This is a genomic window from Burkholderia sp. BCC1640 (assembly GCF_902833125.1).
Classification (GTDB): domain Bacteria; phylum Pseudomonadota; class Gammaproteobacteria; order Burkholderiales; family Burkholderiaceae; genus Burkholderia; species Burkholderia diffusa.
Genome location: NZ_CADFEF010000004.1, coordinates 56,634 through 171,976 on the forward strand (window position 1 = coordinate 56,634; position 115,343 = coordinate 171,976).

The 115,343-nt window shown below is 67.2% G+C and carries 93 protein-coding genes, 2 tRNA genes, 1 pseudogene and 3 riboswitches (2 of these 99 cut by a window edge); of the genes and pseudogenes, 30 read left to right on the forward strand and 66 right to left on the reverse strand.

Annotated features, from left to right (window positions below):
- From metF to flhD, 25 genes are all read right to left on the reverse strand, one after another.
- On the reverse strand, nt 1–273 hold the beginning of the coding sequence (gene metF / locus HWX25_RS06245) for a methylenetetrahydrofolate reductase [NAD(P)H] (protein WP_059699664.1). The gene continues 558 nt to the left of window position 1, outside the view; the window shows 273 of its 831 coding nt (coding positions 1–273); the start codon lies at nt 271–273; its stop codon lies off the left edge, out of view.
- A gap of 24 nt (nt 274–297) precedes the next feature.
- Entirely contained in the window at nt 298–651 is a 354-nt protein-coding gene (locus tag HWX25_RS06250; RefSeq protein ID WP_006477367.1) for a phage holin family protein, read from the reverse strand.
- Nucleotides 652–802: 151 nt separating this feature from the next.
- Complete coding sequence (ahcY, locus tag HWX25_RS06255; RefSeq protein WP_059533465.1) at nt 803–2,221, reverse strand: adenosylhomocysteinase; 1,419 nt, start codon at nt 2,219–2,221, stop codon at nt 803–805.
- Nucleotides 2,222–2,255: 34 nt separating this feature from the next.
- Nucleotides 2,256–2,372, reverse strand: a riboswitch (S-adenosyl-L-homocysteine riboswitch).
- Nucleotides 2,373–2,463: 91 nt separating this feature from the next.
- The gene (locus HWX25_RS06260) at nt 2,464–3,198 is read right to left on the reverse strand and encodes an RNA polymerase sigma factor FliA (RefSeq protein ID WP_059816559.1); all 735 of its coding nucleotides are present in this window, start codon (nt 3,196–3,198) and stop codon (nt 2,464–2,466) included.
- A 22-nt stretch (nt 3,199–3,220) separates the two neighbouring features.
- Nucleotides 3,221–4,030, reverse strand: coding sequence for a flagellar biosynthesis protein FlhG (locus HWX25_RS06265; RefSeq protein ID WP_059816556.1), 810 nt, complete (start codon nt 4,028–4,030; stop codon nt 3,221–3,223).
- Entirely contained in the window at nt 4,023–5,774 is a 1,752-nt protein-coding gene (gene flhF, locus HWX25_RS06270) for a flagellar biosynthesis protein FlhF (protein WP_175907733.1), read from the reverse strand. Before flhF ends, HWX25_RS06265 begins: the two co-directional genes overlap by 8 nt.
- A complete protein-coding gene (flhA, locus tag HWX25_RS06275; protein ID WP_059816548.1) occupies nt 5,771–7,873 on the reverse strand; it encodes a flagellar biosynthesis protein FlhA in 2,103 nt (700 codons plus the stop codon). The genes flhF and flhA overlap by 4 nt, the downstream gene beginning before the upstream one ends.
- A complete protein-coding gene (flhB, locus tag HWX25_RS06280; protein ID WP_059816543.1) occupies nt 7,870–9,069 on the reverse strand; it encodes a flagellar biosynthesis protein FlhB in 1,200 nt (399 codons plus the stop codon). The genes flhA and flhB overlap by 4 nt, the downstream gene beginning before the upstream one ends.
- Before the next feature lie 305 nt (nt 9,070–9,374).
- Nucleotides 9,375–10,076 carry a DUF805 domain-containing protein gene (locus tag HWX25_RS33375; RefSeq protein ID WP_244135234.1) on the reverse strand — a complete coding sequence of 234 codons (702 nt, stop codon included), beginning with the start codon at nt 10,074–10,076 and terminating at the stop codon, nt 9,375–9,377.
- A gap of 41 nt (nt 10,077–10,117) precedes the next feature.
- Entirely contained in the window at nt 10,118–10,615 is a 498-nt protein-coding gene (locus HWX25_RS06290) for a VOC family protein (RefSeq protein WP_059816536.1), read from the reverse strand.
- A 165-nt stretch (nt 10,616–10,780) separates the two neighbouring features.
- Nucleotides 10,781–12,031 carry a DUF3443 domain-containing protein gene (locus tag HWX25_RS06295; protein WP_175907734.1) on the reverse strand — a complete coding sequence of 417 codons (1,251 nt, stop codon included), beginning with the start codon at nt 12,029–12,031 and terminating at the stop codon, nt 10,781–10,783.
- A gap of 16 nt (nt 12,032–12,047) precedes the next feature.
- Nucleotides 12,048–12,551: a DUF2844 domain-containing protein gene (locus tag HWX25_RS06300; RefSeq protein WP_059816527.1), complete on the reverse strand. Its 504-nt coding sequence runs from the start codon at nt 12,549–12,551 to the stop codon at nt 12,048–12,050.
- Nucleotides 12,552–12,830: 279 nt separating this feature from the next.
- Nucleotides 12,831–13,562, reverse strand: coding sequence for a protein phosphatase CheZ (cheZ, locus tag HWX25_RS06305; protein WP_059533481.1), 732 nt, complete (start codon nt 13,560–13,562; stop codon nt 12,831–12,833).
- 1 nt (nt 13,563) lies between these two features.
- Nucleotides 13,564–13,959 (reverse strand): chemotaxis response regulator CheY, encoded by a 396-nt coding sequence (gene cheY / locus HWX25_RS06310; protein ID WP_006754880.1) that lies wholly within the window; start codon nt 13,957–13,959, stop codon nt 13,564–13,566.
- Between the two features lie 67 nt (nt 13,960–14,026).
- A complete protein-coding gene (locus HWX25_RS06315; RefSeq protein WP_059682805.1) occupies nt 14,027–15,118 on the reverse strand; it encodes a chemotaxis response regulator protein-glutamate methylesterase in 1,092 nt (363 codons plus the stop codon).
- Entirely contained in the window at nt 15,115–15,861 is a 747-nt protein-coding gene (cheD, locus tag HWX25_RS06320; RefSeq protein ID WP_059816523.1) for a chemoreceptor glutamine deamidase CheD, read from the reverse strand. The genes HWX25_RS06315 and cheD overlap by 4 nt, the downstream gene beginning before the upstream one ends.
- Nucleotides 15,858–16,844, reverse strand: coding sequence for a CheR family methyltransferase (locus HWX25_RS06325; protein ID WP_059691533.1), 987 nt, complete (start codon nt 16,842–16,844; stop codon nt 15,858–15,860). Before HWX25_RS06325 ends, cheD begins: the two co-directional genes overlap by 4 nt.
- A 3-nt stretch (nt 16,845–16,847) precedes the next feature.
- Nucleotides 16,848–18,758, reverse strand: a complete 1,911-nt coding sequence (locus HWX25_RS06330) for a methyl-accepting chemotaxis protein (RefSeq protein ID WP_175907736.1) — start codon at nt 18,756–18,758, stop codon at nt 16,848–16,850.
- A gap of 37 nt (nt 18,759–18,795) precedes the next feature.
- Nucleotides 18,796–19,311, reverse strand: a complete 516-nt coding sequence (cheW, locus tag HWX25_RS06335) for a chemotaxis protein CheW (protein WP_031397017.1) — start codon at nt 19,309–19,311, stop codon at nt 18,796–18,798.
- A gap of 51 nt (nt 19,312–19,362) precedes the next feature.
- Nucleotides 19,363–21,594: a chemotaxis protein CheA gene (cheA, locus tag HWX25_RS06340; protein WP_175907738.1), complete on the reverse strand. Its 2,232-nt coding sequence runs from the start codon at nt 21,592–21,594 to the stop codon at nt 19,363–19,365.
- Between the two features lie 33 nt (nt 21,595–21,627).
- A complete protein-coding gene (locus HWX25_RS06345; protein ID WP_059533493.1) occupies nt 21,628–22,005 on the reverse strand; it encodes a response regulator in 378 nt (125 codons plus the stop codon).
- Nucleotides 22,006–22,029: 24 nt separating this feature from the next.
- On the reverse strand, nt 22,030–23,049 hold the full coding sequence (motB, locus tag HWX25_RS06350) for a flagellar motor protein MotB (protein ID WP_059816508.1): 1,020 nt from the start codon (nt 23,047–23,049) through the stop codon (nt 22,030–22,032).
- Nucleotides 23,050–23,062: 13 nt separating this feature from the next.
- On the reverse strand, nt 23,063–23,923 hold the full coding sequence (gene motA / locus HWX25_RS06355; protein ID WP_059452624.1) for a flagellar motor stator protein MotA: 861 nt from the start codon (nt 23,921–23,923) through the stop codon (nt 23,063–23,065).
- Nucleotides 23,924–24,102: 179 nt separating this feature from the next.
- Complete coding sequence (gene flhC / locus HWX25_RS06360; protein WP_059452623.1) at nt 24,103–24,657, reverse strand: flagellar transcriptional regulator FlhC; 555 nt, start codon at nt 24,655–24,657, stop codon at nt 24,103–24,105.
- 93 nt (nt 24,658–24,750) lie between these two features.
- Nucleotides 24,751–25,071 carry a flagellar transcriptional regulator FlhD gene (gene flhD, locus HWX25_RS06365; RefSeq protein ID WP_014895554.1) on the reverse strand — a complete coding sequence of 107 codons (321 nt, stop codon included), beginning with the start codon at nt 25,069–25,071 and terminating at the stop codon, nt 24,751–24,753.
- Between the two features lie 39 nt (nt 25,072–25,110).
- Here flhD and HWX25_RS06370 point away from each other — a divergent pair, with 39 nt between their 5' ends.
- Complete coding sequence (locus HWX25_RS06370) at nt 25,111–25,506, forward strand: hypothetical protein (RefSeq protein WP_175907740.1); 396 nt, start codon at nt 25,111–25,113, stop codon at nt 25,504–25,506.
- A gap of 231 nt (nt 25,507–25,737) precedes the next feature.
- The gene (locus tag HWX25_RS06375) at nt 25,738–26,802 is read left to right on the forward strand and encodes a glycosyltransferase family 4 protein (protein ID WP_175907742.1); all 1,065 of its coding nucleotides are present in this window, start codon (nt 25,738–25,740) and stop codon (nt 26,800–26,802) included.
- A gap of 110 nt (nt 26,803–26,912) precedes the next feature.
- On the opposite strand, the gene HWX25_RS06380 is transcribed toward HWX25_RS06375, so the two are convergent.
- Nucleotides 26,913–27,209: an H-NS histone family protein gene (locus HWX25_RS06380; protein ID WP_059533499.1), complete on the reverse strand. Its 297-nt coding sequence runs from the start codon at nt 27,207–27,209 to the stop codon at nt 26,913–26,915.
- A 297-nt stretch (nt 27,210–27,506) separates the two neighbouring features.
- On the opposite strand from HWX25_RS06380, the gene aqpZ reads away from it, so the two are divergent.
- The gene (gene aqpZ, locus HWX25_RS06385) at nt 27,507–28,247 is read left to right on the forward strand and encodes an aquaporin Z (protein WP_059533501.1); all 741 of its coding nucleotides are present in this window, start codon (nt 27,507–27,509) and stop codon (nt 28,245–28,247) included.
- Nucleotides 28,248–28,352: 105 nt separating this feature from the next.
- Here the strand turns inward: aqpZ and HWX25_RS06390 are convergent, their stop codons facing one another.
- Complete coding sequence (locus HWX25_RS06390; RefSeq protein ID WP_175907744.1) at nt 28,353–29,186, reverse strand: Cof-type HAD-IIB family hydrolase; 834 nt, start codon at nt 29,184–29,186, stop codon at nt 28,353–28,355.
- A gap of 153 nt (nt 29,187–29,339) precedes the next feature.
- The gene (locus HWX25_RS06395; protein ID WP_175907746.1) at nt 29,340–30,221 is read right to left on the reverse strand and encodes a BadF/BadG/BcrA/BcrD ATPase family protein; all 882 of its coding nucleotides are present in this window, start codon (nt 30,219–30,221) and stop codon (nt 29,340–29,342) included.
- A gap of 141 nt (nt 30,222–30,362) precedes the next feature.
- On the opposite strand from HWX25_RS06395, the gene HWX25_RS06400 reads away from it, so the two are divergent.
- Nucleotides 30,363–30,968 carry a DNA-3-methyladenine glycosylase I gene (locus tag HWX25_RS06400; protein ID WP_059816493.1) on the forward strand — a complete coding sequence of 202 codons (606 nt, stop codon included), beginning with the start codon at nt 30,363–30,365 and terminating at the stop codon, nt 30,966–30,968.
- Between the two features lie 332 nt (nt 30,969–31,300).
- On the opposite strand, the gene rpsU is transcribed toward HWX25_RS06400, so the two are convergent.
- A complete protein-coding gene (rpsU, locus tag HWX25_RS06405) occupies nt 31,301–31,513 on the reverse strand; it encodes a 30S ribosomal protein S21 (RefSeq protein WP_006401410.1) in 213 nt (70 codons plus the stop codon).
- Nucleotides 31,514–32,060: 547 nt separating this feature from the next.
- On the opposite strand from rpsU, the gene HWX25_RS06410 reads away from it, so the two are divergent.
- The 3 genes from HWX25_RS06410 (at nt 32,061) to HWX25_RS06420 (ending at nt 34,837) form a co-directional block, all read left to right on the forward strand.
- Nucleotides 32,061–32,879 (forward strand): flagellin domain-containing protein, encoded by an 819-nt coding sequence (locus HWX25_RS06410; RefSeq protein WP_175907747.1) that lies wholly within the window; start codon nt 32,061–32,063, stop codon nt 32,877–32,879.
- Between the two features lie 184 nt (nt 32,880–33,063).
- On the forward strand, nt 33,064–34,497 hold the full coding sequence (gene fliD, locus HWX25_RS06415; RefSeq protein ID WP_059691527.1) for a flagellar filament capping protein FliD: 1,434 nt from the start codon (nt 33,064–33,066) through the stop codon (nt 34,495–34,497).
- A 40-nt stretch (nt 34,498–34,537) separates the two neighbouring features.
- Complete coding sequence (locus HWX25_RS06420) at nt 34,538–34,837, forward strand: flagellar protein FliT (protein WP_059533511.1); 300 nt, start codon at nt 34,538–34,540, stop codon at nt 34,835–34,837.
- A 167-nt stretch (nt 34,838–35,004) separates the two neighbouring features.
- On the opposite strand, the gene HWX25_RS06425 is transcribed toward HWX25_RS06420, so the two are convergent.
- From HWX25_RS06425 to HWX25_RS06435, 3 genes are read right to left on the reverse strand one after another with little or no spacing between them, the layout of a single operon-like run.
- Entirely contained in the window at nt 35,005–37,494 is a 2,490-nt protein-coding gene (locus HWX25_RS06425) for a tetratricopeptide repeat protein (RefSeq protein WP_175907748.1), read from the reverse strand.
- A gap of 40 nt (nt 37,495–37,534) precedes the next feature.
- Nucleotides 37,535–40,045, reverse strand: coding sequence for a glycosyltransferase family 41 protein (locus tag HWX25_RS06430; protein ID WP_175907749.1), 2,511 nt, complete (start codon nt 40,043–40,045; stop codon nt 37,535–37,537).
- A 48-nt stretch (nt 40,046–40,093) separates the two neighbouring features.
- The gene (locus HWX25_RS06435; RefSeq protein ID WP_175907750.1) at nt 40,094–41,914 is read right to left on the reverse strand and encodes a glycosyltransferase family 41 protein; all 1,821 of its coding nucleotides are present in this window, start codon (nt 41,912–41,914) and stop codon (nt 40,094–40,096) included.
- 1,105 nt (nt 41,915–43,019) lie between these two features.
- On the opposite strand from HWX25_RS06435, the gene HWX25_RS06440 reads away from it, so the two are divergent.
- Entirely contained in the window at nt 43,020–43,445 is a 426-nt protein-coding gene (locus HWX25_RS06440; RefSeq protein ID WP_175907751.1) for an RICIN domain-containing protein, read from the forward strand.
- Between the two features lie 562 nt (nt 43,446–44,007).
- A tRNA-Met gene (locus HWX25_RS06445) sits at nt 44,008–44,084 on the forward strand.
- A gap of 523 nt (nt 44,085–44,607) precedes the next feature.
- On the opposite strand, the gene HWX25_RS06450 is transcribed toward HWX25_RS06445, so the two are convergent.
- Together HWX25_RS06450 and HWX25_RS06455 are read right to left on the reverse strand one after the other, a co-directional pair.
- Nucleotides 44,608–45,252, reverse strand: coding sequence for a hypothetical protein (locus HWX25_RS06450; RefSeq protein WP_175907753.1), 645 nt, complete (start codon nt 45,250–45,252; stop codon nt 44,608–44,610).
- Between the two features lie 295 nt (nt 45,253–45,547).
- Nucleotides 45,548–46,639 carry an acyltransferase gene (locus HWX25_RS06455; protein WP_244138739.1) on the reverse strand — a complete coding sequence of 364 codons (1,092 nt, stop codon included), beginning with the start codon at nt 46,637–46,639 and terminating at the stop codon, nt 45,548–45,550.
- A 1,614-nt stretch (nt 46,640–48,253) separates the two neighbouring features.
- On the opposite strand from HWX25_RS06455, the gene HWX25_RS06460 reads away from it, so the two are divergent.
- The gene (locus tag HWX25_RS06460) at nt 48,254–48,796 is read left to right on the forward strand and encodes a hypothetical protein (RefSeq protein ID WP_175907755.1); all 543 of its coding nucleotides are present in this window, start codon (nt 48,254–48,256) and stop codon (nt 48,794–48,796) included.
- A gap of 381 nt (nt 48,797–49,177) precedes the next feature.
- A pseudogene (locus HWX25_RS06465) lies at nt 49,178–49,689 on the forward strand (site-specific integrase); the annotation flags it as partial.
- 68 nt (nt 49,690–49,757) lie between these two features.
- On the opposite strand, the gene HWX25_RS06470 reads toward HWX25_RS06465, so the two are convergent.
- Nucleotides 49,758–49,833: transfer RNA gene (locus tag HWX25_RS06470), tRNA-Arg, on the reverse strand.
- Between the two features lie 252 nt (nt 49,834–50,085).
- Here HWX25_RS06470 and HWX25_RS06475 point away from each other — a divergent pair.
- Nucleotides 50,086–50,985 carry a c-type cytochrome gene (locus HWX25_RS06475; protein WP_175907757.1) on the forward strand — a complete coding sequence of 300 codons (900 nt, stop codon included), beginning with the start codon at nt 50,086–50,088 and terminating at the stop codon, nt 50,983–50,985.
- 90 nt (nt 50,986–51,075) lie between these two features.
- Here the strand turns inward: HWX25_RS06475 and HWX25_RS06480 are convergent, their stop codons facing one another.
- Nucleotides 51,076–53,163: a UvrD-helicase domain-containing protein gene (locus HWX25_RS06480; RefSeq protein WP_059531101.1), complete on the reverse strand. Its 2,088-nt coding sequence runs from the start codon at nt 53,161–53,163 to the stop codon at nt 51,076–51,078.
- 380 nt (nt 53,164–53,543) lie between these two features.
- On the opposite strand from HWX25_RS06480, the gene HWX25_RS06485 reads away from it, so the two are divergent.
- Both HWX25_RS06485 and HWX25_RS06490 read left to right on the forward strand, forming a co-directional pair.
- Nucleotides 53,544–54,983 carry a tetratricopeptide repeat protein gene (locus tag HWX25_RS06485; protein ID WP_175907759.1) on the forward strand — a complete coding sequence of 480 codons (1,440 nt, stop codon included), beginning with the start codon at nt 53,544–53,546 and terminating at the stop codon, nt 54,981–54,983.
- A gap of 84 nt (nt 54,984–55,067) precedes the next feature.
- On the forward strand, nt 55,068–55,862 hold the full coding sequence (locus tag HWX25_RS06490) for an FkbM family methyltransferase (RefSeq protein ID WP_175907762.1): 795 nt from the start codon (nt 55,068–55,070) through the stop codon (nt 55,860–55,862).
- 21 nt (nt 55,863–55,883) lie between these two features.
- On the opposite strand, the gene HWX25_RS06495 is transcribed toward HWX25_RS06490, so the two are convergent.
- A complete protein-coding gene (locus HWX25_RS06495; protein WP_175907764.1) occupies nt 55,884–56,591 on the reverse strand; it encodes an SGNH/GDSL hydrolase family protein in 708 nt (235 codons plus the stop codon).
- 245 nt (nt 56,592–56,836) lie between these two features.
- On the opposite strand from HWX25_RS06495, the gene HWX25_RS06500 reads away from it, so the two are divergent.
- From HWX25_RS06500 to HWX25_RS06540, 9 genes are all read left to right on the forward strand, one after another.
- Nucleotides 56,837–57,889, forward strand: a complete 1,053-nt coding sequence (locus HWX25_RS06500; RefSeq protein ID WP_175907765.1) for an oxidoreductase — start codon at nt 56,837–56,839, stop codon at nt 57,887–57,889.
- Between the two features lie 199 nt (nt 57,890–58,088).
- Entirely contained in the window at nt 58,089–58,457 is a 369-nt protein-coding gene (locus HWX25_RS06505; RefSeq protein WP_059531112.1) for a hypothetical protein, read from the forward strand.
- A gap of 123 nt (nt 58,458–58,580) precedes the next feature.
- A riboswitch (glycine riboswitch) is annotated at nt 58,581–58,686 on the forward strand.
- 31 nt (nt 58,687–58,717) lie between these two features.
- A riboswitch (glycine riboswitch) is annotated at nt 58,718–58,851 on the forward strand.
- An 84-nt stretch (nt 58,852–58,935) separates the two neighbouring features.
- The gene (gcvT, locus tag HWX25_RS06510; RefSeq protein WP_175907767.1) at nt 58,936–60,054 is read left to right on the forward strand and encodes a glycine cleavage system aminomethyltransferase GcvT; all 1,119 of its coding nucleotides are present in this window, start codon (nt 58,936–58,938) and stop codon (nt 60,052–60,054) included.
- Nucleotides 60,055–60,181: 127 nt separating this feature from the next.
- Entirely contained in the window at nt 60,182–60,562 is a 381-nt protein-coding gene (gcvH, locus tag HWX25_RS06515; RefSeq protein WP_057926424.1) for a glycine cleavage system protein GcvH, read from the forward strand.
- A gap of 61 nt (nt 60,563–60,623) precedes the next feature.
- Nucleotides 60,624–63,551 carry an aminomethyl-transferring glycine dehydrogenase gene (gcvP, locus tag HWX25_RS06520; protein WP_059531117.1) on the forward strand — a complete coding sequence of 976 codons (2,928 nt, stop codon included), beginning with the start codon at nt 60,624–60,626 and terminating at the stop codon, nt 63,549–63,551.
- Between the two features lie 151 nt (nt 63,552–63,702).
- Nucleotides 63,703–64,839, forward strand: a complete 1,137-nt coding sequence (locus HWX25_RS06525; RefSeq protein WP_175907769.1) for an alginate lyase family protein — start codon at nt 63,703–63,705, stop codon at nt 64,837–64,839.
- 30 nt (nt 64,840–64,869) lie between these two features.
- Nucleotides 64,870–66,258: an L-serine ammonia-lyase gene (locus HWX25_RS06530; RefSeq protein ID WP_175907771.1), complete on the forward strand. Its 1,389-nt coding sequence runs from the start codon at nt 64,870–64,872 to the stop codon at nt 66,256–66,258.
- A 138-nt stretch (nt 66,259–66,396) separates the two neighbouring features.
- Nucleotides 66,397–68,100, forward strand: coding sequence for a thiamine pyrophosphate-binding protein (locus HWX25_RS06535; protein ID WP_175907773.1), 1,704 nt, complete (start codon nt 66,397–66,399; stop codon nt 68,098–68,100).
- Nucleotides 68,097–69,191 carry an ADP-heptose--LPS heptosyltransferase gene (locus HWX25_RS06540; protein ID WP_175907775.1) on the forward strand — a complete coding sequence of 365 codons (1,095 nt, stop codon included), beginning with the start codon at nt 68,097–68,099 and terminating at the stop codon, nt 69,189–69,191. The genes HWX25_RS06535 and HWX25_RS06540 overlap by 4 nt, the downstream gene beginning before the upstream one ends.
- A 60-nt stretch (nt 69,192–69,251) precedes the next feature.
- Here the strand turns inward: HWX25_RS06540 and HWX25_RS06545 are convergent, their stop codons facing one another.
- From HWX25_RS06545 to HWX25_RS06555, 3 genes are all read right to left on the reverse strand, one after another.
- Nucleotides 69,252–70,286 (reverse strand): helix-turn-helix domain-containing protein, encoded by a 1,035-nt coding sequence (locus HWX25_RS06545; protein ID WP_059531131.1) that lies wholly within the window; start codon nt 70,284–70,286, stop codon nt 69,252–69,254.
- Between the two features lie 185 nt (nt 70,287–70,471).
- Nucleotides 70,472–71,014: a hypothetical protein gene (locus HWX25_RS06550; protein ID WP_175907777.1), complete on the reverse strand. Its 543-nt coding sequence runs from the start codon at nt 71,012–71,014 to the stop codon at nt 70,472–70,474.
- A gap of 222 nt (nt 71,015–71,236) precedes the next feature.
- Nucleotides 71,237–72,763, reverse strand: a complete 1,527-nt coding sequence (locus HWX25_RS06555) for an aldehyde dehydrogenase family protein (RefSeq protein WP_059531136.1) — start codon at nt 72,761–72,763, stop codon at nt 71,237–71,239.
- A 317-nt stretch (nt 72,764–73,080) separates the two neighbouring features.
- Here HWX25_RS06555 and HWX25_RS06560 point away from each other — a divergent pair, with 317 nt between their 5' ends.
- Nucleotides 73,081–73,509 carry a pyridoxamine 5'-phosphate oxidase family protein gene (locus tag HWX25_RS06560; protein ID WP_175907779.1) on the forward strand — a complete coding sequence of 143 codons (429 nt, stop codon included), beginning with the start codon at nt 73,081–73,083 and terminating at the stop codon, nt 73,507–73,509.
- A gap of 262 nt (nt 73,510–73,771) precedes the next feature.
- Here the strand turns inward: HWX25_RS06560 and HWX25_RS06565 are convergent, their stop codons facing one another.
- Nucleotides 73,772–75,376, reverse strand: a complete 1,605-nt coding sequence (locus HWX25_RS06565; protein WP_175907781.1) for an MFS transporter — start codon at nt 75,374–75,376, stop codon at nt 73,772–73,774.
- Nucleotides 75,377–75,518: 142 nt separating this feature from the next.
- Between HWX25_RS06565 and HWX25_RS06570 the strand changes: the two genes are divergently transcribed.
- Nucleotides 75,519–76,403, forward strand: a complete 885-nt coding sequence (locus tag HWX25_RS06570) for a LysR family transcriptional regulator (protein WP_175907783.1) — start codon at nt 75,519–75,521, stop codon at nt 76,401–76,403.
- Between the two features lie 13 nt (nt 76,404–76,416).
- Here HWX25_RS06570 and eutC read toward each other — a convergent pair whose 3' ends face one another.
- The 4 genes from eutC to HWX25_RS06590 all read right to left on the reverse strand — a co-directional run bounded on the left by eutC (nt 76,417) and on the right by HWX25_RS06590 (nt 81,788).
- On the reverse strand, nt 76,417–77,208 hold the full coding sequence (gene eutC / locus HWX25_RS06575; protein ID WP_059531149.1) for an ethanolamine ammonia-lyase subunit EutC: 792 nt from the start codon (nt 77,206–77,208) through the stop codon (nt 76,417–76,419).
- A complete protein-coding gene (locus tag HWX25_RS06580) occupies nt 77,205–78,602 on the reverse strand; it encodes an ethanolamine ammonia-lyase subunit EutB (RefSeq protein WP_059816435.1) in 1,398 nt (465 codons plus the stop codon). Before HWX25_RS06580 ends, eutC begins: the two co-directional genes overlap by 4 nt.
- Before the next feature lie 106 nt (nt 78,603–78,708).
- Entirely contained in the window at nt 78,709–80,121 is a 1,413-nt protein-coding gene (eat, locus tag HWX25_RS06585; protein WP_059816432.1) for an ethanolamine permease, read from the reverse strand.
- 194 nt (nt 80,122–80,315) lie between these two features.
- Entirely contained in the window at nt 80,316–81,788 is a 1,473-nt protein-coding gene (locus HWX25_RS06590; RefSeq protein ID WP_059531158.1) for a mechanosensitive ion channel, read from the reverse strand.
- A 276-nt stretch (nt 81,789–82,064) separates the two neighbouring features.
- On the opposite strand from HWX25_RS06590, the gene HWX25_RS06595 reads away from it, so the two are divergent.
- Complete coding sequence (locus HWX25_RS06595) at nt 82,065–82,943, forward strand: AraC family transcriptional regulator (protein ID WP_175907785.1); 879 nt, start codon at nt 82,065–82,067, stop codon at nt 82,941–82,943.
- 90 nt (nt 82,944–83,033) lie between these two features.
- Here HWX25_RS06595 and HWX25_RS06600 read toward each other — a convergent pair whose 3' ends face one another.
- On the reverse strand, nt 83,034–83,414 hold the full coding sequence (locus tag HWX25_RS06600; RefSeq protein ID WP_175907786.1) for a zinc ribbon domain-containing protein: 381 nt from the start codon (nt 83,412–83,414) through the stop codon (nt 83,034–83,036).
- Nucleotides 83,415–83,424: 10 nt separating this feature from the next.
- On the reverse strand, nt 83,425–85,977 hold the full coding sequence (locus tag HWX25_RS06605) for a heavy metal translocating P-type ATPase (protein ID WP_175907788.1): 2,553 nt from the start codon (nt 85,975–85,977) through the stop codon (nt 83,425–83,427).
- A gap of 81 nt (nt 85,978–86,058) precedes the next feature.
- On the opposite strand from HWX25_RS06605, the gene cadR reads away from it, so the two are divergent.
- Both cadR and HWX25_RS06615 read left to right on the forward strand, forming a co-directional pair.
- Entirely contained in the window at nt 86,059–86,490 is a 432-nt protein-coding gene (cadR, locus tag HWX25_RS06610) for a Cd(II)/Pb(II)-responsive transcriptional regulator (RefSeq protein ID WP_175907790.1), read from the forward strand.
- A 68-nt stretch (nt 86,491–86,558) separates the two neighbouring features.
- Nucleotides 86,559–87,131, forward strand: a complete 573-nt coding sequence (locus HWX25_RS06615; RefSeq protein ID WP_059531176.1) for a PadR family transcriptional regulator — start codon at nt 86,559–86,561, stop codon at nt 87,129–87,131.
- Nucleotides 87,132–87,155: 24 nt separating this feature from the next.
- Here the strand turns inward: HWX25_RS06615 and HWX25_RS06620 are convergent, their stop codons facing one another.
- The 4 genes from HWX25_RS06620 to HWX25_RS06635 form a co-directional block, all read right to left on the reverse strand.
- Entirely contained in the window at nt 87,156–88,586 is a 1,431-nt protein-coding gene (locus HWX25_RS06620; RefSeq protein WP_175907792.1) for an FAD-binding oxidoreductase, read from the reverse strand.
- 13 nt (nt 88,587–88,599) lie between these two features.
- Nucleotides 88,600–89,388 carry an ABC transporter substrate-binding protein gene (locus tag HWX25_RS06625; protein WP_059531182.1) on the reverse strand — a complete coding sequence of 263 codons (789 nt, stop codon included), beginning with the start codon at nt 89,386–89,388 and terminating at the stop codon, nt 88,600–88,602.
- A gap of 114 nt (nt 89,389–89,502) precedes the next feature.
- Nucleotides 89,503–90,657, reverse strand: coding sequence for a pyridoxal phosphate-dependent aminotransferase (locus HWX25_RS06630; protein WP_175907793.1), 1,155 nt, complete (start codon nt 90,655–90,657; stop codon nt 89,503–89,505).
- Between the two features lie 277 nt (nt 90,658–90,934).
- The gene (locus tag HWX25_RS06635) at nt 90,935–91,603 is read right to left on the reverse strand and encodes a TetR/AcrR family transcriptional regulator (RefSeq protein WP_175907794.1); all 669 of its coding nucleotides are present in this window, start codon (nt 91,601–91,603) and stop codon (nt 90,935–90,937) included.
- A gap of 73 nt (nt 91,604–91,676) precedes the next feature.
- On the opposite strand from HWX25_RS06635, the gene HWX25_RS06640 reads away from it, so the two are divergent.
- The gene (locus tag HWX25_RS06640) at nt 91,677–93,329 is read left to right on the forward strand and encodes an acyl-CoA dehydrogenase family protein (protein WP_175907795.1); all 1,653 of its coding nucleotides are present in this window, start codon (nt 91,677–91,679) and stop codon (nt 93,327–93,329) included.
- Between the two features lie 119 nt (nt 93,330–93,448).
- On the opposite strand, the gene HWX25_RS06645 is transcribed toward HWX25_RS06640, so the two are convergent.
- From HWX25_RS06645 to hemE, 4 genes are all read right to left on the reverse strand, one after another.
- The gene (locus HWX25_RS06645; RefSeq protein WP_059465030.1) at nt 93,449–94,588 is read right to left on the reverse strand and encodes a branched-chain amino acid ABC transporter substrate-binding protein; all 1,140 of its coding nucleotides are present in this window, start codon (nt 94,586–94,588) and stop codon (nt 93,449–93,451) included.
- 84 nt (nt 94,589–94,672) lie between these two features.
- Complete coding sequence (putA, locus tag HWX25_RS06650) at nt 94,673–98,605, reverse strand: trifunctional transcriptional regulator/proline dehydrogenase/L-glutamate gamma-semialdehyde dehydrogenase (RefSeq protein WP_175907796.1); 3,933 nt, start codon at nt 98,603–98,605, stop codon at nt 94,673–94,675.
- A 383-nt stretch (nt 98,606–98,988) separates the two neighbouring features.
- Nucleotides 98,989–101,250 carry a primosomal protein N' gene (locus HWX25_RS06655; protein ID WP_175907797.1) on the reverse strand — a complete coding sequence of 754 codons (2,262 nt, stop codon included), beginning with the start codon at nt 101,248–101,250 and terminating at the stop codon, nt 98,989–98,991.
- Nucleotides 101,251–101,698: 448 nt separating this feature from the next.
- Nucleotides 101,699–102,793 (reverse strand): uroporphyrinogen decarboxylase, encoded by a 1,095-nt coding sequence (hemE, locus tag HWX25_RS06660; RefSeq protein WP_279610106.1) that lies wholly within the window; start codon nt 102,791–102,793, stop codon nt 101,699–101,701.
- A 149-nt stretch (nt 102,794–102,942) separates the two neighbouring features.
- Between hemE and HWX25_RS06665 the strand changes: the two genes are divergently transcribed.
- Nucleotides 102,943–103,752, forward strand: coding sequence for a transporter substrate-binding domain-containing protein (locus HWX25_RS06665; RefSeq protein ID WP_175907798.1), 810 nt, complete (start codon nt 102,943–102,945; stop codon nt 103,750–103,752).
- A 691-nt stretch (nt 103,753–104,443) separates the two neighbouring features.
- Here the strand turns inward: HWX25_RS06665 and HWX25_RS06670 are convergent.
- The 11 genes from HWX25_RS06670 to HWX25_RS06720 form a co-directional block, all read right to left on the reverse strand.
- On the reverse strand, nt 104,444–106,171 hold the full coding sequence (locus HWX25_RS06670; RefSeq protein ID WP_175907800.1) for an AMP-binding protein: 1,728 nt from the start codon (nt 106,169–106,171) through the stop codon (nt 104,444–104,446).
- Nucleotides 106,172–106,430: 259 nt separating this feature from the next.
- On the reverse strand, nt 106,431–106,856 hold the full coding sequence (locus HWX25_RS06675; RefSeq protein WP_006477288.1) for a F0F1 ATP synthase subunit epsilon: 426 nt from the start codon (nt 106,854–106,856) through the stop codon (nt 106,431–106,433).
- A gap of 104 nt (nt 106,857–106,960) precedes the next feature.
- Nucleotides 106,961–108,355, reverse strand: coding sequence for a F0F1 ATP synthase subunit beta (gene atpD / locus HWX25_RS06680; protein WP_044845237.1), 1,395 nt, complete (start codon nt 108,353–108,355; stop codon nt 106,961–106,963).
- Nucleotides 108,356–108,421: 66 nt separating this feature from the next.
- A complete protein-coding gene (gene atpG, locus HWX25_RS06685) occupies nt 108,422–109,297 on the reverse strand; it encodes a F0F1 ATP synthase subunit gamma (protein ID WP_034188170.1) in 876 nt (291 codons plus the stop codon).
- Between the two features lie 69 nt (nt 109,298–109,366).
- Nucleotides 109,367–110,908, reverse strand: coding sequence for a F0F1 ATP synthase subunit alpha (atpA, locus tag HWX25_RS06690; RefSeq protein ID WP_014895499.1), 1,542 nt, complete (start codon nt 110,906–110,908; stop codon nt 109,367–109,369).
- Between the two features lie 44 nt (nt 110,909–110,952).
- Nucleotides 110,953–111,492: a F0F1 ATP synthase subunit delta gene (locus HWX25_RS06695; protein ID WP_014895498.1), complete on the reverse strand. Its 540-nt coding sequence runs from the start codon at nt 111,490–111,492 to the stop codon at nt 110,953–110,955.
- Nucleotides 111,493–111,494: 2 nt separating this feature from the next.
- Nucleotides 111,495–111,965, reverse strand: a complete 471-nt coding sequence (locus HWX25_RS06700) for a F0F1 ATP synthase subunit B (protein WP_006477283.1) — start codon at nt 111,963–111,965, stop codon at nt 111,495–111,497.
- Between the two features lie 129 nt (nt 111,966–112,094).
- Nucleotides 112,095–112,364 (reverse strand): F0F1 ATP synthase subunit C, encoded by a 270-nt coding sequence (gene atpE / locus HWX25_RS06705; RefSeq protein ID WP_006482730.1) that lies wholly within the window; start codon nt 112,362–112,364, stop codon nt 112,095–112,097.
- A gap of 75 nt (nt 112,365–112,439) precedes the next feature.
- On the reverse strand, nt 112,440–113,291 hold the full coding sequence (gene atpB, locus HWX25_RS06710) for a F0F1 ATP synthase subunit A (protein WP_059531209.1): 852 nt from the start codon (nt 113,289–113,291) through the stop codon (nt 112,440–112,442).
- A 110-nt stretch (nt 113,292–113,401) separates the two neighbouring features.
- Nucleotides 113,402–113,929 (reverse strand): ATP synthase subunit I, encoded by a 528-nt coding sequence (locus tag HWX25_RS06715; RefSeq protein WP_175907802.1) that lies wholly within the window; start codon nt 113,927–113,929, stop codon nt 113,402–113,404.
- Between the two features lie 573 nt (nt 113,930–114,502).
- A protein-coding gene (locus HWX25_RS06720) for an SLC13 family permease (protein WP_175907804.1) crosses the window boundary here: on the reverse strand, nt 114,503–115,343 show its 3' portion. It continues 290 nt past the right edge of the window; the window shows 841 of its 1,131 coding nt (coding positions 291–1,131); the start codon falls outside the window, past its right edge — the gene reads right to left on this strand; it ends in the stop codon at nt 114,503–114,505.

Here is a 115,343-nt window from a genome sequence, read left to right on the forward strand (position 1 = left end):
GATGCCGTGCGAGCGGTACTGGTCGAGGATCGCGCGCAGGTTGTCGCGCGACGAGCCGATGCACGACAGGTGCGGCGCGGCCTCGAGGCCGTCCTTCTGCATGTCGAGCACGGTATCGAGCGTGCCCTGCTGCGTCGAGCCGCCGGCGCCGAACGTCACGGAGACGAATTTCGGCTTCAGCGGCAGCAGCTGCGCACGCGTCGCGCGCAGCTTTTCGACGCCGTCCGCCGTCTTCGGCGGGAAGAATTCAAACGAGAGTTCGATCGATTTCATGATTCGCAAGAATGGGCGCGGCCGTCAGCCGATGTCGCGCTGCCCGAAGATCAGCGCGGACAGCAGCCACGACACGATGCTGTACAGGATCGAACCGAAGAACGCCGACCAGAAACCCGACACCTCGAAACCCTTCAGCAGCGACGACGCGAACCAGAAGCACAGCGCGTTCACGACGAGGATGAACACCCCGAGCGTGACGATCGTGACCGGCAGCGTCAGCAGGATCAGCACCGGCCTGATCACCGTGTTGATCAGGCCGAGCACGACCGCGATGATCAGCGCGGTGCCGAAGCTCTTGATGTGGATCGACGGCACGAGGTACGTGATGATCAGCAGCGCGAGGGCGTTGATGACCCAGGTGAGGATGACGCTCATGGAGGGCTCCGGTTCGGTTGTCGATCTGGTCGGTCAGTGGCCGCCGCCGGCCGCCGCACGTGCCCGCGCGGCGGCGGACACGGCGCGGCGGCCGGCGGTCCGGCACCGTGCCGCGCGCCGCGCATGAACGCGGCGCGGCGGCGGCGGTGCATCAGTAGCGGTAGTGGTTCGGCTTGAACGGGCCGTCCTTCTGCACGCCGATGTACGAAGCCTGCTCGTCCGACAGCACGGACAGGTTCGCGCCGATGCGCGCGAGGTGCAGGCGCGCGACCTTTTCATCGAGATGCTTCGGCAGCACGTACACCTTGTTCTCGTACTGTTCGCCGCGCGTGAAGAGTTCGATCTGCGCGAGCGTCTGGTTCGCGAACGAGTTCGACATCACGAACGACGGGTGGCCGGTCGCGCAGCCGAGGTTCACGAGGCGGCCTTCGGCCAGCAGGATCACCCGCTTGCCGTCCGGGAAGATGATGTGGTCGACCTGCGGCTTGATGTTTTCCCACTGATACTGGCGGGTCGACGCGACGTCGATTTCCGAGTCGAAGTGGCCGATGTTGCAGACGATCGCGTTGTGGCGCATCGCCTTCATGTGATCGTGGTTGATCACGTGGTAGTTGCCGGTCGCCGTCACGAAGATGTCGGCCTTGTCGGCCGCGTATTCCATCGTCACGACGCGGTAGCCTTCCATCGCCGCCTGCAGCGCGCAGATCGGATCGATTTCGGTGACCCACACGGTCGCGCCCAGGCCGCGCAGCGATTGCGCGCAGCCCTTGCCCACGTCGCCGTAGCCCGCGACGACCGCGACCTTGCCCGCGATCATCACGTCGGTCGCGCGCTTGATGCCGTCGACGAGCGACTCGCGGCAGCCGTACAGGTTGTCGAACTTCGACTTCGTGACCGAATCGTTCACGTTGAACGCCGGGAACGGCAGGCGGCCGTCCTTTTCCATCTGGTACAGGCGATGCACGCCGGTCGTGGTTTCTTCGGTCACGCCCTTGATGTGTGCGAGGCGCGTCGAGTACCAGGTCGGATCGGCGTCGAGGTGCTTCGCGATCGACTTGAAGAGCGCGACTTCTTCCTCGTTGGTCGGCTTCGCGATCACCGAACGGTCCTTCTCGGCCTTCGAGCCGAGGATCAGCAGCAGCGTTGCGTCGCCGCCGTCGTCCAGGATCATGTTCGCGAATTCGCCGTTCGGCCATTCGAAGATGCGGTGCGAGAATTCCCAGTATTCGTCGAGCGACTCGCCCTTGAACGCGAACACCGGCGTGCCGGCTTCGACGATCGCGGCAGCGGCGTGGTCCTGCGTCGAGAAGATGTTGCACGACGCCCAGCGGACATCGGCGCCGAGCGCCTTCAGCGTCTCGATCAGCACGCCGGTCTGGATCGTCATGTGCAGCGAACCTGCGATGCGCGCGCCCTTCAGCGGCTGCTGCGCCTTGTATTCGTCGCGGATCTGCACGAGGCCCGGCATTTCGGTCTCGGCGATGTTCAGCTCCTTGCGGCCCCAGCCGGCAAGCGCCATGTCGGCGACGATGTAATCCTTGGAAGCTTGCGAATCGATAATGGCGTTCATCACGCCCTCCTTTCTAAAAAAGTTCTAGAAATTGGTGACGTGAGCGCCGTTCAGGAAGCGGGGCCGGCGCGAATGTTGCCGCACGGCTGCTTGGTGAAGCTTTCCGAGCCTGGCGGACGCAGGATGGTCCGTCGCAACGCTCCTCGGGAAGCGGGAGGGATTGTAGCAAATCGGCGCGGGAAATGCGCGTCGCGCGCCACGCACCGCGCGCGGCGTCGGCGCGCGCGGGCGCTATGAAAGGGTCAGTTCTCGGCGCCGACCCATGCCTGTTCGCGCAACCGCGCGCGCAGCCGCGCGACGGCCTGGCTGTGCAGCTGGCACACGCGCGACTCGCTGACCTCGAGCACCGCGCCGATCTCGCGCAGGTTCAGCCCGCGCTCGTAGTACAGCGACATCAGCAGTTTCTCGCGCTCGGGCAGCCGCTCGATCGCTTCGACGAGCGCCTCGCGCAGGTGTTCGTCGAGCAGCGACGACAACGGATCGGCATGATCGACGCGATAGCGGTCGAGGAACGGCTCGTCGTCGGCCGCGCGATCGAAATCCTCGTAGTAGATGAGCTGGCTGCCGTGCAGGTCCTGCAGCATCCCCTGGTATTCGTCGAGCGGCATCTTCAGGTGCTGTGCGATCTCGGTCTCGCTCGCCGAGCGGCCGAGATGCTGCTCGACCTGGTGCACCGCGTGCTCGACCTCGCGCGACGTCTTGCGCAGGCTGCGCGGCAGCCAGTCGTTGCTGCGCAGTTCGTCGAGCATCGCGCCACGGATGCGCTGGGTCGCGTAGGTCTCGAACTGCGCGCCCTGGTCTTCCTTGTAGCGGCCGGCCGCGTCCATCAGGCCGATCATGCCGGCCTGGATCAGGTCGTCGAGATCGACGCTCGCCGGCATCTTCGCGACGAGCTGCAGCCCCAGGCGCCGCACGAGCGGCGCGTATTGCGCGAGCACGTCGGCCTGGGTCATCTTTCCTTGAGCGTTGTACATCATGGCTCTCTCCTTCCGGTGGCGCTCACGCGGCGTGTGCCGCACCCGCCTCGTACGACGGCTTGCCGCCCGCATGCACGGCGCGGCCGGCGCCCGATCGCGGGCGCATCGGCCAGTACAGCAGGTCGGCGGCGATCTGCCGGTAATCGCGCGCGGCAACCGACGACGGGAACGCGTCGACCGCGGTATGCATCAGGTCGCGCGCATGCTCGACGAGCGGATCGGCGCTCACGCAGCCGGCGTCGGCGATCGACACCGTCAGGTAGCGGCTCGCGACGCCCGCGAGGTTGTCGAATGCGGTCCTGGCGTCGGCATGGCTGCCGACGTGATTGGTCAGCACGCGGAACTGCGCGACCGCGTGCGCGAAATGCAGGCGCTTCATGCACGCATACGCCTCGGTGATCGCCTGCGCGGCGACCCGCGTGACGATCAGCACGTCGTGCGCCTCGCGCGCGAGCGGGGAGAACGTGCCGTCCGCACCGAGTTGCGCGTCGACCAGCACGATGTCGGCCTGGCCGTCGACGAAGTCGCTCAGTTGCGAATCGCTGTAGCCGTCCCGCGCGGCAGCGCACAGGCCGAACCCGGCGGCGACGCGCGTGCGTTCGCCGTCGCGCAGCCACGCGCCCGCGAGCGTCGCCGTGGCCGAATGCACGTCGGCGCGCTCGTCGACGACGAGCACGTCCTTGCCGAGCGCGGTCAGCGCGGCCGCGACGTTCACGACGGTCGTCGTGCAGCCGACGCCCGCCGGCCCGCCCGTCACCGCGACGATGCGCGACGCGCGCCCGGCCAGCAGGCGCCGCAGCCCTTCGGCCTGATCGATGATCCGTTTATCCAAATCGCACCTCGTGCAGCTCGGCGGTGGAACGTGCGGTCAGTGCGGAAAGCAGCGTCGGCATGTCCTCGTCTTGCGGCACGAAGGGCGAGCCGTCGCGCGGCACACAGAACGCGCTCTTCAGCAGGAACCGGGTCGATGCGACGTACAGGTTTTCCGGCACTTTCTGGCCGGTCGACACGTAATGGACCGGCAGCTTGTAGCGGATCACCGTGTCGAGCACGCCGCCGAGGTGGGTCGCCTCGTCGAGCTTGGTCAGGATGCAGCCGGCGAGATCGGGATACTCGGCCGCGCTGCGGTAGGCCTGGACGACCTCGTTGAGCGTGTCGCCGTGGCTCGTCGCGTTGAGCAGCAGCAGGCGCTGCACCGGCGCGTTCGCGCCGTGCAGCATCGCGATCTGGTCGGACAGCGCGCGGTCGCGCTGGCTCATGCCGATCGTGTCGATCAGCACGATGTGCTTGTTGCGCAGCTCGGACAGCGCGAGCTCGAGATCGCCCGCATCCTTCACCGCGTGCACGGGCACGCCGAGGATCTTGCCGAAGATGCGCAGCTGCTCGTGGCCGCCGATCCGGTAGCTGTCGGTGGTCAGGAGCGCGACCTTGCTCGCGCCGAAGCGCATCACGCAGCGCGCGGCGAGCTTCGCCGTGGTGGTCGTCTTGCCGACGCCGGTCGGCCCCATCAGCGCGAACACGCCGCCGCGCTCCATCAGCGCGTCTTCGTTCTCGAGCACCGGCAGGTTCGCCGCGAGCACCGACTGCGCCCATTCGGCGGCCTGCTCGAAGGTTTGCGCGTCATCGCCGGACGGCAGGTTGTCGACCAGCATGCGCACCAGTTGCGCGGAGAAGCCGGCCGAGAACAGGTGCCTGGTCAGCGCGCCGTGCACCGGGCTGCGGCGCTGGCGGTCGTGCCACATCAGGCTGTCGAACTGTTCTTCCATCATCCCGCGCATCGCGCCGAGCTCGTGCATCACCGTGTCGTTGACGATGCTCTCGATGCGCGTCTTCACCGCGTCAGCCACCGCGGCCGCCGCTTCCGCGGACAGGCGCGTGCGTTCGGCCGGCTTCGCGGCGCTCGCTTCGCTCTGGCGGGTCATCGGCGCGGCGGCCGACGGCATCCGGCGTTCGGCGTCGCGCACGATGTCGCGCGCCCAGCCGGCCGGCGTCGCAGACGCGGCGTCCTGCTGCGCGCGCGCCGGTGCCTGCGGCGCGGCCGGTGCGGCCTGTGCGCGGGCGATCAGCGCTTCGCGCTGCTGGGTCAGACGCTTCGCGTGCTCGACGAGCCACGGCGCGGGTTCGGACGCTGCCGCCGGCGTGCCGGCAGCGGGCGCAGGCGCGACCGGCGCGTTCGATGCCGCGTCCATGCCGGCGTCGAAGGCGGCCGCTTCGGCTGCCGGCTTCGTCGCTTCGGCGCTTGCGCCGAACACCGACGAGAACACGTCCGGCAGGCCGCCTTCGCCCGCCGCATACGGATTGACGGCCGGGCGCGCGAGCGCGGCACCCGGGCGCGACACGATGCCCGGGACGGCCGCGGCCGGCACGGATTCCGGCGCGCGCGGCGCGACGGTGCGTGCCCGGACGGCAGCCGGCGGCGTGACCGCGGCGAGATCCGAATCGGCGAGTGCGACGATTTCGACGCTGCCGTCATCGAGCGTGCGGTTCGACAGCACGACGGCGTCGGCGCCGAGTGCCTCGCGCACGAGGCGAAGCGCGTCGCGGCTGGTCGCGCCGGTGAATTTGCGAATGTTCAAGCGGAACCCCCGATGACGTTAACGACTTTGATCGTGCGCGTGTCCGGCACTTCGGCATACGACAGCACTTTCAGTTGCGGCAGGCTGCGGCGCAGGAAACGCGCGAGCATCGCGCGCAGCGCGTGCTGCACCAGCAGCACCGGCGGCAGCCCGAGATTCTGTTGACGCAGCATCGCCTGTTGCGTGCCGGTCAGAAGGTTGTGCGCGAGGCCGGGCTCGAGGCCCGGGTTCGCGCCGGTGGCGAGCGCCTGCGACAGCACGCGCTCGAGATTCGAATCGAGGCCCATCACCTGCATCTCGCCCGAGCCCGGATACCACTGCTGCGTGATCGCACGGCCGAGCGACAGCCGCACCGCGGCGGTGATCTCGTACGCGTCGCCGCGGCCCGCGTGTTCGGACACGGCCTCGAGGATCGTGCGCATGTCGCGGATCGGCACGCCTTCCTCGAGCAGGTTCTGCAGCACTTTCTGCAGCGTCGTCAGCGAGATCGTCTTCGGCACGAGATCCTCGACGAGCGACGGCGCATCCTTGCCGGTGCGCTCGACCAGCGCCTGCACTTCCTGGCGGCCGAGCAGTTCGGCCGCGTGCTGGACGACCAGGTGGTTCAGGTGCGTCGCGACGACCGTGCTCGCATCGACGACCGTGTAGCCGTACACCTGCGCCTGCTCGCGCATCGCGACATCGATCCACACTGCGGGCAGCCCGAATGCCGGATCCTGCGTCACTGCACCCGGCAGCGCGGCCGTCACCTGGCCCGGGTTGATCGCGAGCCACTGGCCCGGGAACACTTCGCCCGCGCCGATCTCGACGCCCTTCAGCGCGATCCGGTATGCGTTCGGCCGCAGTTCGAGGTTGTCGCGGATGTGGATCACCGGCGGCAGGAAACCGATCTCCTGCGCGAATTTCTTGCGGATGCTCTTGATGCGCTTGAGCAGTTCGCCATCGCTGTTCTTGTCGACGAGCGGAATCAGCCGGTAGCCGACTTCGAGGCCGAGCGGATCGATCAGCTGCACGTCGTCCCAGGTCGCCTCGTGGCTGTCGCCCGGCAGCGCGGCGGGCGGTGCGATCTCGGTCACGTCGCCGGCCGCCACGCGGGCCGCCGCGCGGCGGACTTGCGTGCGGGCCAGCCAGATCGCGCCGCCGCCGAGCGCGAGGAACGCGAAGTGCGGCATGCCCGGGATCAGCCCCATCAGCACGATGATCGCGCCGGTGATGGTCAGCACGCGCGGGTTGGTGAACAGCTGGCCGGTGATCTGCGTGCCGATGTCCTCGTCGGTCGCGACCCGCGACACGATCACGCCGGCCGCCGTCGAGATCACGAGCGACGGGATCTGCGCGACGAGGCCGTCGCCGATCGTCAGCAGCGTGTAGTTGGTGCCGGCCGCCGCGAACGACATGTCGTGCTGCACCATCCCGACGATCAGCCCGCCGATCACGTTGATCGCCATGATGATCAGGCCCGCGATCGCGTCGCCGCGCACGAACTTCGACGCGCCGTCCATCGAGCCGTAGAACTCGGCTTCCTGCGACACGGCGAGGCGCCGCTTGCGTGCCTGCTCTTCGTTGATGAGGCCCGCGTTCAGGTCGGCGTCGATCGCCATCTGCTTGCCCGGCATCGCGTCGAGCGTGAAGCGCGCGGACACTTCGGCGATCCGCCCCGCGCCCTTCGTGATCACCATGAAGTTGATGATCATCAGGATCACGAAGACAACGATGCCGACCGCGAAGTTGCCGCCGACGAGGAAGTGGCCGAACGCCTCGATCACCTGGCCGGCCGCGTCGGGGCCGGTGTGGCCCTCGAGCAGCACGACGCGCGTCGACGCGACGTTCAGCGACAGACGCAACAGCGTCGAGAACAGCAGCACGCTCGGGAACGCCGCGAAGTCGAGCGGCTTCATCGTGTACATGCTGACGAGCAGCACCATCACCGACAACGCGATGTTGAACGTGAACAGCAGATCCAGCAGCATCGGCGGCAGCGGCAGGATCATCATCCCCAGGATCATGCAGATGAGGATCGGGCCCGCGAGTGCGCGCAGGTTGGTGCCGGCGAACGGATTCTGGCGTTTGGCGAACAGGCCGGTGGTCGGGGTGCTCATGCTGCGTTTCCTTGCTTGCCGAGCGTGTCTTCGGCTTCTTCACGCTCGTCGTCGGCCGATACCGACGACCCCTTGTCGAGTTCCGCCGGCACGTCGAGATCGACCGGCGCGGCCGGGAAGTCGCCGCCTTCCGAGCGGAAGCGCTTCAACTGGTAGACCCACGCGAGCACTTCGGCGACGGCCGAGTACAGCGAGCCGGGAATCTCGCGTTCGAGTTCGACGTTGTGATACAGCGCACGCGCGAGCGGCGGCGCTTCGAGCAGCGGCACGTTGTGCTCGGCCGCGAGCTCGCGGATGCGCGCGGCGACGAGGTTCACGCCCTTCGCGACGACCTTCGGCGCGCGCATCTCGCCGTCCGTGTACTGCAGCGCGACGGCGAAGTGCGTCGGGTTCGTGACGACCACGTCGGCCTTCGGCACGGCGGCCATCATCCGGCGCCGCGCGATCGCGCGCTGCTGCTGGCGGATGCGGCCCTTCACGTGCGGATCGCCTTCGTTCTCGCGATGCTCGCGCTTCACTTCTTCCTTCGTCATGCGCAACTTCTTGTTGTACTGCCAGATTTGGTAAGGCACATCGAGCGCGGCGACCACCAGCATCCCGGCGACCGTCGTGCCGCAGCACACGGCGACCAGGTGCATCGCATCGGCGAGCGCCGAGCCGAGCGGCTGGGTCGCGAGGCCGAGCAGCTCGTCCTTGCTGCGCCAGATCGCGATCCCGCCGATCCCGCCCACGACGAGCGTCTTCGCGAGCGACATCCCGAGCTGGATCGGCCCCTGGATCGAGAACATCCGGCCGAGGCCGGAGATCGGGTTCAGGCGGTCGAACTTGAGTTCGAAGGTCTTCTGCGAGATCAGCCAGCCGCCGAGCGCCATCGGCGCGAGCAGCGCGGCGAGGCCGGTGAGCGCGAGGATCGGCAGCAGCGCGGCGAGACCTTCGACGCTCGCGCTGCCGGCCGCCGACAGCATCCGGTGCGTGTCGAACGCGGTCGCGCGATCGAACGCGAACGCGCCGCGCAGCATCGTCTGGAGATGGGCGCCCGACGGACCCGCGAGCAGCCACGCACCGTAGAACCCGGCCGCGAGCAGCGCGAACGAAGCCAGTTCGCGCGAACGCGCGACCTGCCCCTCCTCGCGCGCCTTCTCGCGGCGTCTCGGAGTGGCGGCTTCGGTTCTGTCGAGATCGCTCTCGTCTGCCACGGTGCCTCCAGTCGGGTACGGCGAAATGCCGCTTTCCAGTGACACCGATTATTCATGCGCACGTCAAACGCCGATCGGTCGAGCAAAGCCGGGAAAGGGGGGTATTTCGGGGAATCGGGCGAGCCGGTGCGGCGGGACGTCGCGGGCAGGCGCGGCGCGCCGGGAGGCGGTGGAAACCGCGATCGCGGGCGGGCGCGGTGAGGCGTGTGAGGGGATGAAGCGGGGAAGCGGGAGATCGAGGCGGCCGCGGAACGATCGTCGGCCCGCCCCGACGCGACGGTGTCGCGCGTCGAGGCGGGCGGCGCTCAGATCACCGGGATCGGATCCGAGCCGAAACGGTTCGGGCCGTTGGTGCCGCGCGAGCACATCCACACGAGCAGCAGGATCCCGCCGACGATCGGAATGAACGCGATCAGCAGGAACCAGCCGGAGCGGCCCGTATCGTGCAGGCGACGGACGGTGACCGCGAGGCTCGGCAGCACCAGCGCGAGCGACACGACGGCCGCGACGATCATCAGCAGCAGCGAAAGTGCGCTCGCGTCGCGCCCCGCCATGGTGATCACCTGGCAGACGATCGACACGACGCTGGTCAGCAACGCGAAATACCAGTATTCGGCACGGCGCGCGCGGCCCTCGAATTTCGCATATTGATTGAGTGCGGAACGAACGGCTTCGGTGAAATTCATTTTATTGCCCTCATGTTTTATATCGGCGACCCCGGAAACAACGCGGGCATTATAAGTTTGAATTTCCGGGCATTGCATCTCTTTTCGCGTGCCGACCGGCTCGCACGCGGGCTCCGGCATAACAGGAGCGGCTTCAGCGGCGGAACGCTGCATCGCCTGCGGGCATGTCACGTCATTTTTATAATCGCGACGTCCCGACATAAACGACGGCCATATAATCCATGACTTGATTACACCAGCATGAAACGCGCCGCGATCGATAATCGAATCGATCGTTCGGCGCGCATTTACCGGCCGACCGGGAATATTGCCGGGCGTCACGCACGCACGTCGGGAACGGCGCGTCCCGGCCGGCGTTCGCGCTAGCCCGCCGCCGCCTGCTCCAGCACATGGAGATCGAGTTTCTTCATCTTCATCACCTGCGCCATCACACGCTCGGCGCGTGCCGGATCGCCCGCCATCAGTTCGGCCATCTGCACGGGCACCACTTGCCACGACACGCCGAAGCGGTCGCGCAGCCAGCCGCACTGCTGCGCGCGCTCGTCGCCGCCGTCGGACAGGGCCGTCCAGTAGCGGTCGATCTCCTGCTGGTCGCGGCAGTTGACGACGAACGACACGGCCGGCGTGAGCGGAAACGCCGGGCCGCCGTTCAGCGCGAGAAACGCCTGCCCGTCCAGTTCGAACGACACCGTCATCACCGCGCCCTCGGCCTGCCCGGACGCCTGCGCACCGGACTTGCCGTAGCGGGCGACGTTCAGGATGCGCGCGTCGTCGAACACCGACACGTAGAAGCGGGCGGCCGCCTCGGCGTCGCGGTCGAACCACAGAAACGGCGTGATGCGTTGAATACGCTGGCTCATGGCGTTGTCTCCTCGATGTCGTGCCGGCACCGGTGCCGGCCTTATATCGTAGGCGCTGTGCCGGCACGGCGCGGCCGCCCGATGCGTAGTGCGTCACCGCCGGCGAAGGCGAAAAAAAGGGGGCGATCGCTCGCCCCCTTTCCTGCCGCCGCCGTGCGTGCGCGATCAGAACGCGACGTAAGGCTGCGCGCCGCCGCTGCCGGTCCGGTCCATCCCGAAGTAGATCGTCTTGCCGTAGAAGTGCGGCATGCCGAGATCGAGCCAGCCAGCCGGACCGAACGGGCCGGCGATGTCGTTGAACGCGAACGTCGACGAATTCGCGAACAGCACATCGGCGTTCGCGACGGGCATCGACACGCCGCCCGACACACCGTTCTTGCCGGTCAGCGTCGCCGTATAGGTGGTCGTCGACGACGGGCAGTAGAACTGCGTGTTGGTCGAGCACCTCGTCTGCGACGAATCGTTGAAGAAGTACGCGTTCGAGCCCGTATCGAAGAACGCGGTCACGTTTCCGCCAAGGAAGGTCGCATCGACGTCGCCCGTCGTCGTCGACGTCAGCACCGTCGACGCCCCGAGCGCGTTGTTGCTCTGCGTATTGATCCCGAACGTCAGCAGGCCCGTCGCGCTGCCCTGCCCGCTGCTCGAGATGTTCGGCATCTGCACGATCACGCCGTTGTTGTCGGTCGCGAAGCGATGGACCGGGTTGGCGACCTGCTGCGCAACCGGCACCAGCGCCACCGCGCAGCTCGAATTGCCGTTCGGGCATGCGTAGTAGTTGTTGGACGTCGCCGACGTCGACGTCGCGCAGCTCGTGCCGCAATCGACCGGTGCCGGACCGATGCCGAGGATGCCGTTCGCGCCGAGGTCGCCGGCGGTGTTGGCCGACGTTCGGGCGCCGTTGTTCGAGCATGAACCCGGCACGTTGCTGGTGCCGAGATCGCCGATGATCTGCACCGGTAGCGAGCCCGCCTGCTCGGTGCCGATCGACAGGTCGACGGTGCGCACCGAGCCCCACGTGAAGCTCGACACGAACTTGCCGCACTCGGCCACGGGCGCGCCGCCGCTCGTCGTCTGCGGCAGGTTGTTCAACACGCCCGACGACAGCGCGCTGCTGACCAGCCGCAGCCCGTACGACGCCGTATCGACGAGGACGTTGTTGACCACCTGGCAGTTCGTCGTGCCCGGCACGCAGATCTTCACGTTGACGGTCGGGATGTTGATCACGTGCGCGACACCGGTGCCGACCGTGATCACCGCCGTGTTCGCGGTATTGCCGTCCGATACGTTGGAGCCGCCGTTGTTGCCGCTGCTCCCGCCGTTGTCATCGCCGCCGCCGCAGGCGGTCACGAGCATGGCCGTCGCGGCCGCGACGCTCAGCAGGCCGAGCCAGCGCTTGAAGGTACGAGGAATTCGCAAGATCGCTCTCCCGCTGTCACTGGATGTCGTTGCCGGTCAGCCCGGCAGGCAGCGCCGTCGGCAGCCATGCCTGGCCCGCGAAGGCGCCCATGTGGCCGCCGGTGCGGATCACGAGGCCGCTCGTATCGACGGACACGGGCGCGCGCCAGCCGCGCGCCGCATGCGCGACCTGGACGCCGGCGGTGTACTGCGGGAAATAGCTGCCGAGCAGCGACTCGAGGTCCGGCATGCTCGGCCCGCGCCAGGCGAGGCCGAACACGGTGCCGGCCGTGCTCGTGTATTCGTGGATGACGGTGCCCGATCCGAGCGTGATCTCGCGGACGGTGTAGGCGGCCGCGTTCGCCTGCGCGCCGTCGGCGGAGCGCATCGCGCGCTGCAGCGCGCGCACCGTGGCGGCGCGATCGTCCGCCGGCGGCGACATCGGCGCGCCGCCCAGTTCGGCCTGTGCGTGGACGGCCCACAGCACACCCATTGCGGCCGTCGCATGCGCGGCGGCCCAGCCCAAGCGTTTCAGCTTCACGTTCCCCCCCAAGGGACTGGCTTCGTTGCCGGCGGCGCCATCGTCAGGCGCGGCGCTGCGGGCCAACAAATGAAAGTCTTAAGAATGACGCTTCGTTGCTGCTGACGCGTAGTATGCCTGCGGAGTGTGTCGGAGTGTCAAATCAACGTTGCATGACGCAACGCAACATGACGTGCGGCACGACCCGCGCGCGGGGGCGCGTCGTGACGAGCATGGGGGAAAGCCACGCGCACCGGGCCGCGCCACGATCGGGCGCGGCGCCGATGCGATGAGACAGCATCAGAAGCCGAGACTCGCGAGCAGGTCGTCGACCTGCGCCTGGTCCTGCACGACGTCGGATTTGCCTTCCGGCGCGATCTGCGGCCCGTTCAGCAGCGACTCGGGGCTGCCGGTCGCGCTGATCTGCTCGGCCGCGAGCGCGGCTGCGGTCGCCGCGAACTGCTCGCGCCGCTCGGGCGCGATGTTCTCGACGAGCACCGTGAGCAGCTGCTGCTCGATCAGGTAGACCATGTCCATGATCTTCTTGATCACCTGCCCGGTCAGATCCTGGAAATCCTGCGCGAGCATGATCTCGAGCAGCTGCGCGCTGGTCGCCGACGCCGCCTCCGGCAGCGCGCGCAGGAACGTGCGCGTGTCGTCCATCAGCTCGCGCACTTCCGCGTGCTCGATCGGCGCCGCATACCACTGCGCCCAGCGCGCATCGAGCGCCTCGGCCTCGTTCTGGATGCGCTCCTGCATCGGCTTCGCGACCTCGATCGCGTTCAGCACGCGCTCGGCCGCCTGCTCGGTCATCGTCGCGACGTAGCGCAGCCGGTCGCGGGCATCGGGCACGGCTTCCGCCGCGCGCTCGACATGCTTGTCGAGCCCGAGCTCGCGCATCGAATCGCGCAGCGTGCGCGTGACGTGGCCGATGCGCGCGAGGATCCGGTCGCTCGCGTAATCGGCGCCTTCGGCGTGGCCGTCGGCGTTGACTGCCGCGCCGGCAAGCGCCGCATGGATCGGCTCGTTCACGTCAGCTCCCGGCCTTGGCCATCTTGTCGATGATCTTGTTCAGCTTCTCGTCGAGCGTCGCGGCCGTGAACGGCTTCACGACGTAGCCGCTCGCGCCCGCCTGCGCGGCCGCGATGATGTTCTCCTTCTTCGACTCGGCCGTGACCATCAGCACCGGCAGGTGCGTGAGCGTCGCGTCCGCGCGGATTTCCTTCAGCATCGCGAGGCCGTCGAGGTTCGGCATGTTCCAGTCGGAGATCACGAAGTCGAAGCCGCCGCCGCGCAGCCGCGCGAGGCCGGCCGCGCCGTCCTCGGCTTCGTCGACGTTCGTGTAGCCCAGTTCCTTGAGCAGGTTTCGGACGATCCTGCGCATCGTCGGGAAATCGTCCACCACCAGGATTTTCATGCTCTTGTCCATCGTCGTTCCTTTGCAGATTCGTTACCGTCGGGGCCCGCAGCATCGCACGTGCCCCGTGACATTTCATTCAGACGCGCTGCACGCGGTCGCCCATCGTCGCCAGTCGCGCCATCACGCGCCGGCTCATCTCCGAAAGCGGCGCGACCTCGTCCGCGCCGCCGAGCGCGATCGCCTCGCGCGGCATCCCGAACACGATGCAGCTCGCCTCGTCCTGCGCGAACGTGTGGGCGCCCGCGCGCTTCATGTCCAGCAGGCCGGCCGCGCCGTCGCGGCCCATCCCCGTAAGGATCACGCCGATCGCGTTCTTGCCCGCATGCTGCGCCGCCGAGCGGAACAGCACGTCGACCGACGGCCGGTGCCGGTTCACCGGCGGCTCGTCGGACAGCTGCGCGATGTAGTTCGCGCCGCTGCGCGCGAGCAGCAAGTGCGCATGGCCCGGCGCGATGTACGCATGGCCCGGCAGCACGCGCTCGCCGTGCTCGGCTTCCTTCACCGCGATCCGGCACAGGCCGTTCAGCCGCTGCGCGAAGGACTTCGTGAAGCCGGGCGGCATGTGCTGCGCGATCAGCACCGCCGGCGCGTCCGGCGGCAGCGGCGTCAGCACCTCGCGGATCGCCTCGGTGCCGCCCGTCGACGCGCCGATGATGATCAGCTTCTCGGTACTGACGAGCGGGTTGTTGACCATCGGCGCGGCCGGCTGGCCGCTCGCCGTGCGCGCGGCGGCCTGCGGCTGCGGCGCCTGGCGCACGCGCGCGCGCGATGCCGCACGGATCTTGTCCGCGAGCTTTTCCGCGTAGTCGAGCATGCCGTCGCGAATCCCGACGCGCGGCTTCGTGACGAAATCCACCGCGCCGAGTTCGAGCGCGCGCAGCGTGATTTCGGAGCCGCGCTCGGTCAGCGACGACACCATCACGACCGGCATCGGCCGCAGGCGCATCAGCTTCTCGAGGAAGTCGAGCCCGTCCATGCGCGGCATTTCGACGTCCAGCGTCAGGACGTCCGGGTTGTGCTGCTTGATGAGCTCGCGCGCGACGAGCGGATCGGGCGCGGTCGCGCACACTTCCATGTCGGGCTGGCTGTTGATGATCTCCGTCATCAGGCTGCGGATCAGCGCCGAGTCGTCGACGCACAACACTTTGATCTTCTGCACTGCGGTCATGCCTCCTGCTTTCTCGAAAGGTTGGCCGCAAACGGGCTGCCGGCCTTCGTGTTCGTCGTCTGCGCGCCCGCGCCGCCGCGTGCGCCGAACAGCTCGATGCGCGGGCGTGCCGGCGGCGGCGCGGCCGGCCGCTTCGCCGCGAACAGCTCGACGTGCGCGCGCGGCCGCTCGGCGCGCACGCGGTCGGCCTCGCGCGCCAGCGCGGCTTCGCGCTCGGTCACGCCCGGCACCTGCAGCCGCAGCTTCTTCACCATCGCGCGGCCGGTGCGCGGCATGAACGCGACCTTGCGCGGGTGCACGCCCTGCAAGTCCTCCGCGGTGATGCGGATGCGTTCGAGCGCGAGATAGCGGCGCACGAAATCCGCGTTGCGGTCGCCGATGTTGATGGTCGTCATCCCGGCCAGCACGGCCGCGCCGCCGAACACCTTCGCCTCGAAGCGCTCGCGGCGGCCGCCGGCCTTGATCAGTTCGTTGATCAGCACTTCCATCGCGTACGCGCCGTAGCGCATCGACTCCGACGCGGCCGCGCCGGCATCGGCGCCGTCGTCGGGCAGCATGAAGTGATTCATCCCGCCGATGCCCGCCAACGGGTCGTGCAGGCACGCGGCGACGCACGAGCCGAGCACGGTCATCAGCACCATGTCCTCGGACGTCGTGTAGAACTCGTTCGGCAGCAGCTTCACGCCGGGGCGTTCGAAGTGGTTGTCGAAGTAGCGATTGGTCGCGATCGGCAGGGCGCTCATCCGCGTTCTCCGTAAGCGGGCACGGCACCCGCGGCACGCGCATGGGCGCGCGGCGGCGCCGCCGCGGCCGGTGCGGCGCCGTGCGGGCGCAGGCCCGGCGCGGCATCGCGCGTCAGTTCGTACACCGTCTGCCCGCGCAGCCGGAACGCCTGCGAGACGTACGTGAAATTCTCCGAATGCCCGGCGAACAGCAGGCCGCCCGGCTTCACGAGCGGCTCGAAGCGCGACAGCACCTGCCCCTGCGTCGGCTTGTCGAAATAGATCATCACGTTGCGGCAGAAGATCGCGTCGAACGGCTTCGCGATCCCGTAGTCGGCATCGGTCAGGTTCAGCTGCTCGAAGCGGATCATCGCGCGCAGTTCCGGGCGCACCTTCACGCGGCCGGCCTGCGCGCCCGTGCCTTTCAGGAAGAAGCGCTTGAGCCGCTCCGGGCTCAGGTGCTTGACCTGGTCGTACGTGTAGATGCCGGCCTCGGCCTTCGCGAGCACCTGCGTGTCGAGATCGGTCGCGAGAATCGATGCGCCGCGCGCGGCCGATTCGCCGAGCGCCTCGATCAGCGTGATCGCGATCGAGTAAGGCTCCTCGCCGGTCGACGCCGCCGAGCACCACACCGACACGGGCGCCGCGCGACGCTTCACGAAGTCGGCGAGGATCGGGAAATGGTGCGACTCGCGGAAGAACGCGGTCAGGTTCGTCGTCAGCGCGTTGGTGAACGCTTCCCACTCGAGCGGATCGTCCTCCTGCTCGAGCAGGTCGAGGTAGTCGCGGAACGTGTCGAGGCCGCGGGCGCGCAGCCGACGTGCGAGCCGGCTGTACGCCATGTCGCGCTTGTGCTCGGACAGCGAAATGCCCGCGCGTTGATGGATCAGCGCGCGGATGCGTGCGAAATCCGCGCCGGTAAACGCGAAGTCGCGCCCCGGCTCGCCCGCGCGGGGCGAGGCATCCGGTGCATCGGGTCGAAACGGTGCGCGCGCGGACGGCATGGCTTAGAAAGTCTCCCAGTCGTCGTCGGACGTGCCGGCCGCCGCCATCGCCGGCTTCTCGCCGTTCAGCGCGGGGCGAACCAGTGCGGGCTTCTCGGCAGACTTCGGCGCCGGTGCGGCGGCCGCCTTCGCGAGACGCGGGCCGTAGCCGCCCGCGGCCGGCGCTTCCTTCGATGCGCGTGCGGCGGCGGCGTCCGGCGCGCGCCGGGTTTCGTGGCTCGCGGCCGGTGCCGCGGCATGCGGCGCCGGTGCGGCGCGACGGGCCGGCTGCGCGGCAGGCTGCGGTGCCGGCAATGCGGCCGGCGACGCTTCGTGCGCGGCCGGGCGTGCAGCGTTGCGCGCCGGCGCGAGCGCGATGCCGCCCGCGACGCGCCACTCCGACACGACCGCCTTCATCTGGCGCGTCTGCTCCTCGAGCGATGCGGCCGCCGCCGCGGCCTGCTCGACGAGCGCCGCGTTCTGCTGCGTGACCGAATCCATCTGGCCGACCGCGCGATTGACCTGCTCGATGCCGGTCGACTGCTCGTCCGACGCGGCGCTGATCTCGCCCATGATGTCGGTCACGCGGCGCACGGCCTGCACGATCTCGTCCATCGTCGAGCCGGCGCGCGCGACGAGTGCCGACCCGCTTTCGACCTTCTCGGCCGAATCGCCGATCAGCTGCTTGATTTCCTTCGCGGCGCTCGCGCTGCGTTGCGCCAGCGAGCGCACTTCGCCCGCGACCACGGCGAAGCCGCGGCCCTGCTCGCCCGCACGCGCGGCTTCGACCGCCGCGTTCAGCGCGAGGATGTTGGTCTGGAACGCGATGCCTTCGATCGTGCCGATGATGTCGACGACCTTGCCCGAGCTCGCCGCGATGTCCTGCATCGTCGACACGACCTGGCCGACGACGTCGCCGCCCTGCGTCGCGATGTCGGACGCGTTCACCGCGAGCTGGCTCGCCTGCCGCGCGTTCTCCGCGTTCTGCCGCACGGTGCCGGTCAGCTGCTCCATGCTCGATGCGGTTTCCTGCAGCGACGCGGCCTGCTCCTCGGTGCGCTGCGACAGGTCGGTGTTGCCGGTCGAGATCTCGCGCGCGCCGACGTCGATCGACTCGGTGCCGCGATGCACGGCCTGCACCATCGTCGTCACGGCGTCCTGCATCCGCTTGATGCCGCCGAACAGGCGGCCGATCTCGTTGGTGCTGGACACGTTCACCGGCTGCGTGAGGTCGCCGCCGGCGATGCGCTCGAAGTGCGCGATCGCGTCCTCGAGCGGCTTCACGATCAGCCCGCGCATGGCGAAGCGGATCGCGATCACGACGACGAACGCGATCGCGATGCCGGCCGCGATCAGCACGACCATCAGCGAGATCTGCGACTGCGTCGCGGCCTGGCGTTCTTCCGCGCGCTTCTGCAGCGATGCGACCACGGCCGCCGCCGTCTGGTCGAACGCGACGAACATCGGGCTGATCTTCGCGTCGGCAATCGCGTGGTACGCCGCCATGTCGCCCGCGCGCGCCGCGGCAAATTCGGGCTCGACGCCTTCCTTCACGATCGTCGTGTAGCGGGCGGTGAGCTCGTCGACGAGCGCCTGCTCGACGCCGAGCTTCGGCGTCGACTGGAACGCCTGCCAGTTCTGGTTCGACTTCGTAAACAGCTCCTGCGCACGGTCGAGCACCTTCGACGCCTCGGCCGCATTGCCGGCTTCGGTCAGCGTACGAAAGCGATCGAGCGCTATGCGCGAGCGCAGCAGGTGCGCGGCCGTGTCGTCCAGCGTGTGAATCGCCGGCAGGTCGACGTGCGCGATCTCGTCGAGCGAACGGCTCGCGTGATTGAGCGCGTAGAGGCCGAGCCCGCCGACCGCGGCGGCCAGGCACACGAGGATGAGTCCGACCGCCGTGAGCGTCGTGCGGATCGACCAGTTATGCAACATTGCAGATTCTCCCGAAATTCCTGCGCGCGCGGCGCGCTTACCCGCCGAGTGTTTCGATCAGCGCCATTTCACGGCTCGACATCAACTTTTCGATGTCCATCAGGATCAGCATCCGGCCATCGACGGTGCCGAGGCCCGTCAGGTACTCGGTCGTCAGCGTCGCGCCGAACTCCGGCGCCGGCATGATCTGGTCGGTCTGCAGCGTCAGCACGTCCGACACGCCGTCGACCACCATCCCGACCACGCGGTTCGACACGTTCAGGATGATCACGACGGTCTGGTGGTCGTACTCGACGCGGCCGAGATGGAACTTGATCCGCATGTCGACGATCGGCACGATGATGCCGCGCAGGTTGATCACGCCCTTGATGAAGTCCGGCGCGTTCGCGATGCGCGTGACGCTGTCGTAGCCGCGGATTTCCTGCACCTTCAGGATGTCGATCCCGTATTCCTCGTCGCCGAGCGTGAACACCAGGAATTCCTGGCCGGTCGCGTCGCCTTGTTCCGCGTCGCGGCGGCTCGTTGCCGCGTTCGCCGCGGCCGGATTGATCATTTGGACTTCAGCAGACACGTTTGCCCCCAATCGGTTGAATGGCGAGAGACATCAGATCATCGCGAGCTCGGCGCCGGTACGGGCGCCGTGCATCGCACGGGTTTCGCGGTTCAGCGCCGCGACGTCGACGATCAGTGCGACGCTGCCGTCGCCGAGGATGGTCGCCGCCGAGATGCCGTGCACCTTGCGGTAATTCGTTTCGAGGTTCTTCACCACCACCTGCTGCTGGCCGACCAGCTCGTCGATGAGCATCGCGAAGCGGCGCCCCTCGGTTTCCATGATCGTGACGATCCCCTGGGTCGGATCGGTGCGCGCGTCCTCGACCGAGAACACCTCGTGCAGCGCGACGAGCGGCAGGTATTCGCCGCGCACGCGCACCACGCGCTCGCCGTTGCCGACCGTGTAGATGTCGTCGTTCGACGGCTGCAGCGACTCCATCACGAAGTTCAGCGGCAGGATGAAGATCTCCGTGCCGACCTTCACCGACATCCCGTCGAGAATCGCGAGCGTGAGCGGCAGCACGATCCGCGTGGTCGTGCCGCGGCTGGCCTGCGAGCTGATCTCGACGTGGCCGCCCATCGACTGGATGTTGCGCTTCACGACGTCCATCCCGACGCCGCGGCCCGATACGTCGGTCACCGTCTCGGCGGTCGAGAAGCCCGGCGCGAAGATCAGTTGCCAGACTTCGTCGTCGCTGATGGTGTCGGGAATCTGCATGCCCTGCTTCGCGGCCTTCGCGAGAATCCGCTCGCGGTTCAGGCCGCCGCCGTCGTCGCTGACCTCGATCACGATGTTGCCGCCGTGATGCGCGGCCGACAGCACGAGCTGGCCGACCGAGTCCTTGCCGGCGGCGACGCGTTTGTCGACGGTCTCGATCCCGTGGTCGAGGCTGTTGCGCACGAGGTGGGTGAGCGGGTCGATGATCCGCTCGATCAGGCTCTTGTCGAGCTCGGTCGCCTGGCCGAACGTGACGAGTTCGACCTGCTTGCCGAGCTTGCCGGCCAGGTCGCGCACGAGGCGCGGGAAGCGGCTGAACACGTAGTCCATCGGCATCATGCGGATCGACATCACCGCTTCCTGCAGGTCGCGCGCGTTGCGTTCCAGTTGCGCCATCCCGTTGAAGAGGCGGTCGTGCAGCGCCGGATCGAACGCGCTCGCCGTTTCCGCGAGCATCGCCTGCGTGATCACGAGTTCGCCGACCAGGTTGATCAGCTGGTCGACCTTCTCGACGCCGACGCGGATCGAGCTGCCTTCGGCGCCCGATGCCGCGGCGGCCGGGCGCGGACGCTTGTCGTCGTGGTGGGCGGCGGCGTGGGCAGCCGGCGCGGCGGCTTCGGCGTGCGGCTGCGGGGCCGCTTGCGGCGCCGGTTGCGCGGCCGCGCCCGGCTGCGCCGGCGCTTGCGATGCGGCGGCGGCCGGCGCGGCACCGGCGGCTTGCGCGAATACCTCGACGCGTGCGGCCGGCTCCGGCGCGGCGGCCGGTTCGAGCGCGGCCGGCGCGGCGGCAGGCGCCGCCGGTGCGGCCGGCGCGGTGCCGCGCGCGATGCGGATCTGGCTGTCGTCGATCACGAAGCAGCACACGGCGACGATGTCGTCGGACGGCACGTCCGATTCGAGCCACAGCGTCAGGTCCGCGCCCGCTTCCTCGCGGCCGACGATCCGGCCGAGATTGCCGAGTTCCTCGGTGAGCAGCGCCTGGTCCTTCGCGTCGACCCCGACGAGCGTGATCTTCAGGTGCGGGCCGCCCGCGCCGGCGTCGTCCGCCGGATGCGCGGCCGCGACGGCCTGTTCGACCACGTGATCGGGCGCGCGGTCGTCGGCGACGGCCACCGGCGCCGGTGCGGCGGCCTCGGCCGGCACCGCTGGCGCGACGTCCGCGGGCGCACCCGCGCCGCTCTCGGCCTTCAGGCGTTCGAGCTTCGCGCAGATCGTCGCGGCAGCCGCCGCGTCCGGTTCCGCGCTGGCGCGATAGTCGACCAGCTGGTCGGACAGCACGTCCTTGGTCTCGAGGAACGCGTCGACCATTTCCTTGGTCAGCGTCAGCTCATGGTTGCGCGCGCGGTCGAGCAGCGACTCGAGGATGTGGGTCGTCTCGGTCAGCGCGGAAAAGCCGAAGGTCGCCGCGCCGCCCTTGATCGAATGCGCGGCGCGGAAGATCGCGGCCAGGTCCTCGGGGTCGGGCGAGCCGACGTCGAGGTTCAGCAGCAGCTGCTCCATCTGCGCGAGCAACTCGTCCGCTTCGTCGAAAAAGGTCTGGTAGAACTGCGTGATGTCGAGAGTCATGCCCGGTCACCGGTTGAATTCTTCGCGTACATGTCAGGAGGCGGTCTGCTCGGACAGCGTCGCGACCAGGTCGATCAGCACGGCCGGGTCGATCGGCTTTTCGATCCAGCCGGTCGCGCCCGCGTCGCGCGCGGCGTCCTTGAAGGCATCGCTGCCTTCGGTGGTCAGCACGAGGATCGGCGTGTCCGCGTATGCCGTCAGCTTGCGCAGCGAGGCGATCACCTCGAGCCCGTTCTTGCGCGGCATGTTCTGGTCGGTCAGCACCAGGTCGTACGGCACGGTGGCCGCCATGTCGAAGCCGGCTTCGCCGTCCGGCGCCACCGTCACGTCGTAGCCGGCCTGCGCCAGCGTCGCCTGCAGCAGCGCGCGCATGGTCGCCGAGTCGTCGATGGCGAGAATGGTTCGGATCATGTCTGTCTCGAAATCTGGGAAACGTCAGGGTTTCGGCGCCACGGCGACGGCGCTCGCGAGCATCGGTCGCGCGGCCGGCGCCGGGCCGCCGAGCTGCTGGGCCAGCAGCTTCGAGCCCGCCGCGTCGGCCGACAGCGTCGTGGTCGTCGCGTCGTCGCGCATCAGCGCGTCTTCGGATTTGCGATTCAGCACGATCACGCTGATCCGGCGGTTTTCCGGATCGAGCGGATCGGCCTTGTTCAGGTTCTGCGTCGACGCGAGGCCGAGCACGCGCAGCACCTTCGCCTCGTCCATGCCGCCCGCGATCAGCTCGCGGCGCGACGCGTTCGCGCGGTCGGCCGACAGCTCCCAATTGCTGTAGCCGCCCTCGCCGCCCGCGTACGGCACCGCGTCGGTGTGGCCCTGGACGATGATCCGGTTCGGCACGTCGTTCAGCGTCTTGCCGATCTCGCGCAGGATGTCGCGCATATACGGCTCGACGTGGTCGCTCGACATCGCGAACATCGGCCGCTTCTGCGTATCGACGATCTCGATGCGCAGTCCCATCAGCGTCGAATCGATGCGGATCTGCTGCTTGAACTGGCGCAGCGTCGGGTTCGCCTCGATCGCCGCCATCAGCTTGATCTGCAGGTCGTGCAGGCGCGTCTGCTCGAGCCGGTCCTGCGCGCCCTGCGCCTGCGAGCGCGTCTTGTCGTCGCCGGCCTTCGCGACGCGGTCGGCGAGCGACGTCGTGCCGTCGGTGCGGCGCAGCGTGCCGGCGTCGAGGCTCGACAGGTCGCGGCCGCCGCCGTTGATGATGCTCGAGTCCTGCGAGCTGCGATCGCCGCTGCCGAACAGCGCGGCCTTCAGCGGCGTGTTGAAGTACTCGGCGATCCCCTTCAGCTGCACCGGCGTGACCGAGCTCAGCAGCCACATCAGCAGGAAGAACGCCATCATCGCGGTCATGAAGTCCGCGTAGGCGAGCTTCCATGCGCCGCCGTGGTGGCCCTTCTTCTGCGGGGCCACCCGTTTCACGACGATCGCGCGATCCTTGTTCTTGCTCATCGAACGCTCCGCGTCACTTCGCCTTCACGCGGCGCACGTGCTCTTCGAGCTCGGTAAACGACGGCCGCTCGGTCGAGAACAGCACCTTGCGGCCGAACTCGACCGCGATCGCCGGCGCATAGCCGTTCAGGCTCGCGAGGATCGTCACCTTGATGCACTGGAACATCTTGGTCGACTCGGCCACGCGCTGCTCCGCGAGGCTCGCGAGCGGCCCGATCAGCCCGTACGACAGCAGGATCCCGAGGAACGTGCCGACCAGCGCCTGCGCGATCATCGCGCCGAGCACCGCGGGCGGCTTGTCGGCGGATGCCATCGTGTGGACGACGCCCATCACGGCCGCGACGATCCCGAACGCCGGCATCGCGTCGCCGACGCGCATCAGCGCGTGCGCCGGGCCCTCGCCTTCGGCGTGGTGCGTCTCGATCTCCTCGTCCATCAGGCTCTCGATCTCGAACGCGTTCATGTTGCCGCCCACCATCAGGCGCAGGTAATCGGTCAGGAATTCGACGATGTGGCGATCGGCGAGGATCTTCGGGTATTGCGTGAAGATCGGGCTCTTGTCCGGATCGTCGATGTCGGCCTCGAGCGTCAGCGTGCCTTCCTTGCGCGCCTTGGCGAGCAGCACGTACAGGAGCGCCATCAGCTCCATATAGACGTCCTTGGTGTACTTCGAGCCCTTGAAGAGCGTCGGCAGCACACGCAGCGTCCCCTTGATGGTCTTCATGCCGTTGCCGAGGATGAACGCGCCGACGCCCGCGCCCGCGATCATCAGGATCTCGACCGGCTGGATCAATGCGCCCAGATGCCCGCCTGCCAGCGCGTAACCGCCGAAGACGGACAACAGCGTCACGAGTGTTCCCACGATAATCAGCACTGCCTGTCCCTCACGAATGACCGGCGGGGAGACCGCCGTTAATCAGGTTTACGGCAGTCGGCAGGAAAACTTTCGCGGTCGCGCCGAGGCGGCGCGGCGGTGTTTACCAGCAAGCCTCGGCCGGTTCGCGCGGCGCGCGGCGGCCATCCGGCGTCCGCTCGCGCCCCGCCCGAAGGCGCTCAGGCCGCGGCGGCGGACAGCTCGGCGCGCGCGGCGGCGGCCTTGCGGGTCTTGCCCGCGCGCGACGGCGGCTGGCAGAGGCCGCACACGAAACCTTGATGCGGATCATGCGCGTGCGCGACGAAGTGGCCGCCGCAACGCGTGCACGGGGTCATCTGCAGCATCCCCGAGTCGAAGAAGCGCACCAGCGTCCACGCGCGCGTGAGGCTCAGCGCGGCCTCGTCGCCGGACAGGTTCACGTGCTCCAGATAGAGCCGGTACGCCTTCACGATCGACTGGATCGGCTCGCAGCGGCCGTGATCCTGCATGAACCGGTAGATGTTGTAGAACAGCGACGAGTGGATGTTCGGCTGCCACGTCATGAACCAGTCGGTCGAGAACGGCAGCATCCCCTTCGGCGGCGACGCGCCCTTCAGCTCCTTGTACAGCTTGATCAGGCGATCGCGCGACAGGCTCGTTTCCGCCTCCAGCAGCTGCAGCCGGGCGCCCAGTTCGATCAGTTCGATGGCGAGGGTGATTTCCTTCACCTCGATCACGACGCTTTTGCTTGCCATGGTGAATAACCGTCCGCTTGACGTTGTTCGGATGAGTGGCCAAAGCGCCGCCTGCCGGCGCGGCGCGCCGGGACGAACGCAAGGCGGGAAGGATCAGCGGACGCTTTCGACCGGCTGGCCGGCCATCAGGATGGCCGAATGCGCGTGCGTGACGACGTCGCTGCGCCCCTTGTCGGCGAGCGACGACAGCAACGCGTGATCGTCGAAGCGGAAGCGGCACAACATCTGGTTCGATGCCGCGAGCTTCACGGTCTGGGCGAGCGTGAGGTTCGCGAGCACGTCGGCCAGTTCCTGGGATACGCCCATGCGGAACATGCCCATCGCTTTGTCTTCCCGCAGCAGGCGCTGCGCGAGGAGGAGGTACGACAGGTTGACCTCTTTGATCTCACTGAGCATTTCGCTGGTGGCGCTCATGATTCCCCCGTTAAGAGCTTTGCTTTGGCCTTTCGTGTTATGAAAACGTTTGCTCGATCAGGCCGCGCTGGGCGCACCGTCGGCACGTTTATAGTCTTACAGGGCGAATTTTGGCCAAACGGGATTTATGTCGGTATCAGCGAAGTGGCGTATGCCGCGCAGGATTTGTCTGTAAACCGTGTAGGAATTTTTCCGACAAAGCGAATTGAAAGGGAACAAACGGCGGGGCGAGTGACGCGCGAATTCGTCGACGATGCGGTACCGCATGGGACAAATCCGGCTGGAGGCCTTCTGACAAGGCTGCCGGAAAGTGAATCGGTAAAAATTATAGTGGTTTTTCACGATAGCGCAACAATTCTCGTTGCCATATCGCTTTATGTTTCCGCACCCTTTTTATCGGGGTTTTCGCGTATTTCATGGTGTAACAAGCCTTAAGTGTTTGAAAAAACACTCGAACCCCTGAAGGCGATATCGATAATGGACTCCAATGGGCGGCGGCGGGAGCCGTGCCGGCCCGCCCCGCAGCTTGCCGCCCGGCCTCCCGCGCACCGCGCCCCGGACCGGGCCACGTACCGCAAAGCGCGTGCGTCGGCGAGTTCCGCAACCCTGCATCGGACCAGCATGCGCACTCGAGCGCCCCGCGCTGGTCGACACCGGAGAACGCCCATGCGTATTGCCCAGATCGCGCCGCTTTACGAAGCTGTCCCGCCGAAACTCTATGGCGGCACCGAGCGTGTCGTGTCCTATCTCACCGAGGCGCTCGTCGAGCTTGGCCACGACGTGACGCTGTTCGCGAGCGGCGACTCCGTCACGTCCGCCCGTCTCGAGGCGGCATGGCCGCGCGCACTGCGGCTCGACCCGTCGATACGCGACTCGATGGCGCCCCATATGCGCCTGATCGAACAGGTCGCCCGTGTCGCGCACGAATTCGACGTGCTGCACTTCCACCTCGACTACATGCCGTTCTCGCTGATGTCGCGCCTCGATACGCCTTACGTGACGACGCTGCACGGCCGCCTCGACCTGCCGGAGCTGCAGCCGGTGTTCGACGCCTTCCCGGACGCGCCGGTCGTATCGATCTCGAACAACCAGCGCAAGCCGCTGCCGCAGGCCGCATGGGCCGGCACCGTGTATCACGGGCTGCCCGACACGCTGCTCACGCCGCAACCGGACGTGAAACCCGAATACCTTGCCTTCCTCGGCCGGATCTGCCCCGAAAAGCGGGTCGACACCGCGATCCGGATCGCCGCGCAAAGCGGGCTGCCGCTGAAGATCGCCGCGAAGGTCGACAAGGCCGACGCCGATTACTTCAAGGAAGTGATCGAGCCGCTGCTCGGCGAGGCGCACGTCGAATTCATCGGCGAGATCAACGAGGCGCAGAAGCCGGCGTTCCTGTCCGGCGCGAAGGCGCTGCTGTTCCCGATCGACTGGCCGGAGCCGTTCGGCCTGGTGATGATCGAGGCGATGGCCTGCGGCACGCCGGTCGTCGCGTTCAACCGCGGCTCGGTGCCGGAAGTGATCGAGGACGGCGTGACCGGCTTCATCGTCGAGGACGTGCAGGGCGCTGTCGGTGCGCTGCACCGGATCGACAGCCTGTCGCGCGACGCGATCCGCGCACGTTTCGATACGCGCTTCAGCTCGAAAGCGATGGCGCGGCGTTATGTCGAAACTTACGAATCACTTTGCACGGCGGCAAAACGGCCGGTCTTGCGTCAGGTCGCGGGCGCCTGACGCCGAAATTCGTCAGGAAATATCCGGTGAAATTCGCGCCGAAATCGGCGCGAAAATCCCGAAGACGCCAAAGAGCCGCATCGACGATGCGGCTCTTTCTTTTTGCGCGGTCATTCGATCAGGAAACGATCGCGGTTTTTCCCGACGATCCAATTCGGCGGCTTGCCGCGCCCGCTCCAGGTTGCGCCCGACTTCGGGTCGCGGTATTTCGGGGGCAGCGGCGCCTTTTTCGGCGGACGGCCGCGCCGCGCTCGCTCCGCGAAGCCCAGGTCCTCGGCCGTCAGGCCATATTCGGCAATCATTCGCTGGACGTCGGCGATCACCGTCGCCACTTCCTGGCGACGCACGTCGTCCGCCTGGGCCTGCAACTCGGCGATCTGCGCCTTGAGTTTCGCGTATTGAGACATTTTTCGACTCCCCTTTTCCATGATGCGGCTCCAGCGAGTTCGGCCGGAACGCCAACATCCGTTACGTCATCGTACTGCCGCCCTGCTCTTCGAATTTAATGCTGTCATCTTTAACCGATTCGTCGATATCGAGAATGCGGACTTATTCTAATAAAAGCCATTCTCCGGCCATTCAAATTTAACAATCGTTGACCCTCTCGAAGCCGATTCATTTCCTATAATCCAGACCAATTCCGGCGTCGGAATAAATCATCCGGTCGCCCGTTTGTCTTCAACCCACTTGAACGAGGTCCTTACATGAATCTTTCTCAGCGTCTGGCTGCAGAGGTATTCGGCACGTTCTGGCTGGTGCTCGGCGGGTGCGGAAGCGCCGTGCTGGCCGCCGCCTTTCCGGGCCTCGGCATCGGCTTTGCCGGCGTCGCACTCGCCTTCGGCCTGACCGTGCTGACGATGGCGTTCGCGATCGGCCATATTTCGGGCTGCCACCTGAATCCGGCGGTGAGCGTCGGCCTGACGGTCGCCGGCCGCTTCCCGGCGCGCGATCTCGCGCCGTACATCGTCGCGCAGGTGGTCGGCGCCACGCTGGGAGCGTTCGTGCTGTACCTGATCGCGACCGGCAAGCCGGGCTTCGACGTCGTCGGCAGCGGCTTTGCGACGAACGGCTTCGGCGAGCGCTCGCCCGGCCATTACTCGCTCGGCGCGGCGTTCATCTGCGAAGTCGTGATGACGGCCTTCTTCCTGTTCGTGATTCTCGGCGCCACCGACAAGCGCGCGCCTGCCGGCTTCGCGCCGATCGCGATCGGCCTGTGCTTGACGTTGATTCACCTGATCTCCATCCCGGTCACCAACACGTCGGTGAACCCGGCCCGCTCGACCGGCCCGGCGCTGTTCGTGGGCGGCGAGGCGATCGGCCAGCTGTGGCTGTTCTGGGTCGCGCCGATCATCGGTGCGGCAATCGCGGGGATCGTCTATCCGCTCATCGCCGGGCGCGACGATGCCGTCGGCCTGCTGCCCGCATCCGCTCGCACCAACGAATAAAACGCTACGGGGTCACGCGAGCAGAGCAGCGAGCCTCACGCTGTCGAACAACATAGAGGCAGGTAATTTGGACGGGCGCCGCTGGCGCCCGTTTTTCATGGCCGCTCAGGAAGCGGCGACGCCGTCGAGGGTGTCCTCGAGCGCGAACAGCGTGCGCAGGTGGCGGGCGACGCCCGCGTCGAAGTTGTTGCCGATCCGCGGGATGTACGGCAGGTGCGCGATCAGGTCGGGGTTCGCGTTGTTCATCATGAACGCGTGACCGGCCGTTTCGAGCAGGTCGATGTCGTTCATGTTGTCGCCGAACGCGATGCAGTGGCCGGCGTCGACGCCGAGCCGCGCGAGCACCGCACGCAGCGCGCGGCCCTTCGACACGTTGGCGGTCATCACTTCGAGACAGTCGGGCAGTGAATACGTGACGTACAGCGCATCGCCGAACCGCACGCGCATCTGCTCGGCGACCACCGCCAGATCGGCCGGCTCGCCGATATACAGCACCTTTGCGATATCGGCGCCGTCGTGCGCGGACATGTCGATCACGTCGTACCGGAATCCCGAATCCTGGTGGAATTCGAGCAGGTGCGGCGCGTCGCGGTCGATCAGCCAGCCGCGGTCGGTGAACAAGTTGACGATCACGCGCCCGTGCGCGCCGGTCACGCCCGGCTGCACGAGGCCGCGGACGATCGCGGGATCGATGTCCTGCGCGTGGATCGCCGTGTCGTCCGGCGCATGCACGCGCGCGCCGTTCGACGTGATCAGGTACGGCCGGATGCCCAGCACGTCGCGGATGCCGGCGACGTCCGCATAGTGGCGCCCCGTCGCGATCACGAATTGCAGGCCGTCGCGGTCGAGCCGGCGGACGGTCTCGATCGTGTACGGATCGAGCTGGTGGTCGCTGTTCAGCAGGGTGCCGTCGAGATCGGTGGCGATGACTTTGTACATGGGGACGGGTGAATGGCGCGCAGGACGCTGCGGAACCGCCATTTTAACGTCGTGCCCGGGGGGCCGCCGGGCGGTTGGGGAACGGGCCGGTTTCGGGCCGTTCGGCCTGCCCGGCCGGCTCACCACTCACCGCACGCCGCCCATTTGAACCGCTCACCCCGCTTCGGCTGCCCTCAATGCCTGCAACGCAAGCCGCAACGCGCCGTGCGCGGAATCGTCGAGCGGCGCGCGCAGCCGGGCCGCGTGGCGCGCCGGCACGGCCGGCGCCAGCGCGTCGGCCAGCCCGCCGCACAGCGCGACCGGCAGCGCCTGCCGCGGATCGAGCGCGTCGATCATCTTGCCGATCTCTTCGCCGGCCTGCGCGATCAGCGCCGCCGCACAAGGATGGTCGCGGTGCGCGAACACGATCGGCGCGAGGCGCGCGTAGATCGTCTGGTTCGCATCGCACGACCACTGGACGAGTGCGTCTCGATCGTGCACGCCCGTTTCCGCGAGCAGCGCGCCGGCGAACGCGTCGCGCGGCACGCGGCCGTCGAGCGCCTGCTGCGCGTATGCAAGCGCGCGCATGCCGAGCCACGCACCGCTCGCCTCGTCGCCGGACGGAAAACCGAAGCCGCCCGCGATGCGGCAGTCGCCCGCCGCGTCGAGCGCCGCCGCGATGCTACCGGTGCCGAGTGCGACGATGAGCCCCGGCGCGCCGCCGTGCGCGCCGACGACGGTCGTATACGCGTCGCTCTCGATCGCGAGCGCGTCGAGCGGCGCCTGCGCACGGAACGCGGCGAGCCACGCGGCGTTGTTGACGCCCGCGAGCCCGCAACCGAGCGCGCATTGCGACCAGTCGAACGCGAGGCCGGCCAGCGTGAAGGCGTCGGCGCAGGCCGCGCCGATCGATGCCCACGCGCGCTCGATGCCGAGCCCGAGCCCAGACGGGCCGCCGCGCCCCTGTGCGAGCTCGCGCCCGTGCCGATCGGCCAGTACCGCACGGGTGCCGGTGCCGCCGCCGTCGATGCCGATCGCAAAAAGTAGTGCCGTCATGCGTTGATCCTGCTGATTCGAACAGGCGCCAAGCTTAACCGGATCAGCGCCGCGCGCCCATCTGTCGTTCGGCCAGCTATGCCGTGAATGGGCCTTCCGCTATGCTGGCACGATCGAATCGACTCTGGAACGAGGCTGACGATGTCGCAGCGGTGCAACTGGGTAAGGACGGAAGCGGATGCTCACTATCACGATACCGAGTGGGGCGTGCCGTCGCATGACGATCGCCATCTGTTCGAAATGTTGATTCTCGAAGGCGCGCAGGCGGGGCTGTCGTGGTCGACGATCCTGAACAAGCGTGCCGGCTATCGCGAGGCGTTCGCCGAGTTCGATGTCGACGCGGTCGCGCGCTTCACGCCGAAGCACATCGAGAAGCTGCTCGAAAATCCGGGCATCGTGCGCAATCGCGCGAAGGTGGAGTCCGCGGTGACCAATGCCCGGGCCGTGCAGCGCATTCGCGACGACCACGGGTCGCTCGCGCAATTCCTGTGGTCGTTCGTCGACCATACGCCGGTGCAGAACGCGTGGCAGTCGTATCGCGACGCGCCCGCATCGACCGCCGAGTCCGATGCGCTCAGCAAGGCGCTGAAGGAATACGGCTGCAAGTTCGTCGGCTCGACGATCTGCTACGCGCTGATGCAGGCAACCGGGATGGTCAACGACCACGAGACCGGCTGCCCGTGTCACGCCAAATGCGCCGCGCTCGGCGGCAAGCAGCAGCCGGCACGGCGCCGCAAGGCAGGCTGACGGCGACGCAGCCCCGCCCGGCGGGCCGGGTTGGTGCATCGATACGTCATCGCGTCGTGCGTGGCCCGCACGCACGCGCTGCGCTTCTTCAAGCAGATGCCGATCCCGTCACGCCGACGCTGAGCGCCGCGATGAACGACTTCGGAACGAACCCCGCGGCGGCCCGAAACCGCCCGGCAATCCGTCGAACCCGCCGCGTCGCCGCCAGGCGGCCACCCCGCCAAGGCTTGATTCCCGAGATCGAAGCCGTTTTTTCCGGCCCGAAAAGCAAAACGGCGGAGCGGCTTCTTTCGAAGCACGCTCCGCCGTTTCGCGGCGAACCGTAGATGCTCTTAGTGGAGCTTCTTCGGCAGCATCTGGCTGCGCAGGCGCTTGTGCAGGCGCTTGACGGCTGCTGCCTTCTTGCGCTTGCGGACTGCGGTCGGCTTTTCGTAGGACTGGCGTTCGCGCAGTTCAGCGATCAGGCCATTTTTTTCGATAGCACGGCGAAAGCGGCGAATCGCCACTTCGAACGGCTCGTTTTCTTTCAGAAGAATCGTCGTCATGTCGTTCCTAAATTGCTTAAACGGTCAAAAACGTAGCGGCCAAGCGCCACGCACCGGCCATCCGGGCGTCCCCACAACAGGCGAAACGAGCGGAAATACGGCCTCGGAGGCCGGAAAAGAGAGGCACAAAGCACCGCGAGTACGCTTCACAAGCCGCGTGCAGCGCCGCGTTTGACTGCCAGCAAGAGTGCCGAGACGGCACAGGCTTGACAGAAAATCTCAATTCAGCCCGCCATCATATCAGGAAATCACAGACAAAACTATCCTTTTGTCGATCCCGCTTCGCCGCCCCGCGCGGCGCGGCCGCATACACCGTCCAACGAGACCGTCGCGCAACCCCGCCAAAATCGCTGCCAGCCATACCAGGCGTGGACTTCACGGCAGCGGCATGCTTCCGTCCCGATTTTCCTCACACATCCCTCTAAAGTTTTCGCCGGGTGCCGCCGTCAACCAGGAAAGGCGGGCAGCGCCACTCGCGATAAAGCGCAACGCCGAAAACGAACCTGATCCTGTCTGTACTCAGGCATTTTCCAAAACGAGGAAGCAAATGCTGAACATCAACACCAACATCCTTTCGCTGTCGACGCAGACGAATCTGTCGGGCTCGCAAAACGCGCTGTCGCAAGCGATCAACCGCCTGTCGTCGGGCAAGCGCGTGAACAGCGCGGCAGACGACGCAGCGGGCCTCGCAATCGCGACGACCCAGACGGCCGCGATCAACGCGCTGAACCAAGGCGTGTCGAACGCGAACAACGGCATCTCGATGGTCCAGACGACGGCCGGCGCGCTCCAGTCGATCGTCGACAACCTGCAACGTATCCGCCAGCTGGCAGTTGAAGCAGGCGACGGCTCGCTCGACTCCAACGCACGTGCAAACCTGCAGTCGGAAGTCTCGACCCGTCTGACGGAAATCTCGCGCGTCGCAACGCAAACGACGTTCAACGGTCAATCCGTCCTGCAAGGCCTGGGCACGGTCAGCTTCCAGATCGGCGCAATCAACGGCCAGACGATCGCAGCGAACTTCGGCGCGCAGAGCTGGGACTCGGCAAACCTCGGCCTCTCCGCGCTGACGGTTTCGAGCGTCACGGATTCGCAAGCCGCGATGGGCTCGATCGACGCAGTGCTGACGAAGGTCAACACGTTCCAGGCAACGCTCGGCGCAACGCAGAACACGTTCCAGTCGGCCATCACGAACACGCAGACGCAATCGACCAACATGTCGGCAGCCCGTTCGCAGATCACCGACGCGGACTTCGCGACGGAAACGGCGAACCTGAGCAAGGCGCAAGTGCTGCAGCAAGCAGGTATCTCGGTGCTGGCACAAGCGAACTCGCTGCCGCAGCAAGTCCTGAAGCTCCTGGGTTAATACCCCACGACCGGCGGCGCGCGTCTCGCGACGCGCCGTCCGCCGGCACGGGCGCCGCGACCTGGGTCCGGCGCCCGCGCCTTTTCATCGCGCACCCGGGAGGCTCACCTCCCGTTGCGCGCTTGTTCGACACCGACGCGCGATTCGCCCGAACCTGTCCGGCGATGCGGACCGGAGCACCCGAATGACCTCGACGACCACCACCACCACGTCCTCCAGCGACCTGAACACCGCGCTCCAGCAGGCTGCGCAGTCCCTCATCAGCGGCTCGACGAAGTCGTCGCTCGACGTCAATTCGCTCGTCTCCGCGCTCGTCACCGCGAAGACCGCCGCGCAAACGACCGCACTCGCGAACAAGCAAACGTCCGACAACACCGAACTGTCCGCGATCGGGCAGATCAAGTCGCAGCTCGCGGCGCTGCAAACGGCGCTGAAGGGCCTCACCGACGGCACGGCGCTGTCGGCACTGACCGCGACGGCCAGCGGCTCCGGCCTCACCGCCACCACCGCGAGCGGCGCGGCGGCCGGCACGTACGCGGTGAAAGTCAACGCGGTCGCGACCGCCAACTCGATTTCTTCGCCGGCGCTCACGTCGTCCGACACGATCGGCAGCGGCACGCTGACCGTCGGCGTCGGCACCGGCTCGATGCAGCTGTCGGTCTCGTCGACCGATACGCTCGCGACGATCGCCGCGAACATCAACAAGGCCTCGAACAACCCGGGCGTGACGGCCACCGTGATCAACGCGTCCGACGGCCAGCATCTGGTGCTCTCGTCGAACAACACCGGGGCGGCTAACACGGTGTCGATCACCGCGGGCGCCGGCCTGAACAGCAAGCTGGACTCGACGCAGTCGACCTACAACACGGTGACGCCCGCCGCGGACGCCAACATCACGATCGCCGGCAGCACCGTGACGAGCGCGACGAACCAGATCTCCAACGCGCTGACCGGCGTCACGCTGAACCTGACGGCCGCCGCGGTCAACACGACACAGACGCTTACGATCGCGCAGGACACGACCGGCATCACGACGGCGATCAACAATTTCGCGAAGGCGTACTCGACCTTCGTCACGACGGCATCGAGCCTGTCGTCGTACACGACCACGTCGTCGGGCTCGACGGCCGGCCCGCTGCTCGGCGACGCGATGCTGAACTCGATCACGAACGGCCTCGCGACCGCGCTCAGCGGCGGCGTCACGTCGGGCGGCAAGACCTACAGCCTGTCGTCGATCGGCATCAACCTGAACACCGACGGCACGCTCACGGTCGACAGCACGAAGCTGCAGACCGCACTCACGACCAACGGCTCGGCCGTCTCGGCGATCTTCAACTCGACGAACGGCGTCGGGGTCGCGCTGAACAACTTCGCGAATTCGTACTCGCAGACGGGCGGCCTGATCGACCAGCGCACGGCCTCGCTGAACAAGGACCTGTCGAATCTGCAGGACCAGGCGACGCAGCTGAAGAACTACCAGGACTCGCTCACGGCCCAGTACAACGCGCAGTTCACCGCGCTCAACACGCTGATGACGAAGATGCAGAACAACCAGCAGTACCTGACGCAGCTGTTCGGCGGTGCGAGCAGCGCCGGCACGCTCGCCACCAACAAGTGACGGACCGGCACCCGGCCGCCGCTCACGAGGACTACTCGCCATGGAACACACTTCGCTGACACGCGCGCTGGCGCTCACGCACGCGCTCGCGGACGCCGTCTCGCACGACGCATGGGAGCGCGCCGCCGCGCTCGTGGACGAACGCGCCACGCTGCTGATGTCGCTCGACGCGGATCAGACGCCGGATGCGCTCGCGATCGTCCGCGAGATCCAGCGGCTCGACGCGATCATCACCGAACAGGCGAAGGCCGGCCGCGAGCGGCTGATGACGAATCATCGGCTGGCGCTGCAGCGCATCGACGCGGCATCGCGTTATCAGTCGACCGGGATGCTCGGCTGAACCGCACCGACGCGTAACGAACGAGAACAACAACGACGCCCGCGAGGGCGCTCTCCTCGAAGAGCCGCAGCGATGCGGCTTCTTTTTTTGGGAATGTCCGCATGCGGCGCACCTCGCCGAAGCGCGCCGCGAAGCCCGGCGGCGCGGCGCCGGGCCGGCCGCGGCCGTTACGGCGCCGGCTCGCCGTCCGGGGCGCCGGCGAGCCACGCGTCCCACATGCCGTGGAACGCGTCCTCGAGGTGGCGGGCGAACCGCTTCGCGTCGCCGAGCGGCGAACGCTGCATCTGCTGACGCAACCCGGCACGCATCGCCGCGAGCTCGCCGCGATCGCGGGAGAACGCGACGGCCTTCGCGATGTAGTCCGCTTCGTCGCTCGCGATCCAGTCGCCGAGACCGGCCGCATGCAGCAGGCTCTCGCAGATGTGCGTGACGAACCGCTCTCCCTTCATCCCGAGCACCGGCACGCCCATCCACAGCGACTCGGCCGTGGTCGTGCCGCCCGGGTACGGGAACGGGCTCAGCATCACGTCCGCGCGGTTGTACGCAGCGAAGTACGCGTCGCGCGACGAGCCCTGCTCGAGGATCAGGCGATCGGCGTCGATGCCGTGCGCCGCGAAGCGCACGCGCGTCGCATCGCAGATGTCCTCGACCGCGAGTTCATACGCCTTGAGCAGCAGCTTCGCGCCCGGCACGGTGTGCAGCAGGCGCGACCAGACGCGCACCACGTCGTCGGTCACTTTCACGAGCTTGCCGAAGCAACCGAACGTGATGTGCCCGTTGCGCAGCATCGGCAGCGGGCCGACCTGCACGTCGTACGGCGGCGGCGTGAAGCACAGGTAGCTGTCCGGCAGCCGCCACGGCCGCTCGACGAAGTGCGCTTCCTCGGCGGCCGGCAGCACGTGCGCATCGCCGAGGAAATAGTCCATCTCCGCGATGCCGGTCGACGCGAAAAAGCCGAGCCAGCTCACCTGGATCGGCGCCGGCTTCCATGCAAAGGCAGGCAGCCGGTTGTGCGCCGTATGCCCGGCCAGATCGACAAGCACGTCGATCCGCTCGTCATAGATGCGTCGGGCCGTCTGCTCCGTCCCGAGATCCGTGATGCGATGCCAGCCGTCGAAATGCGGCTTTAGCCGCGCGGTGTAGTCGTCCTCGGTGTCGAACGTCGTGAACGCGACCAGTTCGAGCCGCGACCGATCGAGATGCGCGACCACGCTTTCGAGAAAGATGCCGACCGGGTGCCGCCGGAAATCGCCCGACACGAAGCCGACACGCAACCTGCGCCCGTTCAGCGGCGCCGGCCGGTGCCTCCACGGCTGCGCGTGCATCGACATGCGCGCGCCGAACACGCGCGCATCCGCCAGGTACGCATCCGGGTCGAAGCTGGTCTGGCCCGCGAGGCAGAACAGCAGCGACGTGTAGGTGCCCGGATTGTCGGGATCGCACTCCAGCGCGCGGCGATAGCACCGGATCGCCGCGTCGACGTCGCCGGTCTTGCGCAGCACGTCCGCGAGATGCGCATGCCGGCGCGCGGTGCCGGGTTCGAGTGCGACGGCGGCCTGCGCGCTTTCCAGCGCTTCATGGACGCGCCGCGCCTGGCACAGCGCGATCGACAGGTTCTGGTGAATGTCCGCCGAATCCGGATCGAATTCGAGCGCATGCCGGTACTGCACGATCGCGTCGTCGACGCGGTCCAGCCAGTAATACGCGTGGGCCAGGTTCACATAGCCTTCCGCGCGGCGCGGATCCAGCTCGATGGCCCGCTTGCCGGCCTCGACGGACTCCTCGATCCGGTTCTGGCTCTTCAGCGCCCGGCTCAGGTTGAGGTGTGCGTCGACGTCGCCGCCGGACAGCTCGACAACCCGTTCGAAATGCTCGATCGCTTCGTCGTTCCGGCCCGCTTCACGCAGCGCACTGCCGAGACAGTTGTGGACCTGCGGATCCAGCGGATCGAGTTCGACCGCCCGGCGCAGCGTCGCGATGGATTCGTCGAGGTCGCCGCGTGCGAGCAGCGCGGTGCCGAGATTGCCGTGCACGATCGCCCGGCCCGGGTTCAGCGCGACGGCCGCGCGGTAGCTGTCCACCGCCGCGTCGAATTTGCGCTGCGTCGTCAGCACGTTGCCGAGATTGTTGTACGCATCGGCGTAGCGCGGATCGTGTTCGATCGCCTTGCCGTATGCGAGCACCGCCGCATCCGCTTGCCCCATATCCTTCAGCGCGTTGCCCAGGTTGTTGTACGCCTGCGCATAGTCCGGCCGCAGCGCGATCGCCTGCGCGCAGTGCTGCATCGACGCATCCGGCTGCCGCGCCTCGCGCAGCGCATCGCCCAGGTTGTTGTGCGCTTCCGCGTAGTCCGGCTGTCGCTGCACCGCTTCGCGGTACTGAGCGATCGCATCGTCGAGCCGGCCTCGCTCGCGCAGCGCGTTGCCCAGATTGTTGTGATAGATCGCGCTCGGATACGCGTCGATCGAGCGGCGCATCAGCGCGATCCCCTCTTCCGGCTGCCCTGCCTGACAGGTCAGCAGCCCGAGAAAATGCAGCGCGTCCGGATGCGCGGGCTCGTGCGCAAGCAGCTGCTCGTAGCCCGCCTTCGCGTCGCCCAGCCGGCCCGCCTGGTGATGCGCCAGTGCGGCGCCGAGAATGTCCGTGGTCTGTTGCATGTCGTCGTTTCGTCGTTCGCGCGCCGCCCTGCCGGGCGGCTCAATTCCGTTCGTCGCCCGCTGCGGCCCGCTCGTCGGCGCCCGCGTTCGTCCTGTCCATCCACATCCCGTGAAACGCCTCCTCGAGATGTTTCGCGAAGCGCGGCGCGTCGCACAGCGGCGACGCGAGCAGCCGCGCGCGCAATGCCTGCCGCAGCACACCGAGCCGCTGCGGATCGGCCGCGGCGGCCACGGCCTTCGCGACGTAGTCGTCTTCGTCCTGTGCGATCCAGTCACCGAGGCCGACCGTCTGCAGCACGCTCTCGCAGATGTGCGTGACGAACCGCCCTCCCTTCATCCCGAGCACCGGCACGCCCATCCACAGCGACTCGGCCGTGGTCGTGCCGCCCGGGTACGGAAACGGGCTCAGCATCATGTCGACGCGGTGATAGGCCGTCAGGTAATCGGCGCGCGGCGAGCGGCCTTCCATCACCAGCCGGCTCGCGTCGATCCCGTGGCGGGCGAACCGCTCGACCGTCCGGCGCACCGCATGCGCGCCGTCGAGCTCGCCCGCCTTCAGGAACAGCCGCGCGCCCGGCACCGCGGCAAGCACGCGCGACCACACGCGCACGACCGCATCGTTCATCTTCCCGAGCTTGCCGAAATAGCCGAACGTCGTCACCCCGTTCTCGCGTTGCGGCAACGGACCGACGTCGACCGCAGGATGCGGCGGCGTGAAGCACAGATAGCTGTCGGGCAGCCGCCACGGCCGCTCGACGAAATGCGCTTCCTCGTCGGCCGGCAGCACGTGCCGGTCGCCCAGCACGTAGTCGATCGCGCGCAGCCCCGTCGACGCGAAGAAGCCGATCCACGTGACCTGCACCGGCGCGGGCTTCCATGCGAACACGCCGAGCCGGTTTAGCGCCGTGTGGCCCGACAGGTCGACGAGGACGTCGATGCCATCCGCACGAATCCGCTGCGCCGCCTGTTCGTCCGACAGGTCGAGAAACGGATGCCACGCGTCGAAATACGGTTTCAGGCGCGCGGTCGTGTCGTCTTCCGCCGCCGACGTCGGATAGGCAATCAATTCGAGCCGGTGTCGATCGAGATGCGCCAGCACGCCTTCGAGGAAAATGCCAACCGGATGCGTCACCAGGTCGCCCGACACCCAGCCGATGCGCAGTCGCCCGCCCGACGGGCGCGCGCCGGTGTCGACATGCGCGAGCGGCCGTGCATCGGCTTCGACGTGTTCGCCGAAATGCCGTGCGGCACGGCGCGTCTCTTCCTGGTCGATCGACGGATGCGTGGCGAGCGCGAAGATCAGCCGGTCGTGCAGGACCGGATTCGTCACGTCGAGCTCGACCGCGCGGCGGTAATGCGCGAGTTCGCCATCCACATCGCCGAGCATGCCGAGCACGTCGCCGAGCGTCATGTGCGCGGGCGCCGCGCGGTCGTTCAATGCGAGCGCCGCGCGCGCGTGATGCAGCGCGTCGTCGGCGCAGTTCTGCTTCAGCAGCACCATCGCGCAGCGATGATGCGCGTCGACGTCGTTCGCATCGAGTTCGGTCGCGGCCCGGTAGCACATGACGGACGCGTCGTACTTGCCCAGATCGTGATACATGTCGCCGAGCATGCGGTAGGCGGGACCGTGATCGGGCGCCAGCTCGAGCGCACGCGTCATGCACTGGGCCGCACGCGCCGTCTGCCGCCGGCGGTACAGCACCTCCGCGAGGCCCGCGTGCGCGTCGGCGCGCAGCGGCGACAGTTCCGCGGCGCGCTCGAACTGCTCGATCGCCGCGTCGGCCAGCCCTGCGTCGCGCAACGCGGTACCGAGATCGACGCGCGCCTGCGCGTCGGCGGGCGCCAGTTCGACGAGACGGCGCAAGGTCGCGATCGCCTCGTCGCGGTCGCCGCGCGCAAGCAGCGCCGCGCCGAGATTGCGGTGCGCGATCGGGCTGGCCGGGGCCAGCGCGACGGCCGCGCGGTAGCTGTCCACCGCCGCGTCGAACTTGCGCTGCGTCGTCAGCACGTTGCCGAGATTGTTGTACGCATCGGCGTAGCGCGGGTCATGCTCGATCGCCTTGCCGTATGCGAGCACCGCCGCATCCGTCTGCCCCAGGTCCTTCAGCGCGTTGCCCAGGTTGTTGTACGCCTGCGCATAGTCCGGCCGCAGCGCGATCGCCTGCGCGCAGTGCTGCATCGACGCATCCGGCTGCCGCGCCTCGCGCAGCGCATCGCCCAGGTTGTTGTGCGCTTCCGCGTAGTCCGGCTGTCGCTGCACCGCTTCGCGGTACTCAGCGATCGCATCGTCGAGCCGGCCTCGCTCGCGCAGCGCGTTGCCCAGATTGTTGTGATAGATCGCGCTCGGATACGCGTCGATCGAGCGGCGCATCAGCGCGATCCCTTCCTCCGGCTGCCCTGCCTGACAGGTCAGCAGCCCGAGGAAATGCAGCGCGTCCGGATGCGCGGGCTCGCGCGCGAGCAGCTGCTCGTAGCCCGCCTTCGCGTCGCCCAGCCGGCCCGCCTGATGATGCGCCAGTGCGGCGCCGAGAATGTCCGTGGTCTGTTGCATGTCGTCGTTTCGTCGTTGCGTCGTTTCGCGCGCGGTCCGGTCGATGAGTCAGCCGAGCGGGCGGGCGATGTCGCCGGCCCGGTCCGCGCGACGGGCCCACATTCCGTGGAACGCGTCCTCGAGATGCCGCGCGAAGCGCGGCGCATTGCACAGCGGCGATGCGATCAACTGCATGCGCAGGCCGGTCCGCAGCAGCCGCAGTTGCGCCAGATCGGTCGCGAAGGCCGCGGCCTTCGCGACGTAGTCGTCTTCGTCGCGCGCGACCCAGTCGGCCAGGCCAACCGTCTGCAGCAGGCTTTCGCAGATGTGCGTGACGAACCGGTCGCCCCGGATGCCGAGCACGGGCACGCCCATCCACAACGCATCGGCGGTCGTCGTGCCCCCCGAATACGGGAACGGGCTCAGCATCACGTCGACGCGACGGTACGACGCCAGGTATTCGCCGCGCGGCGCATTCGGCTCGAGCAGCAGCCGCGCCGGATCGATGCCGTGCTGCGCGAACCGCTCGCGCGTGCGGCGCACCGCGTACGCGCCGGCCAGCTCGCTCGCCTTGAGCAGCAGCCGCGACCGGGGCACCGCCGCGAGCACCCGCGACCAGACGCGCACGACCGCGTCGCTCATCTTCCCGAGCTTGCCGAAATAGCCGAACGTCACCGCGCCGCCGGCCAGCTGCGGCAGCGGGCCCGGCACGATCGCATCACGCGGCGGCGTGTAGCACAAATAGCTGTCGGGCAGGCGCCACGGCCGCTCGACGAAATGCGCTTCCTCGTCGGCCGGCAGCACGTGGCGATCGCCCAGCACGTAATCGATCGCGTCGAGCCCGGTGGTCGCGACATAGCCGATCCACGACACCTGCACCGGCGCCGGCTTCCACGCGAACAGCGCGAGCCGGTTGAAGATCGTGTGGCCCGCCGCGTCGATCAGGATGTCGATCGCATCGTCGCGAATTCGCCGGGCCGCGGCCTCGTCGCTCAGCGCGGCGAGGCTCGTCCAGCCCGCGAACAGCGGGCGCAGCCGCTGTGTCAGGTCGTCCTCGACATCGCGGGTGGGATACGCGACGAACACCACGCGCGTGCGATCGGTCGCGCGCAGCACGCTTTCGAGGAAATAGCCGACCGGATGATGCTTCAGGTCGCCCGATACGATGCCGACCCGCAGCGGTCTCGCGCCATCTGCCGTCGGCCACGAGCGGTACGGCACCGCTCGCGCGGCGGCCTGCGCGCCGTAATGCCGCGCGGCATCGAAATGAACGTGCGGCGCGGCGGCCGCGCTGTAATTCAACGCGAACAGCAGGTTGTCGTGCGGCTCGAGCAGGTCTGGCCGCAACGCGATCGCGGCGCGGTAGCCTTCAAGCGCGGCCTCCAGTTCGCCCGCATCGAGCATCGCGTTCGCGAGATTGTTGTAGGCCTGCGCGTGGTCGGGCCGCAGCCGGATCGCCGTGCCCAGCGCCTCCACCGCGCCTTCGCAATCCTTCAGCGTGCGCAACGCGTTGCCGAGGTTGTTGTACGCGTCCGCATCGTCCGGCTGCAGCGCGAGCGCCTGCCGGAAGCACTCGGCCGCCGCCGCGGGCCGGTTGTGCGCGGCCATCACGGTGCCCAGGTTGTAGTAATAGCGTGCCTGCGGATCGCGCCGGATCGCGTCCGCGATCGCCGCGACGGCAGCGTCGAAGTCGCCGCGGCGAAACGCGACCAGCCCGTGCACGTGCAGCGCCTCGGCCCGCTCGGGCTCGCGCTGCCGCACCTGCCGGCACAGACGCTCTGCAGCGTCGAGCCGGCCCGCGTCGTAATGGTCCAGCGCGGACGCCAGCAGCGCCTCGACTGGCGTGTCCGCGCCGGACGGGTATCCGCGTTCGAGGAGGTTTTCGTTCATAGGCGGGGCTTCCGCTGGGTCCGCTGGGTCTGCTGGGTCTGCGATAGGCATGGATGACGAACCGGCCGCCCGGGCGACTGCCCCGGACGATGCCCGGACGGCGCTTCCGGCGTGCGACAGCCGGCGCCCCCGCCGTCAGGCCGGGGGGCGCCGGGGTCGCATGAAAGGCAGGCGCGGACACGCCGGCGCGTCGGCGCCGACGGCAGGAAACTCGCGGATATTGTCGCGACGTTCGCTGTGTTTCGAAGGGACGATCAGTCGAGCAAAACGCCCGTAATTCGTCGCATCGCGGGACGGGTGGCGTCTCGGGGGCGGTCTGGCGACTTGGCGCTCGGCGGCCGGCACGTGCGCGGACCGTGCGATACCGGCACGATGCGCGCGAGCGCGTGGCCGATCAGGTTCAGGTTTCGCGGTCTCGTTGACCGGCTTGTCGATGTTGACCGCGCCGAACGAGCCGGCGGCCGATCGCGCCGCGGGCAACTCGCAATGACGTCAGGTGCTCGACGAACATCCGTCGCGGCTGCTGGTCGTGCTGGAATCGAGGCAAAAGAACCGAGAAGCGACTGGAGAAGGACAACAAGTCGCATGATCATGGCGACGAAAACAAAAGCGAAGATAAAACTGCCGCGGGTGGTTTTCTTTCACGTGCCGCTTTTGCGGCCACGGTGAATTTTTGTACTTGAGTCGCCCCACCCAACGACAAAAACGATGATCTTGTTACAGATCCCATCACCAAAATAACGCATCACCCGCTCAGTTCACACATGCGACTCACTATTGGAATACACATCAGCAACAAACACGGGCGGCGCGCACTACAAACCCGACACTCCGCCGCCTTAACACCGTTAAATCAAGCACATACTTAATTTTCCATTCCACCCAAAAACCTCAACCAATAATTTGATTGCAGCTCAAATTTATTTAAAACCGTCACCAATTAAAATCAAGAGTCACATCAATTATTTACAATCCCAAATCCTGCGATATGTGACAGGTAGCATTTTTCAATCCTCCTCCTAATATTCGCTTGCCGAGCCGATTAAAGCCCGGCGAATACCGCATCGACGGGGTGAATTTTCGAAGATCGATCAGGAGAGTAAAAATGGGCGTCTATATTATTGAATATGCTCAAGATCCGACTTATGTGATTGGCGTGACCGATCAGTCGCAGGACAGCGGAGTCGTACTGCGAAGCAAGAACGGGCTGCCGCCTCGCTATGCATTCTGGGATGTCAACTTCGATACGGGCATCATCTCGTTGAACGGGAGCGGCGGCGTGCTTGCGATCGGCGCGGACCGAATCGCGCCGGAAGCCCTGCTGCGGCTCAAGCCGACCCCCGCCGCGATCCAGTGGGACTTCTTCTCTCATCCCGGATACATCGTGCCGCGGGCCGACGAAAGCCTGTGCCTCGACGACAAGGGCCGTGTCGTCAGCAACGGGAATCCGCTCTGGCTATATCCGATCAACGGCTCGCCGGCCCAACAGTGGCGTCTGGTTCCGTTGAACAACCTGAAGTCGTTCGAGTAACCCGCGGATCGCGGCCGGCCCCGCTCGCGGCGCGCGGCTTTCGCGGCTCGCGCGTCGTCTGGATTGGTTGCACCGGGGAGACATCGAATGCGCCGCGCGCGACGAAAGCCCGCTGAACTCCGTTCGGCGGGCTTCTTTTTTGGTTCGTCGCGGATTAGCGGGAAACGCTGGCGCACGCTGCAATCCAGTTGCGCGACGGAACACGACGAACGGGGAAATTCGCTGGAAGCCTAATCAGGCCATTTGGCAAGCGCACGAAAGCTGTTCCCCTTCCGATGGGAGATTGTGACGTGTTGACGCTGCTTCAGGGCGTGGCGCTTGACCGTGTTGAGGCTACGGCGGTCGAAGTTCGCGCTGCTACCGCTATTGCCCTTCCCTCTACGCGAAGGAAGGTGAAGCCGGCAAGAAGGACGAGCAGGCCAAGCGGGCGAAAAACGCGGCCAGCCGATTCTCGCCATCTGCTCCTCCGCGTCTCTTCGTCAGTAACCGCGACAAGTAGGAGGATGAGTAACAGGTGCCGACACACTTTGACGCAGCGCCGCATTGTGATTACAATCCGTGCCGCGGGGTGGAGCAGTCTGGCAGCTCGTCGGGCTCATAACCCGAAGGTCATAGGTTCAAATCCTATCCCCGCAACCAACATCGAAGCCCGCTATGCGAAAGCAAGCGGGCTTTTTGCTTTCGCGCCAGAGCGCTGTGTGCGTCTGAATGATGCACCTTACTCGCCGACATCTCGGATATCGAGGCGGTCGACCCACTAAACCAAACCTCGTCCCGCGCGGGGCTTTTCACTCGTGCTACCGCTTGACGACTGTGTCGTCGAGCTGATGTTCGGTGATCGGCAAATGGACCGGCATCGCACACGCGCGCAGGTTTTGCCCTCATGCTGCCCTAGCGGAGCATGGCGGAAGATCAATTCGAGGAATAAAACTGCTGAGAGCCTGACTAGGCTTGGCGCGCCCGGCTGGGATCGAACCAGCAACCCCTGCCTTCGGAGTTTTATCGGCCCGTCATAACGTGTTTGAAATCAATGCCTTGCACGACTCGCAAAAGGTAAAACCAAGGCTACACAAGGTCATTCAGGGCTGCACAAGCTCAGTCAAACTGAAATTCCACTGTAGTGACGCGCGGGGTTCGCGCCACAACTGAACCGCGCAGGAATTCAATGTTCGCCCGCTTCGTCGCATTCAGGCCGCCGCCTCGCCGGATGCGCCGGCCGCGCCTGAACTGCCGTTTCCGCCGGCTTACCTGACTCGTCGGTGGGGGTCGACAATTCACCCAGGAGCTGAAACAGACCCATCGGCTTGACTGGCGTTGAGCAACGCGCGATGAGTTCGTTATGTGCCCGCTGAAGCTGCCACATCTTCTCCAGAATATCGGCCTTTTCCCGCTCCCATGCGGCCATTTCGGCCACTTCGTAAAGTTCGCCGATGAGCATCCCGCCCAGCCAGTACAGCACGAGCTTGGGATTCTGGCGTGCGAATGTACCGCGCTCGACCGCCTTGCCTCCAAGCGTTATGACCTCTGCAGCCGCGTCACGGCCACCACATAAATCCATGATGATCCGTTCTGGGTGGGGCTGCGCCTCGATCCAACCCTCGATCGTGAAATCGACGGCATTCCGGATACCGTGCGCACACGCGTTTCGCATCTGGCCCAGGATTTTGAGGTAGGCAGTTGCATCCGAAAACTCGAGCAAACCCAGCTTCGTCGCGACCGCAATCCTCCCTGTAGGGCCAGACATTGGCATGCGGCGGAAAATAGACTCTAGTTCCGTCCCTATCTTCTTCTCGATCGCATGATTCAATGTCCCCTCTATGAGCGCGTGCAGTTGAATTACGAACGACCCAATCACGCTCTTCGTAGATCGACTTGAAGAAGCCCGCGGGCAAGCCAAGCGCATCGATGAGCGCGGCGATGCTTTTCCCGTAAGCCTCCGCGTCGTTATTCGAATCGACTTCGTTCGCCATGCAGTCCCCCATGTGGTGCGACCGTTCGTCTAGTGACGCGAGCCCCGACTTTTACCCTACGTCGCTCGCGCGACCGTCAGGCGCTCGGGGGCAACCTCTCACTCCACAAAGTCGGCGCGGTGTGATTGCTCATTATGGGCGAGGTTCCTGCTGCCAGCGCCAAATGCGCACAGGCATACGGCGCCACATTGCGCCGAGCACGTACAACGCGCCCCGCTTCAGCGGCGCAGCTGCGGGACGCTCAATCGCAACGTGCACAAGCAGTGCGGCCCCGATCGCCGCGACGACTACACCCCAAAACAGTACGACTTGGTCGACGGCCGCACCGACTTCGTTGAACAGCATGTAGCCGACGTTCTGATGGATCAAGTACAGCGGATAGCTGACCGCACCGAACCAAACCCATCGCGAGCTGTTGAGCATCGGCCTGTGGCGCAACGCGAGCGTAAGCATCACAACAAAAAACGAGGTCATCGCGGCCGCTACGACCACCGGATTCAGAGGCTTCCCGAAGTTCTCGCTGAAGTACGGCAGGAGCTGGAATTCGTGATAGAGCGAGAGCGCCCAGGCGGCGCAGACGAGCGCGATGCGCGATCGCGACAGGCCGCGTGCGCGGATGAGAAAGCACGCAGCGCCGGCGATGAAGAATCCAGCATAGTCCGTCACCAGAAAGCCCTTGAGCTTGATGATGGGGAACAGGTTCACAAGCACGGTCGCGACGAGCCAAACGAACAGCCAGCGCTCGGCGCGATGGATCTGGCCGATGATGAGCAGAATGCCGACCAGGCGGTAGAACCGCAGCTCCGCGCCGAGCGACCAGTACGCGCCGTCGATCGGATCGGCGCCGAAGCCACCGCCGAGCGTCACCAGGTTCACCAGGTATTGCGGCCACGTCGCGGTGAATCGATCGCCGCCGATCGCGAGCGTCACGAAAAAAGTGATCGTGCAGCAGACCCAGAACGCGGGTAGGAGGCGAGATGCGCGTGACGCGATGAAGCGCTTGATGCTTCCGTCGCCCGCCGTCATCAGGATCACAAAGCCGCTGATCATAAAAAACAGGTGCACGCCCAGAAATCCGTACTGCGCGATCGGCTCGAGCGCCGGATAGTGCATGGTCGTCAGGTCGTCGCCGGCGTAGCCTCGAAAGGCATAGTGAAAGAACACAACGGCGATGGCAGCAAGGAAGCGGAGCAGGTCAAGCTCGGGAATTCGGGAAAACTTCACGGTCGAATCTTGTTGGAATTGAGAACGCGTCGGCCCGACGCTCACGCAAACACCGGCCATCCCCATACGCCGCTTGCGCGGCCGGCTGGCACTTGGAGGGCAGGCTCTTACTGCACGAAGCCGGTGCCGCGTGAGCGGCGATTATGGCCGAACCGCCGAAAGCAGGCCACGAAACACAGAGACTGCATAACCAGGGTGCATAAAGGTGCATAGAAGAAACGTCCCGCCGATCGCCGCGCGGCCCGTGCCGGCCGGCCCTGTGCTGCCTGTGCATGCGTGCATAAAATCCACTCGCTTTTGCGGGCAGGTGGGGCAGGGTCACAACTGCGTGCGACGACGCATCGATTCGCATCGTCGCGCATCAAAACGCATGATTTCCGCGCACGGGAAAACGCCCGAAATTCCACACCACAAGGGCCGTCGAGCCTAGTAGCCGGGTGCATTAAAACCACCCTGTCAAGCGAAGCCCGCAGGCGGGGAGGGGACTGCGCGGCGGCCTATGCGGCATAGCCCCGCCCCATACCCCATCCTCACCTCTCCGGCCCCTGCCGGACAGCACGACAACCGCGCGAGGACACCGGCCTTAAGGCGACCGCCCCTCCCGCACACCAAACCAACAAACGGCAATAGCACCTCTATTCGTGCCACCGCCAGACACAAAAAAGGGCTGCGACCGGTTGCCCGGTACACAGCCCTGTCGCATGAATTCGACTAGCGCTAATGCGCGAGGTCGCCAGCGGGTCAAGTGCGAAATCGTCTGGATCGCCATCGTGATTGCCTCATACCCACTCACTCTTCACCAATCGCCCACCAAAATATCTGACTCGTCTCATATCAATCGGCTACCCTCTTCGATACCCTGATTTTGGATTAATCCCCAATCTTCATCGCATTTTTAAATGCCATCAGGAATGCCGCCATAAATGATAAATAAAATTAAGTACACTACAGCAACAGCACTCGTCGCACTTCTCCCCCTAAACTCGACTGCTGCGGTAGGAAACAGCACTTGTTACCCATTGTTCGAAAAAACAAAGGCAATCCCCGGAGAACCGTCTTGCAGACTTACCGCATCCACCGCCAATGTTGGAATGGGCTCCTCGTACTGCACAGCCACCATAACATACATCAATGACTATTGCGGAGACTTGTGTTATTCATCCGTCGCGAAACTCGGTCAATTGGACAGGCCCGCTGGCGCGACTTCCAATGGATTTATCAACAACCAAACCTGCATTGCCAAAGATGCCTGCATTAACAAGTCGACATTACAGAATCAGAAGTGGCTCGATGCTGTGGTCCCCGATTTTGTCGACCCGCTCATTCGAAAGAGTGGACAATGGCCACAAGTCTTGCAAAACTGCAAATTTCTTTCTAGCGGAATCCCTCAATTCATCAGAGAAAAGTGGTGCGAAGGCCATATGGCAAAGTATCACATTGAAAACGATCTTCAAAACTCTCTAAACAAGAATGGATGCGGCACCGAATCCGACTGGAATTCAATTGGAACCGTTATCAACAAATGCGTAAAGGATGCAAACCCTATACCAGGCATGGGAAATGTTGCCAACCAAATTGTGCAATATCTGCGCGACTCCGTACGAGCATCCTGCATTGCGCATCGAACTCAAAACAACCTTCCCATTGAATCCAACTAACACCATGACCAAGACAATAAACATGCTCTCAAAGTTTTTGTTTTCCGCAGCATTCTTTGTGGCAGTCAACCCCTCATTTTCCCAGCCTAACAATGATCAGCCGAACGCTTTACTTGAAATTAGCATAAACGGCGTCGTTCACAAAGGCGAGGTCGAACTCATGGCAGAGGGAATTAACGACGCAGCGACAACACGCCAATTCATCGAGCAGAACAGCATTCGTCTTCCCAAAGGTGGAAGCGTCCAATTAAAAATCACGCTCATTACTAGTGATGGCAAACGGCAAGATGTGACCAATAACGTTTCAAATATGTGGACCTTGAATCAGACCGGCTGGCTTTTTCAAGTAAAAGCACCTGGACTGCTCGTCCAACAGCCCGGGCCAGCATACGCAAGCAACCAGACTCTCATGAATTCAACATTTGGAGAAATTACGTATGTCTACAAGAATGGAAATGTCATCGCTTACAACAGCGTTTATGTACGAGTGGTTAAGTGATCTGATTTCACATAATTAACTTCCAAGCAGCACGCCAACCCATCGGGAATTACGATTTATATTTTATGTCGCCGAAACGGACTAAGCACTGACGGAGTGTACTCCATAATGCCGCACTACCGCTTCGGCTAGTGGGGGGGCGCATCACAACGTCTTTCGTATATGCTTTTTCCATTGCGATTATATCGATGAAGCAACATCGCCCTGAAAAAATAATCGTGCAAAATATGACAAAAGAAGCTGAATGTGCGAACTTCTCAAGTGAACCTGGTAAATCAGATCAGTTCATTGCTCTTTTTTCGGGACTGGTGCTGGCGGAATCTCATAGTCGTCAAACGCCACAACCGCCTCACCAAGCCAGTCATTCAGCTCGGCGAAGCGGGTCTGCGGCGCTCGAACGTGACCGGGTTACAGTGGTCGCAGGTCGACATCGTGCGGCGCGTCGCTTGGATTCATCCGGACCAGGCGAAGGCAAAGAAGGCGATCACCGTTCCGCTGTCCGATACGGCCATTGCAGTCCTACTGCGCCAGCGTGCAAAGAAGCGGGCACCCGAGTTCGTCGACAGCGTGTTCGTGTACCAGGGCCGGCCGGTGTATCAGACCGTGACGGCCGCGTGGAGCAAGGCGCTGAAGCGCGCCGGCATCCGTGATTTCCGCTGGCACGATCTGCGGCACACCTGGGCGAGCTGGCACGTCCAGCGCGGCACGCCGTTGCAGGTCTTGAGGAGTTGGGTGGGTGGGAAACGCTCGAAATGGTGCAGCGCTATGCACACCTGTCGGCCGCTCACCTGGCGCAGTGGGTACAGCCACATCTGCCTATTGCCCAGGTCATCGAACTGTCGCGCGAAACAGCGTCAGCGCCGCCGGAAACACTGCTGACCGCAGCCGGCTAACTGTAATTTCACTGTACCGGGGGAACACGATGAAGTAGCGAAACCGCTGAAAGCCTGATCAGGCTTTTTGGCGCGCCCGGCTGGGATCGAACCAGCAACCCCTGCCTTCGGAGGGCAGTACTCTATCCATTGAGCTACGGGCGCGTGTGACAGTGAAACGACCCCAATAAACCGGCCGCCCACCATTGGCAAGACGGCAAGGATACCCGGTTTCCCATGAAGCGTCCACCTTGCCCGCAGAATCCCCGTCAGGCCCCCATTCGTGCGGGTAAACACGCGCCTTCGCGCCGCTCGCCGTGATGTAAACGTTCCGTCTATAATCGTCCGTGCTTCATTGGACTGCCATTTTGCCGTTGCACCGCGCTCACAATTCCTATTCACGGAGACGAGGCAAGCATGAGCGAAGCACCCCACGAATCTCCCGTCAAAACCCCCGGGCAGCTGATTGCCGTCGTCATCGCATCATTCGCGATTCCGATTGCCCTGATCGTCCTGTTTGCCACCTATGCCAACCACGCGTTCCGCTCGGGCGCCGGCACGGACGCGCTATCGGACGAACAGGTCGCCGCGCGGATCGCGCCGCTCGCGAAGGTCGACGTGAAGGACGCCAACGCGCCCCGCACGTACAAGACCGGCGAGGAAGTCTACAAGGCCGTGTGCGTGACGTGTCACGGCACGGGCGCCGCCGGCGCGCCGAAGTTCGGCAACAAGGACGACTGGGCACCGCGCATCTCGCAAGGCTTCGACACGCTGCTCAAGACGGCGCTGTCGGGCAAGGGCGCGATGCCGCCGCGCGGCGGTACGAATCCCGATGACGTCAGCGACTATGAAATCGCGCGCGCGATCGTCTACATGGCGAACAACGACGGCGCGAACTTCCCCGAGCCGGCTGCCCCGGCCGCCAATGCGGCGCCGGCGGCGAGCGGCGCGGCGGGTGCGGCAGGCGCGTCGGGCGCCGACGCGTCGAACGCGCAGGCCGCCGCTGCAATGGCCGCAATCGCCGCGATTCCGAAGGCCGGCGAAAAGCCCGCGGCCGCGCCGACCAGCGCCGACGCCGCATCGGCCGGCAAGGCGCTGTATACGCAGGTCTGCCAGGCGTGTCACGCGGCCGGCGTGCTCGGCGCGCCGAAGTTCGGCAGCAAGGAGGACTGGGCACCGCGCCTGAAGGACTCGATGGATACCGTCTACAACTACGCGCTGCACGGCAAGGGTGCAATGCCGCCGAAGGGCGGGTCGAGCGCGTCCGACGCCGACGTGAAGGCGGCCGTCGACTACATGGTCAACGCGTCGAAGTAACGCCTGCCGGCCAGAAAAAACCCCCGCAGCGCACGCGCATCGCGGGGGTTTTCTTTTGCCGGCGCGGCCGGGCCGGCCGCCTCCCGCACGTCACTTCTGCAACAGCGCCTTCAGGCTCGCGAGCCGGTCCTTCGGCGTCATCGGCGCTTCCTCCGGCGTCGGCGGCGGCGCTTCGTCGAGACCCATCTCGGGGATGAAGCGCGACGGTTCGCACACGACCGTCTCGCGCGCCCGCTTGCGCTTCTTGCACCAGTTCAGGTGCAGGCTGCGCTGCGCGCGCGTGATCGCGACGTACATCAGCCGGCGCTCCTCCTCGATCCGCTCGTTGTCGATCGGGCCGTCGTCCTCGCTGCCGCCGCGGTGCGGCATGATGCCTTCCTCGACGCCGACCAGGAACACGTGCGGATACTCGAGCCCCTTCGACGCATGGACGGTCGACAGGCGCACCGCGTCCGGATCCTCGTCCTTGCCTTCGAGCATCGACATCAGCGCGACGGTCTGGATCAGGCCGAGCAGGTTCTTGCCGGTATCGGCGAGCCCGTCGGCGTTGTGGAAGCCGTCGGCCTCGCCGTCGACGGCCTCCGTCTCGGGCTTGGTGCCCTTGCGCTTCAGCCATTCGAGGAATTCGAGCACGTTCTGCCACTTCGACTGCGCCTGCCGCTCGTCGAACGCGTCGTACAGATAGGCCTCGTAGTGAATGGCCTCCATCATGTCGTCGAGCACGACGGTCGCGGGCTCCTTGTCCGCGCGATCGGTCAGGCGCTGGATGAAGTCGCAGAACATCCGCAGCGGCTCGACCTGGCGCGCGGACAGCCGCGCCTCGATCCCGCCCATGTACACGGCCTCGAACAGCGACACCTTCGCCTGCCCCGCGAACGAGCCGAGCGCTTCCAGCGTCGTGTTGCCGATCCCGCGGCGCGGTGTCGTGACCGCGCGGATGAACGCGGGATCGTCGTCGGCGTTCGCGATCAGGCGCAGGTACGCGCACAGGTCCTTGATCTCGGCCTTGTCGAAGAACGACTGGCCGCCCGACAGCACGTACGGAATCCGCTCACGCCGCAGCACCTGCTCGAAGATCCGCGCCTGGAAGTTGCCGCGATACAGGATCGCGTAGTCGCGGAACTGCGTGCGCCGCTCGAACTTGTGCGCGGACAGCCGGAACACGACCGATTCGGCTTCGTGTTCCTCGTCGTTGCACGGCGTGACGGTGATCGAGTCGCCCATCCCGTGCTCGGACCACAGCTTCTTCTCGAACAGCTTCGGGTTGTTCGCGATCACGTTGTTCGCGGCGGTCAGGATCCGCACCGTCGACCGGTAGTTCTGCTCGAGCTTGATCACGTGCAGCTTCGGGAAATCCTTGCCGAGCTGCGCGAGGTTCTCGAGCGTCGCGCCACGCCAGCCGTAGATCGCCTGGTCGTCGTCGCCCACCGCCGTGAACGCGGCGCGCGGGCCCGCGAGCAGCTTCAGCAGCTCGTACTGGCACGCGTTGGTGTCCTGGTATTCGTCGATCAGCAGGTAGCGCAGCTTGTTCTGCCAGCGGTCGCGCACCTGCTCGTTCTTCGCGAACAGCTCGGCCGGCAGGCGGATCAGGTCGTCGAAGTCGACCGCCTGGTACGCGTGCAGCGTCGCGACGTAGTTGCGGTAGACCAGCGCAGCCTGGTGCTCGTCCTCGTTGGCCGCGATCGTCATCGCCTCATCGGGCATGATCAGGCCGTTCTTCCACAGCGAGATGGTGCTCTGGATCTTGCGGATCAGGCCCTTGTCGGTGGTGCCGATCTGCTCCTGGATCATCCCGAAGCAGTCGTCCGAATCCATGATCGAGAACTGCGGCTTCAGCCCGACGTGCTCGGCCTCCTGGCGCAGGATCTGCACGCCGAGCGAGTGGAACGTGCACACGGTGAGCTGGTTGACGGGCACCTTGCGGCCTTCCTTGCCGGGTGTGGTGAGCGTCTTGCCTTCCAGCAGCTTCGACACGCGCTCGCGCATTTCGGCCGCGGCCTTGTTCGTGAACGTGACGGCCGCGATGTGGCGCGGCTCGAAACCTTTCGCTTCGATCAGGTGCGCGATCTTCTGCGTGATCACGCGGGTCTTGCCGCTGCCCGCGCCGGCGAGCACGAGGCAGGGACCGTCGAGGTAGCGCACCGCTTCGTTCTGAGCGGGGTTGAGGCCTGCGGACATGATGACGGATGATGTTGCGGTTGACGGCGGAACGCCGGGAGGATGCCGCGCGCGGCAGGCCTGGATTGCAGGCGGACACGCGGGGCAGGACGCGCATGTTAACACGTCGGCGGCGGCCGGCGGCTGACGATGCCGCCAGGTGGCGACGCGCAACACCGGCGGGCTTCGCGCCCCTTTTCCGGCACCCTTTTCCCGCATCCTTTCCCCACGCGCTTTCCGTGCGCTGCCCGCGTCGGCGGACGCACGCCGAACATCCGAACAGGCAGCAAATCTCCCCTCTGTTTGATCCATCGTCGCGCGGCCCCCGGCGGCAACATACGTGAAACGTCGGCGAGTACGCGCCGCCGCCCCTTCATTCGCCGTCATCGATTTCCGCCGCCATGAATGACACCGTCATCGCCGCTCCCGTCTCCGAGGCCGAGCTGGCCCGCGCCGCCGCGCTTCACGCCGCCGGCTCGCTTCAGGACGCGGAGCAGGCCTACCGCCAGATCCTGCAAACGCATCCCGAACACGCCGATTCGCACCTCCGCCTCGCGACGGTGCTCGAACAGCTCGACCGGCGCGACGCCGCGCTGCGGCACTTCCGGGCCGCGGTGGCGACCGAGCCGTCGCAGCGGCGCTACTGGATCGCGTGCATCGACGCGCTGACGCGCGACAACCAGATGGATGCGGCGCGCGCGCTGGTCGCGCAGGCCCGCACGCACGGCATCGACGCGCTGTCGCTCGAACTCGCGGCGGCCGATGCGCCATCGGCCTCCGCCGACGAGCTGGCGGCCGTGCTCTCCGAATTCATGAATACGCTCGCCGCGCTGCTCGACAAGCGGCAATTCGCGCAGGCCGAAGGCATCGCGACCCAGCTGACCGAATGGATGCCCGACGTCGGGCTCGGCTGGCGGGCGCTGGCCGTCACGCTGGTTCAGCAGGAGCGCCACGCGGAAGCCCTCGCGCCGATGCGCAAGGCCGCCGCGCTGATGCCCGACGACGCCGACACCCGGCAGGACCTCGCCGACCTTGAGGCGCACGTGATGCAATCCGCGCCGGCGCCGCAGCCTGTCGCGCTGCCCCTGGTGCCGAATGCGACGCTCTGCACGACGCTGCCGGGCAGCCGTCAGTTCCGGCATTTCGCGGGCGGCCTGGTCGCCACGGTGCCGGTGCTGATCCCGACCTTCAACAATCCGACCTATACGCGCCGGATGGTGGCCCAGCTGAAGGCGCGCGGCCTGCGCAACATCGTGATCGTCGACAACGCGTCGAGCGCGCCGGACATGCTCGCGTTCCTGGAAAGCGTGCAGGACGACGTGACCGTCGTGCGCCTGGATCGCAACGCGGGCCCGCGCGACCTGTTCCTGTCGGACGCGAACTACGCGCGCCTGCCGGACCTCTTCTGCGTCACCGATCCGGACCTCGAACTGAACGACGCGCTGCCGCCCGAATTCCTGTTCGAGCTGATCGACGCGACCGAAGCGTTCCAGACCGGCAAGGCCGGCTTCGCGCTCGACATCTCGCAACCGGAGCTGATGAAGGAAACGACGCTCTTCTGCGGCGACCGCCAATACACGACGCTCGAATGGGAGGCGAACTTCTGGCGCCACCAGATCGGCAGCACGGCGGGCGGCGACCCGATCTACAACGCGCCGATCGATACGACGTTCGCCGTCTACAACAAACGCTACTTCCGCCGCGACTCGCATCTATGCGGCGTCCGGTTCGCGGGCCGCTACACCTGCAAGCACGTGCCCTGGTACAAGGAGACCGGCCTGACGGACGCGGAGGAGCAGTACTACCGCGAACACCAGAAGTGGTCGAACTACCTGGCCTGACACACGGCGGCGGCGAGCATCGGCGCATCGCCGCGCCATGCGTGCAGCCGCCCTCTTCGCCCGACAACCCTGACACCTCGCGCCATGCTACCCAGAGTCAACCTCGTCAAGACCGACAACGCCGATTACCTGCTGTTCGCGACCCGGGACGCGATTTCGGCGAACCTCTATTACAACGGCTCCTGGGACGCATCGCTGCTGACCATCAGCCAGATGTTCTACGCGAACGAGGAGGCGCCGCTGGTCCTCGACATCGGCGCGAACCTCGGCGCCTATGCGGTGCCGATCGCCAAGAGCATCGCCGCGCAGGGCGGCATGGTCTACGCGTTCGAGCCGCAGCGCATCGTCTATTACCAGCTGTGCGGCAACGTGTTCCTGAACCGGCTCGAGAACGTGCACGCGTTCAACGTCGCGATCGGCAACCAGGACGGCATCATCCCGCTGCCCGCGATCGACTATTCGCGCTCGATCAACATCGGCGGCTTCTCCCTCGACGAGCAGTTCAACCTGCGCCGCAACTCGGTCGAGACCGTCGCGAGCCAGCAGCCGAGCGACGTGCCGATCGCCCGGCTCGACACGCTGAACTTCCCGAAGTCACCGTCGCTGATCAAGATCGACGTCGAAGGCCTCGAACTCGACGTGCTGAAAGGCGGCACGACCTTCCTCGAACGGCACGGCTTTCCGCCGCTGCTGCTCGAGGCCTGGAACCTCGAATGGTTCTCCGAAAAGCGCGCGGCGCTGCTCGACTACCTGAAGACGCTCGGCTACACGTGGTTCGCGATGGGCGACGAGCTCGTCGCACAGCATCCGTCGTTCGCGCGGCAGGTCAGCTTCGAGACGGGCGCCGACGGCGTGATCCGGATGAACCGCACGCGCTGACGGTTCGGCCCCGGCGCGCCGTCACGCGCGCAGGCGCTGCCTGAGCGCGTCGGCGGCCTGTGCGGCCCACGCGGCGCACGCGGCCGCGCCGGGATGAAAGCCGTCCGCCGCCATCAGGTGCGGCTCGAGCGGCAGCGCGACGCGCAGGAACGTGCAGCGCGGGTGCGTCGCGGCCCACTCGGCGAGCGTCGCGTTGAGCCGCTTCGCGCGCAGGCCGAGATACCACGCGAGGGGCTGCGGCAGCGCCGGAAAGCGCTCGATCGGCGGCACTGCCGACAGGATCACGTGCGCGACCCCGAATCGCGCGGCGAGCAGCTCGACGAGCGCCGCCTGCGCGGCACGCCAGCGCGCCGGCGACACGCCGCCCGTCACGTCGTTCACGCCGAGCGACGTCACCGCCACATCGAACGGCTGCGCCGGCTCGGCGGCAAGCCAGTCGACGAGCTCCTCGGCGGTCAGCCCCGTGCGCGCCAGCAATTTCCAGCTTACGCGGTGCGATGCCGCAAGCGCGCGGGCAAGCTGCCCCGACAGCGCGTCGCGCTGCGACGCGACACCGACGCCCGCGGCGGCCGAATCGCCCAGCACCAGCACGCGCAGCGGCGGCCCGTCGCCAGCCGTGCCGTCGCGCGGACCGGCCGCCTCGGCGAGCCGCGGCGTGACGCGGCGCACGCGCCGCCCCTGCATCAGCAGCAACGGGCCCAGGGCGGCGGTGGCAAGCGGATATCCCATGGTTTCGATCCGGTAACGGGGCAAGCAGGCGACGCGGGACGCGCCGGAACGGTCCCCATTGTGTCGGATTCGCACGCCGGCGGGCGCGATCCCGCCATTCGGCCGAGGTCATTCATGCGCATGCGCACCGGCTCCCTGTCCGTTCGGCCAACGCCCGCTCGCGCGCGTGCCGCCGTGCCACAATAGCCGTCCGCGCGGCCGGTGGCCGCAACGCTTTGCCCCCTCGTACGCAGCCAAGGATTGCCATGTCGTCATTGCTCAGGATTGGTTTGATGGGTTTCGGTTTCGCCGGCGCGACGTTCCACGCGCCCGTGATCGCCACGAGCGGCCGCACCGAGATCGCCGCGATCGCGACGGGCCAGCCCGATCGCGCGCGCGCCGCATACCCGGGCGCACGCATCGTCCCCGATCTCGACACGCTGCTCGGCCTCGACGACATCGACTGCGTGGTGATCGCCACGCCGAACGACACGCACTTCACGCTCGCCCGCCAGGTGCTCGAAGCCGGCCGGCACGTCGTCGTCGACAAGCCCGTCACGCTCACGGCCGACGAAGCGCTCGCGCTCGCGCGGCTCGCGAACGCGCGCAGCCGCCTGTTCGCGCCGTTCCACAACCGCCGCTGGGACGGCGACTTCCTCACCGTGCGGCGCATCGTCGAATTCCGTGAACTCGGGCGGCTCACGTATTTCGCGTCGCACTTCGACCGCTTCCGGCCGACCCCGCGCACGCGCTGGCGTGAGGAGCCCGCACGCGGCGGCGGCCTGCTGCTCGACCTCGGCCCGCACCTGATCGACCAGGCGCTCGCGCTGTTCGGGCTGCCGGAAACGGTCAACGCCACGGTCAAGACGCGCCGCGACAACGGCACGGCGCCCGATTTCGTGCACCTGCTGCTCGGCTATCCGGACAAGGACGTCGCGCTGCACGCGAGCGCGCTGTCGGCGATCGAGCCCGCGCGCTTCACGCTGCACGGCACGCGCGGCAGCTACCAGAAGTTCGGGCTCGACACGCAGGAAGACCAGTTGAAGGCCGGCCTGACGCCGGACCACGTCGAGTTCGGCGGCGGCAACCCGCCCGGCGTGCTGCGCGTGCTCGACGGCGAAGTCGAGGTCGAGCGGCCGGTGCCGACGCTCGACGGCCAGTACGCGGAGTTCTACCGTGCGCTCGCCGCGTCGGTCCACGACGGCGCGCCGTTCCCGGTCACGCCGCAGGACGCCGTCGACGTGATGACGATCATCGAGCTCGCCGCGCAAAGCGAGCATGAAGGCCGCCGGGTACCGTTCGTGCGCCGCAACGTCTGACGGCCGCCGGCCGGGTCGGTGCCGTCCCGGCCTCGGCCATCGCGTCGCGCCGCCCCCGGCAGCGACCACGCGTCAGCCGCCGCGACAACACGGTCCCGAACATTCCGTTACAAATGGTGCGGGAACGAAAGTCAGCGGTCGCCCGGTCTGATGCGTTTCTCAAAAAGTCGATCCGACACCAAACCGTCAGGAGAATGTGATGCAACGGTTGATTCGCGCAGCGGCATGCTGCGTCCTGGTTTCCTCGCTCGCGGCCTGTGTCGTGCAGCCGCAGCGGCCGGCCCGACAGGCGCCCCCGCCCCCGCCGCGGCCGAATCCGCAGGTCGTTGCGAACGATCGCCTGCTGGAGGTCCAGGGCCGGATCGACAACCTGCACCGCCGGATCGACGCGCGCGTCAACGGCGGCTACTACCCGCCGCCGTACGGCGCGCAGTTGCACCACCGGCTCGACGTGATCCGCCAGGAAGCGAGCGACATGTCGACCCAGCACAACGGCGGCCTGTCCGGCGACGAGCAGCGCGTGCTGAACCAGGAACTCGACACGGCCGCGCGCGCGATCGGCGAGTAATACCGGCCATGCCGGCGTCCGCCGGTGCCGGCAAAAGCGGCGGCGTCCCTCACGCCGTCGCTTGTCGCGAAGCGACATTATTTTGCTCAAATTGACAATGCCGACCCGCTCGCGTACAGTCGCCCGCACGCGTCGGGAGAGCGTGTGACCGCGTAGCTTGGCAACGCCGGTCGCGCCGCCGAAGGGGCACACCCGCAAACTCTCAGGCAAAAGGACCGACCGCGTCGGGGAATCCCGTCCGCGCTTCGCGCGGGCCGCACTCCCCGCACTCTGGAGAGCGGCAGTAGCCCGCTGCGCGATTGCAGCGCGGGCAGGCTGCCCACCGAAGGGGCGCGCGTTCGCCGGCTTGTGGCCGCGGCGCAATCTCTCAGGTATCGAGGACAGAGGGGCATGTATCGCATCGCTCGCAGGCACACGGCCGCGACGGTCGGCACATGGCCGTTCTGACCCGCGCGCAAGCGCCTTGCCTGAGGCCTCGATGACTGCACTGAATCAAACCCCGCTCAACGCCGCGCACCGCGCGCTCAATGCCCGCATGGTCGACTTCGGCGGCTGGGACATGCCCGTCAACTACGGCTCGCAGATCGAAGAACACGAAGCCGTGCGCACCGACGCCGGCATGTTCGACGTGTCGCACATGTGCGTCGTCGACTTCACCGGCAGCCGCGTGCGCGCGTTCTTCGAACACGCGATCGCCAACAACGTCGGCAAGCTCAAGACCCCCGGCAAGGCGCTCTACTCGTGCCTGCTCAATCCGCAGGGCGGCGTCGTCGACGACCTGATCGTCTATTACTTCACCGAAGACTTCTTCCGCGTCGTCGTCAACGCCGGCACGGCCGAGAAGGACATCGCGTGGTTCAACCAGCTCAACGAACAAGGCGGCTACGGCCTCACCATCGCGCCGCGCCGCGAATTCGCGATCGTCGCCGTTCAGGGCCCGAACGCCCGTGAAAAGGTCTGGACGACGGTGCCCGCCGCGCGTGCCGCGACCAGCGAACTGAAGCCGTTCAACGCCGCGCAGGTCGCCGGCACACCGTTCGGCGATCTCACCGTCGCGCGCACCGGCTACACCGGCGAAGACGGCTTCGAAGTGATCGTCCCGGCCGTGCACGTCGAAGCGCTGTGGGCCGCGCTGCAGCAAAACGGCGTGCGCCCCTGCGGGCTCGGCGCGCGCGACACGCTGCGCCTCGAGGCCGGCATGAACCTGTATGGCCAGGACATGGACGACACCGTGTCCCCGCTCGACGCGGGCCTCGCGTGGACGGTCGACCTGTCGGCGCCGCGCGAGTTCGTCGGCCGCGCCGCGCTCGAGCGCGACGGCTCGCGCGCCGCGTTCGTCGGCCTGATCCTGCAGAAGGAAAACGGCAAGGCGGGCGGCGTGCTGCGCGCGCACCAGAAGGTCGTCACGCCGCACGGCGAAGGCGAGATCACGAGCGGCACGTTCTCGCCGTCGATGCAGGAATCGATCGCGTTCGCGCGCGTGCCGGCGGCCGTCCAGGTCGGCGACATCATTCATGTGCAGATTCGTGACAAGCAACTTCCCGCGCGCGTGGTAAAACTGCCGTTCGTGCGCAACGGCAAGGTCCTCGCTGCGTAACGACCGAGAGGCGACCGGGAGGCCGCCTCCCGGGAAGCCGGGAAATGGCGCCCGGCGCAACCACACCCCGGCGCGCCTCGGCGGCGCGCCAGCATAACGAACACACCCTTTTATCCAGGAGCATCCGATGAGCAACGTCCCGGCCGATCTGAAGTACACCGACGAACACGAGTGGATCCGCACCGAAGCCGACGGCACGCTGACGGTCGGCATCACCGATCACGCGCAGAGCACGCTCGGCGACATCGTCTTCCTCGAACTGCCGCAAGTCGGCAAGTCGGTGAACGCAGGCGACGCCGTCGGCGTCGTCGAATCGGTGAAGGCGGCATCCGACATCTACTCGCCGGTGTCCGGCGAGGTCGTCGCCATCAACGAAGAAGCCGCCGACTCGCCGGAAGAAGTGAACAGCGACGCATACGGCACGTGGCTCTTCAAGATCAAGCTCGCGGCCGGCGCCTCGACCGACAAGCTGATCGACGCCGACGCCTACAGCAAGCTGATCGACTAATTTTCCCTACCCGAACCGCGCGGGACCGGCCAGCCGGCCCGCGCGGGACCAGAGTCACGCCATGAAGCTCGAACACCCGGACCGCCTGATGAACCGCACGCCCCTCTCGCTCGCCGCGCTCGAAACGCACGACGCGTTCGCAGAACGCCACATCGGCCCCGACGCCGCCAGCCAGCAGGCCATGCTCGACACGCTCGGCTTCGCGTCGCGCGCCGCCCTGATCGACGCCGTGATCCCGGCCTCGATCCGCCGCGCCGAAACGCTGCCGCTCGGCCCGTTCGCGCAACCGAAGAGCGAGGCCGAAGCCCTCGCCGCGCTGCGCGCCCTCGCGGACAAGAACCAGGTGTTCCGCTCGTATATCGGTCAGGGTTACCACGACACGCACACGCCGGCCGTGATCCTGCGCAACGTGCTCGAAAACCCGGCGTGGTACACGGCCTACACGCCGTACCAGCCCGAAATTTCCCAGGGTCGCCTCGAGGCGCTCCTGAACTTCCAGCAGATGGTCGCCGACCTCACGGGCCTCGCGATCTCGAACGCGTCGCTGCTCGATGAAGCAACGGCCGCGGCCGAAGCGATGACGCTGCTGCAGCGCACCGGCAAGCCGGCGTCGAACGTGTTCTACGTCGCCGACGACGTGCTGCCGCAAACCCTTGAAGTAATCCGCACGCGCGCGCTGCCGATCGGCATCGAAGTCAAGACGGGCCCGGCGGCCGACGCCGCGCAGGCCAACGCGTTCGGCGTGCTGCTCCAGTATCCGGGCGTGAACGGCGACGTGCGCGACTACCGCGCGCTCACCGAAGCGATCCACGCGGCGGGCGGCCATGTCGTCGTCGCGGCCGACCTGCTTGCGCTGACCGTGCTGACGCCGCCCGGCGAATGGGGCGCGGACGTCGCGGTCGGCAACACGCAGCGCTTCGGCGTGCCGATGGGCTTCGGCGGCCCGCACGCCGCCTACATGGCCGTGCGTGACGAATTCAAGCGCCAGATGCCGGGCCGCCTCGTCGGCGTGACCGTCGACGCGCAGGGCAAGCCCGCGCTGCGTCTCGCGCTGCAGACCCGCGAACAGCACATCCGCCGCGAGAAGGCGACGTCGAACGTGTGTACCGCGCAGGCGCTGCTCGCGATCATGGCGAGCATGTACGCGGTCTACCACGGCCCGCACGGCCTGAAGACGATTGCGCTGCGCGTGAACCGCATCGCGGCGCTGTTCGCCGCCGGCGTGAAGCAGCTCGGCTTCGCGACCGTCAACGACACGTTCTTTGACACGCTGACGATCGACACCGGCGCGCGCACCGCGCAGGTCCATGAATTCGCGAAGGCCAAGCGCATCAACCTGCGCCGCGTGAGCGACACGCAAGTCGGCGTGTCGGTCGACGAAACGACGACCCGCGACGACCTCGCCGATCTCCTCGCCGTGTTCGCGCAAGCCGCGGGCGGCACCGCGCCGGGCGTCGACGCGCTGGACGCGGGCCTCGCCGGCGTCGCCGCGCTGCCGGCCGGCCTCGAACGCACGAGCGCCTACCTGACGCACCACGTCTTCAACCGCCACCATTCCGAAACCGAAATGCTGCGCTACCTGCGCAGCCTGTCGGACAAGGATCTCGCGCTCGACCGCTCGATGATCCCGCTCGGCTCGTGCACGATGAAGCTGAACGCGACGTCGGAAATGCTGCCGGTCACGTGGCCCGAATTCGGCCGGATCCATCCGTTCGCGCCGGCCGAGCAGACCGTCGGCTACCGCGAGATGATCGACCAGCTCGAGCAGATGCTCGTCGCGGCCACCGGCTACGCGGCCGTGTCGCTGCAGCCGAACGCCGGCTCGCAGGGCGAATACGCGGGCCTGCTGATCATCCACGCGTATCACGCGTCGCGCGGCGAAGCGCATCGCGACGTGTGCCTGATCCCGGCATCCGCGCACGGCACGAACCCGGCGTCCGCGCACATGGCCGGCATGAAGGTCGTGGTCGTCGCCTGCGACGCGCAGGGCAACGTCGACATCGCCGACCTGAAGGCGAAGGCCGAGCAGCACGCGAACGACCTCGCGGCGATCATGATCACGTATCCGTCGACGCACGGCGTGTTCGAGCAGAACGTCCGCGAAATCTGCGAGATCGTGCACGCGCACGGCGGCCAGGTGTACGTCGACGGCGCGAACATGAACGCGATGGTCGGCCTGACCGCGCCGGGCCAGTTCGGCGGCGACGTGTCGCACCTGAACCTGCACAAGACCTTCTGCATCCCGCACGGCGGCGGCGGCCCGGGCGTCGGCCCGGTCGCGGTCGGCGCGCACCTCGCGAAGTTCCTGCCGAACCAGCGTTCGACCGGCTACGCGCGCGCGGAAGACGGCATCGGCGCGGTGTCGGCCGCACCGTACGGCTCGGCGTCGATCCTGCCGATCTCGTGGATGTACATCGCGATGATGGGCGCGAAGAACCTGACCGCCGCCACCGAAACCGCGATCCTCAACGCGAACTACATCGCGAAGCGCCTCGCGCCGCACTACCCGGTGCTGTATTCGGGCCCGGGCGGGCTGGTCGCGCACGAGTGCATTCTCGACCTGCGTCCGCTCAAGGAAACCAGCGGCATCAGCGTCGACGACGTCGCGAAGCGCCTGATGGACTACGGCTTCCACGCGCCGACGATGAGCTTCCCGGTGCCGGGCACGCTGATGGTCGAGCCGACCGAATCGGAATCGCAGGAAGAACTCGACCGCTTCATCGCCGCGATGATCGCGATCCGCGACGAGATCCGTGCGGTCGAGGAAGGCCGCGCCGATCGCGAGGACAACCCGCTGCGTCACGCGCCGCACACGGCAGCCGTCGTCACCGCGAACGAATGGCCGCACGCATACTCGCGCGAGCAGGCCGCGTACCCGGTCGCATCGCTCGGCACGAACAAGTACTGGCCGCCCGTCGGCCGTGCGGACAACGCCTACGGCGACCGCAACCTGTTCTGCTCGTGCGTGCCGATGTCGGAATACGCATAACGCCCGCGCGCACCGGAGTCCGGCCGTGACCACACCGCACGCAACCGCCGGTTGCGTGCGGTTTTTGCATTCGCCGCCGGCCCGATCGATTCACGCTTGCCCCCCAATCCGGCTAACATCACACGCGATCCAGCCAATCAAGGAGTTCCGCATGGTGCGTCCGATGTTTCCGGGCCATGGTGCAACGCAGGAGCGGCCGCGCACGCGCCGCTTCGTGCCGCTGCTCGTCGCGTCGCTGTCGTTTGCCGCCGCCGGCCTCGGCACGGCGGGCAGCGCGCGCGCGGCGATGAATTTCTGCGCGGCGCCCGCGTTGCAGGCGAGCGAGACGACGCAGGCCGAGCCGGGCGTGCAGGCGCTGATCCGCAGCGTCGACGCGCGTATCGGCGAGCAGCCGAAGGCGTTGGCGCGCGTGCACACCGAAGGCACGCTGCCGCACGAAGGCATCTACGACCAGAGCGCCGACGCGCTCAAGGACATGGAGCTGATGCGCGACGCCGCGCTCGCGTGGCGCGTGACCAATGCGCCGCGTTACCTGCAGCTCGTCGACCGCTTCCTGTCCGCGTGGGTGTCGACCTACCAGCCGAGCTTCAACCCGATCGACGAGACGCGCTTCGACAGCCTGATCGTCGCGTACGACATGACGGCGAGCGCGCTGCCGGTCAAGACGCGCAACGCGACGGCGGCGTTCATCGCGAAGCTGGGCGCCGGTTACGTCGCGCAGATCGACGCGCAGAAGCGCCCGCTCGCCGGCACCTGGCGCAACAACTGGCAAAGCCACCGGATCAAGCTGGTCGCGCTGTCCGCGTTCACGCTCGGCGACCGCAAGATGATGAACGCCGCGCAGCGGCTGTTCGTCGAGCATCTCGCCGACAACATCGGCCCGGACGGCAAGACCTGGGATTTCGAGGAACGCGACGCGCTGCACTACGCGGTGTACGACCTTCAGCCGCTGGTGACGGCCGCGCTCGCCGCGCGCCGCTTCAACCGCAACTGGCTGCGCGAGCGCGGCGCGAACGGCGCGACGCTCGCGGCCGCGCTCGACTGGCTCGTGCCGTACGCGCTCGGCGAAAAGACGCACGAGGAATTCGTGAATTCGCCGGTGCCGTTCGACGCGAAGCGCCGCGAAGCCGGCTTGCCGGGCTACACGGGGCAGTGGGACCCGAAAAACGCCACTGAACTCTTTCATCTGGCCGCGCGGCTCGACGGGCGTTATGCCCGCGTCGCGCGGCAGCTTTCCCCCAATCCGCCCGCATGGCTCGCCGCGTGCCTGCCATTGCAGGCGCGTTAGCACTATTCTCAAAGCAAGGCAGGAATCGAAATGGCAGTCAGCGTGTTTGACCTCTTCAAGATCGGCATCGGCCCGTCCAGTTCGCATACGGTCGGACCGATGCGCGCGGCGCTGATGTTCGTCCAGGGCCTCGAGCGCGACGGGCTGCTCGACGCGACAGCCAACGTGAAGGTCGAGCTATACGGCTCGCTCGGCGCCACCGGCAAGGGCCACGGCACCGATCGCGGCGTGATTCTCGGCCTGCTCGGCGACGCGCCCGACACCGTCGATCCCGACACGATCGACGCGCGTCTGGAGGACGTCCGCAAGTCGAAGAAGCTCGCGCTGCTCGGCACGCATCCGGTGCCGTTCGTGCTGAAGGAGAACATCGCGTTCTACCGCCAAGCGCTGCCCGAGCACCCGAACGGCATGAAGCTGCGCGCGTCCGACGCGAACGGCGCGGTGCTGGTCGAGCGCACTTACCTGTCGGTCGGCGGTGGCTTCGTCGTGACGGCCGGCGCGCCGAACACGAAGGTGCTGAGCGCGGCCGAGCAGATGACGCATCCGTTCCGCACCGGCGCCGAGCTGCTCGCGCTGGCCGAGTCGACCGGCAAGTCGATCGCGCAGCTGATGTGGGAAAACGAGCGCGCGTGGCACACCGAGGAAGAGACGCGCGACGGGCTGCTGAAGATCTGGGCCGTGATGCAGTCGTGCGTGTCGCGCGGCTGCGGGATCGGCAACCCGGAAGCCGACGGCAACCTGCCCGGCCCGTTCCAGGTCAAGCGCCGCGCGCCGCAGCTGTACCGCACGCTGACGGGCAGCCCGGAGCGTGCGCTGCAGGATCCGCTGTCGATGATCGACTGGATCAACCTGTACGCGATCGCGGTCAACGAGGAAAACGCGGCCGGCGGCCGCGTCGTCACCGCGCCGACCAACGGCGCGGCCGGCATCATCCCCGCCGTGCTGCACTACTACACGCGCTTCACGCCGGGCGCGAACGAGCAGGGCGTGATCGACTTCCTGCTGACGGCCGCCGCGATCGGCATTCTGTACAAGCTCAACGCGTCGATCTCCGGTGCGGAAGTCGGCTGCCAGGGCGAAGTGGGCGTCGCGTGCTCGATGGCGGCCGGCGCGCTCGCGGCCGTGCTCGGCGGCACGCCGCAGCAGGTCGAGAACGCGGCCGAGATCGGGATGGAGCACAACCTCGGCCTCACCTGCGACCCCGTCGGCGGGATGGTGCAGATCCCTTGCATCGAGCGCAACGCGATGGCATCGGTGAAGGCCGTCAACGCGGCGCGCATGGCGCTGCGCGGCGACGGCTCGCATTACGTGTCGCTCGACTCGGTGATCAAGACGATGCGCGAAACGGGCGCCGACATGAAGACGAAGTACAAGGAAACGTCGCGCGGCGGCCTGGCGGTGAATATCGTCGAGTGCTGATGCGGTGACGGCGGGCGGGCGCACGCGCCGAGGCGCGCCACCGCCCCGCTCGTTCCGACACTTTTCGCCGGCCGGCGCACCGGCGCCCCGCCGACAGGCGTAAGCTGTAGCTCCCGCTACCCAGGGAGACGGCAGCCCATGTCGCATTCCAAGGATCTCGAGCCGCGCGCCACTTCCGGCGCGCGACTGCTCGTCGATGCGTTGCTCGCCAATCACGTCGAACGCGTGTTCTGCGTGCCGGGCGAGAGCTTCCTCGCCGTACTCGATGCGCTGGCGGACGACACCGCGCGCATCCAGACGGTCGTCTGTCGCCACGAGGCGGCCGCCGCGAACATGGCGGAGGCGGTCGGCAAGCTGACCGGCCATCCCGGCATCGCGTTCGTCACGCGCGGACCCGGCGCGACCCACGCGTCGATCGGCGTGCACACCGCGTTCCAGGACTCGACGCCGATGATCCTGTTCGTCGGCCAGTGCGCGCGCGAGCACCTCGACCGCGAAGCCTTCCAGGAAATCGACTACCGCCGGATGTTCGGCCAGATGGCGAAATGGGTCGCGCAGATCGACGACCCGCGCCGCATTCCCGAATACCTGAGCCACGCATTTCACGTCGCGACATCCGGCCGGCCCGGACCGGTCGTGCTCGCGCTGCCCGAGGACGTGCTGTCCGAAGCCTGCGCGCCGCAGCCCGTCGTGCCGGCCGCGAAGCGGGTCGCGGCGTCGCCGTCGGCCGCGCAGGTCGACGAGCTGCGCGAACGGCTCGCGCGCGCCGAGCGGCCGTTCGCGATCGTCGGCGGCAGCGGCTGGACGCCCGACGCATGCGCGAACCTGCGCACCTTCGTCGAGCGCTGGCAACTGCCGGTCGCATGCGCATTCCGCTTCCAGGACACCTTCGACAACGCGCACCCGAACTACGCGGGCGACGTCGGTCTCGGGATCAATCCCGCGCTCGGCAAGCGGATCCGCGACGCCGACCTGTTGCTGGTCCTCGGCCCGCGCCTGGGCGAAGCGACGACCGGCGGCTACACGCTGCTCGACATCCCGAAGACGCGCCAGACGCTGATCCACGTGCACCAGGGCGCGGACGAGCTCGGCCGCGTGTATGCGGCCGATCTGCCGATCGTGTCGGGGATGCCGGAGATCGCGGCGCCGCTCGCCGCGCTCGAACCGCCGGCGCACCCCGCGTGGGCCGGCACGGCCGCCGACGCGCACCGTGCATACCGCGAATGGCATGCGCCGCTGCCGATGCCCGGCGACGTCCAGCTCGGCGACGTGATGGTGCAGCTGCGCGAGCGCCTGCCGCACGACGCGATCCTGACCAACGGCGCCGGCAACTATGCGATCTGGCTGCATCGCCACTTCGCGTACCGGCACTTCCGCTCGCAGCTCGCGCCGACCAGCGGCGCGATGGGCTACGGACTGCCCGCCGCGCTCGCCGCGAAGTCGCTGTATCCGTCGCGCGCCGTCGTCGCGCTCGCCGGCGACGGCTGCTTCATGATGGCCGGCAACGAACTCGCGACCGCGATGCAGTACGGGCTGAACATCGTCGCAATCGTCGTCAACAACGGGCATTTCGGCACGATCCGCATGCATCAGGAGCGCAACTATCCGGGCCGCGTGCACGGCACTGGGCTCACGAATCCCGATTTCGCCGCGTATGCGCGCGCGTTCGGCGCGCATGGCGAGACGGTCGAGCGCACCGCCGACTTCGCGCCCGCGCTGGAGCGCGCACTGACCTGCGGGCTGCCGGCGCTGATCGAGATCCGCATCCCGCAGGACGCCAGCACGCCGGCCGCGACGCTCGAGCAGATCCGCGAACAGGGCCGCCGCGCGCGCGGCGCATGACCGTGGAACGGCGCACCGCAGCGGCCGGCCTCGCGCTGTCGCGCGACGACGCGCTCACCCACCCCGGCACGCTGCTCGCACCCGACGGCATGCTCGTCGCGCCGTACGACCTCGAGCACGGCGGCGGCCCCGCGGAGGATCACGTGCCGGCCGCCCCGGCGCTCGGCCTGCTGCACGCCGCGCACCAGCCGTTCCGGCTCGACTACGACCGCACGACGGACGTGCACGTGATCAACGGAATGGGCGTCACGCTCGGCGACTCGGTGATCGGGCTGACCGCGCTCGCCGCGCTGCGCGCGATGCATCCCGGCCTGCGCTTCACGCTGTTCCGACCGGCCCGCGCGCCGCGCTACGTCGACGCGTTGTATGCGCTCGCGGCCGACGTCGTCGCGCCGTCGCGCGCGCTGCCGTGCGCCGCCGATGCGCTGCCCGCGCACGCGCCGTGCGTCGATCTCGGCAATCACCTGTATTGGCCCGCGTTCGCACGGCAGCCGATGATCGACTTCTTCCTGGACGCGCTCGGCGCCGATCCGGCCACGGTGCCGCCCGCCGCGAAGCGCAACCGCTGGCTCGCGCGGCTGCGGCTGCCCGCGCTGCCGGCCGAATGGCGGCGGCCATACGTGCTGTTCTGCCCGACCGCCAGCACCGCGGTGCGCAGCGTGCCGCCTGCGCTGCACGCGACGTTCGTCGAGCGACTCGCGCAGCGTTACGGGCTGCCGGTGGTCGGCTTCGGCCCGGTCGCGCATCCCGCCTACGTCGACGTGAGCCGCGACGCGGCCGACACCGCTCGCTTCATTGCCTGGGTCAAGGGGGCGAGCGTGCTGTTCGCGCCCGATACGTCCGCGCTGCATCTCGCCGACGGCTTCGACGTGCCGACGCTCGGCTGTTTCACGACGATCGGGCCGGCGCTGCGCGTGCGCGACTATCCACGCTGCGTGCCGGTCGCGCTCGACGTGCCGGTCGAATTGCACGGGCTGCATCGCAGCGAGCGACCGGACGATCTCGCGGCGGTCGAAGCCGCATACCGGGCGATCGACTGGGATGCCGTGCCGTGGCCTGCGCCGCGCGACGCGGCGGCTACGTCCGGATAGAAAAACGAAAATCGCCCGAAAAATCGGGCGTGCAGCGGCAGCCATGCGCCGTCGCCCGGCTCATCCGGCCGCCACCGTCACCGCGCGCTCGCGCAGCGTCTCCGACGGCCGCTTGCCGAACAGCCGCCGATAGTCGGTCGCGAACTGGCTCAAGTGCCAGAAGCCCCACGCCTCCGCGACGTCCTGCACCGAGCCGGCCGCTCGCCCGCACAGGTCGCGCCGCGCGCCGTTCAGCCGCAGCGTGCGCAGGTAGGTCGCGGGCGCCATGCCGAGCACGTCCTGGAAGCAGTACTGCAGCGTGCGCCGGCTCACGTGCAGTTGCTCGCACAGCTCGGGCACGCCGACCGGGCGCGTGCGGTGCGCGAGCACGTACTCGCGCGCCTGCTCGACGATCCAGCGCCGTGTCGACGGTGCGCCGCCGACGCCATCGTCCGCGGGCTGCGCGCACGCATCGAACAGCGCGGCCAGCACCTCGGCCTGCAGGTCGTCGCGCTGCGCGTCGGGCAGCGGCCCGCCCACGGCCGCCGCGCCGTCGAGCCGGCGGCCGAGCAGCGCGCACAGGCGCGCGAGCCGCGTATCGCCGACCTGGATCACGCGCTGCGTGAACAGCCGTTCGTCGAGCGCGCGGTGTTCGACTTCCTCCGCGTAGCGGCGCAGCACGTCGCCGCGCACGACCACCCCGTAGATCGAGAACTGCGCGGGCGTCAGCAATTCGAATTCGACGTTGCCGGGCCGGAACGCGAGCGCACCGGGCCCGATGCGGCACGCATCGACGCGCGCGGTGCCGTCGCTGACCAGCGGGATGCCGAACCAGTACGCGTCGCCGCGCACCTCGCATGCCTGGCGCAGCAGGTGGCTGGTCGATTCGCGAAACAGCTTCATCGTGTCGAGCGGCAGCTCGGTCAGCGTGCCGACGAAGCGGCCGGCCGCGAGCTGGTCGTAAGTCTGCCGCCAGCCGATCAGGTTGCGCGCCTGCTCGTCGGCGTCGTGCGCGACGCTGACCACGGCCTGGCCGGCGAGCGCGTCGTCACCCTGCGCGCTGCACCGCGTGTCCTCGGCCGTCGGCTCGGCCATGCACTCCACTCGTTGACCCATCGTGTTCTCCTCACCTGCCCGGAACTGCGTCCAACACGCAAGTCCCGTGCCGAACCGCGCGGTCCGGCGACAAGCCCGTCATTGCACGCCGTGCGGCCGCCGCGCGCCATGAGGGCGCACCCGGAGGCGGCACGCCACGCACCGCGCGGGTGCGGCATGCGCGCCGCGCGCAGCCCGGCGACGCGCTACGCGCCCGGCCGCAACCGCACGACCCGCGTGCCGCAATTGCCGTACGCCTGCGCGACCGCCAGCTCGACGATCGGGCTGCCGGCCGGCCAGGGCGCGGCATCCGCCGCCGGCAGATCGGCGCGCAACGTCGCGCGGCCGTTGATCCGATAGCGGATGCCGCGCACGAAATCGATGAACAACAGCCCGATGCCGCTGCCGTCGCACGCGCGCGCATCGATCCGGTCGCCGTCGCCGTGCGTCGGCAGCGCGAAGCGCAGCGTCTTCGTGTCGATCACGCGCACGACCGGCCACAGGTCGCCGTTCGCGTCGCGCATGCCCTGCACGATGTCGCAGGTCACGTGCGCCGGGCCGCCGCATGTCGTGCCGACGAACATGAACGGCTGCGATTCGACGAACTGGCGCACGCCGATGCTCAGCCGCGTCGTGACGACGTCGCTCATCCGCTCGGCTTCGTCGGCCACGCCGAACCGGTGCTGCGCGTCGAGCTCGCCCGCGTGGAACACCGGGTGACGCGGATAGGATCGGGGCGGTTCTGCCATGCTGGTTTCCGTCGGGGCCATCGATGGATGCGCGATGCAGGCGCGAACGCGCGACGGCCGGTGCCGCGTATCGAATGACGAAAGGCGAAAACGGCGAAGCGCCGGACGATCGGCCGGACCGTCGAACGTTGCACGGCGATCCGGTGTCGGACACGCCGCCGTCCGGCACCGGGCAGCGTTGCGCCGCCGCCCGGCCCGCACTTCGCCTCCCTGCGCCGGCGATCAGAAGAACCCGAGCGCCTCGGCCTGGTAGCTGACCAGCAGGCACTTCGTCTGCTGATAGTTCGACAGCGCCATCTTGTGCGTCTCGCGGCCGATACCCGATTGCTTGTAGCCGCCGAACGCCGCATGCGCGGGGTACAGGTGGTAGCAGTTGGTCCACACGCGGCCGGCCTCGATCTCGCGGCCCATGCGGTATGCGCGCGTGCCGTTGCGCGTCCACACGCCCGCGCCGAGCCCGTAGAACGTGTCGTTCGCGAGTTCGATCGCTTCCTGTTCGTCCTTGAACGTCATCACCGACGCGACCGGCCCGAAGATCTCTTCCTGGAACACGCGCATCTTGTTGTTGCCGAGCAGCATCGTCGGCTTCACGTAGTAGCCCGTGCCGAGGTCTGCGGCCGGTGCCGTGCGCTCGCCGCCCGTCAGGCATTGCGCGCCTTCGTCGCGGCCGATGTCGATGTACGACAGGATCTTGTCGAGCTGCTGCTGCGACGCCTGCGCGCCGATCATCGTCTGCAGGTCGAGCGGGTGGCCGGCCTTGATGCGCTCGACGCGCGCGACGGCCTTCTCGATGAAGCGTTCGTAGATCGATTCCTGGATCAGGATCCGCGACGGGCACGTGCACACCTCGCCCTGGTTCAGCGCGAACATCGCGAGCCCTTCGAGCGCCTTGTCGAGGAACGCGTCGTCCTGGTCGAGCACGTCGGCGAAGAAGATGTTCGGGCTCTTGCCGCCCAGTTCGACCGTCGACGGGATCAGGCTCTCGGCCGCGGTGCGCAGGATGTGCTTGCCGACCGGCGTCGAGCCGGTGAACGCGATCTTCGCGATGCGCTTGCTGGTCGCGAGCGCCTCGCCCGCTTCCTTGCCGAAGCCGTTGACGATGTTGATCGTGCCGGCCGGGAACAGGTCGCCGATCAGCTCCATCAGCACCAGCACCGACGCGGGCGTCTGCTCGGCCGGCTTCATCACGACGCAGCAGCCGGCCGCGAGCGCCGGCGCGAGCTTCCATGCGGCCATCAGCAGCGGGAAGTTCCACGGGATGATCTGGCCGACGACGCCGAGCGGCTCGTGGAAGTGGTACGCGACGGTGTTGTCGTCGATCTCGGAAATGCCGCCTTCCTGCGCGCGGATGCAGCCCGCGAAATAGCGGAAGTGGTCGATCGCGAGCGGCAGGTCGGCCGCCATCGTCTCGCGCAACGGCTTGCCGTTGTCGATCGTCTCGGCCACCGCGAGCAGCTTCAGGTTCTTTTCCATCCGGTCGGCGGCGGCGAGCAGCAGGTTCGCGCGCTCGGCGACCGACGTCTTGCCCCACTTGCGGCGCGCGGCGTGCGCGGCATCGAGCGCGACCTCGATGTCGTCGGCGCCGGAGCGCGGCACGCGGCAGAACGGCTTGCCGTTGATCGGCGACACGTTCTCGAAATACTCGCCCTTCACCGGCGCAACCCACTTGCCGCCGATGTAGTTGTCGTACTGCTGACGATACGGATATTCGACGTCGAGGCCCAGTTGTTTCAGGTCAAACGGGTTCATACATGTCTCCTGTTCATCGTGCTTGTGTGAATGCAGCGCCGGTTGGATCGCGCTGCACGGTTTACGCAACATGCGTGCCAAACCGGCCGAACACGGAACAGGAGCGGTGCGTCCGGCCGCCCGCCGCGGGCGGTGCCGGCGCACGGAAAACGAGTGTGCCGAATCTGAACACCGCGACGGCACAGGCGGCGCGGCGGGTGTTCTGATTTTCCACAGCGCGCACGCGCACGCGTCGCCGCGCGCCCCGCGCGCAGCGTGGCATGTCGCTTGCATGCGGAACGCGGATCCGCACGCACCGGCCACGCGCCGACCGAACCATGAACGACCCGCGTCCCCTCGGCGACGATGCCGTCGCGTTCATCCACGAACATGCTTTCCTGATCGTCGCGACCGCGAACGCGGCGGGCGACGGCGACTGCTCGTATCGCGGCCGGCAGCCGCGCGCGGACGGTTCGTTCGCCCCGCTCGTCGACCTGCCCGATCGCCGTACGCTCGTGCTGCCCGATTTCGCGGGCAACAACCTGTTCAACACGATCGGCAACCTGCTCGTGAATCCAGCGATCGCGCTGCTATTCGTCGATTTCGTCCGGCAGACGACGTGGCTCGTGCAAGGGCGCGCGGCGATCGATGAAGATGCCGGCAGTCGCGCGCACCTGTGGCCCGATGCGCTGCGCTATGTGGTCGTCGAGGTGGAGAGCGCGCAGGCGCGGGCCGACGCGGGATTGCCGCCGCTCGTGCTGGCGTGATGCGCGGCGCCATGTCGTCGTCGGCACGAGGCGGGCATGCAGTGCCCGGTGCGGTGCCGCGGACGTTTGTGCAAGCGTGATGCGTCGAGCGGGTCGGCGGTGCCGGAGCACGCCGGCGCCATTCCCGATGGACGCGTGCCCGGTGGGCGACGCAACATTCGACGGTCATTCGCGCACGTCGGTACACGGATTCGCGTGACCGCAACATGCGCGGGCACGCTGCCCGCGATCGTCAACCTGCGCGCCCCCGGCGACGCCCCGCTCACCGCCCGCCTGCCTCCGCGCAAGCCGGTTCGGTTCGGCCGCGCGCCGGCGCGTCGGGATGCGCATGTTCACCGTCGTCGCCACGCGCTTCGGTCACCCCGGGCCGTGCACCGAGAAACGCGAACACCACCACCGCACACAGCACCGTGACGACCGCGAGCCCGATCAGCAACCGGTCGAACGCGTGCGTATAGCTCGCGAGCAGCGCCGTACGCTCGACGCCCGGCAACACGGCCGCCGCGCCGGCAAGATCGCCGGTGGCGAGCCGCGCGGCCGCGCGCAACGCCGCGTCGGACGCGCCCGCCGCCTGCCGCAAATCGGCATGCGCGAGCGTCGCCAGCACCGCGCCGGCGATCGCGAGCGCGATCCCCTCGCCCGCCACGCGCGTCGTGCTGAAAATTCCGGTCGCCATCCCCGCGCGCTCCTTCGGCACGACGCTGACCGACAGCCCGTCCATCAGCCCCCACGGCATGCCGGCCCCGACGCCGATCGTGAGCATCGGCGCGATCGCCGCCGGCCCCGCGCCGCCGCGCAGCGCGACGTCCAGCCATACGAGGCCCGCCGCCGCGAGCAGGAGCCCGAGACCCGAGATCACGCCAGCGGACAGCCAGCGCGTGAGCGTCGCCGCGACGAGCGGCACGACGAGCATCGGCGCGGAGATCGCGAGCATCAGCCAGCCCGCGCCGATTTCGCTGAAGCCGTCGATGCCGATGAAGCGCAACGGCAGCACGACGAGCAGCACGATGTAGCAGCAGCAGGTCGACACCGGCAGCACCTGCACGCCGACGAAGCGCGGAATCCGGAACAGCGACAGGTCGAGCATCGGCCGCGCGACGCGCGTCTCGATCGCGACGAACGCGCACGCGCCCAGCGCCGCGGCCGCCAGCAGCGCGACGACGAGCGGATGCGTCCAGCCGCGCGCGGACGCCTCGATCACGCCGAACGTGAACAGCGTGAGCGCGGCGGTGAACGCGGCCGTGCCGGGCCAGTCGAGCCCGGTCGCGTGCGGATCGCGCGACTCGTGCATGCGCGGCAGCCCGAACGCGAGCGACAACGCACCTGCCGCCGCGCCCGTGACGAAGATCGCGCGCCAGCCGAAGTGCGCGATCAGGCCGCCGGCGAGCACGGGCCCGAACGCGAGCCCGATCCCGAACGTCGTGCCGAGCAGGCTGAACGCGCGCGTGCGTGCCGCGCCGTCGAACTCCTGCGCGAGCGCGGCCGTGCCGCCCGCGAGCGCCGCGGCCGCCGCGAGCCCCTGCGCGGCGCGCAGCAGGTCGACCGCAAGCATCGACGGCGCGAACGCGAGCGCCACCGACATCAGCGTGAAGCCGCCGACGCCGATTGCGAACACGCGCTTGCGGCCGAACTGGTCGGCCAGCGCGCCCGCCGCCATCAGGAAACTGCCGAACGCGAGCATGAACGCGTTGGTGATCCAGTTCATCGCGACCGTGCCACCGTGCAGATCGCGGCCGATCGCGGGTGTCGCGACCGCGCCGCCCGAAAACGACAGCGGCAGCGCGACCGCCGCCATGCAAACGGCGGCCAGCACCCACGCGCGCCGGCGCGCCGACGTGGCTGTAGCGGCTGAAAACGGGTGATCCATCATCGCTCCTCGAAAAGCCGGCGCGGATGCGCCTCAAGCGCAATCAAGGATAATTTCGATTCAATCCTCGAAAAACAATGTGAAGCTCCGCATATAGCGGACTAAAATTCTTCAATTCACCGCTTCGCGCCCGCCTACGTCGATGGAAAACCTGAACGGCATCGCCGCCTTCGTCCGCACCGCCGAAGCACTCAGCTTCGTCGCGGCCGGCCGCGCGCTCGGCATCTCGGCCTCCGCCGTCGGCAAGACGATCGCGCGGCTCGAGCAGTCGCTCGGCGTGCGCCTGTTCAACCGCACGACGCGGCGCGTCACGCTGACCGACGAAGGACGCCATTTCTACGAACGCTGCCAGCGGATCCTCGAGGATTTTCGTGATGCGGAGGCGACCGTGACGGCCTCCGCTCAGCGCCCGCGCGGCAAGTTGCGCGTGAGCCTGCCGGTGATCGGCTACCGGTTCCTGCTGACGGTGCTGCCCGAATTCAGGCAGCGCTACCCGGACGTCGAGCTCGACCTGGATTTCAACGACCGGATGGTCGATGTCGTCGAGGGCGGCTTCGACGCGGTGATCCGCAGCGGCCCGCTGTCGGATTCGAGCCTGATGTCGCGGCGGCTCGGCCCGTTCGCGTTCGTGCTGTGCGCGACGCCCGCGTATCTCGCGCGGGCCGGCCTGCCGCGGGCGCCGCACGATCTCGAAGCGCACGATTGCGTGCGCTACTGTTTCCCGACCACCGGCAAGCTGCAGGACTGGGCGCTCTCCGCCGACGACGGCACGCCGCTGAAGCTGCGCACCGCGATGACCTGCAACAACATGGAAGCGCTGCGCGGCGCGGTGATGGCGGGGCTCGGCATCGGCTACATGCCCGACTTCCTCGCGCGCGACGCGCTGGACACGGGTGCGCTCGTCACCGTGCTCGACGACTACCGGATCGCGCCGGGGCAGTTCTCGATCGTGTGGCCGTCGAGCCGGCAGTTGTCGCCGAAGCTGCGCGTGTTCGTCGACTTCCTGTGCGAGCGGTTGTTCAAGTAGACGGGGCACCCCGTCACACCGCGCCGATCCGCTCCGCTTCCGCCTGCGGCAACAACGCATCGCTGTCGTCCTTCAGGCCGACGCCCGTCAGCTTGAGCCTGCGCGCATGCGTCATCAGGTAATGCAGCTTGTGCGCGGCGGCGGCATGCGGCAGCCCTTCGGGCCGCACGTTCGAGATGCAGTTGCGCAGTGCGTCGTGGCAGCCGACCTTCGGCGCCCAGGTCAGGTACACGCCGAGGCTGTCCGGCGAACTGAGCCCCGGCCGTTCGCCGATCAGCATCGCGACGACCTGCGCGCGCAGCAGCTCGCCGATCTCGTCGCCGAGCGCGACGCGCGCCTGCGTCGCGACCACCACCGGGCCGACCCGCCAGCCGTCCGCGTCGAGCCGCGGCCGCATCGCCTGCAGCAACGGCAGCGCCTGCTTCGCGGCCGCGAAGGCCGACAGCCCGTCGCCCACCACGAACACGACGTCCGGCGCATCGTCGAGCGCCGCGCCGTAGCCGGCCAGCAGCGCGCGTCCGTCGTCGGACAGCTTGCGGCCGAGATCGGGCCGGCGCAGGTAATGCTGGCGATCAGGCGCCGCGCTCTGTACGCCGAGCGTCGCGAAGCCGGCCGCGTCGATCTCGCGGCGCAGCGCGTCCGCGTCGAGCGGCTGGTGCACGGCGTCGCGCGCCTGCGCGTGCGACAGGTTGAACGCGAGCAGCGGCGCGGTCGGCAGGCTGCTGCCCGCGCGGCCGAGCGCGATCCGCGCGTTCGTGAACGACTTCAGCTGCGCCCACGGATTCTTTTCGACGGCGTCGCTCATGCCGAAATCCCCATCCAGTCGTTCGCGCCCGCGAGCAGCGGCACGCGCGCGTTCGCGGCGCGCAGCGCGCCGTGCGCGTCGGCGATCTCCATCGTCTCCAGCCATTCCTCGAACTCGGGCGCGCGGCGCAGGCCGAGCACCTCGCGCACGTAGAGCTGGTCATGAAACGACGTGCTCTGGTAGTTCAGCATCACGTCGTCCGCGCCCGGAATCCCCATGATGAAGTTGATGCCGGCGGCGCCCAGCAGCGTCAGCAGCGTGTCCATGTCGTCCTGGTCGGCTTCCGCGTGATTCGTGTAGCAGATGTCGCAGCCCATCGGCACGCCGAGCAGCTTGCCGCAGAAGTGATCCTCGAGCCCCGCCCGAATGATCTGCTTGCCGTCGTACAGGTATTCCGGCCCGATGAAGCCGACCACCGTGTTCACGAGGAACGGATCGAACTTGCGCGCGACCGCATACGCGCGCACCTCGCAGGTCTGCTGGTCGACGCCGAAATGCGCGTTCGCCGACAGCGCGCTGCCCTGGCCCGTCTCGAAATACATCAGGTTGTTGCCGACGGTGCCGCGCCCGAGCGACAACGCAGCCTCGTGCGCCTCGCCGAGCAGCGCGAGCGAGATCCCGAAGCTCGCGTTCGCCTTCTCGGTGCCCGCGATCGACTGGAACACCAGGTCGACCGGCGCACCCTTCTCGATCGCCGCGATCGTGTTGGTCACGTGGGTGAGCACGCACGACTGCGTCGGCACGCCGTAGCGCTCGCGGAACCCGTCGATCATCGCGAGCAGCTTCACGATCGCCGCGAGACTGTCGGTCGCCGGGTTGATGCCGATCATCGCGTCGCCGCAGCCGTACATCAGCCCGTCGAGCATCGACGCGGCGATGCCCTTCACGTCGTCGGTCGGATGGTTCGGCTGCAGCCGCACCGACATCCGGCCCGGCAGCCCGACCGTGTTGCGAAAGCGCGTGACGACGCGGCGCTTGCGCGCGGCCGCGATCAGGTCCTGGTTGCGCATCAGCTTCGACACGGCCGCGACCATCTCGGGCGTGAGGCCCGGCGCGATCCGTTCGAGCGCGGCGCCGTCGGCCGCGGGCGACAGCAGCCAGTTGCGGAAGTCGCCGACGGTGAGGTGCGAGATTTCCGCGAACGCGGCCGCGTCGTGATCGTCGAGGATCAGGCGCGTGACCTCGTCGTGTTCGTACGGAATCACCGCCTCGTTCAGGAACGCCTTCAGCGGCACGCCCGCGAGCGCGATCTTCGCGGCGACGCGCTCCTCCTCGCTCGCCGCCGCGACGCCGGCGAGCTGGTCGCCGGAGCGCAGCGGGCTCGCTTTCGCGAGCAGCGTCTTCAGGTCCGCGAAGCGGTACGTACGCGGGCCGATCGTCTCCGTGTAGGACATCGTTCGAATCTCCTTGCCAGTCCTTGCCTTGCGAAACGCCGACGGCGCGCCCGTTCGACGGGGCGCGCCGGATGCCGTCACCAGCGGCCATTCGGGTTCGTCATCGTCATTCCTCCAGCAGCACGTCGGCCGGCGCGCTCGCGCGCTGCGAACGGGTCGCAAGGAAGTACGCGTAGCCGAGCGCGAGGAACGCGACGAACACCATCGCCACCAGCCCGTTGAAGTACACCATCGTCGCAAGGCAAATCAGGGCCGCAACGATCGCGAATGCCGGGAAGAACGGGTACAGCGGCGCGCGGAACGGCCGCGCCATGTTCGGCTGCGAACGGCGCAGCTTGAACAGCGACGCCATGCTTACGATATACATCACGATCGCACCGAACACCGACATCGTCACGATGTTGGCGGTGAGCGTCTGGCCGCCGAACTGGATCAGCTCGTCGCTGTAGATCGCCGCGATGCCGACCACGCCGCCCGCGAGAATCGCGCGATGCGGGGTCTTGAAGCGCGGATGCACCTTGCCGAGCCATTCCGGCAGGTAGCCTTCGCGGGCCAGCGCGAAGATCTGGCGCGAATAGCCGAGGATGATCCCGTGGAACGACGCGACGAGCCCGAACAGCCCGAGCCACACAAGCATGTGCATCCAGCCGCTGTTCGCGCCGACGATGTACTTCATCGCCTGCGGCAGCGGGTCGTTGATGTTCGCGAGCTTGGTCCAGTCGCCCGCGCCGCCGGCGAACACCATCACGCCGATGGCCAGCGCGACGAGCGTCAGGATGCCGGCCACGTAGGCGATCGGGATCGAGCGCTTCGGGTTCTTCGCCTCCTCGGCGGCCATCGCGACGCCTTCGATCGCGAGGAAGAACCAGATCGCGAACGGGATCGCCGCGAACATGCCGTGGAATGCGCCGACGCTGAAATGATCGGCGCCCGACCAGCCGCCCTTCATGAAGTTGCTCCACGCGAAGCCCGGCGACACGACGCCCATGAACACCAGCAGCTCGAAGATCGCGAACAGCGTGACGACCAGCTCGAACGTCGCGGCGATCTGCACGCCGACGATGTTCAGCGCCATGAACACGAGATACGCGCCCATCGCCGCATGTTTCGGTTCGAGCCCCGGAAACTGCACGTGCAGGTACGCGCCGATCGCGAGCGCGATTGCGGGGGGCGCGAACACGAATTCGACGAGCGTCGCCGCGCCGGCGAGATAGCCGCCCGCCGGGCCGAACGCACGGCGCGCATACGCGAACGGGCCGCCCGCGTGCGGGATCGACGTCGTCAGCTCGGTGAAACTGAAGATGAAGGTGGTGTACATCGCCGCGACGAACAGCGCGGTGACGACGAAACCCAGCGTGCCCGCACTCGCCCAGCCGTAGCTCCAGCCGAAATATTCGCCTGAAATCACGAGGCCGACCGCGATGCCCCACAGTTGCCAGGTCCCGAGCGTCTGCTGCAGCGCGGGCTGGCCGGACGACTTGGCGCCGGCGACGGGCCGGCCATTCGACTCTGCTTTCATCGGATTCTCCTGAAAGGCGCCGGCCTGCCAGGCCCGCGCGACTGAGAATCGATGCTAGAGAGTCATTAAACGACGTGTTATCGAAATTCGGCAAAGATGACGGCTGACGTTTCGCTGACGGCAACGCCGGCCGCGCGTCGCGGTCGTCCCGCGCGCGGCCGTCCGGCCGCACGAGGCGGCCGGACGGCCGACGCTTACTGGCCCGACGGGCCGCCGCCGCGCTGGTTGAACCAGCGGTCGAGCAGCTTGCCGGCGGCTTCGCGGCCGCCGAGGCCGAACGACAGCGCGACCGCCACCGCGATCGCGCCGAGCACGAGGCCGAACGCGAGCTGCACGATCTCGTTGGCGATACCCATCGCGCGCAGCCCCATCGCGAACACCAGGCCGAGGATCGCGAATTGCGCGATCCGCGCGAACAGCACGCTGTGCTCGCGGTCGGCCTGCTCGATCACGCGGCGCGCGAGGCCCGCGAGCCACACGCCGATCACGAGGATCACACCGCCCATCAGCACGTGGCCGCCGAATTCGATGAACAGCGTGACGACGTCGCGCACCTGCGTGAAGCCGAGCCGGTTCGCGGCCTCGACCGACGCGAACAGCATCGCGAAGAACACGATCAGCCGCGCGACCAGCACCGACGGCTGCAGGATCCCCGAAAACACGCGCTCGACGCCGAGCACGGCCGGCAGCCCGTCGACGCCGGCGGCCTCCAGCAGCTTCTGCGCGAGCGACGCGACGAAGCGCGCGAAGTAGAACGTGACGAGCACGATCACGATCGCGGCGACGATGTCCGGCACCGCGCCGAGGAACTGGTTCAGCATGTTGGTGGCCGGGATCGAGATCGCGTCGATCTTCAGCGCGTCGAGCGCGGAGATCAGCGTCGGCACGAACACGAACACGTAGACGATGGTGCCGATCAGGCTCGACACGCGCACCGGCGTCGGGCTGTCGAGGCCTTGCGTGAGGCGATCGGCGCCGGCGGCGACGAGCAGGTTCGTCACGAGACCGCGCAGCACGCGCGCGACGATCCAGCCGACGAAGCCGATCACCGCGGCCGCGAACAGGTTCGGCACGATCGCAAGCAGCTTGTCGACCATCCCCTGCACCGGCGACAGCAGGCCGGACAGCGCGAACGACGCGAGAATCGCCGGCAGGAACATCAGGATCACGAGCCAGAACAGCACGTCGCCGAGATAGCCGCTCATCGGCTGCATGCCCGCGCTTTCGGACAGCTTGTCGTCGACCTTGCTCGCCTTCAGCGCGCGGTTCGCGAGGCTGCGCAGCAGCGATGCGATCAGCCACGCGATCAGCGTCAGCGCCGCGCCGCCGATCAGGTTCGGCAGGTAGTTGACGATGTGCGTGACGAGCAGCGAGAACGGATTGGAGACCGCGTAGAGGTTGAGCACGTTGAAGATGCCCACCGCGGTGACGAGCAGCACGAGCCAGAACAGCCCGCCGGCGATGATCCGCTCGACGCACGCGCCCTGGCCGGTGCTTTCGTTGATCCGCTGATCGACCTTCAGCGCGTTGAGCAGCCGGAGCGCGCCGGCCCGCACCGCCACGGCGATCAGCCAGCCGATCACCAGGATGCCGATCGCGCCGGCGATCTTGGGCAGGTATCCGCCTAGCGTGGTCTGCAGCGACGTGATGAAGCTGGAAGCATCCATTTCTTCTTCTCCCGAAAAACGTGGCGTTGCGATTGAACATCGACGAACTACCTGCGTACTTCGAAAACCGTGCGTTGCCGTCCGAGCAACTTACCCGAGAAAAATGACGCGATCACCCGATTTCACCGTCTTTAACTTTAGACATAGATCGACGGGAACGAGACCCAATTTCGCCGAAATAAAAAGGGGCCTGAATTCTTCGCCCTACGCATCTCCGCAAGATTTATCAATTGGCGGCGTGCTACCGTGACGTCGACTCTTGCCCGGGATGCACGCATGACCGTCGACACGAAAGCCGAAACGCCCGCGTGGGCCCGCTATGCGGCACACATCGCGCGCGTTCACGACTACATCCTCACGCACCTCGACGACACGCTCGACCTGAACCGGCTCGCCGAAATCGCGTGCCTGTCGCCGTATCACTGGCAGCGCGTATATCGCGCGCTGTACGGCGAGTCGATCGTGCTGACGGTGCGGCGGATGCGGATCGTGCGCGCGTCCGAGGATCTCGTGTGCACGGCGCTACCGCTCGACGCGATCGCGCGGCGCGCCGGCTACGGCTCGACGCACGCGTTCGCCCGCGCATTTCGCGATGCTTACGGCGTGCCGCCCGTGCAGCACCGGCTCGCTGGGGTCCACCGGCCGATTTATCCGTTACAGCGACGAGAGGAAGACATGTTCAAGCAGGAAGTCGAGATCCGGCGGCTGCCGGAACTGCGCGGTTATGCGGTGCCGCATACGGGCGCGTACCTGAAGGTCGGCGACGCGTTCGGGCAGATCGGCGCGTGGGCCGGGCGGCACGGGCTGATCGGCCCCGGCGCGAGGATGATCGGGATCTTCTACGACGATCCGGATACGACGCCCGAGGCGCAGTTGCGCGCGAAAGCGTGCTTCGTGCCGGCCGACGGCGCGCCCGACGTCGAGCCGACGCCGCCCGTGGAGCGCATCACAGTTGCCGGCGGCGAGTACGCGGTGTTGCTGCACACGGGGCCGTATGCGGACCTGAAGACGGCCTACCAGTGGCTGTACGGCGACTGGCTGCGGCACTCGGGCCGTGAAGCCGCCGACGCGCCGCCGTTCGAGCTGTATCTGAATACGCCGATGGATGCGGCGCCGGCCGACCTGCGCACCGAGATTCATTTGCCGCTGCGTTGAGTGGTGTTTCGTGGCGCGGGGCTCCGCGCCCGCGCGCCATGCCGGCTTGGGGTCGTTCGTCACGCCGGCAACACGGCCGGCGATCGCGCCTTACCCGGCCTGCGTCCCGCAACCAGGGCAGAAGCGCGCGTCGGCGGCCAGCGCCGCGTGGCATCGGCTGCACGCCTTGCCGCGCTGCGATACGCCGCACTGCGCGCAGAATCGCGCATCCGCGGCGTTGATCGCGCCGCAGCCTGCGCACGCGAGCTGGCGCAGCGGCACGTTGCCGCCCGGGCCGCCCTGCGCGTCGGCCGACGGCTGCCAGCCCCATCCGTGCCGGTCGCGGCCGCGCGCATCGTGGCCGCCGTGACCGTCGCGTTGCTGCCCGCCGTGATGCCCGCCGCTGCCGTGGCCGCCTCCATGCCCGCTGCCGTGGCCACCTCCGCTGTGGCGACCTCCGTGGCCGCCCAGGATCCGCTTCAGAAAGCTCATCGCCCGCTCCTCATCGCTTCGCGGTCGCGCCGTCGAACACGCCCGTCTTCGACAGCAGCCGCAGCCCGTTGCCGACGACGATCAGGCTCGCGCCCGCATCGGCGAACACGGCCATCCACATCGTGCCGAGCCCCGCTACCGTGAGGCCGAGGAACACGATCTTCACGCCGAGCGCGAAGCCGATGTTCTGCACCAGCACGCGGTGCGTCGCGCGCGACAGCCGCACGAACGCGGGGATCTTGCGCAGGTCGTCGTCCATCAGCGCGACGTCGGCCGTCTCGATCGCCGTGTCGGTGCCCATCGCGCCCATCGCGAAGCCGATGTCGGCGCGCGCGAGCGCCGGTGCGTCGTTGATGCCGTCGCCGACCATCCCGACCGCGCCCGCACCGCCCGCCGACAGTTCCTCGACTGCCGCGAGCTTGTCCTCGGGCAACTGGTTGCCGCGCGCATCGTCGATGCCGGCCTGCCGCGCAATCGCCTGCGCGGTGTGCGGGTTGTCGCCGGTCAGCATCGCGGTGCGGATGCCGAGCGCGTGCAGGTCGGCGATCGCCGCGCGGCTGGTGTCCTTGATCGTGTCGGCCACCGCGAAGATGCCGAGCACGCGCGTGTCGTCGACCAGCATCACGACGCTCTTGCCCTGCCGCTCGAGCGCGTCGAGCTTCGCCTCCAGCGCCGGCGAGCAGCGTTCGAGCTCCTCGACGAGGCGGTGGTTGCCGAGCCAGTAGCGCGTGCCGTCGATCGTGCCGCGCACGCCGCGCCCGACGAGCGCTTCGAAGTCCTCTACATCGGCGAACACTGCCGTCTGCGCGTCGCGGGCCGCGGCGGCGATCGCCTGCGACACGGGGTGATCGGAACGCGCCGCGAGGCTCGCGCCGAGGTGACGCACGCGCGCCGCGTCGACGTCCGTCGCATGCGGGTCGAAATCGGTCTGCACCGGCTTGCCGTGCGTGATCGTGCCGGTCTTGTCGAGCGCCAGCCACGCGAGCTTGCGGCCTTCTTCCAGATATACGCCGCCCTTCACGAGAATCCCGCGCCGTGCCGCGGCCGCGAGCCCCGACACGATCGTCACCGGCGTCGAAATCACCAGCGCGCACGGGCACGCGATCACGAGCAGCACCAGCGCACGGTAGATCCAGTCGTGCCACGCGCCGCCCATGACGAGCGGCGGCGCCACCGCGACCAGCAGCGCGACCGCGAACACGATCGGCGTATAGACGCGCGCGAACTGGTCGACAAAGCGCTGCGTCGGCGCCTTCGCGCCCTGCGCTTCCTCGACCGCGTGGATGATCCGCGCGAGCGTCGAGTTGGCGGCCACCGCCGTCACGCGATAGTCGAACGAACCCGCTTCGTTGATCGTGCCCGCATACACCGCGTCGCCGGACGTCTTGTCGACCGGCAGGCTCTCACCGGTGATCGGCGCCTGGTTCACCGTCGAGCGTCCCGCGACCACTTCGCCGTCCAGCCCGATCCGCTCGCCCGGCTTCACGCGCACGATCGCGCCGAGCGCGACCTGCGCGGCCTCGATCGTGCGCCACGTGCCGTCGGCGTCCTGCACGGTCGCGGTGTCGGGCGCGAGCTGCATGAGGCCCTGGATCGCGTTGCGCGCGCGATCGAGCGACTTCGCCTCGATCAGCTCGGCGATCGTGAACAGCACCATCACCATCGCGGCTTCCGGCCACTGGCCGATCGCCATCGCGCCCGTCACCGCGATGCTCATCAGCGCGTTGATGTTCAGGTTGCCGTTGCGGATCGCGATCCAGCCTTTCTTGTAGGTGGTCAGCCCGCACGCGAGCACCGCCGCGAGCGCCAGCACCGCCGACAGCCACACCGGCAGACCGGCCCAGCTCACGGCCTCGGACGCGATCGCGGCGACGCCGGCCAGCGCGAGCGGCCACCACGGCTTCGCGGGCGGCGGCGCGACGGGTGCTGCCGGTGCGTCGGCCGACGCGGCTTCCGGCGTCATCCCGAGCGTGCGGATCGCGCTTTCGATCGCCGGCTGCGCACCGGGCACGTGTTCGACGGTCAGCATCCGCTGCATCAGGTTGAATTCGAGCGCCGAGACCTGCTGCATTCCGCCGAGCTTCTTCCGAATCAGCGTTTCCTCGGTCGGGCAGTCCATCTGCATGATCCGGAACGCGGAGCAGACGTGACCCGTCGCGGTCGCCCGCGCGACCGGCAGCGGCGCGAGCGTCAGCGCGGCCGGCGCGCAGCAGGCGCCGGCCGCGTGGTCGTGGTCGTGGTCGTGGTCGTGGTCGTGGTCGTGGTCGTGACCGACATGGTCATGCGCCGCGTGGGCGTGCGAGCACGCCGCTCCGTGCTCATGCCCGTCGCCGTGCGCATGGTCGTCGTGATCGTGCGCCGTCCCGTGCGCGGATGCATGATCGTGGCCGCATGCATGCGGCTGCGCGCGGTGCGCCGCCGCGTCGCCATGCGCGTGCTCGCCGGCCGCCGGCGCCGCGTCGGCAACGGTCGCCGCCTGCGTGTCGCGCGCGTCGGCGCAGCACGCATCGGCGCCGCCGGCATGGCGGTGTCGTGGGTCGGGGGTACGCTGGGCGTCGGTCATGACAACCTCCTCTATGGCTTGACGGTGTAGAGTTAACACCCTGAAGCCACTACAAGGTCAACCCTTACAACGGAGAAAGCCATGAAGATCGGCGAACTGGCCAAGGCGGCCCGCTGCACGCCCGAAACGATCCGCTTCTACGAGAAGGAGGGGTTGATGCCGGACGCCGAGCGCACCGATTCGAACTACCGCAACTACACCGACGTGCACGTCGAGCGGCTGCGCTTCATCCGCAACTGCCGCGCGCTCGACATGGCACACGACGAAATCCGCGCGCTGCTGCATCTCACCGACACGCCGGCCGACCCGTGCAATTCGGTCAACGCGCTGCTCGACGAGCACATCGGCCACGTCGACGCGCGCCTCGCCGAACTGACGCATCTGCGCGATCAGCTCACCGAATTGCGCCGCCAGTGCGTTGGCGAACATTCGGTCGAGGACTGCGGCATCGTTCACGGTCTCACGACGATGGAAACCGTCGCGCCGGCCGCGAAGCGCTCACACCTCGGCTGAAACCCTTGTGGAATATGATAGTCTAGTCGATACTAGTTATATTCTCACTAGACATAACCGAACTATTCATGGCAACAAGCCGCCCGTCTCCGCTCGCGCTCGCGGTCCTCGCGACGCTCACCGAGACGCCGATGCATCCATACGGAATGCTCCAGCAGTTGAAGGCGCGCGGCTATGACGAAGTCGTCAACGTGCGGCAGCGCACGAGCCTCTACCAGACGATCGACCGGCTGCTGCGCGACGGGCTGATCGCCGTGCACGACACCGAGCGCGACGGCGCGTTTCCCGAACGCACGCTGTACACGCTGACCGAAGCCGGGCATACGGCCGGGCAGGCGTGGCTGCATGCGCTGCTCGCGGAGCCCGCGCGCGAGTTTCCGGCGTTCGGCGCCGGCCTCGCATTCCTGCCGCTGCTCGACGCCGACGATGCACGCCAGCAACTCGAGCGCCGCATCGCCGCGCTCGACACCGAACGCGAACGTCTCGAGTCGCTGCGCAACGCCGCGCAGAACGACCAGGTGCCGCGCCTGTTCCTGTTGCAGAACGAACATGCGCTCGTGCTGCTCAACGCGGAGCTCGACTGGGCGCGCAGCGTCGTCGAACACCTGAAGATCGGCGCGCTGCGCTGGGTCGACGGCTGACGCGCCCGCCTCGGCTCGCGCCGATCAAAGCACCTTGCCTGGATTGAGCACGCCGGCGGGATCGAGCGCGGCCTTCAGGCGCCGCATCAAGCCGATTTCCGCTTCGCTGCGCGTGTGCGCGAGATAGGCGCGCTTGAGCATGCCGATGCCGTGCTCCGCCGACACCGAGCCGCCCATGTCCCGAACGACCGCGTAGACGCAGCGATCGATCGCATCGGCGTCCGCATCGCGCATGCCGGCGAGCGATACGCCGATATGCACGTTGCCGTCGCCGACGTGGCCGAAGAACAGGCACACGATGTCGGCCCACACCGCACGCAACGCCGCCTCGCAGCGTTCTGCGAACCGGCCGAGCTCGCCCGTCGGCAGGCTCACGTCGAAGTTCACCAGATGCGGCAGCGCATCGATCGCAAGGCCCTCGCGCAACGTCCACAGGTCGCGCGCCTGCCGCTCGGACGTCGCGAGTGCCGCATCGTCGACCAGCCCCGCCTCGATCGCATCCGCCAGGCCGGTTTCCAGCGCCTGGCGCGCATCGCCGCCCGGTGCACTCGTCGCGCATTCGATCAGCACCGCGAAGCCGCCGTCGCCCGCGAACGGCGCGACGACGCCGGGCGTGTGGCCCGCGACGTAGTCGTAGAAGGCCGGCCACATCGCTTCGAAACTGACGATCTCGGGCAGTGCGCGCAGGCGGTTCCACAACCCGACGACGGCGTCGTAGCCATGCACGCGGCAGAGCGCGGTGGCCGGCGCGGCGAGCTTCGGATGCAGCCGCAGCACGGCGCGCGTGACGACGCCGAGCGTGCCTTCGCTGCCGATGAACAACTGCTTCAGGTCGTAGCCCGCGTTGTTCTTCAGCATCCGATTCATCGACGACACGACGGTGCCGTCGGCGAGCACGGCCTCGAGTCCGAGCACCTGCTCGCGCATCATGCCGTAGCGGATCGCGCGCGTGCCGCCCGCGTTGGTCGCGAGCATGCCGCCGATCTGGCACGAACCGCGCGCGCCAAGATCGACGCCGAAGGTGAAGCCCGCTGCGTCCGCGGCCTCCTGCACCGTCTGCAGCGGCGTCCCGGCGCGCACCGTCATCGTGCCCGCCGCCGCATCGATTGCCTCGACGCCCGCGAAACGCTCCATCGACAGCACGATCTCGCCGCCCAGCGCGACCGCGCCGCGCGCGAGCCCGGTGAGGCCGCCCTGCGGCACCACCGGCTGCCCGAGCCGCGTGCATAGCGCGAGCGTGCGTGACACGTCGTCGACGCTGCGCGGCCGCACCAGCGCGCGCGGCCGCACACCGGCCGGCTCGTTGTACGCGGTGAAGTAGCGCGGATCGATCTCGGCCGCCCGCGTGACCAGCGTGTCGCCCAGTGCGGCGACGAGCGCCGCCTCGAGCGTGTCGTCCGCCGGCGCCGCCGCGCCGTCGCCGCCAGGCTCTCCGCCCGTCTCCAGGCTCTGCATCGTGCGCGTCCGCTTACTTGGTGGAGATGTCGATATCGCCGAAGTACTTCTGGCCGAGCGACTTCACCGTGCCGTCCGCCTTCAGCTTGTCGATCGCGGAATCGAGTTTCGCCTTCAGCGCGTCGTCACCCTTGCGCAGGCCGAACGCGATCCCGCTGCCGAGAATCCGGTCGTCGCGCACCGGCTGGCCGACGAACGCGAAACCCTTGCCGTCCGGGCGCGACAGGAAGCCGCGCTGGCCGGCCGGCGCGAGCACCAGCGTTGCGTCGAGACGGCCCGCCACGAGATCCGCATACACCTGGTTCTGATCCTGATACGCGACGATCGACACGCCGGCCGGCTCCCAGTGCGCCTTCGCGTAGGTTTCCTGGATCGATGCCTGCAGCACGCCGACGCGCTTGCCCTTCAGCGATTCCGGCGTCGGCAGCAGGCCGCTGCCGGTGCGCGCGATCAGCTGCGTCGGCACACGGTAGATGATCGTCGTGAAGTCGATCGCCTGGCGCCGCTGTTCGGTCGCGTTCATCGCCGAGTTGATCGCGTCGAACTTGCGGCCCTTCAGCGCGGGAATCAGCCCGTCGAACGACGTCTCGACCCACTTGCACGACAGCTTCGCGGTCTGGCAGACGGCGTTGCCGACGTCGATGTCGAAGCCCTGCAGGTCGCCGTTCGGCGCCTTCGACTCGAACGGCGGGTATTGCGCCTCGAGGCCGAAACGCAGCGTCTGCCCGTCGGCGAGCGCCGCGCCGGAACCGAGCGCGCACGCGAGTGCGAACGCGAGCTTGAGGGTATTTGCATGCTTCATCGTGATCTCCTGGCTTGTCGGCCGGCGCCGTGCGGTCGCACGTGCGCCGGTTCCGGCGGTGACTTTCCGTGCGACGTACACGTCGCCTGCTTGGGGTGCGGGCCACGCCCGCGATTACAGCGAACGCAACCGCCGCGCGCCTTCGATCAGCGTCGCGTCGTCCTTCGAGAAACTGAGCCGGATCACGCCCGCGTCGGTGCCGTCGGTGTAGAACGCCGACAGCGGAATCGTCGCGACGCGCGCATCGCGGATCAGGCGCAACACGAAGTCGCTGTCGCGTTCGTCCGAGAAGTGCCGGAAGCGCGCGAGCATGAAGAACGAGCCTTCGCTCGGCAGCAGCTCGAAGCGCGAACCGGCCAGCTCGCGCGCGAGCAGGTCGCGCTTGGCCTGGTAAAACGCCGACAGGCCGAGATAGCTTTCCGGCCGCGCGAGGATTTCCGCGAACGCGACCTGCATCGGCGTATCGGCCGAGAACACCATGAACTGGTGCACCTTGCGGATCTCGTCCATCAGTTCGGCCGGCGCGACGCAATGGCCGACCCGCCAGCCCGTCACGTGGAACGTCTTGCCGAACGACGACACGATCACGCTGCGCTCGGCGAGCTCACGGTGACGCGCGACGCTCTGATGCTGCGCGCCGTCGAACACCACGTGCTCGTAAACCTCGTCCGACAGGACCACGATGTCGGTATTGCGCGTGAGCTGCGCGAGCCGTTCGAGATCGTCGGCGGAGAACACCGTTGCGGTCGGGTTGTGCGGCGTGTTGACGATGATCATTCGCGTGCGCGGCGTGATCGCCGCGGCGACTTCGTCCCAGTTCACGCGGAAATGCTCGGGCGACAGCTTGATCGCGACCGGCGTCGCGCCCTGCAACCGCACGATCGGCGCATAGCTGTCGAACGACGGCTCGAAATAGATCACTTCGTCGCCCGGATGCACGAGCGCGCTGATCGCCGCGTAGAGCCCTTCGCTCGCGCTCGCGATTACCGTGATCTCGGTGCCCGGGTCGTAGCGCGTGCCGTACAGCGCCTCCGTCTTCTCCGCGAGGCGTTCGCGCAGCGACGCGACGCCGGCCATCGGCGCGTACTGGTTGTGGCCGTCGCGCATCGCGCGCGCGACACCCTCGACGAGTGCCGGATCGGGCGCGAAATTCGGTGCGCCCTGCGACAGGTTCAGCGCATCGTGCTGCGCGGCGAGCTGGCCGATCACCGTGAAGATCGTCGTCCCGACGTCCGGCAGTTTCGAGCGGGGCGTGGTGGCGCTTCGCATGACTCCTCCTTCAGATGTCCTTCGCACCGGCCCGCGCGACGCGCGCGGCCCGGCTCATGACGCATGATTTAGCCCGAGTCAATAAGGGCGGACAATCGAAAGTTCGTCATGGCGGCCATGCATTTTTCTCATGATCGACCATACGCAAGGCTCAATGCCAAGGCCGTGTGGTCGGCAATGCATGCGCATCCGGCATTTCCCTTAGGCCCTGGTCGCGCTCGCGACGGGCTCGCGACGGGCTCGCGACGGATGCTCGGCCGCACGGCCGCGCCGCGCGTCACGCGCCCGCGGCCGCCAGATAAGCGCCCAGCACCGCCTGCAACTCGCCGCGCAACGCGGCGAAGTCGAGCGCCGGCCCGAGCGTGAGCAGCGCCTGCGACACGCCGCCGTAGCAGACGGCATGCGCCATCCGCGCGATCCCGTCGAGCCGCGCGGCCGGCGGCGGATCGCTGCACTGCGCAAGCGCGTCGTGCCACAGCGCGACATACGCGTCGTAATGGCGGCGGTATGCGGCGAGCGGCGACACCTGCCGCTCCAGCGCGAAGAACGCGCTCCACGGCGCGGCGTCGGCGGCGATCGCATCGACCTGCAGATCGACGAGCGCGGCCGCGAGCGCGGCGCGCGGCACGCCGCGCAGCCCGTGCGCCGCTTCGCGCAGCCGGTCGGCCAGCGCCAGCACGCGCCGGTGGATGCACAGCGCGGCGAGGCTCTGCTTGTCGCCGAAGTATTCGTAGAAGGTGCCGACGCTCACGCCCGCGACGGCCGCGATTTCGCGGATCGTCGCCTTCGCGTAACCGCGCTCGAGCAAAAGCTGAACGAAGGCCTGCTGAAGCGCCTCGGACGTGGCCTGCGCACGCGACTGGCGCGGCCGGCGGCGCAACGCGGGCGCGGGTTGCGCCGCCGGCTGGCCGGGCGGCGCCGGAACCTGAACATGTCGCGGCGGCATATTTGCTACTCTGAAATTCAGCGGAAACGCGTTTGACCGGCAGACCGCGAAGCACGAGACCGGAGACAGCCCGATGACCGAATCGACCCATGCCGTCACGAACCAGTTCGACGAACTGGTCGACTATAACCTCTTCGCCACCGACGTCGCGCTGCGCGAGGCCATCGCCCGCGCGGGCGCCGGCTGGGCCGTGCCGCGGCTCGACGCGTACGGCGCGCGGCTCGGCAGCGCCGACACCGCGCAGCTCGCCGACGAAGCGAACCGCCACACGCCGGAACTGAACGCGTTCGACCGCCGCGGCCGGCGCATCGACCGCGTCGACTTCCATCCGGCGTGGCACACGCTGCTCGGCATGTACCGCAACGAGGGCTTCGTGTCGCTCGCGTTCCGCGATACGCGCCCGGGCCGCTGGGCCGCGACCGCGGCCGGCTTCTACCTGCACGGCCAGATCGAGGCCGGCACGCTGTGCCCGGCGACGATGACGCAGGCCGCGATTCCGGTGCTGCAGAAGGAACCCGCGCTGTGGGACCTGCTGCGCGACAAGCTGTACAGCGATGATTACGATCCGCGCGACGTGCCGGCCGCCGACAAGCGCTCGATCTGGTTCGGCATGGGCATGACCGAGAAACAGGGCGGCTCCGACGTGCGCGCGAACACGACACTGGCGAGCGCCGTCGGCGCGGGCGGACGCGGCGGCGAATACCGGCTGCGCGGCCACAAGTGGTTTTTCTCCGCGCCGATGTGCGACGCGCACCTGGTCGTCGCGCGCACCGAAGCGGGCAGCCCGTCGTGTTTCTACGTGCCGCGCTGGCGGCACGACGGGACGAAGAACGCGGTCGAGATCCAGCGTCTGAAGAACAAGGTCGGCAACCGCAGCAACTCGAGCAGCGAGATCGAGTTGAACGACGCATGGGGCATCATGCTCGGCGACGAAGGCCGCGGCATCCCGACCATCATCGAGATGGCCACGCACACGCGGCTGAACTGCGTGCTCGGCAGCGCGGCGATGCTGCGCCAGGGCGTCGTGCAGGCGATCGCGTACACGCGCCAGCGCCACGCGTTCGGCCGCGCGCTCGCCGAGCAGCCGCTGATGCGCACCGTGCTCGCCGATCTCGCGCTCGAAAGCGAAGCCGCGCTCGCGCTCGCGATGCGTCTCGCCGATGCGTTCGAGCGCGACGACTCGCCGCGCGAACGCGCGTGGAAGCGGATCGTCACGCCCGCCGCGAAATTCTGGGTCTGCAAGCGCGCGGTCGAGCTGACCGGCGAGGTGATGGAAGTGTTCGGCGGCAACGGCTACGTCGACGACGGCCCGATCGCGCGGCTGTTCCGCGAAGCGCCGGTCAACTCGATCTGGGAAGGCTCCGGCAACGTGATGTGCCTGGACGTGCTGCGCGCGGTGTCGCGCGAGCCCGACGCGGCCGCGGCGCTCTTCGCCGAGCTGACCGACCTCGGCGCGGGCGAATCGCGCATCCGCGCGGCGCTCGATGCGCTGCGCGCGATGCTCGCGGCACCGGCCGATACGCTCGAGGCATCGGCCCGCGTGTTCGCGCAGCGGCTCGCGCTCGTCGCGCAGGCCTGCCTGCTGCGGCGCGACGCGCCCGCGGCCGTCGCCGACGCATTCATCGCGACGCGGCTTGCCGCGCCCGACTGGGGCCGCATCGCGGGCGGCTTCGATCCGCACGCGCTCGACGTCGCCGCGCTGCTGCAGCGCGCGTACCCGGCCTGACGGGCGCCGACCCCGCCGCCGACGCCAAAGAAAAAGCCACCGGACCCGACGGCCCGGTGGCTTCTTCACATGATGCCCCGCGCGGCGCCCTTCGACGCCGCCGGCGACTCACGCCATGCTTACTTGCCGCCGATGCTCTTCAGCGGCTTCCACTCGCCCTTCTCGACCTTGTACATCGTGATGCCGCCGTTCTTCAGGTCGCCCTTCGCGTCGTACGCGACGTGCGACGACGTGACGCCGGCCATGTCGGTCTTCGCGAGCACCGGCAGGTACTTCGCCGGATCGGTCGAATCGGCCTTCTTCATCGCGTTGAGCATCGCCATCGCGCCGTCGTACGCGTACGGCGAGTACGTCTGCACGTCTTCGCCGAAGCGCTTCTTGTACTTGTCGGCGTAGGTCTTGCCGCCCGGCATTTCCTCGAGCGGCAGGCCTGCCAGCGATGCGATCGTGCCGTCGGCCGCGTTGCCCGCGATCTTCAGGAACGTCGGCGTCTTCACCATTTCGCCGCTCATCAGCGGTGCGGTGATGCCGAGCGTCTTCATCTGCTTGACCATCGGCGCTGCCTGCGAATCCGCGCCGCCGTAGTAGACGAGGTCCGGCTTCGCCGCCTTCAGCTTGGTCAGGATCGCCTTGAAGTCGACGGCCTTGTCGTTCGTGAATTCACGGTCGACGATCGTCGCGCCGCCGGCCTTCGCAGCCTTCTCGAACTGGTCGGCGAGACCCTGGCCGTAGGCCGTGCGGTCGTCGACGATCGCGATCTTCTTCATGCCGAGATCCTTCGACGCGAAGGTGCCCGCCACCGAGCCCTGCTGCGTGTCGGACGTCATCATGCGGAAGGTCGTCTTGTAACCCTGCTGCGTGTATTCCGGCGCCGTCGCCATCGCGATTTCCGGAATGCCGGCGTTCGCGTAGATGCGCGAGGCCGGAATCGTCGTGCCCGAGTTGAAGTGGCCGAGCATGCCCTTGATGCCGTCGTCGACGAGCTTCTGCGCAACCGTCGTGCCGGTGCGCGGGTCAGCCTGGTCGTCCTGCGTCTCGAGCACGAACTTCACTGCCTTGCCGCCGATCTTCGGGTTCGTCGCGTTGAAGTCTTCCAGCGCGAGCGCGATCCCGTTCTGCATATCCTTGCCGTAGTGAGCCTGGGCGCCCGTCATCGGCCCTGCGTAACCGATCTTCACGTCGTCCGCATGGGCCGTCCCCGCAAGCGACATGACGGCGACGAACGTCGCGCCTGCCAGCTTTTTCATCGTGTGTTGCATAGCATCTCCTTGGTACCAGGGTAAATGGAGCGGCTTCGGGATCGCCTTGCCGCTTCCTTTGTTTGATCCGAACGGCAAGGATGGTCAGCCGATCGTCATCAAATTCGCATTGCCGCCCGCCGCGGCCGTGTTCACGCTCACCGAGCGCTCGGTCAGCAGGCGCTCGAGCGCGTAGTCTTCCGCGTCGCCGTTCTCGAACGCGCCCGCCGACACGCCCTGCACCGACACAATCGGGCCCGGCCGCTGCGCGACGTCCTTCACGAGCGTCTGCAGTTCGTCGCTGTCGCCTTCGAACAGCACCGCGTCGAACGGCGCGTCGGCCTGCTTGCGCACGGCCGCATGCGCCTTCAGCGCAGCCGGCAGCGCGGCGACCAGCGCCTCGCCCGCCGCGCCGACGAACAGCGCGCGGTTGCCCGTCGCCAGCACCGCCGCGAACTGCGCGCGCGCGCCGCCCGGCGTGGCCGCGACACACAGCACCGTGCCGCGCGGGCCGAGTGTATACGTGTTTCGCTCGCCCGTCGGCCCGGTCAGCACCGCGGTCGCACCGGCCGGCACCTGCGCCAGATAGCCGTCGCAACGTGCGGCCAGCGCCGGCTCGCGCTGCTCGATCAGCCAGTCGCGCAGCGCGGTGAGCGCCGCCGCCGGGTTGCTGCGCTGTTCGCCGTCAACCGCGCCGTCCGCGATCAGCGTCTGCGCGAGCGAACGCGGCAGGCCCGACGGACGCGTCGCGAGCAGGCGCTGCAGGTACAGCGCGCCGCCGGCCTTCGGGCCCGTGCCCGACAGCCCTTCGCCGCCGAACGGCTGCACGCCGACCACCGCGCCGATCACGTTGCGGTTCACGTAGATGTTGCCGACGTGCGCGTTCGAGATCACGTGCGCGATCGTCTCGTCGATCCGCGTGTGGATGCCGAGCGTCAGGCCGTAACCCGTCGCGCGGATCTGCTCGAGCAGCTTGTCGAGCTGGCTGCGGCGATAGCGCACGACGTGCAGCACCGGGCCGAACACTTCACGCTTCAACTCGTCGATGCTGCCGATCTCAATCAGCGTCGGCGGCACGAACGTGCCGTGCGCGCAGGCTTCAGGCGACGAGAGCTGCGTGACCGCGTGGCCCTTCTCCTTCATTGCCGAAACGTGCGTGTCGATCGTCTGCTTCGCTTCGGCGTCGATCACCGGGCCGACGTCGGTCGACAGACGGTCCGGGTTGCCGAGCGCCAGCTCGTGCATCGCGCCCTTGAGCATCGTCAACGTGCGGTCCGCGACGTCGTCCTGCAGACACAGAACGCGCAGCGCCGAACACCGTTGACCGGCCGAGTCGAACGACGACTGCATCACGTCGGCGACGACCTGCTCCGCGAGCGCCGACGAGTCGACGATCATCGCGTTCTGGCCGCCCGTTTCCGCGATCAGCGGAATCGGCTTGCCGTCCGGGTCGAGGCGCGCGGACAGCGTCTTGTTGATCAGGCGCGCGACTTCGGTCGAGCCGGTGAACATCACCGCGCGCGTGCGCGGATCGGCGACCAGCGCCGCGCCGACGGTCTCGCCGGTGCCCGGCAGCAGCTGCACCGCGCCGGCCGGCACGCCGGCCTCGCGCAGCAGGCGCACGGCCTGGGCGGCGATCAGCGGCGTCTGTTCGGCCGGCTTCGCGAGCACCGTGTTGCCGGCCGCAAGCGCGGCGGCCACCTGGCCCATGAAGATCGCGAGCGGGAAGTTCCACGGGCTGATGCAGACCACGGGGCCGAGCGGACGGTGCGTGTCATTCGAGAATTCGTCGCGGATCTGCGCCGCGTAGTAGCGCAGGAAGTCGACGGCTTCGCGAATTTCGGCGATCGCGTTCGGCAGCGACTTGCCGGCTTCGCGCACGATCAGGCCCATCAGCGTGTGCATCTGCGCTTCGAGCAGGTCGGCCGCGCGCACCAGGCAGTCGGCGCGCGCATCGACCGGCGTCGCCTGCCAGATCGGCGCGGCAGCCACGGCATGCGCGAGCGCCGCGCTCACGTGTTCGGCCGTCGCTTCGCTGACGGTGCCGACCAGGTCGCGCTGATCGGCCGGGTTGCGCACGTCGCGCGCCGGGGCGTCGGCGAGCGCGTCGTCGGCGAGCATCGGCGCCGCGCGCCACGGATGGTGCGCGCTCGCGAGCAGCGCGGACGACAGCGACGCGAGACGATGTTCGTTCGACAGGTCGAGGCCCATCGAGTTGGGACGCTCGTCGCCGTACAGGTTGCGCGGCAGCGGGATCTTCGCGTGCGGCGCGCCGAGCGGCACGACCTTCGATGCCTCGTCGACCGGATCGGCGACCAGCTCCTTCACCGACACGGTTTTATCCGCGATGCGGTTCACGAACGACGTGTTCGCGCCGTTCTCCAGCAGGCGGCGCACGAGGTACGCGAGCAGCGTTTCATGCGTGCCGACCGGTGCGTACACGCGGCACGGACGGTTCAGCTTGTCGCGGCCCGTGACTTCCTCGTACAGCGGCTCGCCCATCCCGTGCAGGCACTGGAATTCGTACTGGCCGGGGTAATAGTTCTGGCCGGCCAGGTGATAGATCGCGGCCAGCGTGTACGCGTTGTGCGTCGCGAACTGCGGGTAGACGGCGTCGGGCGCCGCGAGCAGCTTCTTCGCGCACGCGAGGTACGACACGTCCGTGTAGATCTTGCGCGTATAGACCGGATAGCCTTCGAGGCCGTCGACCTGCGCACGCTTGATTTCGGTATCCCAGTACGCGCCCTTCACCAGACGGATCATCAGGCGGTGACGGCTGCGGCGCGCGAGGTCGATCAGGTAGTCGATCACGAACGGGCAACGCTTCTGATAGCCCTGCACGACGAAGCCGATGCCGTTCCAGCCCGCGAGTTCCGGGTCGAAGCACAGCGCTTCCAGCAGGTCGAGCGACAGTTCGAGACGGTCGGCTTCTTCCGCGTCGATGTTCAGACCGATGTCGTAGCGGCGCGCGAGCAGCGCGAGCGCGCGCACGCGCGGCAGCAGCTCGCTCATCGTGCGGTCCTGCTGCGAGCGCGAGTAGCGCGCGTGCAGCGCCGACAGCTTGATCGAGATGCCCGGGCCTTCGTAGATGCCGCGGCCGCCGGCCGCCTTGCCGATCGCGTGGATCGCCTGCTCGTACGATGCGTAGTAGCGTTGCGCGTCCTCTTCGGTCGTCGCCGCTTCGCCGAGCATGTCGTACGAGTAGCGGAAGCCGCGCGCCTCGTACTTGCGGCTGTTCGCGAGCGCTTCGGAAATCGTCTCGCCGGTGACGAACTGCTCGCCCATCAGGCGCATCGCCATGTCGACGCCCTTGCGGATCAGCGGCTCGCCGCCGCGGCCGATCAGGCGCGTGAGCGCCGACGACAGGCCCGCTTCGCTGTTGGTCGTCACGAGCTTGCCGGTGATCATCAGGCCCCAGGTCGCCGCGTTCACGAACAGCGACGGCGCATGGCCGACGTGCGAGCGCCAGTCGCCCTTGCTGATCTTGTCGCGGATCAGCGCATCGCGGGTCGCGCGATCGGGAATGCGCAGCAGCGCTTCGGCGAGACACATCAGCGCGACGCCTTCCTGGCTCGACAGCGAGAACTCGTGGATCAGCCCCTCGACGCCGCCGCCCGAGCTCTTCTCGCGCAGCGCCTCGACGAGTTGCGTCGCGAGCGCCTGCGCGTCGGCCTGCAGGTTCGCCGGCAGGCGCGCCTGGCCCAGCAGGAACGGCACGCATTCCGGCTCGGGGCGGCGATACGCGGCCGTGATCGCCGCGCGCAGCACCGATTGCGGCTGCACGTTCTGGGCAAACTCGAGGAACGGATGCGGCGAGTTGTCGTCGTCGCCGTCCGTCGCCTGGCCGTCGGCAAGCTCCGTCACGCCGCTGCTGCCCGACAGTTCGGGCGGCAGCTGGCCGTGCTCGATCCGCTCGAGATACGCGAAGATCGCCTGCTTGATCAGCCAGTGGGGAGTGCGCTCGAGACGCGCTGCCGCGTCTTTCAGGCGCGAGCGGAGAAGGTCGTCGACTTTGACGCCGAGAGTCGTGCTTGCCATGGTGGGTTCGTGCGCCGGTGCGAGCCCGGCAATATGGTGTGAGAGGATGCGCGAAATCCTACGGCACGCAATAAAAAGGTGCAACCGAATTGACGGATTGGTTGCACCCACAAGTTATCCAATATAATCAGCCACTTATGAGGTTGCAACCTAGGGGTTGCCCGTGGTCGGCGGATCGGTGTTTTCCCTGATCAGGTCAAGTTGGCGCACTTGGGCAACCCGCGGCGTGCACCACCAAGGGGAAAAGCGGGTTGCACTGTGCTTGGCGGCGGGTCATGCAGGTGGGTGTGGGACGGGTCAGGAGGAGGATCGCGCGGTCGGTGGGTCGGCGGATCCGGCCGGCTCGGTATCGGCATGCGGCACGGCGGCCGCGCGCGCACCGCTCAGATATCGAGCGGATCGACCTCGACGCTCCACCGCAGCACGCCCTTCAGCGCACGCAGTTCCGGCTGCCATGCGCGCAGCGCGTGCTGCAGTGCCGCCCGCGACGCGCTTTCGAGCAGCAACTGCGCGCGGTGGACGTTCGCGACCTTGACGATCGTCATCGGCACCGCGTCGTAGACGGTCACGCGATCGGCGCCCGGCAGCCCCGGCAACGCGGCCGCGGCCTGCAGCAGGAACGCGAGCGCCGCGTCGAGCGTGCGTCCTTCGGCGCGCAGCAGCGCCTGGTAGACGAACGGCGGCAGGTGCGCGTCGCGGCGCTCGCCGAGCGTCGAATTCGCGAAGCCGACGTAATCCTGCCGGCCGAGCGCGTGATACAGCGCGTGACGCGGATAGCGCGTCTGCACGAGCACCTCGCCCGGCAGTCCGGCGCGCCCCGCGCGGCCGCTCACCTGCATCAGCTGCGCAAACAGCCGCTCGCTCGCGCGGAAGTCGTGCGAGAACAGCGCGGTGTCGGCATTGAGCACGCCGACGAGCGATACGCGCTGGAAGTCGTGCCCCTTCGCGATCATCTGCGTGCCGACCAGGATGTCGACTTCACCGGCGTGCACGTCCGAGAACAGCGCCTGCGCACTGCCCTTGCGTCGCGTGCTGTCCGCGTCGATCCGCAGTATCCGTGCGCCCGGCACCGCCTCGGCGAGCGCCTCCTCGATACGCTGCGTGCCGCGCCCGAGCGGCGCGATATCGACGTTCCCGCATTCCGGGCACGACCGCGGAATGCGCGCTTCCCAGCCGCAGTGATGACAGCGCAGTGCATGTTCGGGCTTGTGCAGCACGACGTAGGCGCTGCAGCGCGGGCAACCGGCGACCCAGCCGCATGCGTCGCACGCGAGCTGCGGCGCGTAACCGCGCCGGTTCAGGAACACGAGGCTCTGTTCGCCGCGCTCGAGCCGTGCCTTCAACGCCGCGACGAGCGGCCCCGACAGCCCGCCCATCGACGCGCGCCCGCGCCGCCGCTCCTCTTCGAGATCGATCAGCCGCACGGTCGGCAGCGTCGCGTCGGCCACCGCGCGGCGCGACAGCGTGAGCCGCGTGTAGCGGCCCTGATCGGCCTGCCACCAGCTCTCGAGCGACGGCGTCGCCGAACCGAGCACGACCGGAATGCCGAGATGCTTCGCGCGCCACACGGCAAGATCGCGCGCCGAATAGCGCAGCCCTTCCTGCTGCTTGTACGCGGGTTCGTGCTCCTCGTCGACGACGATCAGTGCAAGCGTCGGCAGCGACGCGAGCACCGCGAGCCGCGTGCCGAGCACGATCCGCGCGCGGCCGGTGTGTGCGGCGAGCCAGTTGCGCGCCCGCTCGCCCTCGGCGAGCCCGCTGTGCAGCGTGACGATCGCGTCGTCGGCGAGCGTGCCCGCGAAGCGTGCGCGAAACGCGGCCTCGAATTGCGGCGTCAGGTTGATTTCGGGCACGAGCACGAGCGCCTGCGCGTCGGGCCGCGCATCGAGCAGCGCGGCGAGCGCATGCAGATAGACCTCGGTCTTGCCGCTCCCGGTCACGCCATGCAGCAGGAACGGCGCGAAACCGTGCGCAGCGCGGATCGCATCGAGCGCCTCCGCCTGCTGGTCGGTGAGCGCCGGCGGCACAGTTCGTCCACTGGTTGTCGACAGGTTATCCACAGCTTTGGGCACAGGCGCGTCGGCCCAGCCGATTTCCTCGACGGCGACCCAGCCGCGCGCCGCCCAGTCGTCGAGCGTGGCGGCCGCCTTCGGATGCAACGCACGCGCATCGGGCAACGTCATCGAATCGGTGTCGGCGAGTGCCTGCGCGAGCCGCCGCAGCGCGGCCCCGCGCGCCGGCAGTGCGTCGGGCAGCGCCGCGCAGCCGGCTTCGGTCAGCCGGTAGCGCACCTCGGGTGCCAGCAGCCGGCCCCAGCGCTCCGCGTCGCGCAGCGCCTGCGGCAACGCCGGCAGCGCAACTTCGCCGCGACCGCGCTGGTAGTAATCGGCCGCGAACGACACCAGCGCGAGCCAATCCGGCGCGAGCGGCGGCAGCTCGGTACAAATCGCGTCGATCGCCCGCAACCGGGACGGCGGCACGTCGGTGTGAGTCGTCACTTCGCAGACGAGACCGACAACCTGCCGCTTGCCGAACGGCACCTGCACCAAGGTACCGGGCTCGGGCGCCGGCTGGACGTCGCAGCGGTAGTCGAACAGGGTGGCGAGCGGATGGTCGAGGGCGACCCTGAGGTAAGTGCCGTCCATCACCGCGCTCCGGCGACAATGCGAGGCGCACCGACGAATTGCACCCGGGCTCGCGCCACGGTGGCGAACTTAAAGTAAAACTTCAGATTCGGCGCTAAGTTTTGGATTCGCATTAGGAATCGCCGTATACCCTGACCAGCCTGTGGATAACTTTGTTGAGAACTCGCCGTTCAACAGCCGCGAAGCGCGCGGGGCCGTGCTTTCCGCTGTTTTCGGCCGCCCTCGACCGCGCCCCGCGGAGCCTTATTCCATAAGGCTGCTATTCAAATTACGAAACCATAGCGAGACAATTCGACCGATACAGAGCTCTACCGCGCTGCAACGTGGAAAATGTGTATAAGTCAAGTCTTGACAAGCCTTGAATCGGCAACCGTGGCGGGGTTGCGCCCTGTTTAGCACCGACAGCGAAACGCCGTCACCCCGCAGTGCAGCATGACACCACTTGCGCTCAGCCCGCCGCTCCGCTACGGATCTTACGGCTGTGGGTGTGCACTTCGTCGACGAGTTCGGCGACGTGGTCGGGCGAGGTGAACTGCGAAATGCCGTGGCCGAGGTTGAATACGTGACCCGGATGATTGCCGTAGCTGTCGAGCACCGCTCGCGCCTGCTCGCGCACCACGGCCGGCGGCGCAAACAGGATCGTCGGGTCGAGGTTGCCCTGTAGCGCGACGCGCCCGGCGACGCGTTCGCGCGCGGCGCCGAGATTGACGGTCCAGTCGAGGCCGACCGCGTCGACGCCGGTCGCCGCGATTTCCTCGAGCCACAGCCCGCCGCCCTTCGTGAACGTGATCACCGGCACGCGCTCGCCGTCGTGCTCACGCTTCAGCTGCGCGACCACGCGACGGATGTAGTCCAGCGAGAAGCGCTGGTATGCGCCGTCCGCCAGCGCGCCGCCCCACGTATCGAAAATCATCACGGCCTGCGCGCCGGCTTCGATCTGCGCGTTCAGGTAAGCGGCCACAGCCTGCGCGTTCACGTCGAGGATCCGGTGCATCAGGTCGGGGCGCGAATACGCCATCGACTTCACCGTGCGGAAATCGTCCGACCCGCCGCCTTCGACCATGTAGCACGCGAGCGTCCACGGGCTGCCCGAGAAGCCGATCAGCGGCACGCGCTGGCGGCCCTGGCCGTCGGTCAGCGCGCGGCGGATCTCGCGCACGGCGCCCGTCACGTAGCCGAGCGTCTCCTCGATGTCCGGCACCGCGAGCTTCGCGACGTCGGCCTCGGTGCGCACCGGATGCGCGAACTTCGGCCCTTCGCCGACCTGGAAGTCGAGGCCGAGACCCATCGCGTCGGGGATCGTCAGGATGTCCGAGAACAGGATCGCGGCGTCGAGCGGGAAGCGCTCGAGCGGCTGAAGCGTCACTTCGGTCGCGTAGTCGGGATTCTTCGCGAGGCCGAGGAAGCTGCCGGCGCGCGCGCGCGTCGCGTTGTATTCGGGCAGATAGCGGCCGGCCTGACGCATCAGCCAGATCGGCGTGTAGTCGGTCGGCTCGCGCAGAAGCGCACGCAGGAAGGTGTCGTTGAGCAGGGTATGGGCCACGGTAGGAGCGACGATGCGAAGGCAAAGCGGCATTTTACCGGAGCGCGGCCGCACGGCCGCGTATGCCGATGCGATGGCGGCCATATGACGCGCGCGATGGCTCCGTTATGATCGGACGCTGATATCGAACCGAACGAAGGAGGAGACCGATGAAGACATTCGCCACGCTGGCCACGCTCACCGCTGCCGTGCTTTGCTGCGCCGCCGCGCACGCGCAGGGCACGACCACTGCGGCGGCACCGACCGCCGCAGCCATCGGCTCGCGGCTCGACGACGTGGTCGCACGCGGCACGCTGCGCGTGTGCACGACGGGCGACTACAAGCCGTATTCGTACCACCGGCCGGACGGCCGTTTCGAGGGCATCGACATCGACATGGCCGAGTCGCTCGCGAAATCGCTCGGCGTGAAGGCCGACTTCGTGAAGACGAGCTGGTCGAACCTCACCAACGACTTCGTCGCGAAGTGCGATATCGCGGTAGGCGGCGTGTCGACGACACTCGAGCGCCAGAAGCGCGTGTTCTTCACGCAGCCGTACGTGGTCGACGGCAAGACGCCGATCGTGCGCTGCGCGGACGCCGACAAGTACCAGACCGTCGCGCAGATCGACCGGCCCGAGACCCGCGTGATCGTGAACCCGGGCGGCACCAACGAGCGCTTCGCGAAGCAGTTCTTCACGCATGCGAACCTGAGCGTCTATCCGGACAACGTGACGATCTTCAAGCAGATCCTCGCGGGCAAGGCGGACGTCATGGTGACGGATGCATCCGAGACGCTGCTGCAGCAAAAGCTGAATCCGGGCCTGTGCTCCGTGCATCCGGACAAGCCGTTCCAGTTCGGCGAAAAGGCGTACATGGTGCCGCGCGGCGACGTCGTGTTCCAGCAGTACGTCGACCAGTGGCTGCACCTGGCGCTGTCGTCCGGCGAATACCAGGCGATCTCCGACAAGTGGCTGAAGTGAGCATGAGCGCTCGCGGAACAAGCGGCCGATAACCGGCAGAGACCCCGTTATTGCCGCCGGCCGGGCGCACCGCCGTTACACATCGGCGTGGCGCCCGGCCGGCGTGAAATCGCGAATGGCCGACTATCGCGTGCCCCAATCACGTTTCAAAATCTTTCCGACGAATGATTCGTCAGATGCGGTATCTGCCGCGCGATGCGCATTCCGGCGTGTAAATCGGCAATTCACCGACGCCGATACGCATGAAAAACGCATTACGCGCACCCGATGAAAACTCTGCGGAAAAGATGGGTAAATATGACCTTTTTCAGGACCCCGAAAACAGCAAAAAATCCCGGAAAGCCTTATCTGGCGGGCGTTACAACCTGAAACACTTTGTTACCGCGAGGGGTCATTAATTCGCCCACAATGGCCTCAACGGTTTCAACACGGATGCGGTCTCGTGTGCCAAGTGTGAGCGGACGCGAAGCGCTGCGAGCCAGTCGGTCACGTACCGAAGCCCTTCCGAGGGGCATCCCTGTTGGAGTCGTTTCCGGCCCCCGCCGGACTCGGTTTCATCTTTGGTCTCCTCGCGCTAACCCCGTAGCGTGTGGTTTTTAGCGGGCTAATATGCCCGCTTTTTTTCGTCCATCGAAAACGCAACAGCCCGCAGGCCGTCGCGTTTGCCCCGCCGCCGGGCCGCTCGGTCTTTTCAAGCGGTCTTCTGCACGTCGAGCTTCAGTTCGTCGATCATCCGTTCGCGCATCACGAACTTCTGCACCTTGCCCGTCACCGTCATCGGCAGCTCGTCAACGAAGCGGATGTAGCGCGGAATCTTGTAGTGCGCGATCTGGCCACTGCAGAACGCGCGCACGTCATCCTCGGTCATCTGCTCGTCCGCGCGCAGCACGATCCACGCGCACAGCTCCTCGCCGTATTTCGCGTCGGGCACGCCGAACACCTGCGCGCTCTGAATCTTCGGATGCCTGAACAGGAATTCCTCGATCTCGCGCGGATACACGTTCTCGCCGCCGCGAATCACCATGTCCTTCAGCCGGCCGACGATGTTGCAGTAGCCCTCGGCGTCGAGCGTCGCGAGGTCGCCCGTATGCATCCAGCCGTCGACCAGCACCTCGCGTGTCTTCGCGTCGTCGTCCCAGTAGCCGAGCATCACCGAATAGCCCTTCGTGCACAGCTCGCCGGTCGCGCCGACCGGCACGATCTCGCCGTTCGGGTCGACGATCTTCACCTCCAGGTGCGGCTGAATGCGGCCGACCGTCGTCGTGCGCTTCTCGAGCGGGTCGTCGGTCGAGCTCTGGAACGACACGGGGCTCGTCTCCGTCATCCCGTATGCGATCGTGATTTCGGACAAATGCATCTGCGACACGACGCGTTTCATCGTCTCGATCGGACACGGCGAGCCGGCCATGATCCCGGTGCGCAGCGTCGACAGGTCGAACTTCGCGAAGTCCGGATGATCGAGCTCGGCGATGAACATCGTCGGCACGCCGTGCAGCGCGGTGCAGCGCTCGTCGGCGACGGCCGCGAGCGTCGCGACCGGATCGAACGCCTCGCCGGGGAACACCATCGCCGCGCCCTTCGACACGCACGCGAGCACGGCCAGCACCATCCCGAAGCAGTGATACAGCGGCACCGGGATACAGAGCGAATCCTGCTCGGTGAAGCGCATCGCCATCGCGATCGAGCGCGCATTGTTGACGACGTTGCGGTGCGTGAGCGTCGCGCCCTTCGGGCTGCCGGTCGTGCCGCTCGTGAACTGGATGTTGATCGGTTCGGTGGCCGCGAGCGTCGCGCCGATCGCGTCGAGCCGCGCGACATCGAGCGTGTCGCGGCCGCGCGCCATCACGTCCGCGAAGCGGAACATGCCGGCCGGCGCGACCTCGCCCATCGACACAACCGTGCGCAGGCTCGGCACGCGCGCCGCATGCAGGTCGCCCGGCGTCGCGCTCGCGAGTTCCGGCGCGATGGTCTGCAGCATCTCGACGTACGCCGATGTCTTGAAGCGCTCGGCCGCGATCACGGCCTTGCAGCCGACCTTGTTCAGCGCGTATTCGAGTTCCGCGAGCCGGTAGGCCGGGTTGATGTTGACGAGGACCGCGCCGATGCGCGCGGTCGCGAACTGCGTGAGCAGCCATTCGCTGCGGTTCGGCGACCAGATGCCGACGCAATCGCCCTTCACGATCCCGAGCGCGTCGAGGCCCGCCGCGAGCACGTCGACCTCGTGCGCGAACGCACGCCAGGTCCAGCGCACCTGCTGTTCGCGGAACACGACGGCCGGGCGATCGGGAAAGCGGCCCGCCGTGTCGAGCAGGAAGCGGCTGATCGTCGCGTCGGATAGCGGCACGTCGGTCGCGCCGCGCACGTACGACAGTCCGTTTTCGGGCGCGATCAGCGCCCCCTTGCCAAGGTCTGCTGCCATCGATGTCTCCGTCCGTTTTTGTCTGATCGGCCCGGCGCGCGGCTGACGCGCGCGCCTGCTCCGCCGCGATCGCGGCGGACTGCCTCTGCCCGGATGATGCCGCGCTCTGCTGACGACACTCTGACATCAAATCGCGGCGGGCGGATGAAATAGCACGACCGGACGATACGATCCGGCCCGCAAAAAAACAGACGAAAACGACGGACGAAAAAAAAGCAGCCCGAAGGCTGCTTTCTTTCGCGGGATACGCGCGCGCGGCTCAGTGCCGGCTGCGAATCTTCGCCAGACGCTGGATCGCTTCGAGCTGCGCCATCGCGGTCGCGAGCTCGGATTGCGCCTTTGCGAGGTCGAGGTCCGACTTCGCGTTCTGCAGCGTTTCCTCGGCACGCTTGCGCGCTTCCTCGGCTTTCGCCGCGTCGAGGTCCTTGCCGCGGATCGCGGTATCGGCGAGCACCGTCACGGCGCCCGGCTGCACTTCGAGAATGCCGCCTGCGACGAACACGAATTCGTCGTTGCCGCCCTCGACTTCGATGCGCACCGCACCCGGACGAATCCGCGTGATCAGCGGCGTGTGACCCGGCAGAATACCCAGCTCACCCGTTTCGCCCGGCAGCGCGACGAATTTCGCCTCGCCCGAGAAGATCTGCTCTTCCGCGCTGACGACGTCTACTTTGATGGTTGCCATATCGACTCCTGGTTGAGCGTATTACGTGGACGCCCGTCCGTGAAAAGATGCCATCGAGACATCTTTCACGAACGCACGGGCGCCCGCTGCGTTACACCCGACCTTTACTGGATCTTCTTGGCCTTTTCGAAGGCTTCGTCGATCGTGCCGACCATGTAGAACGCCTGTTCCGGCAGGTGGTCGCACTCGCCGTCGACGATCATCTTGAAGCCACGGATCGTTTCCTTCAGCGGCACGTACTTGCCCGGCGAGCCCGTGAACACTTCAGCGACGTGGAACGGCTGCGACAGGAAACGCTGGATCTTACGAGCGCGCGCGACCGACAGCTTGTCTTCCGGCGACAGTTCGTCCATGCCCAGAATCGCGATGATGTCGCGCAGTTCCTTGTAGCGCTGCAGCGTCTGCTGAACGCGACGGGTGATCGAGTAGTGCTCTTCACCGATCACGTTCGGGTCGATCTGGCGCGACGTCGAGTCGAGCGGGTCGACCGCCGGGTAGATACCCAGCGAAGCGATGTCACGCGACAGAACGACGGTTGCGTCCAAGTGGCCGAAGGTGGTTGCCGGCGACGGGTCGGTCAAGTCGTCCGCAGGGACGTACACGGCCTGAACCGACGTAATCGAGCCCTTCTTGGTCGACGTGATGCGCTCTTGCAGCTTGCCCATTTCTTCAGCCAGCGTCGGCTGATAGCCCACTGCCGACGGCATACGGCCGAGCAGTGCCGACACTTCGGTACCGGCCAGCGTGAAACGGTAGATGTTGTCGACGAAGAACAGCACGTCGAGGCCTTCGTCACGGAAGTGCTCGGCCATCGTCAGGCCGGTCAGCGCGACGCGCAGACGGTTGCCCGGCGGCTCGTTCATCTGGCCGTACACCAGCGCGACCTTGTCGAGAACGTTCGAGTCCTTCATTTCGTGGTAGAAGTCGTTCCCTTCACGGGTACGCTCGCCCACGCCCGCGAACACGGAGTAACCGCCGTGTTCCTTCGCGATGTTGTTGATGAGCTCCATCATGTTGACGGTCTTGCCCACGCCGGCACCGCCGAACAGGCCAACCTTGCCGCCCTTCGCGAACGGGCAGATCAGGTCGATGACCTTGATACCCGTTTCGAGCAGTTCGGTCGACGGCGACAGTTCGTCGAACGCCGGAGCCTTCTGGTGGATCGAACGCGTCGTTTCGCTTTCGATCGGGCCGGCTTCGTCGATCGGACGGCCGAGCACGTCCATGATACGACCGAGGGTCGGCTTGCCGACCGGCACCGAAATCGGCTTGCTCGTGTTCTTCACGGTCAGGCCGCGGCGCAGGCCGTCGGATGCACCCAGACAAATGGTACGGACCACGCCGTCGCCCAGCTGCTGCTGGACTTCGAGCGTCAGTTCCGAGCCATCGAGAATGAGCGCGTCGTAGATCTTCGGCATGCTGTCGCGCGGGAATTCCACGTCGATAACGGCGCCGATGCACTGTACGATCTTGCCTTCTACCAAAGCAGCAGTACTCATCGCTTTTCCTTTAAATACCTGATTCTTTACTCGCGCAAAGGCGCAGTTGTCGTCCCGGGCGCGCGCTTAAACAGCGGCTGCGCCGCCGACGATCTCCGACAGTTCTTTCGTAATCGCGGCCTGGCGGCTCTTGTTGTACACGAGCTGCAGTTCGCTGATCACCGTCTTCGCGTTGTCGGACGCGGCCTTCATCGCGACCATCCGCGCCGATTGCTCGGACGCCATGTTCTCCGCGACGGCCTGGTACACCAGCGCCTCGACGTAACGCACGAGCAGTTCGTCGACGACTGCCTGCGCGTCCGGCTCGTAGATGTAGTCCCACGACGTGGCCGGCGTACCGTCATCGGCTTCGAAGTGTTCCGACGACAGCGGCAGCAGCTGCTCGATCACGGCTTCCTGCTTCATCGTGTTGACGAAGCGCGTGTAAGCGATATAAACCGCCGACAGCTTGCCTTCCGAGTACAGATCGAGCTGCGTCTTCACGGCGCCGATCAGCTTGTCCAGATGCGGGGTGTCGCCGAGGTGCACGACCTGCGACATCACCTTCGCGCCGAAGCGGTTCAGGAACCCGAGGCCCTTGCCGCCGATCGCGGTGGCTTCGACCTTCTGGCCCTTCTCTTCCAGCTCCTTGAACTTCTGCACCGTCGCACGCAGCACGTTGGTGTTCAGACCGCCGCAAAGACCCTTGTCCGTCGTGACGAGGATGATGCCGGCCGTCTTCGCGCCGTCGTTTGCCACCATGAACGGGTGGCGGTACTCCGGGTTCGCGCGGCTCATGTGCGCGGCGATGGCACGGACCTTGTCTGCATACGGACGAGCGGCGCGCATGCGTTCCTGCGCGCGACGCATCTTCGATGCGGCCACCATCTCCATCGCCTTCGTGATCTTGCGCGTGTTCTGCACGCTCTTGATCTTGCCGCGAATTTCCTTCATTCCAGCCATAGCTTGCTCCTTGACCGAAGCGGCGCGGGCGCATCAGCACCCGCGCGGCCTCAGTGTGTCACTCGCGGATCAATAGGCACCGGACTTCTTGAAGGATTCGATCGCCGAGCGCAGTGCGCCTTCGTCGTCCTTCGAGAGATCCTTGGTGTCTTCGATGCGCTTGATGAGGTCAGCGTGGCTGGTCTTCAGGTTGTCGCGCAGGCCCTTCTCGAACGACAGCACTTGCTTGACGTCGAGATCGTCGAGGTAGCCGTTGTTCGCGGCGTACAGCGACACGGCCAGTTCCCACACCTGCAGCGGCTGGTACTGCGGCTGCTTCAGCAGTTCCGTCACGCGGCGGCCGCGCTCGAGCTGCTTGCGGGTCGCTTCGTCAAGGTCCGATGCGAACTGCGCGAATGCGGCCAGTTCACGGTACTGCGCGAGGTCGGTACGGATACCGCCCGACAGCTTCTTCACGACCTTCGTCTGAGCAGCGCCACCGACTCGCGACACCGACACGCCGGCGTTGATTGCCGGGCGGATGCCTGCGTTGAACAGGTCGGTTTCCAGGAAGATCTGGCCGTCGGTAATCGAGATCACGTTCGTCGGAACGAACGCGGTCACGTCGCCAGCCTGCGTTTCGATGACCGGCAGTGCCGTCAGCGAGCCGCTCTTGCCCTTCACTTCGCCGTTCGTGAACTTCTCGACGTACTCTTCCGACACGCGAGCAGCACGCTCGAGCAGACGCGAGTGCAGATAGAACACGTCACCCGGATATGCTTCACGGCCCGGCGGGCGGCGCAGCAGCAGCGAGATCTGACGGTATGCCCATGCTTGCTTGGTCAAGTCGTCATAGATGATCAGCGCGTCTTGGCCGCGGTCGCGGAAGTATTCGCCCATCGTGCAGCCGGCGTACGGTGCGAGGTACTGCATCGCTGCCGAATCCGAAGCCGAAGCGGCGACGACGATCGTGTATTCCATCGCGCCCGTTTCTTCGAGCTTGCGAACCACGTTCATGATCGACGAAGCCTTCTGGCCGATCGCGACGTAGATACAGATCAGGTCCTTGCCCTTCTGGTTGATGATCGCGTCGAGCGCCACCGCGGTCTTGCCGCACTGACGGTCGCCGATGATCAGCTCACGCTGGCCACGGCCGATCGGCACCATCGCGTCGATCGACTTGATGCCCGTCTGCACCGGCTGCGACACCGACTTACGCCAGATCACGCCCGGGGCGATCTTTTCGATCGCGTCGGTCAGCTTCGCGTTGACCGGGCCCTTGCCGTCGATCGGGTTGCCGAGTGCGTCGACCACGCGGCCGACGAGTTCCGGACCAACCGGGACTTCCAGAATGCGGCCCGTCGTCTTGACGATGTCGCCTTCCGAGATGTGTTCGTATTCGCCGAGAATCACCGCGCCGACCGAGTCGCGCTCGAGGTTCAGCGCGAGGCCGAACGTGTTGCCCGGAAACTCGAGCATTTCGCCCTGCATCACGTCCGACAGGCCGTGGATGCGCACGATACCGTCGGTCACGGAGATCACGGTGCCTTGGTTGCGAACGTCTGCGCTCGCTTCAAGGCCCTGGATCCGGCTCTTGATCAGCTCGCTGATCTCAGAGGGATTGAGTTGCATTATTCGCTCCTGATAGTCAATTCTGTTGCGTGCCGGCGTGGCGCTCAGGCGGTCAAGGCAGCCTGCATCGATGCGAGGCGCGCGCGAACCGAGGTGTCGAGCACTTCGTCGCCGACCGTCACGCGCACGCCGCCGATCAGCGACGAATCGACTTCGACCGTCGGCTTCAGCTTGCGCTTGAACTTGCGTTCGAGGCCAGAGACGAGGCTTTCGAGATCCGCGCCGTTCAGCGGGAACGCGCTCACGATCTCGGCGTCGGCTGCACCTTCGCGTTCGTTCTTGAGCGCCTCGAACTGCTCGGCGATTTCCGGCAGCAGCGCGATGCGATGATTGTCGACCAGCATCTGCACGAAGTTCTTCGCTTCGGCGCCAGCCGCGACCGGCGACTTCACCGCAGCAAGCAGCAGCTCGGCCACTTGCGTGCGCGTCACCTTCGGGCTCGACGCGACCGACAGCACTTCCGGCAGACGCGCAACCTGGGCCAGCTCTTGCACGAGCGTGGACCAGGCGGCGATGTCACCTCCCTCGGCCACGCGGAACAGCGCTTCTGCGTAAGGGCGGGCGATGGTTGCAAGTTCGGCCATGATCAGAGCTCGGCTTTCAGTTGATTCAGCAGTTGGGCGTGGGCCGTTTGATCGACTTCGCGCTTCAGGATCTGCTCGGCGCCCTTCACGGCCAGCGCGGCGACTTCGCCACGCAGCGCTTCGCGCGCCTTCACGATTTGCTGTTCTGCTTCCGCTTTCGCCTGGGCGACGATGCGGGCGGCTTCAGCCTGGGCGTTGGCCTTGATTTCCTCGGCGACCGCCTGGGCACGCTTTTCAGCGTCGGCGATGCGCTGCTGGCCGTCGTTGCGGGCCTGCGCGAGTTCCTGGTCCACGCGCTTGTGCGCTGCGTCGAGTTCCGCCTTGCCCTTCTCCGCGGCGGCGAGGCCGTCGGCGATCTTCTTCGAACGTTCGTCGAGGGCGTTGATCAACGGCGGCCACACGAACTTCATCGTGAACCACGCGAGGACCAGGAACACGACCATTTGCGCAAACAGAGTTGCGTTGAGATTCACGGTGTTTCCTTATCTGCTATTCCGGAAAAATGAAACGGTAAGGCGCTCATCGAGTTGCATTCGATCAGCGCCCCAAGTCTCCGTTCCGCCCTGCGCCGGCTTACGCCGGGCGCATATTTCCGAGGAACCTTAGCCTGCGAGCTTCGACAGGAGCGGGTTCGCGAACGCGAACAGCATTGCGACACCAACGCCGATCAGGAATGCAGCGTCGATCAGGCCGGCCAGCAGGAACATCTTCGTTTGCAGCGGGTTGATGAGTTCCGGCTGACGTGCGCAGGCTTCGATGTACTTGCCACCCATCAGCGCGATACCGATACAGGCGCCGATTGCACCCAGGCCGATGATGATGCCGATACCGATGGCGGTCAGACCCTGGATGTTGGCGATGTAAGCTTGCATGATCACTCCTTTGTGAAAAGACTTGGAACTGAGATTTAAAAAACTAAAACGGAAACTCTTTTTTGCACGCCGCGCTTAGTGCTTGTCGTGCGCCTGGCCGAGATACACCAGCGTCAGCATCATGAAAATGAATGCCTGCAACAGAACAATCAGGATGTGGAAGATTGCCCAGACGCTACCCGCGATCACATGACCAATGAAGCCGAGGAACGTTGCGTCGCCACCGAAGCTCCACATGCTGCCGAGCAGGGCGATCAACAGGAACAACAGCTCACCCGCGTACATGTTGCCGAACAGCCGCATGCCGAGGGAAACGGTCTTTGCGAGGTATTCGACGATGTTCAGCGCGAGGTTCGGGATCCACAGCAGCGGGTGGGCGCCGAACGGGGCCGACAGCAGCTCATGCACAAAGCCGCCCGCGCCCTTGATCTTGATGCTGTAGTAGATCATCAGGACGAACACGCCGAGCGCGATGCCGAGCGTGCCGTTCAGGTCGGCCGTCGGGACGATGCGATGGTGGGAAATCACGTCCGACAGACCGAGCAGGCCGATGACGCGGCCCGGCAGGTCGACGGGGAGGAAGTCGAGGGAGTTCATCAGCGCGACCCACACGAACACCGTGAGGGCGAGCGGAGCGATGAAGGTGCGGTTGCCGTGGACGATGGCCTTCGATTGATCCTCGACCATTTCGACGAGCATCTCGATCGCACACTGGAAACGGCCCGGCACGCCCGAGGTCGCCTTGCGGGCGGCCAGACGCAGCAGGACGATCGTCACAATGCCGCACACGATCGACCAGAACAGCGTGTCGAGGTTCCAGACGTGGATGTCGAAAATCGACGTCTGATGCGAGGTGGAGAAATTCTGCAAGTGGTGCGCAATGTACTCGGACGGATCCGGACCGCGCGTGCCTTCGCTAGCTGCCATATCGTTAATGCCACCCAAATTGTCGAAAATCGTTTTGCCCCGTTCCGCAATACGCTATTGCGGGAACGGGCCGGTGCGGTTCGTTGTCGAAACCGCACGCTGCTTGTTGCTTACCGCCAGGCCAGCGCGATCCAGTACGTCTTCAGCACGACGAGGTAGGTGACGAGGAGTGCCGGCCAGTGCACGCCGGCATAGCCGTACGCCACTGCGGCGAACATCCCGATCGTCACGCCGAGCTTCAGGGCTTCGCCCATCACCCAGCTCATCACGGTGGCCGAACCACCTGCCTTCAGTCGTGCCACGAACAACGCGCTTGGCACCCAGCCGATCGCCCCGCCCAGAAACGCGGATTGCGCAGCGGCGCCCGGCGACTTTGAAAACAGCCACCACGCCAGCGTTGCAACCAGGGACAAGACCACCTGCGCGATCACCACCTTGTAGGGGGTCACGCGCGACGGCTTGCTCACGTTCGGACCGAACAGCCTCTCGGCTTCCGTGCGCGTGAGCGGAACGATGTTGTTATCTTGCAGCTCGGCATCCCAGTCGTCGCCATCGGACTCGCGCCGCTCGCCGGCCGCTGAAGCGGTGCGTTGCGCTCGGTGATCATCGTGCCTGTCGTTCGGCGCCTGACCCGCCATCGCAATCTTCCGCAAAATCCTTGAACCCGGCCCCAAGCTTTCCGAAAGCTTTCAGGGGTGCCTAGCTAACAAATCCGGGCGATTGTAAGCGATAGTTGCAGGTGATTCAAGGCTTTAGACGCGACAAAAACCAGCGTAAAACGACGCCTCATCATGTGAAAAACGCGCGCGTCGATGACGTACGATGACAGTTGTAAGGTCGGTTTTTCGCACCGGCATTTCTCGCCCAAAAAAATGCGGGTGCAACGAAATGACGTGACAGCGACGTGCGGTGCATGCGCCACCGGCGCGGCGCGATCGCAGCAGGAATTCTGCTGTGACACGAACACGGGAAACCATCCGACGCGGCGATGGGCAATAGAGGAAACACTGTGACCACCGCGTCGAGCGCGATGCGCGAAATGCGCTCGAACCGAGCGCGCCGGTGCCCGCAATCAGTTGTTGCGCCACCACAGTCGTTGGACTGTGGTGGCGCAACACTTATCAACAGGCCCGACCTTGCAACGACAAGGAACGCTGTGCACCCTCCCCGCCAGGCTTGCGGCATGCGTGCGCCGCACTGATCCGCATCGCTCAGCCGTGAACGAGCAACCACGCACCCAGCGCCGCGCTCACGAGCGCGAACGGAATCGACACGAGGTGAAACGGCAGCCACATGCGCGGCTCCTTCGCGAGACGCACCGCGATCAGGTTCGCGAGCGAACCGATCGCGAAACCGAAGCCACCGACCGATACGCCGAACGCGAGCGCCCGCCAGTCGCGCGTGAATTCCGACAGCAGGATCGCCGCCGGCACGTTGCTGATTCCCTGTGACACGACCGCGCCCGCCGCGAACACACGCAGCGGCGAATCGAGATGGGTTCGCGCGATCGCGTCGTGGACGACCGGCAGCGCGGCCGCGCTGCGCAGCACAACGAACATCAGCACGAAGATCAGCAGCAGCAGCCAGTCGATCTTCAGGACTGCGTCACGTCTCGCCACCAGCAGCGCGATCACGACGCCGATCAGGCCCGGCACGGGATTGTGCGCATCGGCGAGCAGCACGAACGCACCGAACAGCACCGCCGCAAGCAACGCATGCATGCGCTGCACGGGAACGGCCTGGACGTCTCCCGACAGATCGAGCGGCTTCGCGCGAAACGCGCACGCCGTCAGCACGAGCAGCAGCGCCATCAACGCCAGTGCGAGCGGCCCGAGCGTGACGACGAAGCGGCCGAACGACACGCCGCTCAATTGCCACAGGAAAAGGTTCTGGGGATTGCCGAGCGGGGTCGCGACGGACCCCGCGTTGACGGCCAGCGCGACCACGATCACGAGCCGCCGGAACGGCAGCGGCGTCAACGTGCGCAGCGATACCATCAGCGGCACGACGACGAACAACGCGACATCGTTGGTGAGCCACATCGCGAGCGCC

Excerpts from the sequence above, each read along its gene's own strand:
- HWX25_RS06250 (WP_006477367.1), bottom strand. The coding sequence starts at position 651 with ATGAGCGTCATCCTCACCTGGGTCATCAACGCCCTCGCGCTGCTGATC.
- ahcY (WP_059533465.1), bottom strand. The coding sequence starts at position 2,221 with ATGAACGCCATTATCGATTCGCAAGCTTCCAAGGATTACATCGTCGCC.
- HWX25_RS06260 (WP_059816559.1), bottom strand. The coding sequence starts at position 3,198 with ATGATGTACAACGCTCAAGGAAAGATGACCCAGGCCGACGTGCTCGCG.
- flhA (WP_059816548.1), bottom strand. The coding sequence starts at position 7,873 with ATGAGCACCCCGACCACCGGCCTGTTCGCCAAACGCCAGAATCCGTTC.
- HWX25_RS06290 (WP_059816536.1), bottom strand. The coding sequence starts at position 10,615 with ATGAGCCAGCGTATTCAACGCATCACGCCGTTTCTGTGGTTCGACCGC.
- cheY (WP_006754880.1), bottom strand. The coding sequence starts at position 13,959 with ATGGACAAGAGCATGAAAATCCTGGTGGTGGACGATTTCCCGACGATG.
- HWX25_RS06315 (WP_059682805.1), bottom strand. The coding sequence starts at position 15,118 with ATGACCGCAGTGCAGAAGATCAAAGTGTTGTGCGTCGACGACTCGGCG.
- cheD (WP_059816523.1), bottom strand. The coding sequence starts at position 15,861 with ATGAGCGCCCTGCCGATCGCGACCAATCGCTACTTCGACAACCACTTC.
- HWX25_RS06325 (WP_059691533.1), bottom strand. The coding sequence starts at position 16,844 with ATGCCGTCCGCGCGCGCACCGTTTCGACCCGATGCACCGGATGCCTCG.
- HWX25_RS06330 (WP_175907736.1), bottom strand. The coding sequence starts at position 18,758 with ATGTTGCATAACTGGTCGATCCGCACGACGCTCACGGCGGTCGGACTC.
- cheW (WP_031397017.1), bottom strand. The coding sequence starts at position 19,311 with ATGATCAATCCGGCCGCGGCGAACGCGGCAACGAGCCGCCGCGACGCG.
- cheA (WP_175907738.1), bottom strand. The coding sequence starts at position 21,594 with ATGACTCTCGACATCACGCAGTTCTACCAGACCTTTTTCGACGAAGCG.
- HWX25_RS06345 (WP_059533493.1), bottom strand. The coding sequence starts at position 22,005 with ATGATCCGAACCATTCTCGCCATCGACGACTCGGCGACCATGCGCGCG.
- motB (WP_059816508.1), bottom strand. The coding sequence starts at position 23,049 with ATGAGCAAGAACAAGGATCGCGCGATCGTCGTGAAACGGGTGGCCCCG.
- flhC (WP_059452623.1), bottom strand. The coding sequence starts at position 24,657 with ATGGCAAGCAAAAGCGTCGTGATCGAGGTGAAGGAAATCACCCTCGCC.
- flhD (WP_014895554.1), bottom strand. The coding sequence starts at position 25,071 with ATGAGCGCCACCAGCGAAATGCTCAGTGAGATCAAAGAGGTCAACCTG.
- HWX25_RS06370 (WP_175907740.1), top strand. The coding sequence starts at position 25,111 with ATGAAAACGTTTGCTCGATCAGGCCGCGCTGGGCGCACCGTCGGCACG.
- HWX25_RS06375 (WP_175907742.1), top strand. The coding sequence starts at position 25,738 with ATGCGTATTGCCCAGATCGCGCCGCTTTACGAAGCTGTCCCGCCGAAA.
- HWX25_RS06380 (WP_059533499.1), bottom strand. The coding sequence starts at position 27,209 with ATGTCTCAATACGCGAAACTCAAGGCGCAGATCGCCGAGTTGCAGGCC.
- aqpZ (WP_059533501.1), top strand. The coding sequence starts at position 27,507 with ATGAATCTTTCTCAGCGTCTGGCTGCAGAGGTATTCGGCACGTTCTGG.
- HWX25_RS06390 (WP_175907744.1), bottom strand. The coding sequence starts at position 29,186 with ATGTACAAAGTCATCGCCACCGATCTCGACGGCACCCTGCTGAACAGC.
- HWX25_RS06395 (WP_175907746.1), bottom strand. The coding sequence starts at position 30,221 with ATGACGGCACTACTTTTTGCGATCGGCATCGACGGCGGCGGCACCGGC.
- HWX25_RS06400 (WP_059816493.1), top strand. The coding sequence starts at position 30,363 with ATGTCGCAGCGGTGCAACTGGGTAAGGACGGAAGCGGATGCTCACTAT.
- rpsU (WP_006401410.1), bottom strand. The coding sequence starts at position 31,513 with ATGACGACGATTCTTCTGAAAGAAAACGAGCCGTTCGAAGTGGCGATT.
- HWX25_RS06410 (WP_175907747.1), top strand. The coding sequence starts at position 32,061 with ATGCTGAACATCAACACCAACATCCTTTCGCTGTCGACGCAGACGAAT.
- fliD (WP_059691527.1), top strand. The coding sequence starts at position 33,064 with ATGACCTCGACGACCACCACCACCACGTCCTCCAGCGACCTGAACACC.
- HWX25_RS06420 (WP_059533511.1), top strand. The coding sequence starts at position 34,538 with ATGGAACACACTTCGCTGACACGCGCGCTGGCGCTCACGCACGCGCTC.
- HWX25_RS06425 (WP_175907748.1), bottom strand. The coding sequence starts at position 37,494 with ATGCAACAGACCACGGACATTCTCGGCGCCGCACTGGCGCATCACCAG.
- HWX25_RS06430 (WP_175907749.1), bottom strand. The coding sequence starts at position 40,045 with ATGCAACAGACCACGGACATTCTCGGCGCCGCACTGGCGCATCATCAG.
- HWX25_RS06435 (WP_175907750.1), bottom strand. The coding sequence starts at position 41,914 with ATGAACGAAAACCTCCTCGAACGCGGATACCCGTCCGGCGCGGACACG.
- HWX25_RS06440 (WP_175907751.1), top strand. The coding sequence starts at position 43,020 with ATGGGCGTCTATATTATTGAATATGCTCAAGATCCGACTTATGTGATT.
- HWX25_RS06475 (WP_175907757.1), top strand. The coding sequence starts at position 50,086 with ATGAGCGAAGCACCCCACGAATCTCCCGTCAAAACCCCCGGGCAGCTG.
- HWX25_RS06480 (WP_059531101.1), bottom strand. The coding sequence starts at position 53,163 with ATGTCCGCAGGCCTCAACCCCGCTCAGAACGAAGCGGTGCGCTACCTC.
- HWX25_RS06485 (WP_175907759.1), top strand. The coding sequence starts at position 53,544 with ATGAATGACACCGTCATCGCCGCTCCCGTCTCCGAGGCCGAGCTGGCC.
- HWX25_RS06490 (WP_175907762.1), top strand. The coding sequence starts at position 55,068 with ATGCTACCCAGAGTCAACCTCGTCAAGACCGACAACGCCGATTACCTG.
- HWX25_RS06495 (WP_175907764.1), bottom strand. The coding sequence starts at position 56,591 with ATGGGATATCCGCTTGCCACCGCCGCCCTGGGCCCGTTGCTGCTGATG.
- HWX25_RS06500 (WP_175907765.1), top strand. The coding sequence starts at position 56,837 with ATGTCGTCATTGCTCAGGATTGGTTTGATGGGTTTCGGTTTCGCCGGC.
- HWX25_RS06505 (WP_059531112.1), top strand. The coding sequence starts at position 58,089 with ATGCAACGGTTGATTCGCGCAGCGGCATGCTGCGTCCTGGTTTCCTCG.
- gcvT (WP_175907767.1), top strand. The coding sequence starts at position 58,936 with ATGACTGCACTGAATCAAACCCCGCTCAACGCCGCGCACCGCGCGCTC.
- gcvH (WP_057926424.1), top strand. The coding sequence starts at position 60,182 with ATGAGCAACGTCCCGGCCGATCTGAAGTACACCGACGAACACGAGTGG.
- gcvP (WP_059531117.1), top strand. The coding sequence starts at position 60,624 with ATGAAGCTCGAACACCCGGACCGCCTGATGAACCGCACGCCCCTCTCG.
- HWX25_RS06525 (WP_175907769.1), top strand. The coding sequence starts at position 63,703 with ATGGTGCGTCCGATGTTTCCGGGCCATGGTGCAACGCAGGAGCGGCCG.
- HWX25_RS06530 (WP_175907771.1), top strand. The coding sequence starts at position 64,870 with ATGGCAGTCAGCGTGTTTGACCTCTTCAAGATCGGCATCGGCCCGTCC.
- HWX25_RS06535 (WP_175907773.1), top strand. The coding sequence starts at position 66,397 with ATGTCGCATTCCAAGGATCTCGAGCCGCGCGCCACTTCCGGCGCGCGA.
- HWX25_RS06540 (WP_175907775.1), top strand. The coding sequence starts at position 68,097 with ATGACCGTGGAACGGCGCACCGCAGCGGCCGGCCTCGCGCTGTCGCGC.
- HWX25_RS06545 (WP_059531131.1), bottom strand. The coding sequence starts at position 70,286 with ATGGGTCAACGAGTGGAGTGCATGGCCGAGCCGACGGCCGAGGACACG.
- HWX25_RS06550 (WP_175907777.1), bottom strand. The coding sequence starts at position 71,014 with ATGGCAGAACCGCCCCGATCCTATCCGCGTCACCCGGTGTTCCACGCG.
- HWX25_RS06555 (WP_059531136.1), bottom strand. The coding sequence starts at position 72,763 with ATGAACCCGTTTGACCTGAAACAACTGGGCCTCGACGTCGAATATCCG.
- HWX25_RS06560 (WP_175907779.1), top strand. The coding sequence starts at position 73,081 with ATGAACGACCCGCGTCCCCTCGGCGACGATGCCGTCGCGTTCATCCAC.
- HWX25_RS06565 (WP_175907781.1), bottom strand. The coding sequence starts at position 75,376 with ATGGATCACCCGTTTTCAGCCGCTACAGCCACGTCGGCGCGCCGGCGC.
- HWX25_RS06570 (WP_175907783.1), top strand. The coding sequence starts at position 75,519 with ATGGAAAACCTGAACGGCATCGCCGCCTTCGTCCGCACCGCCGAAGCA.
- eutC (WP_059531149.1), bottom strand. The coding sequence starts at position 77,208 with ATGAGCGACGCCGTCGAAAAGAATCCGTGGGCGCAGCTGAAGTCGTTC.
- HWX25_RS06580 (WP_059816435.1), bottom strand. The coding sequence starts at position 78,602 with ATGTCCTACACGGAGACGATCGGCCCGCGTACGTACCGCTTCGCGGAC.
- eat (WP_059816432.1), bottom strand. The coding sequence starts at position 80,121 with ATGAAAGCAGAGTCGAATGGCCGGCCCGTCGCCGGCGCCAAGTCGTCC.
- HWX25_RS06590 (WP_059531158.1), bottom strand. The coding sequence starts at position 81,788 with ATGGATGCTTCCAGCTTCATCACGTCGCTGCAGACCACGCTAGGCGGA.
- HWX25_RS06595 (WP_175907785.1), top strand. The coding sequence starts at position 82,065 with ATGACCGTCGACACGAAAGCCGAAACGCCCGCGTGGGCCCGCTATGCG.
- HWX25_RS06600 (WP_175907786.1), bottom strand. The coding sequence starts at position 83,414 with ATGAGCTTTCTGAAGCGGATCCTGGGCGGCCACGGAGGTCGCCACAGC.
- HWX25_RS06605 (WP_175907788.1), bottom strand. The coding sequence starts at position 85,977 with ATGACCGACGCCCAGCGTACCCCCGACCCACGACACCGCCATGCCGGC.
- cadR (WP_175907790.1), top strand. The coding sequence starts at position 86,059 with ATGAAGATCGGCGAACTGGCCAAGGCGGCCCGCTGCACGCCCGAAACG.
- HWX25_RS06615 (WP_059531176.1), top strand. The coding sequence starts at position 86,559 with ATGGCAACAAGCCGCCCGTCTCCGCTCGCGCTCGCGGTCCTCGCGACG.
- HWX25_RS06620 (WP_175907792.1), bottom strand. The coding sequence starts at position 88,586 with ATGCAGAGCCTGGAGACGGGCGGAGAGCCTGGCGGCGACGGCGCGGCG.
- HWX25_RS06625 (WP_059531182.1), bottom strand. The coding sequence starts at position 89,388 with ATGAAGCATGCAAATACCCTCAAGCTCGCGTTCGCACTCGCGTGCGCG.
- HWX25_RS06630 (WP_175907793.1), bottom strand. The coding sequence starts at position 90,657 with ATGCGAAGCGCCACCACGCCCCGCTCGAAACTGCCGGACGTCGGGACG.
- HWX25_RS06635 (WP_175907794.1), bottom strand. The coding sequence starts at position 91,603 with ATGCCGCCGCGACATGTTCAGGTTCCGGCGCCGCCCGGCCAGCCGGCG.
- HWX25_RS06640 (WP_175907795.1), top strand. The coding sequence starts at position 91,677 with ATGACCGAATCGACCCATGCCGTCACGAACCAGTTCGACGAACTGGTC.
- HWX25_RS06645 (WP_059465030.1), bottom strand. The coding sequence starts at position 94,588 with ATGCAACACACGATGAAAAAGCTGGCAGGCGCGACGTTCGTCGCCGTC.
- putA (WP_175907796.1), bottom strand. The coding sequence starts at position 98,605 with ATGGCAAGCACGACTCTCGGCGTCAAAGTCGACGACCTTCTCCGCTCG.
- HWX25_RS06655 (WP_175907797.1), bottom strand. The coding sequence starts at position 101,250 with ATGGACGGCACTTACCTCAGGGTCGCCCTCGACCATCCGCTCGCCACC.
- HWX25_RS06665 (WP_175907798.1), top strand. The coding sequence starts at position 102,943 with ATGAAGACATTCGCCACGCTGGCCACGCTCACCGCTGCCGTGCTTTGC.
- HWX25_RS06670 (WP_175907800.1), bottom strand. The coding sequence starts at position 106,171 with ATGGCAGCAGACCTTGGCAAGGGGGCGCTGATCGCGCCCGAAAACGGA.
- HWX25_RS06675 (WP_006477288.1), bottom strand. The coding sequence starts at position 106,856 with ATGGCAACCATCAAAGTAGACGTCGTCAGCGCGGAAGAGCAGATCTTC.
- atpD (WP_044845237.1), bottom strand. The coding sequence starts at position 108,355 with ATGAGTACTGCTGCTTTGGTAGAAGGCAAGATCGTACAGTGCATCGGC.
- atpG (WP_034188170.1), bottom strand. The coding sequence starts at position 109,297 with ATGGCTGGAATGAAGGAAATTCGCGGCAAGATCAAGAGCGTGCAGAAC.
- atpA (WP_014895499.1), bottom strand. The coding sequence starts at position 110,908 with ATGCAACTCAATCCCTCTGAGATCAGCGAGCTGATCAAGAGCCGGATC.
- HWX25_RS06695 (WP_014895498.1), bottom strand. The coding sequence starts at position 111,492 with ATGGCCGAACTTGCAACCATCGCCCGCCCTTACGCAGAAGCGCTGTTC.
- atpE (WP_006482730.1), bottom strand. The coding sequence starts at position 112,364 with ATGCAAGCTTACATCGCCAACATCCAGGGTCTGACCGCCATCGGTATC.
- atpB (WP_059531209.1), bottom strand. The coding sequence starts at position 113,291 with ATGGCAGCTAGCGAAGGCACGCGCGGTCCGGATCCGTCCGAGTACATT.
- HWX25_RS06715 (WP_175907802.1), bottom strand. The coding sequence starts at position 113,929 with ATGGCGGGTCAGGCGCCGAACGACAGGCACGATGATCACCGAGCGCAA.